At 73.8% G+C, this 112,822-nt stretch carries 104 protein-coding genes (1 of these 104 cut by a window edge); 39 read left to right on the plus strand and 65 right to left on the minus strand.

Going from position 1 to position 112,822, the window contains the following annotated elements; all coding sequences use genetic code 11:
- A partial coding sequence (locus tag AB0I21_RS10050) for a pectate lyase (protein ID WP_360559981.1) occupies positions 1 to 309 on the plus strand: 309 nt, incomplete at its 5' end.
- Here AB0I21_RS10050 and AB0I21_RS10055 read toward each other — a convergent pair.
- From AB0I21_RS10055 to AB0I21_RS10080, 6 genes are all read right to left on the minus strand, one after another.
- A complete protein-coding gene (locus tag AB0I21_RS10055; protein ID WP_360559982.1) occupies positions 296 to 2,560 on the minus strand; it encodes an FdhF/YdeP family oxidoreductase in 2,265 nt (754 codons plus the stop codon). The genes AB0I21_RS10050 and AB0I21_RS10055 overlap by 14 nt on opposite strands.
- 59 nt (positions 2,561 to 2,619) lie before the next feature.
- Positions 2,620 to 4,236: a methyl-accepting chemotaxis protein gene (locus tag AB0I21_RS10060; protein WP_360559983.1), complete on the minus strand. Its 1,617-nt coding sequence runs from the start codon at positions 4,234 to 4,236 to the stop codon at positions 2,620 to 2,622.
- 116 nt (positions 4,237 to 4,352) lie between these two features.
- Complete coding sequence (locus tag AB0I21_RS10065) at positions 4,353 to 4,943, minus strand: GrpB family protein (RefSeq protein ID WP_360559984.1); 591 nt, start codon at positions 4,941 to 4,943, stop codon at positions 4,353 to 4,355.
- Between the two features lie 41 nt (positions 4,944 to 4,984).
- Positions 4,985 to 5,758, minus strand: coding sequence for an SDR family NAD(P)-dependent oxidoreductase (locus tag AB0I21_RS10070; RefSeq protein ID WP_360559985.1), 774 nt, complete (start codon positions 5,756 to 5,758; stop codon positions 4,985 to 4,987).
- 117 nt (positions 5,759 to 5,875) lie between these two features.
- Positions 5,876 to 7,297 carry a pectinesterase family protein gene (locus AB0I21_RS10075; protein ID WP_360559986.1) on the minus strand — a complete coding sequence of 474 codons (1,422 nt, stop codon included), beginning with the start codon at positions 7,295 to 7,297 and terminating at the stop codon, positions 5,876 to 5,878.
- Positions 7,298 to 7,411: 114 nt separating this feature from the next.
- Positions 7,412 to 7,963 (minus strand): TetR/AcrR family transcriptional regulator, encoded by a 552-nt coding sequence (locus tag AB0I21_RS10080; RefSeq protein ID WP_360560123.1) that lies wholly within the window; start codon positions 7,961 to 7,963, stop codon positions 7,412 to 7,414.
- A gap of 8 nt (positions 7,964 to 7,971) precedes the next feature.
- On the opposite strand from AB0I21_RS10080, the gene AB0I21_RS10085 reads away from it, so the two are divergent.
- Positions 7,972 to 8,469 carry an aldo/keto reductase gene (locus tag AB0I21_RS10085; RefSeq protein ID WP_360560124.1) on the plus strand — a complete coding sequence of 166 codons (498 nt, stop codon included), beginning with the start codon at positions 7,972 to 7,974 and terminating at the stop codon, positions 8,467 to 8,469.
- Positions 8,470 to 8,482: 13 nt separating this feature from the next.
- Here the strand turns inward: AB0I21_RS10085 and AB0I21_RS10090 are convergent, their stop codons facing one another.
- Positions 8,483 to 9,160 (minus strand): M23 family metallopeptidase, encoded by a 678-nt coding sequence (locus tag AB0I21_RS10090; RefSeq protein WP_360559987.1) that lies wholly within the window; start codon positions 9,158 to 9,160, stop codon positions 8,483 to 8,485.
- Positions 9,161 to 9,381: 221 nt separating this feature from the next.
- Here AB0I21_RS10090 and AB0I21_RS10095 point away from each other — a divergent pair, with 221 nt between their 5' ends.
- Complete coding sequence (locus AB0I21_RS10095; RefSeq protein ID WP_360559988.1) at positions 9,382 to 10,767, plus strand: cellulase family glycosylhydrolase; 1,386 nt, start codon at positions 9,382 to 9,384, stop codon at positions 10,765 to 10,767.
- 48 nt (positions 10,768 to 10,815) lie between these two features.
- On the opposite strand, the gene AB0I21_RS10100 is transcribed toward AB0I21_RS10095, so the two are convergent.
- Positions 10,816 to 11,118 (minus strand): TrfB-related DNA-binding protein, encoded by a 303-nt coding sequence (locus tag AB0I21_RS10100; RefSeq protein WP_360559989.1) that lies wholly within the window; start codon positions 11,116 to 11,118, stop codon positions 10,816 to 10,818.
- Between the two features lie 49 nt (positions 11,119 to 11,167).
- Between AB0I21_RS10100 and AB0I21_RS10105 the strand changes: the two genes are divergently transcribed.
- Positions 11,168 to 11,350 (plus strand): hypothetical protein, encoded by a 183-nt coding sequence (locus tag AB0I21_RS10105; protein WP_360559990.1) that lies wholly within the window; start codon positions 11,168 to 11,170, stop codon positions 11,348 to 11,350.
- Positions 11,351 to 11,446: 96 nt separating this feature from the next.
- Positions 11,447 to 12,901, plus strand: a complete 1,455-nt coding sequence (locus AB0I21_RS10110) for a protein adenylyltransferase SelO family protein (protein WP_360559991.1) — start codon at positions 11,447 to 11,449, stop codon at positions 12,899 to 12,901.
- Between the two features lie 3 nt (positions 12,902 to 12,904).
- On the opposite strand, the gene AB0I21_RS10115 is transcribed toward AB0I21_RS10110, so the two are convergent.
- The 9 genes from AB0I21_RS10115 to AB0I21_RS10155 all read right to left on the minus strand — a co-directional run bounded on the left by AB0I21_RS10115 (position 12,905) and on the right by AB0I21_RS10155 (position 22,105).
- Positions 12,905 to 13,801 (minus strand): DUF3500 domain-containing protein, encoded by an 897-nt coding sequence (locus tag AB0I21_RS10115; RefSeq protein ID WP_360560126.1) that lies wholly within the window; start codon positions 13,799 to 13,801, stop codon positions 12,905 to 12,907.
- Between the two features lie 14 nt (positions 13,802 to 13,815).
- Positions 13,816 to 14,499: a ribonuclease HII gene (locus AB0I21_RS10120; RefSeq protein WP_360559992.1), complete on the minus strand. Its 684-nt coding sequence runs from the start codon at positions 14,497 to 14,499 to the stop codon at positions 13,816 to 13,818.
- A gap of 93 nt (positions 14,500 to 14,592) precedes the next feature.
- Positions 14,593 to 15,513, minus strand: coding sequence for a hypothetical protein (locus AB0I21_RS10125; RefSeq protein WP_360559993.1), 921 nt, complete (start codon positions 15,511 to 15,513; stop codon positions 14,593 to 14,595).
- A gap of 58 nt (positions 15,514 to 15,571) precedes the next feature.
- Entirely contained in the window at positions 15,572 to 16,774 is a 1,203-nt protein-coding gene (locus tag AB0I21_RS10130; RefSeq protein ID WP_360560128.1) for a Dyp-type peroxidase, read from the minus strand.
- A gap of 50 nt (positions 16,775 to 16,824) precedes the next feature.
- Positions 16,825 to 17,259, minus strand: coding sequence for a hypothetical protein (locus tag AB0I21_RS10135; RefSeq protein WP_360559994.1), 435 nt, complete (start codon positions 17,257 to 17,259; stop codon positions 16,825 to 16,827).
- Between the two features lie 188 nt (positions 17,260 to 17,447).
- A complete protein-coding gene (locus AB0I21_RS10140; protein ID WP_360559995.1) occupies positions 17,448 to 17,801 on the minus strand; it encodes a DUF6223 family protein in 354 nt (117 codons plus the stop codon).
- 142 nt (positions 17,802 to 17,943) lie between these two features.
- Positions 17,944 to 20,610: an EAL domain-containing protein gene (locus tag AB0I21_RS10145; protein ID WP_360559996.1), complete on the minus strand. Its 2,667-nt coding sequence runs from the start codon at positions 20,608 to 20,610 to the stop codon at positions 17,944 to 17,946.
- Positions 20,611 to 20,832: 222 nt separating this feature from the next.
- Positions 20,833 to 21,606 carry a DUF4232 domain-containing protein gene (locus AB0I21_RS10150; protein ID WP_360559997.1) on the minus strand — a complete coding sequence of 258 codons (774 nt, stop codon included), beginning with the start codon at positions 21,604 to 21,606 and terminating at the stop codon, positions 20,833 to 20,835.
- A complete protein-coding gene (locus AB0I21_RS10155; protein ID WP_360559998.1) occupies positions 21,599 to 22,105 on the minus strand; it encodes an RNA polymerase sigma factor in 507 nt (168 codons plus the stop codon). Before AB0I21_RS10155 ends, AB0I21_RS10150 begins: the two co-directional genes overlap by 8 nt.
- A 155-nt stretch (positions 22,106 to 22,260) precedes the next feature.
- Here AB0I21_RS10155 and AB0I21_RS10160 point away from each other — a divergent pair, with 155 nt between their 5' ends.
- Positions 22,261 to 24,336 carry a hypothetical protein gene (locus AB0I21_RS10160; RefSeq protein ID WP_360559999.1) on the plus strand — a complete coding sequence of 692 codons (2,076 nt, stop codon included), beginning with the start codon at positions 22,261 to 22,263 and terminating at the stop codon, positions 24,334 to 24,336.
- A gap of 94 nt (positions 24,337 to 24,430) precedes the next feature.
- Positions 24,431 to 25,432: a metallophosphoesterase family protein gene (locus AB0I21_RS10165; protein ID WP_360560000.1), complete on the plus strand. Its 1,002-nt coding sequence runs from the start codon at positions 24,431 to 24,433 to the stop codon at positions 25,430 to 25,432.
- Here AB0I21_RS10165 and AB0I21_RS10170 read toward each other — a convergent pair.
- On the minus strand, positions 25,414 to 25,761 hold the full coding sequence (locus AB0I21_RS10170) for a hypothetical protein (protein ID WP_360560001.1): 348 nt from the start codon (positions 25,759 to 25,761) through the stop codon (positions 25,414 to 25,416). The two genes, AB0I21_RS10165 and AB0I21_RS10170, sit on opposite strands and share 19 nt — an antisense overlap.
- A 59-nt stretch (positions 25,762 to 25,820) precedes the next feature.
- On the opposite strand from AB0I21_RS10170, the gene AB0I21_RS10175 reads away from it, so the two are divergent.
- Positions 25,821 to 27,437, plus strand: coding sequence for a GGDEF domain-containing protein (locus AB0I21_RS10175; RefSeq protein WP_360560002.1), 1,617 nt, complete (start codon positions 25,821 to 25,823; stop codon positions 27,435 to 27,437).
- 7 nt (positions 27,438 to 27,444) lie between these two features.
- Here AB0I21_RS10175 and AB0I21_RS10180 read toward each other — a convergent pair whose 3' ends face one another.
- Positions 27,445 to 27,636: a hypothetical protein gene (locus AB0I21_RS10180; RefSeq protein ID WP_360560003.1), complete on the minus strand. Its 192-nt coding sequence runs from the start codon at positions 27,634 to 27,636 to the stop codon at positions 27,445 to 27,447.
- Between the two features lie 108 nt (positions 27,637 to 27,744).
- On the opposite strand from AB0I21_RS10180, the gene AB0I21_RS10185 reads away from it, so the two are divergent.
- From AB0I21_RS10185 to AB0I21_RS10215, 7 genes are all read left to right on the plus strand, one after another.
- Positions 27,745 to 28,785: a hypothetical protein gene (locus tag AB0I21_RS10185; RefSeq protein WP_360560004.1), complete on the plus strand. Its 1,041-nt coding sequence runs from the start codon at positions 27,745 to 27,747 to the stop codon at positions 28,783 to 28,785.
- A 106-nt stretch (positions 28,786 to 28,891) separates the two neighbouring features.
- A complete protein-coding gene (locus AB0I21_RS10190) occupies positions 28,892 to 30,226 on the plus strand; it encodes a sensor domain-containing diguanylate cyclase (protein ID WP_360560005.1) in 1,335 nt (444 codons plus the stop codon).
- Positions 30,227 to 30,286: 60 nt separating this feature from the next.
- Complete coding sequence (locus tag AB0I21_RS10195; protein WP_360560006.1) at positions 30,287 to 30,925, plus strand: hypothetical protein; 639 nt, start codon at positions 30,287 to 30,289, stop codon at positions 30,923 to 30,925.
- A gap of 326 nt (positions 30,926 to 31,251) precedes the next feature.
- Positions 31,252 to 31,590 (plus strand): metalloregulator ArsR/SmtB family transcription factor, encoded by a 339-nt coding sequence (locus AB0I21_RS10200; protein ID WP_344512672.1) that lies wholly within the window; start codon positions 31,252 to 31,254, stop codon positions 31,588 to 31,590.
- A gap of 209 nt (positions 31,591 to 31,799) precedes the next feature.
- Entirely contained in the window at positions 31,800 to 32,144 is a 345-nt protein-coding gene (locus AB0I21_RS10205; RefSeq protein WP_360560007.1) for a hypothetical protein, read from the plus strand.
- A 102-nt stretch (positions 32,145 to 32,246) separates the two neighbouring features.
- Complete coding sequence (locus tag AB0I21_RS10210) at positions 32,247 to 33,281, plus strand: ATP-binding cassette domain-containing protein (RefSeq protein ID WP_360560008.1); 1,035 nt, start codon at positions 32,247 to 32,249, stop codon at positions 33,279 to 33,281.
- Positions 33,278 to 34,057 (plus strand): ABC transporter permease, encoded by a 780-nt coding sequence (locus AB0I21_RS10215; RefSeq protein ID WP_360560009.1) that lies wholly within the window; start codon positions 33,278 to 33,280, stop codon positions 34,055 to 34,057. The genes AB0I21_RS10210 and AB0I21_RS10215 overlap by 4 nt, the downstream gene beginning before the upstream one ends.
- On the opposite strand, the gene AB0I21_RS10220 is transcribed toward AB0I21_RS10215, so the two are convergent.
- Positions 34,035 to 37,202: a BTAD domain-containing putative transcriptional regulator gene (locus AB0I21_RS10220; protein ID WP_360560010.1), complete on the minus strand. Its 3,168-nt coding sequence runs from the start codon at positions 37,200 to 37,202 to the stop codon at positions 34,035 to 34,037. The two genes, AB0I21_RS10215 and AB0I21_RS10220, sit on opposite strands and share 23 nt — an antisense overlap.
- A 95-nt stretch (positions 37,203 to 37,297) precedes the next feature.
- Here AB0I21_RS10220 and AB0I21_RS10225 point away from each other — a divergent pair, with 95 nt between their 5' ends.
- Entirely contained in the window at positions 37,298 to 37,771 is a 474-nt protein-coding gene (locus AB0I21_RS10225; RefSeq protein WP_360560011.1) for a hypothetical protein, read from the plus strand.
- On the opposite strand, the gene AB0I21_RS10230 is transcribed toward AB0I21_RS10225, so the two are convergent.
- Complete coding sequence (locus AB0I21_RS10230) at positions 37,735 to 39,183, minus strand: NCS2 family permease (RefSeq protein ID WP_360560012.1); 1,449 nt, start codon at positions 39,181 to 39,183, stop codon at positions 37,735 to 37,737. The genes AB0I21_RS10225 and AB0I21_RS10230 overlap by 37 nt on opposite strands.
- An 88-nt stretch (positions 39,184 to 39,271) precedes the next feature.
- On the opposite strand from AB0I21_RS10230, the gene AB0I21_RS10235 reads away from it, so the two are divergent.
- Together AB0I21_RS10235 and AB0I21_RS10240 are read left to right on the plus strand one after the other, a co-directional pair.
- Positions 39,272 to 40,369, plus strand: a complete 1,098-nt coding sequence (locus AB0I21_RS10235; protein ID WP_360560013.1) for an ionic transporter y4hA — start codon at positions 39,272 to 39,274, stop codon at positions 40,367 to 40,369.
- An 87-nt stretch (positions 40,370 to 40,456) separates the two neighbouring features.
- The gene (locus tag AB0I21_RS10240; RefSeq protein WP_360560014.1) at positions 40,457 to 41,239 is read left to right on the plus strand and encodes a polyprenol monophosphomannose synthase; all 783 of its coding nucleotides are present in this window, start codon (positions 40,457 to 40,459) and stop codon (positions 41,237 to 41,239) included.
- A gap of 1 nt (position 41,240) precedes the next feature.
- Here AB0I21_RS10240 and AB0I21_RS10245 read toward each other — a convergent pair whose 3' ends face one another.
- Together AB0I21_RS10245 and AB0I21_RS10250 are read right to left on the minus strand one after the other, a co-directional pair.
- Positions 41,241 to 43,178 carry an EAL domain-containing protein gene (locus AB0I21_RS10245; RefSeq protein WP_360560015.1) on the minus strand — a complete coding sequence of 646 codons (1,938 nt, stop codon included), beginning with the start codon at positions 43,176 to 43,178 and terminating at the stop codon, positions 41,241 to 41,243.
- A 127-nt stretch (positions 43,179 to 43,305) separates the two neighbouring features.
- Positions 43,306 to 44,325, minus strand: a complete 1,020-nt coding sequence (locus AB0I21_RS10250) for a hypothetical protein (RefSeq protein WP_360560016.1) — start codon at positions 44,323 to 44,325, stop codon at positions 43,306 to 43,308.
- Positions 44,326 to 44,466: 141 nt separating this feature from the next.
- Between AB0I21_RS10250 and AB0I21_RS10255 the strand changes: the two genes are divergently transcribed.
- Positions 44,467 to 45,732: an Ig-like domain-containing protein gene (locus AB0I21_RS10255; protein WP_360560017.1), complete on the plus strand. Its 1,266-nt coding sequence runs from the start codon at positions 44,467 to 44,469 to the stop codon at positions 45,730 to 45,732.
- Between the two features lie 2 nt (positions 45,733 to 45,734).
- Here AB0I21_RS10255 and AB0I21_RS10260 read toward each other — a convergent pair whose 3' ends face one another.
- Positions 45,735 to 46,364 (minus strand): MgtC/SapB family protein, encoded by a 630-nt coding sequence (locus AB0I21_RS10260; RefSeq protein WP_360560018.1) that lies wholly within the window; start codon positions 46,362 to 46,364, stop codon positions 45,735 to 45,737.
- Positions 46,365 to 46,506: 142 nt separating this feature from the next.
- Between AB0I21_RS10260 and AB0I21_RS10265 the strand changes: the two genes are divergently transcribed.
- A complete protein-coding gene (locus tag AB0I21_RS10265; RefSeq protein ID WP_360560019.1) occupies positions 46,507 to 47,478 on the plus strand; it encodes a cellulose binding domain-containing protein in 972 nt (323 codons plus the stop codon).
- Positions 47,479 to 47,490: 12 nt separating this feature from the next.
- Positions 47,491 to 49,923, plus strand: a complete 2,433-nt coding sequence (locus AB0I21_RS10270; RefSeq protein WP_360560020.1) for a tetratricopeptide repeat protein — start codon at positions 47,491 to 47,493, stop codon at positions 49,921 to 49,923.
- Here AB0I21_RS10270 and AB0I21_RS10275 read toward each other — a convergent pair.
- Complete coding sequence (locus tag AB0I21_RS10275) at positions 49,904 to 50,290, minus strand: cellulose binding domain-containing protein (RefSeq protein ID WP_360560021.1); 387 nt, start codon at positions 50,288 to 50,290, stop codon at positions 49,904 to 49,906. The two genes, AB0I21_RS10270 and AB0I21_RS10275, sit on opposite strands and share 20 nt — an antisense overlap.
- A 244-nt stretch (positions 50,291 to 50,534) precedes the next feature.
- Between AB0I21_RS10275 and AB0I21_RS10280 the strand changes: the two genes are divergently transcribed.
- Positions 50,535 to 52,220 (plus strand): methyl-accepting chemotaxis protein, encoded by a 1,686-nt coding sequence (locus tag AB0I21_RS10280; RefSeq protein ID WP_360560022.1) that lies wholly within the window; start codon positions 50,535 to 50,537, stop codon positions 52,218 to 52,220.
- Between the two features lie 21 nt (positions 52,221 to 52,241).
- Here AB0I21_RS10280 and AB0I21_RS10285 read toward each other — a convergent pair whose 3' ends face one another.
- The 8 genes from AB0I21_RS10285 to AB0I21_RS10320 are packed head-to-tail and all read right to left on the minus strand — an operon-like array spanning position 52,242 to position 59,050.
- Complete coding sequence (locus tag AB0I21_RS10285) at positions 52,242 to 54,362, minus strand: chemotaxis protein CheA (RefSeq protein ID WP_360560023.1); 2,121 nt, start codon at positions 54,360 to 54,362, stop codon at positions 52,242 to 52,244.
- A gap of 10 nt (positions 54,363 to 54,372) precedes the next feature.
- The gene (locus tag AB0I21_RS10290; protein ID WP_360560024.1) at positions 54,373 to 54,651 is read right to left on the minus strand and encodes an STAS domain-containing protein; all 279 of its coding nucleotides are present in this window, start codon (positions 54,649 to 54,651) and stop codon (positions 54,373 to 54,375) included.
- Entirely contained in the window at positions 54,648 to 55,016 is a 369-nt protein-coding gene (locus AB0I21_RS10295) for a response regulator (protein WP_344512636.1), read from the minus strand. The genes AB0I21_RS10290 and AB0I21_RS10295 overlap by 4 nt, the downstream gene beginning before the upstream one ends.
- A 12-nt stretch (positions 55,017 to 55,028) precedes the next feature.
- Complete coding sequence (locus AB0I21_RS10300) at positions 55,029 to 56,066, minus strand: methyl-accepting chemotaxis protein (protein ID WP_360560025.1); 1,038 nt, start codon at positions 56,064 to 56,066, stop codon at positions 55,029 to 55,031.
- On the minus strand, positions 56,059 to 57,111 hold the full coding sequence (locus AB0I21_RS10305; RefSeq protein WP_360560026.1) for a chemotaxis response regulator protein-glutamate methylesterase: 1,053 nt from the start codon (positions 57,109 to 57,111) through the stop codon (positions 56,059 to 56,061). The genes AB0I21_RS10300 and AB0I21_RS10305 overlap by 8 nt, the downstream gene beginning before the upstream one ends.
- Positions 57,101 to 57,598, minus strand: a complete 498-nt coding sequence (locus AB0I21_RS10310) for a chemotaxis protein CheD (protein WP_360560027.1) — start codon at positions 57,596 to 57,598, stop codon at positions 57,101 to 57,103. Before AB0I21_RS10310 ends, AB0I21_RS10305 begins: the two co-directional genes overlap by 11 nt.
- 1 nt (position 57,599) lies before the next feature.
- Positions 57,600 to 58,442: a CheR family methyltransferase gene (locus AB0I21_RS10315; protein ID WP_360560028.1), complete on the minus strand. Its 843-nt coding sequence runs from the start codon at positions 58,440 to 58,442 to the stop codon at positions 57,600 to 57,602.
- Positions 58,439 to 59,050 carry a chemotaxis protein CheW gene (locus AB0I21_RS10320; RefSeq protein WP_360560029.1) on the minus strand — a complete coding sequence of 204 codons (612 nt, stop codon included), beginning with the start codon at positions 59,048 to 59,050 and terminating at the stop codon, positions 58,439 to 58,441. Before AB0I21_RS10320 ends, AB0I21_RS10315 begins: the two co-directional genes overlap by 4 nt.
- Before the next feature lie 213 nt (positions 59,051 to 59,263).
- On the opposite strand from AB0I21_RS10320, the gene AB0I21_RS10325 reads away from it, so the two are divergent.
- Both AB0I21_RS10325 and AB0I21_RS10330 read left to right on the plus strand, forming a co-directional pair.
- On the plus strand, positions 59,264 to 59,785 hold the full coding sequence (locus tag AB0I21_RS10325; protein ID WP_360560030.1) for a sigma-70 family RNA polymerase sigma factor: 522 nt from the start codon (positions 59,264 to 59,266) through the stop codon (positions 59,783 to 59,785).
- Positions 59,778 to 60,695 (plus strand): hypothetical protein, encoded by a 918-nt coding sequence (locus tag AB0I21_RS10330; RefSeq protein WP_360560031.1) that lies wholly within the window; start codon positions 59,778 to 59,780, stop codon positions 60,693 to 60,695. The genes AB0I21_RS10325 and AB0I21_RS10330 overlap by 8 nt, the downstream gene beginning before the upstream one ends.
- Before the next feature lie 12 nt (positions 60,696 to 60,707).
- Here the strand turns inward: AB0I21_RS10330 and AB0I21_RS10335 are convergent, their stop codons facing one another.
- Positions 60,708 to 61,718, minus strand: a complete 1,011-nt coding sequence (locus tag AB0I21_RS10335) for a LacI family DNA-binding transcriptional regulator (RefSeq protein WP_360560032.1) — start codon at positions 61,716 to 61,718, stop codon at positions 60,708 to 60,710.
- Between the two features lie 97 nt (positions 61,719 to 61,815).
- Between AB0I21_RS10335 and AB0I21_RS10340 the strand changes: the two genes are divergently transcribed.
- Complete coding sequence (locus tag AB0I21_RS10340) at positions 61,816 to 63,168, plus strand: GH32 C-terminal domain-containing protein (RefSeq protein ID WP_360560033.1); 1,353 nt, start codon at positions 61,816 to 61,818, stop codon at positions 63,166 to 63,168.
- On the opposite strand, the gene AB0I21_RS10345 is transcribed toward AB0I21_RS10340, so the two are convergent.
- Positions 63,165 to 63,776, minus strand: a complete 612-nt coding sequence (locus AB0I21_RS10345) for an adenylate kinase (protein ID WP_360560034.1) — start codon at positions 63,774 to 63,776, stop codon at positions 63,165 to 63,167. The two genes, AB0I21_RS10340 and AB0I21_RS10345, sit on opposite strands and share 4 nt — an antisense overlap.
- Positions 63,777 to 63,889: 113 nt before the next feature.
- Between AB0I21_RS10345 and AB0I21_RS10350 the strand changes: the two genes are divergently transcribed.
- Entirely contained in the window at positions 63,890 to 66,703 is a 2,814-nt protein-coding gene (locus AB0I21_RS10350; protein ID WP_360560035.1) for an AAA family ATPase, read from the plus strand.
- 25 nt (positions 66,704 to 66,728) lie between these two features.
- Here the strand turns inward: AB0I21_RS10350 and AB0I21_RS10355 are convergent, their stop codons facing one another.
- Positions 66,729 to 67,226 carry an FAD-binding protein gene (locus AB0I21_RS10355; protein WP_360560036.1) on the minus strand — a complete coding sequence of 166 codons (498 nt, stop codon included), beginning with the start codon at positions 67,224 to 67,226 and terminating at the stop codon, positions 66,729 to 66,731.
- A 43-nt stretch (positions 67,227 to 67,269) separates the two neighbouring features.
- Positions 67,270 to 67,878: a class I SAM-dependent methyltransferase gene (locus AB0I21_RS10360; protein ID WP_360560037.1), complete on the minus strand. Its 609-nt coding sequence runs from the start codon at positions 67,876 to 67,878 to the stop codon at positions 67,270 to 67,272.
- A gap of 69 nt (positions 67,879 to 67,947) precedes the next feature.
- Here AB0I21_RS10360 and AB0I21_RS10365 point away from each other — a divergent pair, with 69 nt between their 5' ends.
- Genes AB0I21_RS10365 through AB0I21_RS10375 form a run of 3 tightly spaced genes read left to right on the plus strand, consistent with a single transcriptional unit; the run spans position 67,948 to position 71,119 of the window.
- Entirely contained in the window at positions 67,948 to 69,156 is a 1,209-nt protein-coding gene (locus AB0I21_RS10365) for an MFS transporter (RefSeq protein ID WP_360560038.1), read from the plus strand.
- An 18-nt stretch (positions 69,157 to 69,174) separates the two neighbouring features.
- Positions 69,175 to 69,648 (plus strand): helix-turn-helix domain-containing protein, encoded by a 474-nt coding sequence (locus tag AB0I21_RS10370; RefSeq protein ID WP_360560039.1) that lies wholly within the window; start codon positions 69,175 to 69,177, stop codon positions 69,646 to 69,648.
- Positions 69,649 to 69,676: 28 nt separating this feature from the next.
- Entirely contained in the window at positions 69,677 to 71,119 is a 1,443-nt protein-coding gene (locus tag AB0I21_RS10375) for a serine hydrolase domain-containing protein (RefSeq protein WP_360560040.1), read from the plus strand.
- 517 nt (positions 71,120 to 71,636) lie between these two features.
- Here the strand turns inward: AB0I21_RS10375 and AB0I21_RS10380 are convergent.
- The 8 genes from AB0I21_RS10380 to AB0I21_RS10415 form a co-directional block, all read right to left on the minus strand.
- On the minus strand, positions 71,637 to 73,052 hold the full coding sequence (locus AB0I21_RS10380; RefSeq protein WP_360560041.1) for an RICIN domain-containing protein: 1,416 nt from the start codon (positions 73,050 to 73,052) through the stop codon (positions 71,637 to 71,639).
- Positions 73,049 to 73,909 (minus strand): family 43 glycosylhydrolase, encoded by an 861-nt coding sequence (locus tag AB0I21_RS10385; RefSeq protein ID WP_360560042.1) that lies wholly within the window; start codon positions 73,907 to 73,909, stop codon positions 73,049 to 73,051. Before AB0I21_RS10385 ends, AB0I21_RS10380 begins: the two co-directional genes overlap by 4 nt.
- A gap of 2 nt (positions 73,910 to 73,911) precedes the next feature.
- Entirely contained in the window at positions 73,912 to 75,303 is a 1,392-nt protein-coding gene (locus AB0I21_RS10390) for a ricin-type beta-trefoil lectin domain protein (RefSeq protein ID WP_360560043.1), read from the minus strand.
- Positions 75,304 to 75,364: 61 nt separating this feature from the next.
- Complete coding sequence (locus AB0I21_RS10395) at positions 75,365 to 75,961, minus strand: hypothetical protein (RefSeq protein WP_360560044.1); 597 nt, start codon at positions 75,959 to 75,961, stop codon at positions 75,365 to 75,367.
- Positions 75,961 to 76,767, minus strand: a complete 807-nt coding sequence (locus AB0I21_RS10400) for a carbohydrate ABC transporter permease (RefSeq protein WP_360560045.1) — start codon at positions 76,765 to 76,767, stop codon at positions 75,961 to 75,963. Before AB0I21_RS10400 ends, AB0I21_RS10395 begins: the two co-directional genes overlap by 1 nt.
- The gene (locus AB0I21_RS10405; RefSeq protein WP_344514347.1) at positions 76,764 to 77,648 is read right to left on the minus strand and encodes a sugar ABC transporter permease; all 885 of its coding nucleotides are present in this window, start codon (positions 77,646 to 77,648) and stop codon (positions 76,764 to 76,766) included. The genes AB0I21_RS10400 and AB0I21_RS10405 overlap by 4 nt, the downstream gene beginning before the upstream one ends.
- A gap of 2 nt (positions 77,649 to 77,650) precedes the next feature.
- A complete protein-coding gene (locus AB0I21_RS10410; RefSeq protein WP_360560046.1) occupies positions 77,651 to 78,901 on the minus strand; it encodes an extracellular solute-binding protein in 1,251 nt (416 codons plus the stop codon).
- A gap of 27 nt (positions 78,902 to 78,928) precedes the next feature.
- A complete protein-coding gene (locus tag AB0I21_RS10415; protein ID WP_360560047.1) occupies positions 78,929 to 79,957 on the minus strand; it encodes a hydroxyacid dehydrogenase in 1,029 nt (342 codons plus the stop codon).
- Between the two features lie 123 nt (positions 79,958 to 80,080).
- Here AB0I21_RS10415 and AB0I21_RS10420 point away from each other — a divergent pair, with 123 nt between their 5' ends.
- Entirely contained in the window at positions 80,081 to 81,160 is a 1,080-nt protein-coding gene (locus AB0I21_RS10420; protein WP_360560048.1) for a substrate-binding domain-containing protein, read from the plus strand.
- Here AB0I21_RS10420 and AB0I21_RS10425 read toward each other — a convergent pair.
- The 8 genes from AB0I21_RS10425 to AB0I21_RS10460 are packed head-to-tail and all read right to left on the minus strand — an operon-like array spanning position 81,123 to position 90,958.
- Positions 81,123 to 82,952: a DUF2264 domain-containing protein gene (locus AB0I21_RS10425; protein ID WP_360560049.1), complete on the minus strand. Its 1,830-nt coding sequence runs from the start codon at positions 82,950 to 82,952 to the stop codon at positions 81,123 to 81,125. The two genes, AB0I21_RS10420 and AB0I21_RS10425, sit on opposite strands and share 38 nt — an antisense overlap.
- Positions 82,952 to 84,727 carry a heparinase II/III family protein gene (locus AB0I21_RS10430; protein ID WP_360560050.1) on the minus strand — a complete coding sequence of 592 codons (1,776 nt, stop codon included), beginning with the start codon at positions 84,725 to 84,727 and terminating at the stop codon, positions 82,952 to 82,954. The genes AB0I21_RS10425 and AB0I21_RS10430 overlap by 1 nt, the downstream gene beginning before the upstream one ends.
- Positions 84,724 to 85,470, minus strand: a complete 747-nt coding sequence (locus AB0I21_RS10435) for a TIM barrel protein (RefSeq protein ID WP_360560051.1) — start codon at positions 85,468 to 85,470, stop codon at positions 84,724 to 84,726. Before AB0I21_RS10435 ends, AB0I21_RS10430 begins: the two co-directional genes overlap by 4 nt.
- Positions 85,467 to 85,850: a DeoR family transcriptional regulator gene (locus tag AB0I21_RS10440; protein WP_360560052.1), complete on the minus strand. Its 384-nt coding sequence runs from the start codon at positions 85,848 to 85,850 to the stop codon at positions 85,467 to 85,469. The genes AB0I21_RS10435 and AB0I21_RS10440 overlap by 4 nt, the downstream gene beginning before the upstream one ends.
- On the minus strand, positions 85,847 to 87,838 hold the full coding sequence (locus AB0I21_RS10445; protein WP_360560053.1) for a beta-galactosidase: 1,992 nt from the start codon (positions 87,836 to 87,838) through the stop codon (positions 85,847 to 85,849). Before AB0I21_RS10445 ends, AB0I21_RS10440 begins: the two co-directional genes overlap by 4 nt.
- Positions 87,839 to 87,848: 10 nt before the next feature.
- Positions 87,849 to 89,186 carry a sugar ABC transporter substrate-binding protein gene (locus AB0I21_RS10450; RefSeq protein WP_360560054.1) on the minus strand — a complete coding sequence of 446 codons (1,338 nt, stop codon included), beginning with the start codon at positions 89,184 to 89,186 and terminating at the stop codon, positions 87,849 to 87,851.
- Between the two features lie 30 nt (positions 89,187 to 89,216).
- The gene (locus AB0I21_RS10455; protein WP_360560055.1) at positions 89,217 to 90,062 is read right to left on the minus strand and encodes a carbohydrate ABC transporter permease; all 846 of its coding nucleotides are present in this window, start codon (positions 90,060 to 90,062) and stop codon (positions 89,217 to 89,219) included.
- On the minus strand, positions 90,059 to 90,958 hold the full coding sequence (locus AB0I21_RS10460) for a sugar ABC transporter permease (RefSeq protein ID WP_360560056.1): 900 nt from the start codon (positions 90,956 to 90,958) through the stop codon (positions 90,059 to 90,061). The genes AB0I21_RS10455 and AB0I21_RS10460 overlap by 4 nt, the downstream gene beginning before the upstream one ends.
- 76 nt (positions 90,959 to 91,034) lie before the next feature.
- Here AB0I21_RS10460 and AB0I21_RS10465 point away from each other — a divergent pair, with 76 nt between their 5' ends.
- Both AB0I21_RS10465 and AB0I21_RS10470 read left to right on the plus strand, forming a co-directional pair.
- Positions 91,035 to 92,117 carry a LacI family DNA-binding transcriptional regulator gene (locus AB0I21_RS10465; RefSeq protein ID WP_360560057.1) on the plus strand — a complete coding sequence of 361 codons (1,083 nt, stop codon included), beginning with the start codon at positions 91,035 to 91,037 and terminating at the stop codon, positions 92,115 to 92,117.
- 57 nt (positions 92,118 to 92,174) lie between these two features.
- A complete protein-coding gene (locus AB0I21_RS10470; protein WP_360560058.1) occupies positions 92,175 to 93,041 on the plus strand; it encodes a hypothetical protein in 867 nt (288 codons plus the stop codon).
- An 8-nt stretch (positions 93,042 to 93,049) separates the two neighbouring features.
- Here AB0I21_RS10470 and AB0I21_RS10475 read toward each other — a convergent pair whose 3' ends face one another.
- Positions 93,050 to 93,403: a helix-turn-helix domain-containing protein gene (locus tag AB0I21_RS10475; protein ID WP_344514372.1), complete on the minus strand. Its 354-nt coding sequence runs from the start codon at positions 93,401 to 93,403 to the stop codon at positions 93,050 to 93,052.
- A gap of 48 nt (positions 93,404 to 93,451) precedes the next feature.
- Here AB0I21_RS10475 and AB0I21_RS10480 point away from each other — a divergent pair, with 48 nt between their 5' ends.
- Positions 93,452 to 94,117 (plus strand): NAD(P)H-binding protein, encoded by a 666-nt coding sequence (locus AB0I21_RS10480; RefSeq protein ID WP_360560059.1) that lies wholly within the window; start codon positions 93,452 to 93,454, stop codon positions 94,115 to 94,117.
- A gap of 39 nt (positions 94,118 to 94,156) precedes the next feature.
- Positions 94,157 to 94,669: a hypothetical protein gene (locus AB0I21_RS10485; protein WP_360560060.1), complete on the plus strand. Its 513-nt coding sequence runs from the start codon at positions 94,157 to 94,159 to the stop codon at positions 94,667 to 94,669.
- On the opposite strand, the gene AB0I21_RS10490 is transcribed toward AB0I21_RS10485, so the two are convergent.
- A complete protein-coding gene (locus AB0I21_RS10490) occupies positions 94,612 to 95,682 on the minus strand; it encodes a barstar family protein (RefSeq protein WP_360560061.1) in 1,071 nt (356 codons plus the stop codon). The two genes, AB0I21_RS10485 and AB0I21_RS10490, sit on opposite strands and share 58 nt — an antisense overlap.
- 50 nt (positions 95,683 to 95,732) lie before the next feature.
- Here AB0I21_RS10490 and AB0I21_RS10495 point away from each other — a divergent pair, with 50 nt between their 5' ends.
- Both AB0I21_RS10495 and AB0I21_RS10500 read left to right on the plus strand, forming a co-directional pair.
- Positions 95,733 to 96,689: a TIGR03885 family FMN-dependent LLM class oxidoreductase gene (locus AB0I21_RS10495; RefSeq protein WP_360560130.1), complete on the plus strand. Its 957-nt coding sequence runs from the start codon at positions 95,733 to 95,735 to the stop codon at positions 96,687 to 96,689.
- A gap of 40 nt (positions 96,690 to 96,729) precedes the next feature.
- Positions 96,730 to 99,459, plus strand: a complete 2,730-nt coding sequence (locus tag AB0I21_RS10500) for an ATP-binding protein (RefSeq protein WP_360560062.1) — start codon at positions 96,730 to 96,732, stop codon at positions 99,457 to 99,459.
- A 10-nt stretch (positions 99,460 to 99,469) separates the two neighbouring features.
- On the opposite strand, the gene AB0I21_RS10505 is transcribed toward AB0I21_RS10500, so the two are convergent.
- From AB0I21_RS10505 to AB0I21_RS10530, 6 genes are all read right to left on the minus strand, one after another.
- Positions 99,470 to 100,636: an ATP-binding protein gene (locus AB0I21_RS10505; RefSeq protein WP_360560063.1), complete on the minus strand. Its 1,167-nt coding sequence runs from the start codon at positions 100,634 to 100,636 to the stop codon at positions 99,470 to 99,472.
- Between the two features lie 43 nt (positions 100,637 to 100,679).
- The gene (locus tag AB0I21_RS10510) at positions 100,680 to 102,293 is read right to left on the minus strand and encodes a CHASE3 domain-containing protein (protein WP_360560064.1); all 1,614 of its coding nucleotides are present in this window, start codon (positions 102,291 to 102,293) and stop codon (positions 100,680 to 100,682) included.
- 37 nt (positions 102,294 to 102,330) lie between these two features.
- The gene (locus AB0I21_RS10515; protein WP_360560065.1) at positions 102,331 to 103,158 is read right to left on the minus strand and encodes a J domain-containing protein; all 828 of its coding nucleotides are present in this window, start codon (positions 103,156 to 103,158) and stop codon (positions 102,331 to 102,333) included.
- Positions 103,151 to 103,624, minus strand: coding sequence for a nucleotide exchange factor GrpE (locus AB0I21_RS10520; protein WP_360560066.1), 474 nt, complete (start codon positions 103,622 to 103,624; stop codon positions 103,151 to 103,153). Before AB0I21_RS10520 ends, AB0I21_RS10515 begins: the two co-directional genes overlap by 8 nt.
- 58 nt (positions 103,625 to 103,682) lie before the next feature.
- Positions 103,683 to 105,551 (minus strand): molecular chaperone DnaK, encoded by a 1,869-nt coding sequence (gene dnaK, locus AB0I21_RS10525; RefSeq protein ID WP_360560067.1) that lies wholly within the window; start codon positions 105,549 to 105,551, stop codon positions 103,683 to 103,685.
- A gap of 70 nt (positions 105,552 to 105,621) precedes the next feature.
- Entirely contained in the window at positions 105,622 to 106,557 is a 936-nt protein-coding gene (locus AB0I21_RS10530) for an acetamidase/formamidase family protein (protein ID WP_360560068.1), read from the minus strand.
- A 140-nt stretch (positions 106,558 to 106,697) separates the two neighbouring features.
- Between AB0I21_RS10530 and AB0I21_RS10535 the strand changes: the two genes are divergently transcribed.
- Positions 106,698 to 107,027 carry an STAS domain-containing protein gene (locus AB0I21_RS10535; protein ID WP_360560069.1) on the plus strand — a complete coding sequence of 110 codons (330 nt, stop codon included), beginning with the start codon at positions 106,698 to 106,700 and terminating at the stop codon, positions 107,025 to 107,027.
- Positions 107,024 to 107,395, plus strand: coding sequence for an ATP-binding protein (locus tag AB0I21_RS10540; protein WP_360560070.1), 372 nt, complete (start codon positions 107,024 to 107,026; stop codon positions 107,393 to 107,395). Before AB0I21_RS10535 ends, AB0I21_RS10540 begins: the two co-directional genes overlap by 4 nt.
- Before the next feature lie 32 nt (positions 107,396 to 107,427).
- Here the strand turns inward: AB0I21_RS10540 and AB0I21_RS10545 are convergent, their stop codons facing one another.
- Positions 107,428 to 108,978: a SpoIIE family protein phosphatase gene (locus AB0I21_RS10545; protein WP_360560071.1), complete on the minus strand. Its 1,551-nt coding sequence runs from the start codon at positions 108,976 to 108,978 to the stop codon at positions 107,428 to 107,430.
- Positions 108,979 to 109,097: 119 nt separating this feature from the next.
- Here AB0I21_RS10545 and AB0I21_RS10550 point away from each other — a divergent pair, with 119 nt between their 5' ends.
- Positions 109,098 to 110,045, plus strand: a complete 948-nt coding sequence (locus AB0I21_RS10550) for a DUF1861 family protein (protein ID WP_360560072.1) — start codon at positions 109,098 to 109,100, stop codon at positions 110,043 to 110,045.
- Positions 110,046 to 110,109: 64 nt separating this feature from the next.
- On the opposite strand, the gene AB0I21_RS10555 is transcribed toward AB0I21_RS10550, so the two are convergent.
- The 3 genes in view from AB0I21_RS10555 to AB0I21_RS10565 are tightly spaced (at most 21 nt apart) and all read right to left on the minus strand, a layout consistent with a single transcriptional unit that may run on beyond the window.
- Positions 110,110 to 110,721 (minus strand): TetR family transcriptional regulator, encoded by a 612-nt coding sequence (locus tag AB0I21_RS10555; protein WP_360560073.1) that lies wholly within the window; start codon positions 110,719 to 110,721, stop codon positions 110,110 to 110,112.
- Between the two features lie 21 nt (positions 110,722 to 110,742).
- Positions 110,743 to 111,543 (minus strand): fatty acid desaturase, encoded by an 801-nt coding sequence (locus tag AB0I21_RS10560; RefSeq protein ID WP_360560074.1) that lies wholly within the window; start codon positions 111,541 to 111,543, stop codon positions 110,743 to 110,745.
- A protein-coding gene (locus tag AB0I21_RS10565) for an NAD(P)/FAD-dependent oxidoreductase (protein ID WP_360560075.1) crosses the window boundary here: on the minus strand, positions 111,540 to 112,822 show its 3' portion. It continues 259 nt past the right edge of the window; only the last 1,283 of its 1,542 coding nucleotides appear in the window; its start codon lies off the right edge, out of view; its stop codon occupies positions 111,540 to 111,542. The genes AB0I21_RS10560 and AB0I21_RS10565 overlap by 4 nt, the downstream gene beginning before the upstream one ends.

Consider the following 112,822-nt stretch of genomic DNA (forward strand, 5'->3'; position numbering starts at 1 on the left):
ACGGTCAACATCTCCGGCTTCTACGTCGAGAACGCCGGCAAGCTGTACCGCGCCTGCGGCAACTGCACGAACTCCTACCAGCGCAACGTCGTGGTGGACAACATCATCGCGAAGTCCACGAAGGTGATCGCCGGGATCAACATCAACTGGGGCGACACGGCCCGGTTCACCCGGATCACCGTCTACGGCTCGGCGACGATCTGCGACAAGTACAAGGGCGCCCCGAAGGGCAGCGAGCCGACCCACGTCGGCTCCGGCGCGGACGGCGTCAACTGCTTCTACAGCGCGAGCGACATCACGTACCGCTAGCCACCAACCGCACGACGACCCACTTCGACGTGGGGGTGCCGCTGACCGCAGCCTGCGAGTCCAGCGGCACCAGCGGGTTGGTCTCCGGGTAGTACGCGGCGACGCAGCCCTTCGGCGTGTTGTACTCCACGAGCCGGAACCGCGCGGCGCGACGCTCGAGGCCGTCGGAGAACTCCGACACGAGGTCGACCGTGTCCCCGTCGGCGAAGCCGAGCTCGGCCAGGTCGAGCGCGTTGATGAACACGACCCGCCGCCCGGAGCGGATGCCGCGGTACCGGTCGTCCAGGCCGTAGATGGTCGTGTTGAACTGGTCGTGGCTGCGGATCGTCTGCAGCACCAGCCGTCCCGGCGGCACCTCCAGGACCACCAGCGGGCTGACCGTGAACACGGCCTTGCCCTCCGGGGTCGGGAACGTGCGGGAGTCCCGCGGCCCGTGCGGCATCGTGAAGCCGCCGTCGGCGATGCGGGCGTTGTAGTCGGCGCAGCCGGGCACCACGCGGGAGATGCGGTCGCGGATCCGGTCGTAGTCGACGGTGAACGACGCCCACGGGATGCCGTGCCGGTCCCCCAGGACGGCCGCCGCGAGACCGCACACGATGTCGACCTCCGAGCGCAGCAGCGGGCCCGCCGGCGCGGAGCGCCCCCGCGACGCGTGCACCTCCGACATCGAGTCCTCGACGGTGACCCGCTGCACCTTCCCGCCGGTCATGTCCTGCTCGGAGCGGCCGAGCGTCGGCAGGATCAGCGCCGTGCGGCCGGCGGCGACATGGCTGCGGTTGAGCTTCGTGGACACCTGCACGGTGAGCGTCGCGTCCCGCATGGCGGCGGTGGTGACGTCGGTGTCGGACATGGCGGCGACGAAGTTGCCGCCGAGCGCGACGAACACCTTGGCCCGCCGGTCCCGGAACGCCTTCACGGCGTCGACGGCGTCGTGACCGGGAAGGCGCGGCGGCGCGAAGCCGAACTCGGCGCCGAGCGCGTCGAGGAACCAGGCGGGCGGCTTCTCCCAGATGCCCATCGTGCGGTCGCCCTGCACGTTGGAGTGGCCGCGCACCGGGCACAGTCCGGCACCCGGCTTGCCGATGTTGCCCTGCAGCAGCGCGACGTTGACGAACTCCTTGATGGTGGCGACCGCGTTGTGGTGCTGGGTGATGCCCATCGCCCAGCAGTGCACGGTGCGCTTGGAGGCGGCCAGCATCGCCGCGGCGGTCTCGATCTGCGACCAGGTCAGGCCGGTCGCGGCGAGCACCGCGGCGCGGTCGACGGCGCGCGCGTGGCGCTCCCATTCGTCGAAGCCGGTGGTGTACCGGTCGACGAAGTCACGGTCGACCGCCCCGGGCGTCTGCAGGAGCAGGTGGCCGATGGCCTGCCACAGCGCCAGGTCGCCGTTGGAGCGGATCTGCAGCAGCTCGTCGGCGAGCCCGGTGCCACGGCCGGCGAGCCCGCGCGCCTTCTGCGGGTTGTCGAATCGCAGCAGCCCCGCCTCCGGCAGCGGGTTGATCGCCAGGATTCTCGCGCCGTTGCGCTTGGCGGTCTCCAGCGCGGTGAGCATCCGCGGGTGGTTGGTGCCGGGGTTCTGCCCCGACACGACGATGAGCTCCGCCTCGTGCAGGTCCTGCAGCGACACCGACCCCTTGCCGATGCCGATCGTGGCGGCCAGCCCGGCCGACGTCGACTCGTGGCACATGTTGGAGCAGTCGGGCAGGTTGTTGGTGCCATACGCGCGGGCGAAGAGCTGGTAGAGGAACGCCGCCTCGTTGCTGGCCCGGCCGGACGTGTAGAACACCGCCTCGTCGGGGCCGTCCAGGGCGTTGAGGTGGGTGGCGACGAGCGCGAACGCCTCGTCCCAGGAGATCGGCTCGTAGTGGGTGCCGCCGTCGCGGCGGACCATCGGGTGGGTGAGCCGGCCCTGCGCCTCCAGCCAGTGGTCGGTGCGCCCGGCGAGGTCCTCCAGGGAGTGCGCAGCGAAGAACGCGGGCTCGACGGTCTCCCGCACGCCCTCCCACGAGATGGCCTTCGCCCCGTTCTCGCAGAACTCGGCGGTGTGCCGCTTGCCCTGGGGGTCGGGCCACGCGCAGCTCATGCAGTCGACGCCGTCGACCTGGTTGAGCGCGAGCAGGTTGCGGGTCGCCTTGACGATCCCCATCCGCCGCACCGCGTTGGTGACGCTGAGCCGCACCGCCGGCAGCCCCGCCGCGTGGTCGGCGGGCGGCCCGACCCGCAGCCGTTCCTCGGCTTCGTCGATCGGCATCGCGGCGGCTCCAGCAGTAGTTGAGACCCACCGAGCGTAGCCCGTCCCCGGCGCCGCTGTCAGACGCGGAACTGGCCGACCAGGGCGTGCAGCTCGCGACTCATCGCCGACAGCTCCTCCGCGGCGGTGCGGGTCTCCTCGACCCCGCTGGTGGTGATGCGGGCCGCGTCGGAGATGGTGGCGATGTTCGCGGCGATGTCGGCCGAGCCGGCCGCGGCCCGGGAGATGTTGCGGCCGATCTCGGTCGTGGTGGCGTTCTGCTGCTCGACGGCCGCCGCGATGGTGTTCTGGTAGTCGCCGAGCCGCCCGGTGATCTCGACGATCTGGGTGATCGCCTCGGTCGCGGCCATCGTGTCGGCCTGGATGCTCTGTACCTTCGACGCGATGTCGCTGGTCGCCCGGCCGGTCTCCTGGGCGAGGTCCTTCACCTCGGTGGCCACGACGGCGAAGCCCTTGCCGGCCTCGCCGGCCCGGGCCGCCTCGATCGTCGCGTTGAGCGCCAGCAGGTTGGTCTGCGCCGCGATGTCGTTGATGACCGTGACGACGTTGCCGATCTGCTGGCTCGACCCGCTCAGGCGGCCGATCAGGTCGTGCGCCGACTGGGTCAGCTCGGTGGTCTGCCCGCCGATGCGGGCCGCGTCGGCGGCGGTGCCGGCGATCTCCTGGATCGAGGCGCTCATGTGCTCCGCGCCGGTCGCGACGGTGCGGACGTTGTCGGACACCTCGTCGGCCGACGCCACGATCAGCCCGGACCGGGTCGACGTCTGCTGGGCACTGGTCATGATCCGGGTCGAGGTGTCGCTGAGCCGCTCGCTGGCGACCGCGACCGTGGACGCCGACCCGCTGATCGCCCGTACCGTCGCGGCGATCTTCTCCACGAACGTGTTGAACTCGCGGCTCACGGTGGTGAACTCGTCGTTGCCGCTGACCACCAGCCGGTGGGTCAGGTCGCCCTCACCCTCGGCGATGTCCGACAGGCGCTCGTGCAGGGCCCGCAGCGGCCGCAGGATCGAGACCGACAGCGCCAGCGCCATGGCCACGGCCAGCACGAGCGCGACGCTGCCCACGATGTTGGCCAGCCTGCCGGTGCTGCTCGCCGTCGACCGGGCGGACTTCTCGGCGGCGGCCGACCGCTGCTTGGCGCCGGCGAGCAGCTGGTCGACCGGGCCGCTGATGCGCGCGTACACCTCCAGGCCCTCGCCGACGACGAGGTCGTTGGCCGCTTTGACCTGTGCCGGGGTCCCCGCCCGGTACGCCGCGATGACCCGGTCGTCGAGGGCCTTGAAGTCGTCGAACGCCTGGCGGATCGCCCGCACGGCGGCCTGGTCGGTGGCCGGCAGCGGCAGGCTCGCCATCGTGTCCAGCTCGGTGCTGAAGTCCCGCATCGCCTGCAGGAAGGCCGCCCGCGTGTCGGCCGTGTCGTCGGTGCTGCCGGGCTCGCCGCGCTCGACGTCGAACGCGTAGCCGACCTGCCAGCCGGAGATGTCGGTGATGCGGAACTTCAGCTGCTCGGCCGCGTCGAGCTGGGCCTGGGCGGCGGACAGGTGTCCGGCGGTGTCGCGGGTGCCGTGGGAGGCCGAGACCGCCGCGATCCAGATGGCCACCACGCACAGCGCGATGACGAGGAAGCCGATCACCAGCCGCGTGACCACCCGCGTCCGCCGTAGCGCGTCCATGTCTGCCACCCCTCGCCGACCGTTCTCGCGAAGCTCGCACCCCACCGATCGGCGCAACCGTCCCGCTCCTGAGAAATCCCGCGGCGCGCAAAGCCGTCAGGAGCCGCCGGGAGTCGTCAGGCGGCGAAGATCCGGGCGTAGATGGCGTCGATGACGTCGTTCTTCGCCAGGCTGTAGTCGCCGGGCCGGTCCGCGGTCTCGCCGGCCAGGCGCCGCTTCGTGCCGGCGTACAGGTCCCGGTCCGAGGGGTGCTCGCGCAGCCAGTCGCGGAAGAGCAGGTGCCGGATCGGCTCCGGGGCGCCCGGCGGCCACACGTGCAGGTGCACGTCGTCGGCCGCGCTGACCAGCATGCGGTGCCCGTGCCACCACGGCTCGCGCAGCACGAGCCGGTAGCCGAGCGGGGCCAGGACGGGCACGAACGACGACTCGTCGTCGCTGTCGGGCACGGTGAGGTCCACGTCGATGACCGGCTTCGCGGGCAGGCCGGGGACGGCCGTGGAGCCGACGTGCTCGACGGCCAGCACGAGGTCGCCGAGCGCCTCGGTCAGGGCGGCGCGGGTCGTCTCGTACCGCAGCGGCCACGACGGGTCGTAGTCATCGACGACAACGGCGGACCAGCGGCGGGGCGGGTCACCGACCAACCCCGCCGCCAGCTGCTCCGGCGTGCCGTGAAACCGCTCGGTGATGCTCGTCGGATACCTGGCCATCGTTACCTCCTGTAACAGCAAAGTCGGCCAGGATACGACACCTACGCCGGCAGCGGTGCCCCGCTGAGGTCGGCGAGGTGCGCGAGCAGCGCCTCCAGCAGCGCCGCGTCGAGGTGGGCGTCGCTCGGCCGCCAGTCACGGTCGCTGACGTACTGGCCGGTGACCAGCACCTCCGGGTCGGTGCCGGCGGCGAGCCGCACCAGCGCCCGCGCGGCGTCCGCGGGGTCCGTCGGGGCGCTGTCGCCGCCCATCTTGGTGCGCACCCAGCCCGGGTCGAGGGCGTTGCTGTGCGTCTCGGGCCAGCGCCGGGCGATCGCGACGGCCAGCATCAGGTCGAGCAGCTTCGTCGTGGAGTAGGCCGCGAACCCGTTCCAGGGGCGCCGGTCGTACTGCAGGTCGGCCAGGTCGACTGCGCCGTCCGCGGCCATCGCCGACGACACGAACACCAGCCGCTCCGGCCGCGGCAGCAGCGCCGTCAGCAGGTACGGGGCGAGCACGTTCACCTGGAACATCGACTCCAGGCCGTCGCCGGTCACCTCCCGCTCGGTGCTGTCCAGCCGGGCGATCCCGGCGTTGTGCACGACGGCGTCGAGGTGACCGTACCCCGACAGTGACGCGGCCAGGGCCCGGGTGTCGTCGAGCGAGCGCAGGTCGCCGACGACGACCGCGGCCGCGCCGGGCAGCGCGGCCTTCGCGGCGGCGGCGCGCTCCTCGTTGCGGGCGTGCAGGATGACCCGGTGCCCGCCGTCGACGAGCTGGGTCGCGGTGTGCAGGCCGATGCCGTCGGCCGATCCGGTGACAAGAATGGTGCGCAAGTTGAGTCCCTTCCATCGTGTGCCGCACCACGATGGAGCGTCCCGATTGCAGCGCAATTGCAGCCGACTTGCCCCGGTGCACGCGTCGCGCACGCACCGGGGCAAGCGGGTGGCTTCCTAGACCGGGTTCCAGCCGTCGGTGCCGGCCAGGTACTTCTGCGGGGTGTAGTTCGCCGCGGCCGAGTCGCTCAGCTGCGGGCGGTTGCTGTTCGTCCCGGCGCCGGCGCCGGTGTTGCGGTACTCCAGGAACCGCGCGTTCTTCCACGAGTTGCCGGACATGTCGGTCCACGGCTGCGCGGTCTTCATGGTCGCGCTGAGGTTCGACTCGCGGTAGAGCACCTGCGCGGCCGGGCCCCACGGGCGGCCGAGCTGCGTCACGTTGTTCGCGGCGCCGGTGATGGTGCACCGGTAGACGAGGATGCCGTAGGTCTTGGCGGCGTCGGTGTTCGCCGCGGTGATCGGACCGCCGCTGCTGCGCTTCTCGTGGATGGTGCTCGCGTTGAACACCGCAGTCGCGCCGCCGAAGATGAAGTCGACGGTGCCCTCGACGTAGGAGTTCACGTAGTACTGGCGGGAGTTGTTGACCAGCAGCGTGTCCTGGTTGCCGAGGAACCGCACGTTGTCGAACACCGACCGGTCGGCGTTGACGTTCGCCGCGACCGCCTGGCTGCCTTCGCCGTAGTCGTTGGACATGGTCAGGTTCGTCGCGACGAAGTCGTGGCCGTTGACGAAGACCGTGGCGCTGCCGCTCGTACCGTAGCCGCCGGCGCTGCTGTGGTTGTTGACGATGACCGTCGCCGACGCCGACGAACCCAGCCCCTGCAGGGTGACGAAGGGCTTGTTCGACGGGATCGTGACGATCTCGCGGTAGGTGCCGGCCTTGATGGTGATGACCCGGCGGGTGGTGTTGTTCGCCGGCACCGCGTCGACCGCCGCCTGCACGGTGGTGTACTGCCCGGTCCCGTCCTTGGCGACGGTGGCGGGGCCGGTGCCGCCGACGGCGTTGAAGGCCCACTGCTTGTTGCTGTTGGCGGTGCACGTCTCCTGGACCACCGCGGCGCCCGACGCGGTGCTGGCGTCCTTGTCGCTGACGCACAGGCCGCTGTTCACGTTGATGATCTGGAAGGTGCCGGTGCCGGACGCGACGAGTCGCCACTGCTGGTTGGCCTGGCTCGCCACGCACGTGTACTGCTGCAGCTGCACCCCCGAGGCCGTCGACCAGCCCGGCACGTCGACGCACTTGCCGCTGCTCACGTTCACCAGCTGGTAGTCCGAGCCCGCGGCGGTGAGCCTGAACTGCTGCCAGGCCGCGCCGCTCGTGCAGCCCCACTGCTGCAGCAGCGCACCGTTCGCCGTCGACGCCGACGGCACGTCGACACACATGCCGCTCTTCCTGACCGCCAGCTGATAGGTGCCGCCCGTGGGTGGCAGGGTCGCCGCGTCGGACGGCGGCGTCGACACCCCGGTCACCACGGCGGGCACGACGACGGCGAGCGCGGCGTAGAGCAGATGTCGCCTCGACCAACTCGATCTGGACATGAACCCGATCCCTTCTGGTCACGCTGAGCTACGAACCGCCGGGGCGGTCCGGCGGGCACCCAGGTAGATGCGAAGGCGGGGCCGGGCATAACAGGAATCGGGAAGGAAGGCCCGTTACTCGTACAGCGCGGACACCCACAGGTGGGTCAGCGTGTCGACCAGGACCGTCCGGTCGTCGAACGGCGGCACGCCGCACGCCGCCAGGTAGTACAGCCGCTCGCCGGTCCAGGTCAGCGAGGCGGCGAGCGCGCGCACGTCGATGCCCTCCAGCCGGGCCGCGACGGCGGGGTCGGACCGGACGTCGGCCTCGATCCGGGTGGCCGCGACGTCGGTGTACGACGCCATCTGCTCCAGCCACAGCTCGCGCAGTTGCGGGTCGGACGCCCAGCTCTCCACGATCGCGCGCAGGACGGCGGCGTTGGCGAACCACAGCCCGGCACCGGCGTCGACGCCGGCGCGCAGGGTCTCGCGCGGGCCCGCCGCCGCCTCCGACCACCGCCGCGCCGCCTCGTGGCCGGCGCCGACCGCGCGGCGCACCAGCTCGGCCAGCACGGCCTGCTTGCCGGCGAAGTAGAAGTAGAAGCTCGCCCGGGAGACCCCCGCGGCGGTAATGATCTCGGCCACGCTGAGCGTGTCGAAAGTGCGCTCCCGCAGCAGTCCGTGCAGCGAACACCCTGGCCGAGTGGCGCGGCTGGACCCCGTTCGCCGGCCCGCAGGTCCCGTACAGCCTGGTCAACCGCGACGCCGAGCGGGAGCTCCTGCCGATGGCCGACGCCTACGGCCTCACCGTGACCGCCTGGAGCCCGCTCGGCGGCGGCGTGCTGTCCGGCAAGTACACCGCCGGCGCGCCCGCCACCATGAGCCGCCTGAGCCGGGACGCGATCAGCGACCGCGACCTCGGCGTCGCCCAGGCCGTCGGTGCGGTCGCCGGCGAACTGGGCGTCACGCCGGCACAGGTGGCCCTCGCCTGGACCCGCCGGCGCGACGGCGTGCTGCCCATCGTCGGCGCCCGGACCGTCGAGCAGCTGCGCGACAACCTGGGCTGCACCGAGGTCACGCTGCCGCCCGAGCTGGTCAGGCGTCTGGAGGCGGCGACCGGGTTCACCCCCGGCTTCCCGGCCGACTTCATCGACCAGACCCGCTCGTGGGTGCTCGGCGCCGCCGCCGTCTGACCCACCGCGCGCGTCAGCAGTTGCGGCTGGTCCGGTTCTGGGGCGGGGAGACCGGGCCGGCCGTGCGGAGGGGGCCGGTGCCGGCGCTGCCGTCGCTGGTGATGCCCGAGGAGACGCCGTCGAAGACGGACTCGACCTTGTCGGCGTTGCCGCGGGTGTGGCCGGGGTCCCGGGTGTCGTCGTGCTGCTCGTAGTGCAGGTGCTCGATGCTGGTGGAGCCGGTCTTGCCGACGTGGCCGAGCAGCCGGCCCCGCGGCACCACCTGGCCCTGCTTCACCTCCGGCCACGTCTGCAGGTGACCGTACGAGGTGAACCAGCCGCCGCCGTGGTCGATGATCACGCCGAAGCCGAGGCCGCCGCGGGTGCCGACGGTGCCCGGCGCGGCCGGCGCGCCGCCCTCCAGGGTCGCCTGCCAGCCGGCCCAGGCGACGGTGCCGTCGGCCGAGGCGAGGACCGCCCGCCCGCCGCTGGGACCGCCGTTGTAGAAGAAGTCGATGTCGTAGTCGTCGTGGCCCGCATACGTGGTCAGGCTCCACGACTCCCCGCATGGGAACGGCAGCTGGAACGCGGGCCGCGGCCCCGGCTTCTGCGGGTGCCCCTCGGCGCGCCGCGCCAGCGTCACCCAGGACACGATCACGCAGGCCACGATGACGCCCAGCACCGTCAGCCGATAGATCCCCCGCGCGCTCACCGGCACCCAATCTACCCGTTCGCCGCAACGCGGTGTCCCGGGACAACGCGTGAAACGTACACGGTTTGTCCCACCCGGGCGTGACCGCGCCGGCCGCATCCGTACCAGCGCAAACACCGCCACCGCGAGGGCCGCCGCGGGGCTCGTGCGCGTTGACAGCCGTCGACGGCCGAACCTAGTGTCCGGCCCGCCCAGCTCCCATCGATGTCTCGAGGTAGGCCATGAGGAGAAGACTCAGCGTTCTCGGCGGCGCGCTGCTGCTCGCCGTCACCGCGTCGGTGGTGATGTTCATGCAGCCCGCGTCCGCCGCGGTCGGCCTGCACATCAGCGGCCGCAACATCGTGGAGGCCAACGGCCAGAACCTGATCATGCGCGGGGTCAACCACCCGCACGTGTGGTACACCGGCCAGACGTCCTCGTTCGCGGCCATCAAGGCCGCCGGCGCCAACACGATCCGGGTGGTGCTGGGCACCGGCAAGCGCTGGGGCCCCTCCAACGACGTGCCCGCCGTCATCAGCCTGTGCAAGCAGAACAAGCTGATCTGCGTCCTCGAGGTCCACGACACCACCGGCTACGGCGAGGAGGGCGCTGCCGCGTCGCTGGACGAGGCCGCCAACTACTGGATCAGCCAGAAGGCGAACCTGGTCGGCCAGGAGAACTACGTCGTCATCAACATCGGCAACGAGCCGATCGGCAACACCAACCCCGCGCAGTGGACCGCCGCCACCGCCGCCGCGATCCAGAAGCTGCGCAGCAACGGCTTCGAGCACCTCATCATGGTCGACGCCCCGAACTGGGGCCAGGACTGGCAGAACGTCATGCGTGACACGGGTCAGACCGTGCTGGACGCCGACACCAAGCACAACACGGTGCTGTCGATCCACATGTACGCCGTGTACGCCAACGCCGCCACGATCGTCGCCTACTTCGACGCGTTCAAGAACAAGGGCTGGCCGCTCGTCGTCGGCGAGTTCGGCTGGAAGTTCAACTCCGGCGAGGTCGACCACGAGACGATCCTGTCCGAGGCGCAGGCCCGCGGGCTGGGCTGGATCGCCTGGTCGTGGAGCGGCAACAGCGACCCGATCCTCGACATGACGGTCAACTTCAACCCGGCGCAGCTGACCACGTTCGGCGACCGGATCGTCAACGGCGCCAATGGCCTGAAGGCGACCTCCCGCGAGGCGTCGATCTACAGTGGACAGACCACGTCGCCGTCCGCGTCGGTCTCCCCGTCGGGGTCGCGCAGCCCGTCCGCGTCGCCGTCGGCGTCGCGCAGCCCGTCGTCCTCGCCGCCGCCCGGTGGCAAGACCTGCACCGCCGGCTACGCGATCGTCGGCCAGTGGCCCGGCGGGTTCCAGGCCGAGGTCCGTGTCACCGCCGGCGACTCGGCGATCTCCGGATGGACGGTCGGCTGGTCCTACGCCAACGGCCAGACCGTCACGAACGGCTGGAGCGCGACGATCACCAGCTCCGGCGCGGCCGTGACCGCCCGCAACGTCGGTTACAACGGCTCCGTCGGCGCCGGCGCGACCACGTCGTTCGGCTTCCTCGGCACCTGGAACGGCACGAACGCCGTCCCGTCCCCGCTCACCTGCACGGCCAGCTGACCTGTTTCGTTCACCCGCCGGCCGGACCTCCCTGGTCCGGCCGGCGTTCTATGCGCTGATCATCTTCTGTACGGCCTGGCGGGTGACGCCCATCTCGCGGGCGATGTCGGCCTGGGAGTGTCCGTTTCCGATCAGCTGCTGGAGGATCTCGCGACGCTCGGCGGACAGCTGCCGAGCCTTCCTGGCGTGGTGCAGCGCCTCGGCCGCGAGCCTGGCCGCCGGGCTCGCGACCACCCCGGCGGTCCTCGTCGCGGCGGGGCTCGCCCTGTCCGTCGCCGCGCTCAGCGTCCTGCTGCCACCACGGCCGGCCCCGGACAGCACGGCCGGCCGGGCGCGTGACCGGGTGACCACCCGCGGCGCTTGACGGGCGGGGGCGGCGTCCGTGCCCAATACTGACGGAATGGCGAATCCGGATCTTGACCCCGAGGAGTACCCGCCGATCGACCCTCGGGAGCCCGTGCCCGACGACCCGGGTGAGCTGCTGCCCGGGACGCCCGGCGGGCTGCCGGAGGCCCCGGCGGAGCCGATGCCCGGCGACGACGAGGGCGGCGCCGACCCCGGTGGCGTGCGCGAACCCGCGTAAGGGCCGGCGTGACCGGGGCGGCGCGCGCAGGTCCCCCGGCGTGACCGGGAACACGGCTGAGCGGATCACCCGCCGGTGGGACGTACTCTCGACCGGGTGAGCATCGCAACGGCCGTCACCCTCGGCAACCGCTTCGCCCGTGAGCTGCCCGAGATGGCGGTGCCGTGGCAGGCCGAGCATTTCCCCGAGCCGCGGCTGCTCGCGCTCGACGAAGCCCTGGCCGCCGACCTGGGCCTCGACCCGGCGTGGCTGCGCTCACCCGACGGCGTGCGGCTGCTGGTCGGCGCGGCCGTGCCCGACGGCGCCACGCCCGTCGCGCAGGCCTACGCCGGGCACCAGTTCGGCGGGTTCAACCCGCGGCTCGGCGACGGCCGGGCGCTGCTGCTGGGCGAGATCGACACCGGCGGGCGGCTCCGCGACCTGCACCTGAAGGGCTCCGGCAGGACCCCGTTCGCCCGCGGCGGCGACGGGCTCGCCGTGGTCGGGCCGATGCTGCGCGAGCACGTGGTCAGCGGGGCCATGCACGCGCTCGGCATCCCCACGACCCGCTCGCTCGCCGTCACCGCGACCGGCCGCCCCGTCCGCCGGGAGACGATGCTGCCCGGTGCCGTCCTCGCCCGGGTGGCGGCCAGTCACCTGCGGGTGGGCAGCTTCCAGTACGCCACCGTCACCGGCGACGCTGGCCTGCTGCGGCGCCTCGCCGACCACGCGATCGCCCGCCACCACCCGGCCGCGGCCGGCGGCGCCAACCCGCACCTGGCGCTGTTCGAGGCGGTCGTCGCGGCGCAGGCCGCCCTCGTCGCACGGTGGATGCTCGTCGGGTTCGTGCACGGCGTCATGAACACCGACAACATGACGATCTCCGGCGAGACCATCGACTACGGGCCGTGCGCGTTCATGGACGCCTACGACCCGGCGACGGTCTACAGCTCGATCGACCACGGCGGCCGGTACGCCTACGGCAACCAGCCGGTCGTCGCGGAGTGGAACCTCGCACGGCTCGCCGAGGCGATGCTGCCGCTGTTCGACGAGGTGCAGGACCGCGCCGTCGAGCTGGCCGTGGCCGCCCTCGGGGAGTTCCGTCCCCGGCACGACGCCGCCTGGTCCGCCGGCATGCGCGCCAAGCTCGGCCTGCCGGCGGGACTCGCCGACGACGTGGCCGCGCCGCTGGTCGAGGACCTGCTCACGCTGCTGCAGACCAAGGGCGTCGACTACACGTCGGCGTTCCGCGCCCTCGCCGCGGCCGCCCGTGGCGACGCCGGCCGGTTCCGCGGCCTCCTGCCCGACCCCCTCGCCGGCGCCTGGCTGGCACGGTGGCAGGCGCTCGCGCCCGACGCCGACGCGATGGACCGCGTCAACCCGGTCTACATCCCGCGCAACCACCTGGTCGAGGACGCCCTGGCCGCCGCGACCGGCGGGGACCTGGCGCCGCTCACCGAGCTCGTCGAGGTCCTCGCCGACCCGTACACCGAGCGGCCCGGCCTGGAGCGCTACGCCGCTCCCGCGCCCGAGGGCTTCGGCGCCTCGTTCCAGACCTTCTGCGGCACCTGAGCCCTACCGGGCGTGCCAGTCGGCCCGGTGCTCGGCGAGGACGTCGGCGCCGAAGTCCGAGTCGGGGCGGCGCAGCACGGTGTGAGCGTGGTTGAGGTCGTCGGCGGTGTTGTCGTACTCGATGAGCAGGTCGGGGCCCTGCACGCGGTAGTAGTGCCGGCCGGTGCGCCCGGTCGCGCCCTCCCACGCGAACGACAGCCGGTCCCGGTCCACGGCCGGCGCGACGTCCTCCGGCAGCCGGTCCAGGTACACGGCGACGAGCTCGTCCAGCAGCAGCCGCGCCGGATCGGGCAGTTCGACCGCCGGGACGCCTTCCGGCACCGGCGGGACCGCCGCCCGCGGTCCACTGTGGATGTCCGGCGGCGCCGCCGGCCGCAGCACGACGCGCGGCAGGAGGTCCCGCGGGACCGCGTCCAGCACCGCCCGGCCGAGCTCCTCCTCCGGCGCGAGCGGCCGCACCACCGGCCGGCCGCGGTACCAGGTGCCGAGCGGGTTCGCACCGAGGAACACCGGCGCCGGCGAGACCGTGTCGCCGTCGAGCGTCATCGTCACCGACAGGTGATGCCCCTCGAACCGCCACCCCCAGCGCCCCGTGACGTCCGGCGTGCCGAACACGACGATCGTGTAGTCGTTGCTGTGCCGGCCGCGCCGGTACCCTTCCTCGCGGTCGAGCACCTCCTCGAGCGCGAGGATTACGGTCGCCTGCGCGAACGCGTGCGGGCGCAGCCCCGTGGCGAGCAGCCGGTGCGCCGCCTTGCGCCCCTCCGGGTCCAGCGCGCCGAGGCTCACGCCCGGCCGTGGCCGCGGCCGGTACTCGATCCAGCGCCGGTGCGCGTCGTCGTCGAACGACAGCCCCACCTTCGGTGCGAGTGCCAGGAGCGCGGCCGCCTCGGCCCGCATCGCCGCAGCTGTCGTCATGCTCCCGTTGTACCAGCCGCCATCCGCCACGACCTGCGGTGGTGGACACTCAGCCCGTGCGCCGCGACCCCGTCGACGTGCTCGGCCGCACCCCCGTACCCGGCGTTGCGCTCCCACCCGTACTGCGGGAACTCGGCCGAGAGCGCCGCCATGTACAGGTCCCGGTGCGACTTCGCCAGGATCGACGCCGCCGCGACCACCGCGCACCGCGCGTCGCCCTTCACCTCGGTGCGCACCGGCGGGATGCTGCGCTCCGGGCAGAACAGCGTCTCCTCCATCGGGTCGCTGAGGTAGTCGTGCGCGCCGTCGAGAATGATCACGTCGGGGTGCTCCGGCAGCGCCGCGAGGGCCCGCCATCCCGCCTTCCGCAGTGCCGCCGTCACCCCGAGCTCGTCGACCTCCTCGGCGCTGGCCTCCCCCACCGCCCAGTGCCGCACCCACTCCCGCACGACGGGCACCATCCGCTCCCGCTGCGCCTCCGACAGGAACTTCGAGTCGGCCAGCCCTTCCGGCACGGGCGGACAGTCCCCGGCGACCACCGCGATCCCGACGGCGATCGGCCCGGCCCACGCCCCGCGCCCGACCTCGTCCATCCCGGCGACCGTCAGGTGCCCGCGCCCCCACAGCTCGCCCTCCACGTCGAGGGTCGGGGTCACCCTGCGGGTCACTCGTGCGGCCACGGCGCGGCTCCTCGTACGACGGCGATCGGGTGCCCCAGTCAACCAGACGCCCCCTGAGCCACCCGCTGAGCCACCCACGGGCTCCCGCGTCGCTCAGAACGAGGTGCCGAAGCTCCCCGGGCCGAAAGCGTTGCTCGACGGGCCGTAGCTGCGGCCCGGCCGCGACGCGCGCAGCGCCTCGAGCTCACCGGGCCGCCACACGATCGGCTCGACGGCCACGCCGGTCAGCGCGGCCCACGCCCTGACGTCCCCGGCGAGCCGCTCACCGCCGGCCGGGGCCCCGCCGTCCTCGAGCCACTCCTGCATGGCCGTGCCGGTCGCGTCCCGCCAGCCGATCCACAGGTACGGGTCCCGCCCACGCCGCTCCTCGATCATCTTCTGCACCTGCCGGGCCGTCAGCCCGCGGACGACCGCGCCGCGCTCGTCGCCGTCGCCGCGCTCGACGGCGGGCAGCCAGATCAGCACCCGGCGGTGGCCGCCGTGGTCCCCGATCCGGTAGGTCCAGACGGCGCCGGCGACGCCTTCCGCCACGGCCGCCACCCGCTCCGCCCGCAGCCGCGCCGCCCGCTCCCGCTCCTCCCGCGCCCAGCGCTCCCGCCACGCCGCGACGTGGTCGGTGAGGTCGCCGGCCTCGTCCCGGAAGGCGCGGTACGCCGCCCGCACCTCGACCTCCAGCGCCGCCTTCCGCACCTCGTAGTCCCGGTGCATCCGGTCGCGGCGGAGTTCCCACCACAGTCCCTGCCAGGCCTGGTCCGGCCGGTGCAGCTGCCGCCGCGCCGCGCGGTCCCGCTCCTCCACCGACCTCAGGGCGGCGAGCACCGTCTCCGTCGCCGCCCGCCACCGCGCCGCGTCCTCCGCCGGCGCCGGGACCCGCCCGTCGTCGGAGCCGGACGGCCGGTTCCCGGGGCTGACGCAGTACAGCTGCCCGGCCGCCTCGATCTCGGCGTCGTGCAGGTGCAGCACGTACGTCCCGACCGCCATCCTCAGTGTCCGATACCAGACGTCGACGTCCATCGACCCATTCTCGCGGAAGGGCATCGATCGGGGCGAGCGGGTGCCGGTCCCCGCCCGGCTACCTGAGCAGCCGCTCGCCGACCCAGCCGCCGGGGTCGCAGCCGGGCGGGACGGCGAAGACCGCGGACCCGATCGGGGTGATCCACTCGTTCATCAGGTCGGCCTCGGCGAGCCTGCGCTGGAGGGGGACGAACTGCTCGCCGACGTCGCGCTGGAACGAGGCGAAGACGAGCCCGCTGTCGGCGGTGCCGTCCGGGGCGGGCGGCTCGTCGTAGTTGTACGCGCGGCGGAAGATCCGCAGCCGGTCCGAGCCCACCTGGGCGCGGGCGACGTGCGAGAGCTCCGGGATGACCGGGCGCCCGTGCGCGTCCTTCGCGGTGAGGTCCGGCTTGTCCAGCTCGTGCCGCCCGGTGAGGGGCGCGCCGTCGGACAGCCGCCGGCCGACGGCGGACTCCTTGCCGGCGGTGTCGGTGGCGTCCCACGCCTCCAGCTCCGCGCGGATCCGGCGCACCACCACCGTCGTCCCGCCGTGCAGCCAGGCCGGTCCGGCGTCGGTCCAGACCGCGCCCGCGAAGGCCGGGGTGCCCGGAGCCGGGTTGCCGGTGCCGTCGAGCTGGCCGAGGACGTTGCGCTGGGTCACCCCGTCGCCCTGCATGCCGCGGCCGCGGCGGAACCCGCGCTGCACCCATCGTACGGTGGCAAACGACCGCGCGTCCTTCACCAGCATGCGCTGCGCGTGGGCGACGGTCAGCGGGTCGTCGGCGCAGAGCTGCAGCAGCACGTCGCCGCCGCTCCACCGCTCCTGCAGCCGGTCGATGCCGAACGCGGGCAGCTGCTCCAGCGACGCCGGCCGCCGCCCGGCGAGGCCCGCGACGTCGAACAGCCGCGGCCCGAACCCGAACGTGACGGTCAGCCGGGACGGCAGGTGCGCCAGCTCCGGCTGGCCGTCCGCGAGCGGCGCACGGCCCTGCGTCAGCCGAGCCGCGTCGTCGGTGAGCACCAGCATCATCCGGCGCAGCGCCGCCCGGTCCACGCCTTCGGCGAGATCGAGCGCGACGAACGCGGCGTGCGCCTGCGCCGGCGTCTCCACACCCGCCTGGTGCTCGCCGTAGAACGGCACCATCAGCCCGCCGAGCTCCGCGGCCGGCGCGGGCGCCGGGCCGGGCCCGTCGCCGGCGCTGCCGCGCACAGCCGCCACGCCGGCGGCGACCACCCCACCCGCGGTCAGCGCGCCGCCGGCCAGCAGGGCGCGCCTGCTGATCGGCCCTCCGGCCGGCTCCGCCGGAGGGTCGCCCGGTGTGGGCCGCTCCGTCACCGGACGGTGCAGGTGACGCCGTTGCCGGCGACGGTGCGGGAGCCGCTGGGGCCGGGCTGCGGCTGGGTGACGCCGTTGGTGACGTTGTCCTTGACGATACGGGACAGGTCGATGCTGCGGGCGACCTCGAACGTGGCCGCGTGCGCGCCGCCCGCGACACCGACGGAGACCCGCCTGCCGTCGGCGGCGGTCCACACCGCGACGCCGAGCATGCCCGCCGTGGAGTCCGCCGCGCAGGGCCGGTGCCCGGCGGGCGCCCCGCCGAGCACCTCGTCGGGCTGGAGCCGCTCGATCGGGCCGCACACGTCCTGCGGCGCGCCCGCCTCGGACCGTCCGCCCGCCGGGTCGTCGGCGCATCCGGCCGGCACGGCGAGCAGCACGGTGGTGGCGATCGCCGCGAGTCGCTTCAGGGCGGGCTCCTTCGTGGTCACAGTTGATCTGTAACCAGCCGCCCCGATCCTGGTCAATACCCGTGGCGGCGATTCCACCGGCCCGCCGACGCGCACCTGCCCGATCGTCGCGCGCCACCGGCCCGTTCGAGCCCGGACCGCCCGCGTCCGGCCCGGGCGGCCAGGTCCTGCCGGACGGACCTCCGTCGCGCCCGCACGGCGGCCCGGTGTCAGCCGGTGCGGCGGGCACGGGTGCGGCGCAGGGCCAGCCCGCCGAGGACGCCGGCGGTCAGGCCGAGGACGATGGCGACGACGCCGCCGGCGAGGCCGTTGCCGGTGCCCACGCCGCCGTCGGCGGTCGCGACGACGACGGCGCCGAGGACCACCGCGAACGCGCCCAGGACGGGCGCGGCGAAGGTCCAGCGCAGCAGGTTGCCGGGGTCATCGGCGCGCGACGTGCGGTTCAGGGTCGCGGCGCCGATGGCGATGCCGAGCAGGGCGATCACGCCGGCCAGGATCGCCGTGCCGCGGCCGGCGCTCATCATGGCCACGGTGGCCGCCGTTGGGTCGACGGAAGCGAGCATTGGAGGGCTCCTCTCGAGCGCATGTGGGAGGTACATGCGACACGGTAGGAACCGGAGGGGGCCGCGGTCGTCGTGCGCAGGGCGCGACCGGCTACGACCGGCGGCGTAGTCCGCGGAGAGCGGGCTACGGCGGGCGTTGCGCTCAGTGGGCGGCGACGGTCTGTGTGCCGGCGGCCAGCAGTGCGTCGATGGCCTCCGCGGGCTGTGGCTTCGCGAAGTGGTAGCCCTGGCCGTGGGGGTAGCCGAGTTCGCGCAGCCGCTGGGCCTGCGCCGGCGTCTCGATGCCCTCGGCGACGGCGTCGAGACGCAGCGCGCGGGCCATCTGGATGACGGCGGCGGCGACGGTGCGACCGTCCGGGGCCGTACAGGTGCCGGTGAAGGCCCGGTCGAGCTTGATCTCGTCGACGGGGCAGGTCTGCAGGGTGCTGAGGCTGGAGTGGCCGGTGCCGAAGTCGTCGAGCGAGATGCGCACCCCGAGCGCGCGCAGGGCGTGCACGGACTGGACGCAGGAGGGGTGCAGGGTGGCGGTCTCCGTGATCTCGACGGTGAGCCGGTGCGGGGCGAGGCCGGACGCCGTCAGCAGCCGCGCCACCTCGGCGGCGAAGTCGGCCTCCTGCAGCTGGCGGGCCGAGACGTTGACGCTCATCCGTGGGGCGGCGTCGCCGTACAGCTGATGCCAGCGCACCGCCTGACGGCAGGTCTGGGCGAGAATCCACCGGCCGAGGGGCACGATGAGGCCGGACGCCTCGGCCACGGGGATGAAGTCGCCCGGGGAGACCGTGCCGAGGTCCGGGTGCTCCCAGCGGACCAGCGCCTCGACCATGACCGGCACCACGGCCGGGGCCGCGCCCGGGTCAGTGCCCGAGCCCAGGTCCGACGCGGCGGCTGCCCCGGCGAGCGCCACGATCGGCTGGTACACGACGGAGAACCGCTCCTCGTCGATGCCGGTGCGCAGGTCGCGTTCGAGCGTGGCGCGGGCCTGGACCTGGACGTCCAGCGGCGCGGCGTAGTCGACGTGGCGGATGCGGGGGCCGTCGCGGTCGGCCTTCGCCGCGTACATCGCGACGTCGGCTCGGCGCAGCAGCTCCTGGGGCGTGGCGGCGACGGTGCCGAGCGCCACGCCGATGCTGGCGGCCAGCCGCAGCCGGTGGCCGCCGACGTGGACGGGCTCCTCGAAGGCGGCGGCGATGCGGGCGATGACCGCGAGGGCGGCCTCGTCGTCGGCGTGCTCCAGCAGCACCGCGAACTCGTCGCCGCCCAGCCTGGCGACGGTGTCGGCGCGCCGGACCGCGCCGCGGAGGCGGTTGGCGGCGGCGATCAGCAGCGCGTCGCCGACGGCGTGGCCCAGGGTGTCGTTGACGGTCTTGAACTCGTTGAGGTCGATGAGCAGCACGCGGAGCCGCTCGGGCGGGCCGGCGGCGAGCGCCTCGGAGACCCGTTCGCCGAAGAGGCTGCGGTTGGCGAGGTCGGTGAGCGCGTCGTGGCTGGCCTGGTGGCTCAGCCGCTGCTGGAAGTCCCGGGCGTCGGTGATGTCGCGGGAGTTGCAGACGATGCCGGCGACGCCGGGGTCGTGCAGGAGGTTCGCCATCGTGATCTCGGCCCAGCGCCAGCTGCCGTCGGCGTGCGCGAGCCGGGCCTGGAAGACGGCCGGTGTCCCCGGGTCGTCGATGACGCGTTGGTACGCCGTGAGCACGAGGTCCACGTCGTCGACGTAGAGCATGTCGGCGGCGGGCCGGCCCGGCCACTGCTCGGCCGGGAGCCCGAGCAGGCGGGTCGCGCCGGGGCTGACGTAGGTCAGGACGCCGTCGGCGTCGGTGACGGTGATGAGGTCGGAGGCGTTCTGCACCAGGGAGCGGAAGCGGCGCTCCCGGTCGCCGAGCTCGACCATGCCCGCGTCGAGCCGGGCGACAAGCCGGGCGTTGTCCCGGAACGTGAGCATCTGCCGGGCGATGACCAGCACGGCGAGGATCACCACGCCGACGGCGACGCCGAGCCGCTCGCCGGGGTCGTCGGAGGACATGACGAACAGCAGCAGCACGTTGCTGGCGGCGACGGCCACGTACGGCATGACGCTGAACGGCCGGCGGCGCCCTCCCGTGACCGCCGGGTCCGGCGCGGTCCGGCCGCGGCGCTCCAGGCGGGCGGCGAACACGGCGAACAGGCAGCTCAGCGGCACTGCGAGCTGGCTCGGGCTGGGCGCGCCGGGCGGCAGCAGCGCCTCCGGCGCCGACGCGAGCGCACCGACGACGATCGCGAGGCCGAACCACTGCAGCGCGGCCTTGTCGACGGTCGACGTGCCGGTCAGCGCCACCTTCACGATCGCGAACAGCGCCAGCATCGACACGACCAGCGTGACCAGCCCCGTGACGAACGCGGCCTGGTTGCCGCTGTCGCGCTCCAGCGACGGGCGCAGCCAGAACTGCCACAGGAACAGCCCGCCGGCGACGACGACCGTGCACGCGTCGAGCAGGAACGTGACCCGCCGCCGGCCGCGCTCCAGCCCGAGCGGCAGCCGCAGCAGCGCCCACCCTTCCAGCAGCACCGCGACCAGATAGATCGCGCCGTCCACCGGGCCGATGCTGCCCCGCGGCTCGTTGATCGCCTGGATCCCGCGGACCACGGAGCCGACACCCACGAGGAGGGTGCCGGCGCCCATGAACCGCCAGAACCGGGCCGCGGCCGGGTTCACCCGCGGGCCGGTGCCGACGGTCCAGAGCGCGGCGCCGGCCAGCGCGGCGGAGCACAGGTTCGGCACCCAGCCGAGCACCGGGGAGCCGACCGGGCCGTGGACGTTGACCGCGAACCACACCCACGCGATCAGGACAATCCCGGTCTGAAGGGCGATATCGGCGCGAGAGGCCCCGAACACGGCGTCACGGAGCCGCGCCACCGAGCCCGGCCGTCCCGATCCGGTCATGTACCGCCCGTCCCTCTACCAGCCCCGTCCCAGATGCTCATCGACCGCGACCCGCGGGACCTGAGCGCCCACCGCCTGCCGAGGCACCGTACCTGCTCCGCCGCGTGTCCGCGACTATCCGGACGTCCCCGGGAACACCGGGCCGATCAGCATGCCGTTGACGCCGTCCGTCGAGCACACCTTCATCCGCCACGGCACGAACACGGACGCCGTCTCGTCGGGGACATACACCCGGTACCCGGCCGCCTCGACAGGATGGCAGGTGTCCGGGTATGCGCTGGATTGTCCCGTGCGCACCTGGGCGTGGGCGCCCTGCCCCGGAGCGAGGTCGACCCGCACCGGGGCGGTGCCTTCCCGCTTCGCCGGCTCGTTGATCTGGGTGCCGGACGCCCCCGTCACGTATGACACGCCCGGGAACCCGTACAACGAGCACGTCCGGCCGGACGTGTTGGTGAAGACGAGCCATGAGTACACGCCGCCCGCCGCGCCGCCGCCGGGCGCGCTCATGGCGGTCACCCGCAGGTCGCCGGTCCGGCACCGCCCGGTCACCTGCTGCGTCGTCGCGCTCCCGGCGGGTGTGGCGGCCCCGGTGCTGCCTGCCGCCGTCGGCCCTTCCGTCGGCCCTGTCGTCGGCGTTTCCGTCGGCCCTGCGGTCGGTGCCGCGGTCGGCGTCGTCGCGGGCTGGTCCGGCGGCCGGTCCGGGTTCATGACCTGGTGCACGGCGCCCGCGGCGACCGCGACGGCGAGGGTCGCGGCGGCCACCCCGGCGACCGCCCGGCCGGCCCGCCGGCGCCGCGCGGACCGGGCGATGCTCGGATACGCGCCCGGAGGCGGAGCGAGGAGCTCGACCTGCTGCTCGTCCAGCCAGGTCTCGAAACGGTCAGTCATCATTGTCACCCAACTCCACTCGAATGCGCGCCCGCGCCTGAAACAGATCCGACTTGACCGTCCCTTCGGCCCGGCCAACAATCTCCGACACCTCCCGGATCGAGAACCCGGCGAGGTAGTGCAGCAGCACCGCGGTGCGCTGGTGCTCGGGCAGCGGCTCGAGCAGCCCCCGCAGGTCGCTGGCCCGGTCGGGCCGGCCGTCCGGGCCGTGGTGCTGCTCGGCCGCCACGAGGCTCAGCGCGCTGCGCTCCTTGCGGGCCCGCCGCCAGTGGTCCTTCAGCAGATTGACCGCGGTCTTGTACAGGTAGGCGTGCGGCTCCCGCGCCGCCGACCACCGTGACATCAGGCGGGTGAACGCCTCCGCCGCGACGTCGTGCGCCGTGTCGTCGTCGCCGACCTGCCTGCGCACCCATCCCGCGAGCCGCGGATACTCGGCCGCGAAGAACTCCTGCCGGGCGTCCGTCTCGGCCACCGCCGGGCCCGCCTCCCACATCGTCATTGACATCTGTCTCCCCACCATCCGGTCATGCACCCTAAGACGCCGCGATCGCCGTCCGGTTGGAGCGGACTGAGGCGGGAACCCGACAGCGGTGGTCCGGCCGGCACCGCAAACGCCTTTGACCGTGGTGCCGCGGGTGCGGGACCCTCACGGGCGTGCAACGAGTCCTGATCGCCCGCGACCTCATCGCCATGCCCGCACCGGCGCCGCGGACCGCCCCGGCGGCGGCGGTCGCGACTGTGACCGCGAACATCGCCCACTACGGCTTCGCGCTGTCCGCCCGCGCGTACACCATGCTGAGCGCGACAGGCGAGGACGAGCTGCGGCGGTGGTGGGCCGGCGTCGAGCCGGTGCTCGCCGCGCTGACCGGTGACGACAAGCGCATGGCGGACTTCGTCGTCTACAAGAACTTCCCGGCCGAGGTACTCGCCATGGACGAGGCGGAGTACTGGCTGCGGCAGATCCTCATGTACTGGGGGCTGCCCAACGAGCTGGTGACGCAGGAGGAGGCGGACCGGGCGCCGCTGCGGGACCTGCCCGCGCCGCGGGTGCTGCACCCGGCCGACGACGCCACGCTGCCACGGATCCTCGCCGGGCTGCACGCGCTGCCGGCGCGCTGGACCGACGACCAGTGGCGCGACGTCACCGACCTCACCGAGGGGCCGGTCGACCTCGCCGGGGTGTCCTTTGTGGAGAACCGGGTCCGGCTCGCCGTGCGGCTGCTGGAGACCGGCGTCGAGGCGCGCGTATCGACCGCGACCGACGTGCTGCGCCTCGCGGCCGCGCTCTCCGGCGGCGACCCCGGCCTGCGCGCCGCCCAGCGGCTGCGCCGCTTCACGCGGGCGGAGCGGCGGCACCTGCTCGGCATGCTGGAGAGCGCCCCGCACCTGCTCGACGACGTCGCCCGGCGCCGGGAGCCCTTCAAGCGCCTGCTCTTCGCGCTGCACCCCGGCGACTACCGGGCCGCGTTCCCGCGGGTCGTGGCGGCGTACGACGCGCTGTACACGGGCCGACCGGTGCGCGGGTTCGCCTCCGACGTCGAGCGGCTGCTCGCCGCCCGCGACCCGGCCGTGGCGGGCCTGCTCGCCACCCGGCCGGGCGAGTACGCGCGCCGGCTGCGGCAGCTCCTCGTCACGTTCGGCGAGGCGCCCGGCGTCGAGACCGTCGTCCGGGACCTCACAACCCTGCGGCTGCTCCAGCTGCGGCGGCACCTGGAGACCGTCGACGCGCGGCAGTGGCGCATGTTCCCGCCGCGCGGCAACTGGTCGCGGGCGCAGGTCGTCGCGGCCGGCGGGGACCGTCTGCCGGCCGGCCCGCGCGACGCCGTGCTGGCCGCCATCGACGCCGAGCTGACCCGCCGCCTCGCCGGCACCGGACCCGTGGCGCTGGACCCGGCGACGGAGAAGGTGAAGCTGCCGACGAACGACGCCGAGCTCGCACCGTACGGGCGCGGCACCGTCTTCGGCATCCCCGACGGGGTCCGGTTCGTGCGCAGCGCGTCCTACTGGGCGACGGGTCCGACGGTGGGCAACATCTGGTACGACAACAGCTGGAACTTCTTCGACGACGCCTGGCAGCCGGTCGGCGCCTGCTGCTGGGACCACACCCGGTTCGGCGACGCGGCGGTGTTCTCCGGCGACCCGACGAACTCCAAGGACCTCGACGGCCGCGCCTGCCAGCTCATCGACCTCTACCTCGACGAGCTCGCCGCCGCCGGCGTCCGCTACGCGGTGTGGAGCCTGCTGTGCTACTCCCGCCGCTCGTTCGAGTCCGCCAGCGACGTGCACGCCGCGCTGCAGTGGGGTTCGGAGCCGCAGGAGGGCAGGCTGTTCGAGCCGAGCCGCGTCCAGCTGTCGTTCCCGGTCCGCGGTGCCGGGCTGACGAAGTTCGTCGCCCACCTCGACCTGTCCCGCCGCGAGCTCGTCTACCTCGACGCGAACCTGCCCTCCCGCGTCCAGTCGGCGTCGCTCAACGGGGCGCTGCTGGCCGGGACGCTGCCGCCGTACGTCGAGTACCTGGCGAGCCTGCCGAGCGTGCACGACCTGTTCCGGCACGCCCCGGCGGCCGGGGACGGCATGCCGGTCCGCTACGACGACACGGACGCCGCCCTCACCGGCGGCCCCGCCTACGTCTTCCGACCGTCCAACCAGGACAGTCAATTCGATCCCGTGGATCTGGGGCAGGTGCTAGCATCCAAGGGCGAGGCCATGGTGGTCCTTCCTTCTCCTTAAGAATCGCCACGGCGATTTTTGCCAACCAGGGTCACCGCCTTCCTCGCCTTTAACCCTTTGCGCGCCGGCACGGTGCGTTCCTACGCTCCTGCGGATGGGACGCACCGTCGTCGTCGGCGACATCCACGGCTGTTACACCGAGCTGCTCGAGCTCTGCGACGCCGTCGCGCTGCACCCCGACGACCTGCTCGTCAGCGTCGGGGACCTGGTCGACCGCGGCCCGTCACCCGCCGAGGTCGTCGGCTTCTTCCGCTCCCGGCCCAACTCCGTCGTCGTCATGGGCAACCACGAGCGCAAGCACGTCCGCGGCGTCCTCTCCTACGCGCAGGAGATCACCCGCCTGCAGCTCGGCGCCGGCTACGCCGACGCGGTCGCGTGGATGCGGACCCTGCCGTACTTCTTCGAGAACGAGCACGTCCGGGTCGTGCACGCGGCGCTGGTCCCGGGCGTGCCGCTGGACGAGCAGCGGGAAGAGATCCTGTGCGGCTCGACCAGCGGCGAGAAGGCCCTCGCCGGGATCGTCCCGACCGGCCACTGGCACGAGCACTACACCGACCCGGAGCCGGTCGCCTTCGGCCACCACGTCACCGGCCGCGAGCCGCTGCTGCGCGACGGCCGCGTCTTCGGCCTGGACACCGGCGCCTGCCACGGCTGGAACCTGACCGCCCTGGTCCTGCCGGGCCGCACCGTCCACGCGGTCCCCGCCCACGCCGACCACTGGTCCGTCACCCGCCGCGAGTGGCAGCTCCCCGTCCTGCGCACCCGCCCCTGGCGCGACTACACCTGGCCCGACCTGACCGCCGCCCTGTCCCGCACCCAGGACCCGTGGCTGGACGAGGTCGCGGCGTGGGCCGAGCTGCTGCGCTCGTCGCTGCCCGCCCTCGTCGCCGCCGCCCAGGCGCTCGCCCGCGAGCTCCCCGACGCGGCCCTGCGGGCGCACCCGGCCGCGCCGGTGCTCTTCCAGGCCCGCACCGGCCGCCTCGACGAGGCCGCACTGGCCCGGCGTTGCGTCACGCCGCGCCGGACCCTCGATCTCGCCGCCGCGCTCGGCGTGCCCCTGCCCGACCTGCCCGGGAATCAGTCCTCGACGCCGTAGCCGGTGAAGGCGTAGACCCCGGGAGCGTGGCGGTCGACCTCTGCCGCGACGCGGGTGGTCTCCGCGGTCCAGGCGTCGTCCTGGTCCTGCTGGATCTCCTCCGGCATCTGGCCGTACGCGTAGCCGGAGTACAGCAGCACGCCGAGGGCGAGCGGCTCGTACTCGTCGTAGTCGTAGACGCGGGGGTCGGCGGGCGCGCCCTCCTCGTCCTTCAGGCGGACGGTGGCGACCGCGGCGCGGACCAGGTGCAGGATCGTCTCCTGTTCCTCCGGCGGGACCGCCGCGCCGTCCTTCCTGGACACGAACAGCGCTGGGCCATAGGCGGACATGCGGGGCAGCCTACCGTTCTGCTCATGCCCGCACGCCGACGGACGATCTCTCCGGGGTGGTGATCCTGCATCGAGCCTATGCGCTGGCCGTCGTCGTGACGGTGACGGCGCTGCTGGCGTTCGACGGGCCCGCCGAGTCGTTCGTCATGCTGATCAGCGGGCTGGCCCCGGCCGCCGCGATCGGCTGGCACCTGCGCCGCCGCCGGCCGGGCGGCCCGCTGCCCTGGCACCTGGCGCTCGTCGGGCTGGGGCTGCTGACGGGCACCAACCTGCTCGGGCTCGGCGCCGACCTCGGCATCGAGGTGCCGGGCGGCGGGCTCGTCGCGCCGGTCCTGATGGCCGCCGGGTTCCTCGGGCTGCTGTCGGCCAGCGCGGTCGTCGTGACCCGGCACACGCCCGGCGACGGCGGCGGGGTCATCGACGCGGCGCTGATCGGCGTCGGCGCCGCGGGCCCGCTGTGGGAGTTCGTGCTGCGGCCGCGGCTGGCCGCCGCGCACGCGCCCGCGGCGGTGCAGCTGCTGGCGCTGGCCAACCTCCTGGCGCTGCTGGCCACGCTCGGCTCGATGCGGCGCATCGCCCGGACGATGGGCACGGGGTCGCTGCGCTACCTCTACGTGTCGATCGCGCTGGGACTCGCCGGGGTCGTCGCGTCGGTACTGACCGCGGACCTGCCCCACCCGGTGGCCACGCAGGTCGTGCCGGCGTTGTGGGCGGTGGCGTACCTGAGCTTCGGCGCCGCGGCGCTGCACCCGGCGGCGGTCACGCTCACCGAGCCGGTCAGGCGGCAGCCGGAGCGCCCCACGCTGCGCCTGGCGCACCTCGGCGCGGTCCTCTCGATCAACCCGGTCGTCGGCGGGCTGCCCGTCCTGTGGGGCGGTAAGGCCGACGCGCCGCTGCTCAGCGTCGGGACGCTCGTCGTCATCGGGCTCGTCCTCGCCCGGATCGGCCAGCTGCTGCGCCAGCGCGCCGAGGCCGAGTCGGCGCTGGCGCACCGGGCCAGCCACGACGAGCTCACCGGCCTGCTCAACCGGCACGGCGTCCTGGCCAGGCTGGAGGAGTCCTTCGGCGCCGGCGTCGGGGTGCTGTACTGCGACCTCGACCGCTTCAAGCCGATCAACGACACGCTCGGCCACCTCGCCGGCGACGAGGTCCTGCGGCAGGTCGCGGCCCGGCTGCGCGCCGCGGTGCGCCCCGGCGGCCTGGTCGGCCGGATCGGCGGCGACGAGTTCCTGATCGTCTGCCACGGCGTCGACGCCACGCGGGCCGACGCGCTGCGGCGCCGGCTGACCGCCGCCGTGGGCGCGCCGATGACGGTCGCCGGCCACCGGGTCGACGTCGGCGTGACGATCGGCACCGCCCTCACCGGGTCGGGCCCCGCCCTCGACAGGTCCGGCCCGACCCCCGACAGGCGGGGCACCGCGTCCGGCAGGGCGGGCGCCGCCCTCGTCCAGGCAGGCACCGCGCTCGACGAGGCAGGCGTCGGTGCCGCCACGGCAGGCAGTGCTCCCGCCACGGCAGGCGCAGCCCTCGCCACGGCGGGCACTGCCCTCGCCACGGCGGGCACCGCGCTCGCCACGGCGGGCACCGCGCTCGCCGGGCCGGGCACGGCGGAGCAGCTCGTCGCCGAGGCGGACCGGAAGATGTACGACCGCAAGCGCCGCCCGGTCACCGTCTGAGCGGGCGTCAGGCCGCTTCCGGCTCGACGAAGTCGCCGAGCTCGACGCCTTCCTCACGCAGCACGTCGGCGAGCTTGTCCACGCTCGGCACCGCCCGCGACACGCCCGGGCCGATCACCCTGTACCACGCGACAGAGCCCACCCCGCCGACCTCGACGCGCCACCGCCCATCGGGTGTCTGCATCACGGCCGCGCTCACCACCCGACGCTACGACAGCCCCGTCACCAGCGGGAAGCAATGATCGATAAGTACACCCATGTAGTTCGGCGCCCCCTGCGGCGGCGGGTGCTGTGGCAAGATCCGGCGGTGCGCCTGTCCTTGCTCGTGTCCATGTTCGCGGTGACCGGGGTCCTGGTGGTGTCGGCGGCGGCGCTGTCGGCGACGCAGGTGTCGCTGCGGTGCACGGCGGCGGCGCTGGTCGTGCTGGCGGTGCTCGCCGTCCGGTGGAGCCGGTCGCGGTGGGCGCTGGCGGCGGGATGCCTGCTGTTCGCGGTCGCCGCGTTGGTACGCGACGCCGCGCTCGACGACGCGGGACAGGACGCCGGCTGGTTCGCGTACGGGCCGTCGCAGACGGTCGCGCTGCAGGCCATGCTGGACGCCGCGGGCCGGGCGTACCGGTCGGAGTCCATCGCGACGCTGGTCCAGCTGGGCGCGGTGGTCCTGCTGGTGGCCGCCGTGCTCGGGCTGCCCCGCGCCCACCGGCGGGTGCGGGTCGTGGCCACCACGGTCGCGGCCGTCGTGGTGGGCGTGGGCGTCCTGGCCGGCCTCTGGCTCGACGTCGACCTGGACGAGATAGCCGGGGTGGCCCGCTGCGCGTGGCCCGGGCCGCTCGCCGTCGCGGCCGCGCTCGGGCTGCTGCTCCTGGCCGGCCGGCGCGAGGACCGCCGCTGGCTGGTGGCGGCGGGTGCGGCGCTCGTCGCGGTGCAGGCGGCCGTGACACAGTCCGACCTGACCGGCGCGTGGCTCACCGTGGCCGCGCTCACCGACGCCCTGTGCGGGGACGCCTCCACGGCGATCGCCTGGAGCACCGCGGTGAGCGAGGGCGTGGAGTACGGGCCGGCGCTGACCGCCGCGCTCACGATCGCCGGCCCGGCGCTGATCGTGCTCGGCACCCCACGCCCCGGCCCCCGCACCGCGGGCGCCGACGACACACCACCACCACCGGCCACCGGCGGCGACGACGCTGCACCACCACCGGCCACGGGCGGTGACGACCCCGCACCGCCGCCGGCCACCGGCGGTGACGACCCCGCACCGCCGCCGGCCACCGGCGGCGACGAACCCGCACCGCCGCCGGCCACGGACGGCGACGAGGGGCAGCCGCCCGCGCCGGACGGGAAGGACTGAGCGGCGGCACACGCCTGCCGGCCCGCGAGGGTGCTTCAGTTCGCGTTCCGGCGGCCGATAGAACGATGTGTCCCGACTGCGTGCGGTGGCAGACGTCTGCGTCCGCATGTTGGACGCACCGCCCGACGACGGCCACCTTCTGGAGCGTCTGGTCTCCGCCGTCGGCGCGGAGCTGCCGGACTGCTGCGTCGTGGGAGCGCTCACCACGGGCGCCGCGCCGGTGGTCCGGACCGCCGGTGAGGCCGGGCCCGCCCTGGCCGGAGCGCTGCTCGACGCGGTCGCCGGCCCACCTCGTACAGACGCGGAAAACGCCATCAGTGTGGCGCACATTCTCGCCCGGGGCGCGGTCATCGGCGCGCTCGGCGTGCTGGGGAGCGACGGCGACCCCGTCCAGCCCGCGGACATGGCCTTCGTCGAGGCGGCCGCGACCGTCGCCGGCGGGGTGATCGAGCACAGCCACGCGTTCGCCGCGACGCTGGAGCTGCTCGAGGACGCCCGCCGCCAGGGCGACCTGCTGGACGCGATCTCCGACGCCATCGTCTCCTGCGACGCCGAGGGCGTGATCGTCAGCTGGAACTCCGGGGCCGAGCGCCTGTACGGGTACTCCTCCGGCGACGCGGTCGGCTGCGACCTGCTCGCGCTGCTCGCCACCGCGTGCGTCACCGACGACACCGAGGTCCCCGCGGCGCAGATGCTGCAGGACGTGGCCGCGTCCGGGCGGTGGGAGGGCGAGCTGCGCGAGCGGCGCTCCGACGCGGCGCCGCTCACCGTGCTGTCGTCCGTGTCGGCGCTGCACGCGTCGGACGACGGCACGCCCGCCGGGTACGTCTTCGTCAACCGGGACGTCACCGAGCAGCGGCGGCAGGAGCACGAGGCGGCGCACGACGTCCTCACCGGCCTGCCCAACCGGCGCCGGCTCGTCGGGCGGATCCGCGACGCCACCGAACGGGTCCGCCGCGGCGGCGGGCCGATCGCCGTGCTGTTCCTCGACCTCAACGGCTTCAAACCCGTCAACGACAAGTACGGCCACGCCGTCGGCGACGAGCTGCTCATCCGCATCGCGGGCCGGCTCGCCGGCACCGTCCGCAGCACCGACTTCGTGGCCCGCCTCGGCGGCGACGAGTTCGTGGTGGTGCTGGAGCAGTTCGGCCCGGTCGACCGGGTCACGCCCGTGCTCCAGCGCATCCTGGCCGCGGTCGAGGAGCCGCTGGTGCTGTCCCTGGCGACGGTCACGGTCTCCACCAGCATCGGCGTGGCGGTCGCCGGTGATCCGGAGGCCGCCGTCGACCCCGAGGAGCTGGTGCGCGCCGCGGACGAGGCGATGTACCGGGCGAAGCGCCGGCCGCGCCGGGTCGCGTTCGCCGACCCGGGGCTGGACCACTGCTGGCTGGCGCTCCCCTCGGATCCGGACCAGGGCGCCGGTCCGGCGGTCGCCGATTGACGCAACCCTTGAGTTGCGATACGTTCCGGCAACCGGACGGTTGCGACAAGGGGGCGGGCAATGCATCCGTGGCAGTACGTGGCGCTGGCCGGGCTCGGCGCCTTCCATGGGCTGAACCCGGGCATGGGGTGGCTCTTCGCCCTCGCCGGCGGGGTGCGGGAGCGGCGGCGCGCGGCGATCGCGGCGACGCTCGGGCCGATCGCGCTCGGCCACGCCGCGTCGGTGTTCGTGATCGCGACGCTGGTCGCGGCGCTCATGTCGGTGACCGGCGCGCGGCTCGTCGCGACCGCGGGCGGGGTCGCGCTGACCGCGTTGGGCGTCTGGCGGCTGCTGTCCCCGGGCCACCACCGGACCGGCCCGCGCCCGGCCGACCTGCTCACGTGGTCGTTCCTGATGTCCTCCGCGCACGGCGCCGGGCTCGTCCTGCTGCCGTTGCTCGCCGCGGTGCCGGTGGCCGCCCACCACGGCCACGCCGTCGGCGCCGCCGGCCGTACCTCGGCGATGACCGGCATCCTCGCCACGACGGTCCACACGGCGGCGATGGTCGCGGCGGCGGGCCTGGTCGCGTTGGTGGCCTACGAGGTGCTGCGGCTGCGCCCGGTGCGGGTCAGGGCGAGGTTCGACGCCGACCGGGTGTGGGCGTTCGCCCTGGCGGGCTCCGGCGTGGCGACGCTCGCGCTCACGCTCTGGGGCGGCTGACCGGCCGCTTCACGAAGGCGTGACGGCCGCGCGACAGCTCCGGGCTGGCGGTTCGGGCCGCTTCCCGAGGGTGCCTGACCGGCCGCCGCGACAGCTCCAGACGGACGGCGCGGGACGCTTCCCAGGCATGCATGACCGGCCGGCACGACAGCTCCGGGCCGCCGGCGCGGGCCGCTTCCCAGGGGTGCATGACCGGCCGCCGCGGCAGCCCCGGGCGGGCGGCGCACGGCCGGGGAGCCGGATGCGTCGAGCGGGTGCGGCCGTCCAGGTACGGTAGATCGCCACGCCGCGACCGCAGGAGCCGACCATGCCGACGACCTCGAGCCATGCCGTCTGAACCCGAGGAAACGGCGGTCGCCGTCTTCACCGCCCTCGCCGACCCCAACCGCCGGGCGATCCTCGCCTCGCTCGCCGAGCACGGCCCGAGCACCGCCACCGACCTGTCCGGCCGGCTGTCGATCACCCGCCAGGGCGTCGCCAAGCACCTCGCCCTCCTCGCCGACGCGGGCCTGGTCACCAGCGACGCCGGCACCGGCCGCCGGGTCCTGTTCCGCCACCGCTCCGAGCCGATCAAGCTCGCCCAGGGCTACCTGGCCGCCCTCGCCGCCGACTGGGACGACCGCCTCGGCCGCCTCTCGTCGTTCCTGGCCGACCCGCCCGGCTGACAGGCCCGGCCCGCCCGGCTGACAGGCCCGACCCGCCCGGCTGACAGGCCCGACCCGCCCGGCTGACAGGTGGCGGCTCGAAACCGGGCGGGACCGCGACGGCACCCGGGCCGCAACCCTGGTCGGGGACGCTACCGGTTCCAGCACACCACCAGGAGGCAGGAACCTTGACACGACGTCATCACCGCACCGCGGGTCTGATCGCTGCCGTGGTCGCCGGAAGCCAGTTCATGACGCCGGCGGAAGCCCGGGCGGCGGCGGTGACGCCGGCACCGGGTGCGGTGTCCGTGGTCGGGACCGTCGCGTCGGTCCGCACCGCCGACGCGTCGCTGGTGGTGACCCGCGCCTACAAGTTCCGCGACAGCCGGCCCAGGACGGTCAGGTTCACGCTGACGCCCGGCACCGCCGTCGTGGTCAACGGCGTCCCGGCCGGGCCCGGTGGGCTCGGGAAGCTCAGTGGGGTGAAAACCGGCATGCAGGTCACCGTCAACGGCACCGTGAGCGGCGGCAACAACCTGGCCACGAGGGTGGTGGCGGGCACCGCCCGGAGGTGAAAGGCGCTGAAAGTCCCGTGAAACCGCGGTGAAGGTCGCGGCCCGCACGATCGTCGCAGTCGTGGCGCACCAGCGTCACAGCGGCGGTTGGGAGGGAGGGACGTGGCTACCACCCCGTCCCCGTCGGCGATCGTGGCTACCGGGTTGCGCAAGTCGTTCGGTGACCACGTCGTGCTCGACGGAATCGACCTGGAGGTCCCGCGCGGGACGGTCTTCTCGTTGCTGGGGCCGAACGGGTCCGGCAAGACGACGACGGTGCGCATCCTGTCGACGCTCATCGGCGCCGACGGCGGGCAGGCGTCCGTCGCCGGGCACGACGTGGTCCGCGAGGCCGGCGCGGTGCGCGCCGCGATCGGGGTCACCGGGCAGTTCTCGGCGGTCGACGGGCTGCTCACCGGCGAGGAGAACCTCGCGCTCATGGCGGCCCTGCACCACCTCGGCCGGGCCGGCGGCCGGCGGCGGGTCGCCGATCTGCTGGAGCGGTTCGACCTGGTCGACGCGGCGAAGAAGGCCGCCGCGACGTACTCCGGCGGCATGCGGCGCCGGCTCGACCTGGCGATGACGCTGGTCGGCGACCCGAGCGTCATCTTCCTCGACGAGCCCACCACCGGGCTCGACCCGCGCAGCCGCCGGACCATGTGGCAGATCATCCGCAGGCTCGTCGCCGACGGGGTCACGGTGTTCCTGACCACGCAGTACCTCGACGAGGCCGACCAACTCGCCGACCGTATCGCGGTGCTCGACGGCGGGCGGATCGTGGCCACCGGCACCGCCGAGCAGCTCAAGCGGCAGATCCCCGGCGGGCACATCCGGGTGCGGTTCGACACCGCCGAGGACCTGGACACCGCCGCGCGGCTGTTCGCGGGCTCGGCGCGGGACGACGAGGAGCTGGCGCTGCGCGTGCCGGGCGACGGCGGCGTCTCGTCGCTGCGGGCGCTGCTGGACCGGCTCGACGCCGCCTCCGTGCCCGTCGCCGACCTGTCCGTGCACACGCCGGACCTCGACGACGTGTTCTTCGCCCTGACCGGCCACCCGAGCAGCCGAACCGGGGACCAGCCCAGCGAGACCGGCCACCAGAGCGGCCGGACCGGGGACCAGACCAGCGCAACCACCGCCGCGAAGGAAGGCGCCCGATGAGCACCATGACCACCGCCGTCACCGACTCCGCCACGATGCTGCGCCGCAGCCTGCTGCACACGGTGCGGTACCCCGCCTCGATGGTCACGTCCCTGCTCGTGCCGGTGCTGCTCCTGCTGCTGTTCGTCGGGGTCTTCGGCGGCGCGATCAACGCGGGCATCGCCGGCGGCAGCACCTACATCAACTACATCGTGCCGGGCATCCTGCTGGTGACCGCCGGCTACGGCGCCTCGACCACGGCGCTGGCGGTCAACAAGGACATGACCGAGGGCATCATCGACCGGTTCCGCACCATGCCGATCTCCCGGCAGTCGGTGCTGACCGGGCACGTCCTGGCCGCCACGATCCGCACGTTCCTGAGCCTGGCGCTCGTCGTCGGGGTGGCGCTGCTGATGGGGTTCCGGCCCACCACCGACCCGCTGCGGTGGCTCGGCGCGGCCGGTCTCGTGCTGCTGCTGGTCCTCGCGCTGACCTGGCTGGCGGTCGCGATCGGGCTGGTCTCCCCCACCCCCGAGGGCACCACGGGCTTCCTGCTGCTCGTGCAGGTGCTGCCGTTCGTCAGCAGCGCGTTCGTCACGACGGAGTCGATGTCGGGGGCGGTGCGCTGGTTCGCCGCCAACGAGCCCTTCACGCCGATCATCGACACGCTGCGGGCGCTGCTGATGGACACGCCCGTCGGCAACAGCGGCGGCATCGCGGTCGCCTGGTGCGTGGGGCTCTCCGCGGCCGGCTACCTGTGGGCGCGGTCCGTGTTCAACCGCGCTCCGCGGCGATGAGCGCGCGGCGCGCCAGCAGGACCGCGGACGCGGCCTCCCGCAGCGCGTCCCGCTCCAGCGCCGCGTAGTCCGACGCCGCCGAGACGTACTCGGCGGCGTCGGCCTGCTCCGCGAGGTCGCGGGCGTAGCCGGCGTGCATCGTCGGCTGGAAGCCCATCGTGAACCGGAAAGCCTCCGCCAGGGCGATCATCCGCGCCGCGCACGCGGCGACCCTGGTGTCGCCGGTGCGCCGCCCGCGGTCCAGGTCGGCGACGGCCAGGGCGAGCAGCAGCGCGCCGTGCACGGGGGCGCCGACCGCGTTGACGGTGCCGGACCTCGCGAGCAGGCTCGCCAGGAGGTCCGGCAGTCCATCGGCCATGGCCGGGACGAGGTCGAGCCGGCCGTGCTGGGCGTGCGCGATCACGACCGTGGCCCGCACCTCCATCGCCCAGCCCGCCGAGCCCGGCAGCTCCTGACCCTCGGCGGCGTCGAGCCGGGCCACGACCTCGCGCCACAGCGCGAGGCCGGCGTCGACGTCGCCGCGGGCGATCAGGATCTCCGCGCGGACCCCGGAGCCGAACATCATCGGGTCGTCGCCCGGGTCGTGGGCGCTCTGCACCGCCTGCTCGATCAGGTCCTCCGCCTCGTCCAGCGCGCCGCGCTGCAGGCTCGCGAGGGCCATCGCACCGCGGACGCGCGACGCGCTGGACGGCACGCCGGGCCGGCGCAGCTGGTCCAGCACCGCCAGCGTCTCCGCGAGGTGCGCCGCCGCCTCCTCGCCGCGGCCGACCTCCACGAGCAGCTCACCGATGCGGGAGTGCGCGACGGCCCGCATCAGCGGGGTCGTGCGGGTGCCGAGCACCGCAAGCATCCTCCTGGCCGCCCGCAGCGCGCCGTCGGTGTCCTGCCGCTGCTCGCACAGGTAGCTGGCGGCGCCGTACGCGAGCCCGGCCAGCAGCGGCTCGTCGCTGTCGCAGAGCGCCCACAGCGCGGCCTCGTCGCGCGTCATGGCGCGCCGGACCGCGTCGGCCGCGCCGACCAGCGTGTCCGGCGTCGTGGGCGGCAGCCGGCGCAGGGCGACGAGGAACCGGCCCGGCATCGGCCCGCGCATGAGGAAGTCGTTCATCGCGCACAGCAGCGCCGCGGTGCGGGCTACCTCGACCAGCGCGGGTGCGGGCCGCACGTGCGACATGACCCACTCGACGTCGCGGGCCAGGGCCGTCATCCGCACGAAGCTGCCCTCGACGGTCCACAGCGCCGCCAGTACACCTGCCGCGGCGGCGACGGCGGGACCATCGGCGCGGTCGACGGCGTGGCGCAGGGCGAGGACGAGATTGTCCTGCTCGGCGCGGACCCGCTCGACCTCCCTGACGAGGTCCGTGCCGAAGACCGCTCCGGCGTGCGCGACGCCGAACTCCCCCGCCCACGCGAGCAGTCCGTCGACGGCGCGGCCGGTCCCGCCGGCCCGCTCCCGGTGCGCGGTGCTGAACTCCCGCACCGTCTCCAGCATCCGGAACCTGGTGCCGAACGGCGTGTCGGTGACCTTCAGCAGCGACTGGTCGGCGAGCTGCGTGAGCGCCAGCAGGACGTCGTCGCCGTCGCCTTGACCTTCGCCCAGGACGTGCCGGGCCGCGGCGGCGGTGAACCCGCCGGGGAAGACGGACAGGGCGCGCATCGCGGCCCGGTCGGGCTCGTCGAGGAGGTTCCAGCTCCAGTCGATGACGGCGTGCAGCGTGTGGTGCCGCGGCGGCGCGTCCCTCGCCCCGCCGCGCAGCAGGGCCAGCCGGTCGTCGAGGCGGCGGGCCATCTCGGACACCGACATGACCCGCACGCGGGCGGCGGCGAGCTCGACCGCGAGCGGCAGCCCGTCCAGGCGCGCGCACAGCTGCCGCACCACGTCGCCGGGCACGTCCGCGCCGGGCCGGGCGGCCCTCACCCGCTGCCGGAACAGCTCGACGGTGGTGGCCAGGTCGAGCTCCGGCAGCGGGTACACCACCTCCGAGGACAACCCGAGCGGCGCCCGGCTGGTGGTCAGCACCCGCAGGTCGCCCGTCGCGGCCACGAGGTCCCGGACGAGGTCGGCGGCGCCGCGGACCACGTGCTCGCAGTTGTCCAGCACCAGCAGCGCCGGCCCGGTGCCGAGGGCGGCGGCGATCGCGGCGGCCGCCCCGGGACCGCCGGCGGGTGCGGCGACGCCGAGCGCCGACGCGACCGCCGGGGCCACGTCCGCGTCGGCGGCGACGCCCGCGAGCGCGACGAGCTGCACGACCGGCTGGCGGGCCTGGCGGCTGACCGCGTACGCGAGCCGGGTCTTGCCGAGGCCGCCGGTCCCGACGACCGACGCGACCCGGGACGTGGCGAGCAGCTCCGTGACCGCGGCGATGTCGTCGTCGCGGCCGAGCAGCGGGTTGGGGTCGTGCGGGACGCCGCGCCGCACCGCGGGTGCCTCGTCGCGCAGCAGCCGCCGGTGCGCGTCCTGCAGGGCTGGGCCCGGGTCGGCGCCGAGCTCGTCGCGCAGCGTGGCCCGGTAGGTCTCGTACCGCTCCAGCGCCGCCGCGGTGCCGGCCGTCGCCGCCTCGGCGCGCAGCAGTTCGAGCAGCACCGCCTCGTCCTTCGGACGCAGCGCGGCCGCCTCGGTCAGCGGGCCGACCGCCTCGGCGTGCCGGCCGAGCCGCGACAGCGCGACCGCCCGCGCGGCGAGCAGCGCGTGGCGCGTCCGGTCCCGCTCCGCACGCAGGACGGACAGCGGGTCGGCCAGGCCCGGGTCGGCCGGCTCGGCCCCGTCCCACAGCGCGAGCCCCTCCTCCGCGCGGGCGAGCGCCCCGGCGTGGTCCCCGCCCCGGGCCAGGTCCGCCGCGGCGGCCGCGTGCAGCAGCACCGCCTCGGTGTCCAGCAGCGGCGCCGGCACCGCGAGCCGGTACCCGCCCGCGGTCCTGGCCACGATGTCGGCGCCGGCCTGCGCCCGCACCCGCGACACGACGACCTGCAGCGCCTTCGCCGGGTGCTCCGGCTGCTCGTCGGGCCATAGCCCGTCGACGAGCCTGGCGGTGCCGCACCCGGTCCGCGGCTCCGCCGCCAGCAGCGCGAGCAGCCCGCACTGCCGCGGCCCGACGATGTCCCGGCCACGGTAGGCGACCCGCGACAGCAGGCGCAGCTCGACGCTCACGGCCCCAGGCTAGTGCCCGCCCACCCGGCGTTTCCGCCGTGCCCGGGGCCGCGACGCGGGACAGGCGCGGGTCACTGGACGTAGCAGTCTTCTGGGTGCCGGGGACCGGGTCGCCGAAGACCGCGTTGGTGCACGGGGTGCCGCCGGTGACGGTGCGGTACGCGTACCGCCCGGCCGCGCCGTACGCGACCTGGCGGGTCCCGGTGAACGCGCACGTCGTCGACTCGGCCGCGCACGGGCTCCACGTGGTGGCCGACGGCGGTGGGGCGATCAGGAAGCACGCCTTCTGCACGCCGGGCGCCGGGTCGCCGAAGACCGCGTTCGTGCAGGCCGTCCCGCCGGTGACGGTCAGGTGGCGGAACTGCCCCTGCGCCCCGAACGCCACCGTCGACGTCCCCGCGAACGAGCACGTCCCGGTCTCCGCCGCGCACTGCTGCCAGCCGTTCCCGGCGGCGGGCGGGCCCAGCGTGAAGCAGGCCGGCGGTTCCGACCTGAGCCGTGAGGGGTGCGGGGCCGCACCCCTCACCGGCGTTCAGACGAGCAGCTCCAGCGGGCCGCGGAGGAAGTAGATGATGAACATGACCGCGACGCCGTAGAGCAGCGGGTGGACGTCGCGGGCCTTGCCGGCGGCGAGTTTGATGACGACGAAGGAGACGACGCCGGCGCCGATGCCGTTGGAGATGGAGTACGTGAACGGCATGAGGATGATGGTGAGGAATGCCGGCAGCGCGATCTCGTAGTCCGACCAGTCGATGGAGCGGACCGTGGTCATCATGAGGAAGCCGACGACGACGAGGGCGACCGACGCCGCCTCGAAGGGCACCACCGTCACCAGCGGCGCGAAGAACATCGCGACGAGGAACAGCGCGCCGGTGACCAGGCTCGCCACGCCGGTGCGGGCGCCCTCGGCGACACCGGCGGCGCTCTCGATGTAGGTGGTGTTGCTGGACGTGCTCGCGGCACCACCCGCGGCGGCGGCGACCGAGTCGACGAGCAGGATCTCGCGGGTGCGCGGCGGCATGCCCTGCTCGTCGAGCATGTCACCCTCCTGGGCGACCGCGACCATCGTGCCCATCGTGTCGAAGAAGTCGGTGATCAGCAGGGTGAACACGAACATGATCACGATCAGGACGCCGGCGGTCTGCCAGGAGTGCAGGACGTTGAAGTGGCCCAGCAGGGACAGGTCGGGCTTGTCGATGATCTTGTCCGGCACGACCGGGACGTTGAGGCTCCAGCCCTTCGGGTTGGGCTTGTCGTCCACGAACGACGGGCCGGCCTTCGCGATCGCCTCGATGACGATGGCGAGGACCGTGGAGGCGAGGATGCCGATGAGGATCGCGCCGCGCACCTTGCGCACCACCAGCACGACGGTGAGCAGCAGGCCGACGCCGAACGCGAGCGCGGGCCAGCTGATCAGCTTGCCGCCGATGCCGAGGCCGACCGGGACGGTGGTGTTGGCCACGTCCGGCACGCGCCGCACGAAGCCCGCGTCGACGAAGCCGATGAGCGCCAGGAACAGCCCGATGCCGACGCCGATGGCGGTCTTCAGCTGCGTCGGTACGGCCCGGAACACCGCCTCCCGCAGCCCGGTCAGCACCAGGATGCCGATGAGCACGCCCTCGATCACGACCAGGCCCATCGCGTCGGCCCAGGTCATGTGGGGTGCGATCTCGAAGGCCACGAGCGCGTTGACGCCTAGGCCGGCGGCGAGCGCGAGGGGGAAGCGGGCGACGACGCCCATCAGGATCGTCACGACCCCGGCGACCAGCGCCGTCGCCGAGGCGACCGCGGCGATGGCGAGCTTGCCGCCGGTGCTGTCGACACCGCTGCCGAGGATGAGGGGGTTGAGCACGACGATGTAGGCCATCGTGAAGAACGTCGCGAGACCGCCGCGGATCTCGCGGCTCAGCGTCGAGCCTCGCGCACTGATGTCGAAGAACCGGTCGAAGCCGTTGCGCGGCTCCGCGCGGGTCGTGTCCATGTGTTGCCTCCCTGGAACTGGTCCTGACCCCCCGACGCGCGATGATCCCATCTGTACGGCCGGAATCAAGGTCAGGCATGTTTCGTGCATGCGACGGCGGTCAGATGCGCGCGTGCGCACTTCTCTGAACCGCTCCGCCCTGGTCCTGCCGCCGTTCGCCCTCGCGGTCCTCGTCGCGGTGTGGGGGCGCGACATACCGATCCCCGTCGAGGTCGTCGTGGTGGCGCTCCTGGCAGGGTCCGTACTGGCCGCGGTGCATCACGCGGAGGTCGTCGCCCACCGGGTCGGGGAGCCGTTCGGCGCGCTCATCCTCGCCGTCGCGGTCACCGTCATCGAGGTCGGCCTGATCATCACCCTGATGGTGACCGGCGGTTCCGGCACGGAGACCCTGGCCCGCGACACCGTCTTCGCCGCCGTGATGATCACCTGCAACGGCATCGTGGGGCTGTCGCTGCTGGTCGCGGCGCTGCGCACGCGCATCGCGGTGTTCAACGCCGAGGGGACGGGCGCCGCGCTCGCCGCGGTCATCACCCTCGCGACCCTCAGCCTGGTCCTGCCGACGTTCACGACCAGCGCGCCGGCGCCGCAGTTCACCGGTCCGCAGCTGGCGTTCGCGGCGGTCGCGTCGCTCGCCCTGTACGCGCTGTTCGTGCTCGTCCAGAACGTGCGGCACCGCGAGAGCTTCCTGCCGGTCAACGACGCCGAGGAGGAGCACGCGGCGGCTCCGGCGCCACGTCAGGCGCTCATCAGCCTCGTACTGCTGATCGTCGCGCTGGTGTCGGTGGTCGGCCTGGCGAAGGTGGAGTCGGGCACGATCGAGGCCGGCGTCGCGCGGGCCGGGCTCCCCCAGTCGTTCGTCGGGGTCGTCATCGCCGTGCTGATCCTGCTGCCGGAGACCCTCGCCGCGGTCCGCAACGCCCGCCGCGACCTGGTGCAGATCAGCCTCAACCTGGCCCTCGGGTCGGCGATCGCCAGCATCGGGCTGACGATCCCGTCGATCGCGCTCGCCTCGATCTGGCTCAGCGGGCCACTGGTCCTCGGCCTCGGCGCCACCCAGATCGTGCTGCTCGCCCTCACCGCGGGTGTCGGCGTCCTCACCGTCATGCCGGGCCGCGCGACCCTGCTGCAGGCGGCGGTGCACCTGTCGATCTGTGCCGCATTCCTCTTCCTCGCCGCCAGCCCATGACGACCGGCGAGGGGCCGGTGCACGGGCGGTGGGGCGGACGCGGATACCCTCTTGTCTGACATTGTCAGTAATCGAGGAAGGTCGGGAATGATCGAACCAGTGCGGCTGCCGTCTCCGTGGTGTGACGAGCCCCTGACCGTCGTCGTCCCGACCTACAACGAGGCGGGCAACCTGCCACGGCTGGTCGAGCGGCTGCTCGCCCTGCCGCTGCCGGGGCTGAGCATCCTCGTCGCCGACGACAACTCCCCGGACGGCACCGGCGAGGTCGCGGAGAAGCTCGCCGCCGAGCACCCCGGGCGGATCCGGGTGCTGCACCGGCCCGGCAAGGAGGGCCTCGGCAGGGCGTACGTCGACGGCATCGGCCACGCGATCGCGGACGGCGCCAAGTTCGTGGCGCAGATGGACGCCGACCTGTCGCACCCGCCGGAGGCGCTGCCCGGCATGCTCGGGGCGCTGCTGTCCACCAACGCCGGCGTGGTCATCGGCTCACGCTACGTGCCCGGCGGCCAGCTCGACGAGAAGTGGCCGCTGTACCGGCGGGCGCTCAGCGGCTGGGCCAACCTGTACGTCCACACCCTGCTGCAGGTGCGGATCCGGGACCTGACCGCCGGGTTCAAGATCTGGCGGGTGGACGCGCTGGAGGCGATCGGCCTGGACCGGGTCCAGTCCAACGGCTACAGCTTCCAGGTCGAGATGCACTTCCTGGCGACCAAGCTCGGGCAGACCATCATCGAGGTGCCGATCCACTTCGAGGAGCGCACCGACGGCGTGTCGAAGATGACCACGGCCACGAAGATCGAGAGCGCGACGATGCCGTTCAAGCTGCGCCTGCGGCACCGCAAGATCCAGCGCCGCAGGCCGGCCGGCTGACCTAAGCGGACACCGGGAGCGAGCTGGTCTTCAGCCAGGCGGTCAGCTCGCCCGGTGGCATCGGGCGGGCGTAGTGGTAGCCCTGCGCGACGTCGCAGCCGAGCTCCTGCAGCGCGGCGACGTGCGCGGCGCCCTCGACGCCCTCCGCGACCACCGACATGCCCAGGTTGTGGCCGAGCTCGATCGCGCCGCGGACCAGCACCGCGTCCTCCGGGTCGTCGTCCATGTGCATGACGAACGTGCGGTCGACCTTCAGCTCGTCGACGGGCAGGCTCTTGAGGTACGCCATCGAGGAGTACCCGGTGCCGTAGTCGTCGATCGACAGCCGCACGCCGAGGCGGTGCAGGGCGACGAGCGTCTCGGTGGCGAGGACCGGGTTCGCCATGACGGCGGTCTCGGTCACCTCGAGGCGCAGCAGTTCGGCCGGCAGGTCGTGCTCGTCCAGCAGCCGCCTCACGTGGCCGACCAGGTCGGGGTCCAGCAGGCAGCGCGGCGACAGGTTGACCGCGATCGGCACGACGAGACCGTCGTCGAGCCAGGCGCGGGCCTGCACGACGGCGAGGCGCAGCACGTACAGGGTGAGCCGGGTGATGAGACCGGTGCTCTCCGCGACCGGGATGAACTCCGCGGGCGGGATCTGCCCACGCGTCGGGTGCGTCCACCGCACGAGCGCCTCCGCACCCGACGGGCGGCCGTCGTCCAGCCGGATCTTCGGCTGGTAGTGCAGGGTGAGCTGGTCGGTGACGTCGAGGGCGCGGCGCAGGTCGCCGAGCAGCAGCAGCCGGTTGCCGTCCTCGGTATGCATGTTCGGCCGGTACAGGGTGGCACCGGTCTTGCTGTCCTTCGCCGCGTACATGGCGATGTCGGCGCAGCGCAGCAGCGCGTCGGTGTCGCTCGCGTGCTCGGGCGCCACGGCGATGCCGATGCTGACCTCCACGTCGACGGCGACGTCGTCGAGCGTGAAGGTGCGGTGCAGCTCGCCCTGCAGCCGGGTGGCCAGCGCCGCGGCGTCGGCGGCGGACGCGCCGGGCAGCAGGACCGCGAACTCGTCGCCGGACAGCCGGGCGACGACGTCCCCGGCGCGCAGGGCCCCGGTGGTGCGGACCGCGACCTGCCGCAGCAGCTCGTCGCCGTACTGGTGACCGAGGGTGTCGTTGACTTCTTTGAACCGGTCGAGGTCCAGCAGCAGGACGGCGAGCGCCGAGCCGGGCGAGCGCAGCGCGTCGCCGGTGCGTTCGGTGAAGAGCGTCCGGTTGGGAAGGCCGGTCAGCGCGTCGTGCGACGCGTGGTACTTGTGCTCGGCGGCGTGCCGCACGAGGCGGCGCTGGTAGCCGCCGGCGACGACGCCGAACACGACCAGCAGCGCCAGCCCGACGCCGAACGTGCCGGTCGTGGCGGTGAAGACGACGCCCTCGACGCGGTGCAGGTCGCGCATCGCCTGGGCCGCCTCGGCCGCGCTGGCGGTGGTGGCGGTGTGGACGAGGGCACCGATCTGGTCCGCGACCGGATCGACGTCCTCCTCGTCGATGCGGGCCGCACCCGCGGTGTCGCCACGGTCGGCGGCCTCGAACACCCGCGCGACCGCAGCCAGGTAGGTCGCGTGCAGCTCCCGGACCCGGGCGGCGAGCGCCCGGTCCTCGGCCCCGCCGCGCTGCTCGACGTCGTGCAGCGCCACGTCGAGCGCGCCGGCCGCGCCGCGGTGCAGCTCCCGGGCCGCCACACCGGGTTCGAGGCGGTACTGCTGGTCGGCGATCTTCTCCAGGGCGACGGCGTCGTCGGCCAGGTCATACGCCGCGGCGAGCGCCGTCGCGTGGACGGCGGCGTTCGCGGAGGCGCGGGTGCGGTTCGTGCCGACGACACTGACGCCGGTCAGGCCGAGCAGGACGGCGGCGAGGCCGACCACGGCACCGCGCCGGAGCAGTCCGGTTGGTCGTCGCACGCCACGCTCCCCCTGTCCAACGGTCCGGCTGCTCCATCACCCGAAGCGCCGATCCTGCCATCGGCACCCGGTGCCAGCACCTGATCCATAGGGCCAGGAGCAAACCGGTTGCGTGGCGGGGGTTGCCCTACTGCATCGAGAGGTGCACGTGGTTGTAGTGGTCGCCGGCGGGGGTGCCGTCGCCGCCATAGGACTTCCAGCCGCTGCTCGGCTGCCAGATCCGCTTGTACCAGATGACGTACTTGACGCCGAGGTTCTTCGCGTTGGCGACGCACCAGGCGGCCAGGGCGTCGCCGTACTGCTGGTCGGCGCCGGTGGCGCGGGCGTTGACGAAGGTCTTGGCGTTGGCGGAGAAGTCGCAGGCTTTGCCGGCCGGGTGGTCACCGCCCCCGCCGCTGCGGAAGCAGGACGTGTAGTGGGTGTAGCCGGCCTTGCGCGCCTCGTTGTAGGCGTTGAGCATCCGCGGGCTGATGCACCCGGTCGTGGTCGGGTCGTCCTGGGTGCAGCCCTGGCTGGCGTAGGAGCCGTCGCCGTTGCGGCCGACCGGGTTGGTGGTGACCTTGCCGCCGCCCGGCGCGCCGGTGGTGGCACCGCCGCCGCCCGCCTTCTTCAGGGCGTCCTCGGCGGCCTTCTTGTTCGTCTCCATGATCTTCAGCTGGGCCTGCTGGTTGGCGATCGCCGCGGCGAGGTCCGCCTTCTGCTGCTCCAGCCGCTTGCGCGTCTCGGCCAGCTCGCGCAGTGACTTGTCGTCGCGATACAGCATGTACTGCACCGTGGTCATGCCGTGGATGGTGGCCTCCGGCGAGTCGCCGGCGAGGACCACGTTGGTCAGGCTGATCCGGCGCCCGCGGTAGGCGGCGTTGGCCACCGACCCGGCCGCCGCCTCCAGCTCGCCGACCTGGGTCTGCGTCGCGGCCAGCTGCCCGTTGACCGCGGCCTCGTCGGCGACGGACTTGTCGAGGCGGCCCTTGGCGTCGTTGTACTCGGCGTTGGCCTTGTCGAGCGCCTGGCGGACGGTGAGATTCTGCCCGCCGTCCTCGCCCGGCTCCGCGGAAGCGGGGTCGGCGACCCAGACCACCCCCACGATCACGGTGGCCAGCAGCAGCATCAGAAACCTGGGCAGGCGCCCGGTCGGAAGCGTCAGCATCGTGGCCAGCATAGCCATCCGCCCGGACGGCGCCACTCGGCGCAAAAACACCGAAATGTCGGTCATGCAGCGGTTTTACGGTCGCCCCGGCCCCCGCCCGGGGGTCGTACGGGTGGACGCGCCAGGGTAACCTGCCCCTCGATGACGCACACCACACTCCCGCGCCTGCGGTCGGCCGCGGCGCTGGTCGCCGCGGCGGCGCTGCTGTTGACCGCCTGCACCGACAAGGCGTCCCCGAGCGGGACGCAGCAGCAGACCTCGGCGAGCCCGAAGGCACCGGCGCTGCCGGTGGAGCTCGCGATCAGCGGCCCGGCCGACGGCGCCGCCAACGTGCCCACCGCCGTCGACCTGGCGTACACCGCCACCAACGCGGCGGACGTCACCGTGAAGCTCACCGACGCGGGCGGGTCGGAGGTCGCCGGCGCGCTCCGCGCCGACGGCAAGGCGTGGCAGCCGGCCGCGCAGCTCAAGTACGGCACCAAGTACACGGCGACGGTCACCGCCACCTCGACGGACGGCAAGCCGACGACGGCGACGACGGCGTTTACGACCATGGCGAAGCCGTCGAAGCTGGGCAAGGTCACCAGCATCATCAACGACAAGCAGGTCGTCGGCGTCGGGATGCCGGTCATCATCACGTTCGGTGTCGACGTCGCGCCGGCCCAGCGCGCCGCCGTGCAGCAGCGCATCCAGGTGATCAGCGACCCGCCGCAGGAGGGCGCCTTCAACTGGTTCACCGGCAAGGAGCTGCACTTCCGCCCGAAGGAGTACTGGCAGACCGGCACGAAGCTCCAGGTCAACGCGCGCACCGGCGGCACGAACCTGGACGGCAAGTGGTGGGGCGAGCGCGACGTGTCGTTCACCGCGACGGTCGGGCCGAAGTTCGTCATGGAGGTCGACAACGCCACCAAGCAGATGACCGTCACGCAGGACGGCCAGCTGCTGCGGACCATCCCGGTGAGCCTCGGCCGCCCGAAGAACCCGTCGGCCAGCGGCAACTTCATCGTCATGATCAAGAACGAGTGGGAGTGGTTCGACTCCTCCACCTACGGCGTCCCGGCCGACTCCGCCGCGGGCTACCGCACCAAGGTGTACTGGCCGCAGCGGCTCACCTGGGACGGCGAGTACATCCACTCGGCCCCGTGGTCCGAGGGCGACCAGGGCAAGCGCAACGTGTCCCACGGCTGCACCAACATCTCCGCCGCGCACGCGGAGTGGCTGTGGAAGCAGACCCGCATCGGCGACCCGGTGATCATCAAGGGCACCGAGGAGCAGGTGAAGTGGGGCAACGGCTGGACGGACTGGTCGACGAGCTGGGACCAGTACGTCAAGGGCAGCGCCGTGCCGTACGTCGCCCCGTCGGCCTCCGCTTCCGCCTCGGCGTCACCGTCGCCCTCGGCCGGCTGAGGTCAGCGGGCGATCTCGACGCCCTGGACGCCGTCCAGCAGGCGCAGGGACTCGGCGATCGCCGGTAGTGACGTGTTGTTGTCGCCCTGCGCGGTGAGCACGATCGACTGGTCGTGGCCGGCGTAGTCGACGCGCAGCACGTGGGCGCCCGGCAGCGCCCGCAGGGCTTCCCGCTCCACCACGTCGAGCGGGAAGTCCGGGGCGAGCGTCAGCGTCACCTGGACGCGGTGCCGGTCCGGCAGCCAGTTGGCCTCCGCGACCTTGAACAGCCACAGGGCGGCGAGCGCCGCGGCGGTGACCGTGCCCGCCGCCCAGAACAGCTCCAGGCCGGTCGCGAGCCCGATCGCGGCGGTCACCCACAGCGACGCCGCGGTCGTCAGCCCGCTGATGTTGACGCCCTCCTTGAAGATGGCGCCGGCGCCGAGGAAGCCGATGCCGGTAACGACCTGCGCGGCGATGCGGGTCGGGTCGCTGCCGGCCTCCTTGCCGGCGATGGTGAACAGGGCCGCGCCGGCGGCGACGAGCATGTGGGTGCGCAGTCCGGCGGGCTGGGCACCCAGCTCCCGCTCGAGGCCGACGAGGGCGCCCAGCGCGATGGCGACCAGCAACGTGGGAATAACGGTCCAGTCCATCCGACACTCTTACCGCCCGCCGGTCGTTCCCGCCACCGCTGTCCAACGCTGTCCGACGGTGTCCAGGATCGGGGGTGGGCGGTGGGTCCGGGCGCCGAGCATGGATGCGGCGTGATCGACGCCCATCACCGAGAGGCTCACGATGCGACTGTCCCGGTTCCTCGCCCTGCTCACCGCCGGGCTCCTGGCGCTCGCCCCGGCGCCCGCCTTCGCCGCAACGGTCCTCACCGCGCCGGTCGACGTGCAGGCGCTGCACGTCGCCGACACGAGCGCCGACCTGCAGTGGTCGCACGACCTGCTCGCCGAGCAGGACGTGGTCGAGCGCAAGGTCGGCGGCACCTGGACCGAGTACGCCCGCGGCCTGTTCAACGGCATCACCCTGACCGGCCTGCAGCGGGGCACCACGTACACGTTCCGGGTGTACTCGCTGCCGACGGAGTCGTCCGGGTACGTCGCGAGCCCGCCGTCGGCGCCGGTCACGTTCACGACGCTGGCCGCGCCGGACAGCACCCCGCCGACGGCGCCGAGCGCCCCGGTCTTCAGCAGCGTCACCACCACCGGGGTGTCGATGGTCTGGGGCGAGTCGACCGACAACGTCCAGGTCGGCGGGTACCACCTCCAGCAGCTGATCGGTGGCGTCTGGACGACGATCCGCACCGCCGACTGGTCCAGCCGCTTCTACCGGGTCACGGGCCTGACGGGGGGCACCGCGTACACGTTCGCGGTCGTCGCGTTCGACACGAACGGCAACCTGTCCGCCCGCTCGCCCGCGGCCACCGTCACCACCCTCGCCTACACGGCCGCGCCGACCTGCAAGGTCCAGGTCGTGCTGTTCAGTCCCGGGTTCCTCGTCAACGTCACGATCACCAACACGACCGCCGCGCCGGTCACCGGCTGGACGATCGGCTTCACGCTCGCCTCGACGGCGGTCACGTACAACACGTTCGGCGCGATCCTCACCCGCTCCGGGAACACCGGCACGCTCACCCCGAACGCCTGGAGCACCACGATCAGCCCCGGCGGCCAGGCGATGCCCGGGTTCACCGGCGGGGCCACCCCCTTCACCCCGCCGGCAAGTTTCACGCTCAACGGCGCCCCGTGCACCATGGCGTGACGCCGTGACCTGGTGCGCGGGGTTCCGCCGCCCGGCGATCCCGCGCACCGCGGCCGCGACCGGGCCTACGCTGCCGGCATCGACACCCGCGCCGCCCTTCTCGCGCCGGACGCGGTCGCGGCCGTCCGCGCGACCGCCGACCTGGCGCGGCTGCTGCGGGAGCTGCGCCGCCGCGACGCCCGCCGCCGCGGCGGCACCGAGCTGACCTACCGTGACCTGGCGGCGGCGACCGGCTGGTCGCACGGGATCATCGGCGGCTACCTGTCGGGGCGGGTGCTGCCGCCGACCGACCGCTTCGACGTGCTGGTCCGCCTGCTGGGCGCGTCACCGGCCGAGCAGGGCGCGCTCGCCACCGCCCGCGACCGGGTCGAGGAGGGCCGCCGTCCCGTGCCTTCCCCCGCCCCTGCCGCCGGCTCTGCCGGCCCGGGGCACCCGGTGCCCCGGCAGCTGCCGGCGGACGTGCCCGCGTTCACCGGCCGGGCGGCGCGCCTCGCCGACCTCGACGCCGTCCTCGCGGGCGCCGGGCCCCGGGTCGTGCTGATCGCCGGCACCGCCGGCGTGGGCAAGACCGCCCTCGCCGTGCACTGGGCGCACCGCGTCGCCGACCGGTTCCCCGACGGCCAGCTCTACGTCGACCTGCGCGGGTACGACCCCGGCCAGCCCGTCGACCCCGGCGACGCCCTCGCCGGGTTCCTCCGCGGGCTCGGCGTGCCCGCGTCGGGCATTCCCGCCGCGACCGACGAACGCGCCGCCCGCTACCGGACCGAGGTCGCCGGCCGGCGGCTGCTCGTGGTGCTGGACAACGCCGCCGGCGCCGGCCAGGTCCGCCCGCTGCTGCCCGGCACCGCCACCGGCGCGGTCGTCGTCACCAGCCGCGACACGCTCAGCGGCCTGGTCGCCCGCGACGGCGCCCACCCGGTCCGCCTCGGACGGCTCGACCGGGCCGACTCCCGCGTCCTGCTGCGGCGGCTCCTCGGCCCCGGGGCCGGCCCGGGCACCGTGGACCTCCTCGCCGACCGGTGCGCCGGCCTGCCGCTCGCGCTGCGCATCGCCGCGGCCGGCCCGTCGCCGCACTGCTCCGGGGTCCCCGCCGACCTGGCCGCGTTCGACGCCGACGGCGACCCGCACACCGCGCTGCGGTCGGTGTTCTCCTGGTCCCTGCGCCGGCTCGACCCGCCCGCCGCGCGCGCCTTCCAGCTGCTCGGCCTGCACCCCGGCCGGGTCTTCGACGACGCCGCCGCCACCGCCCTCGCCGGCGGGCCCGCCGGGACGCCGCTCGACGAGCTGGCCCGCGCGCACCTCGTCGAGCCGGCCGACGGCGGCTACACCATGCACGACCTGTTGCGGGCCTACAGCGCGGAGCTCGCCGCGCACCTGCCGCCCGGCGAGGCGGGGGCCGCGCTGGACCGGCTCACCGCGCACCTGCTGGACACCGCGACCGCCGCGACCGCGACCCTGTTCCCCCACGACAGCGCAGGACCCGTCACAGGGGCCGCCACGGGGTCCATGATGGACGGTCCCGAGGCGGCGGCGCGATGGCTGGACCGGCACCGCGCCGCGCTCGTCACCCTCGCCGGGTCGCGGGCCGCCGTCGCCCTGTCGCGGGTGCTGTGGCGATACCTGGAGGTCGGCGGCCACTACCGGGAGGCGCTCGCGCTGCACGCCGCCGCCGCGGCGCACGGCGACGCCGGCGCGCACACCGATCTCGGCGCCGTCCACTGGCTGCTCGGCGACCACGACCTGGCGAAGGTCCACTTCGGGCGGTCGCTGGACGGTCACCGCGCCGCCGGTGACGCGGCCGGCGAGGCGCGCGCCACCGCCCGGCTGGCCCTCGTGCACGAGCGGCTCGGCGACCACGACGAGGCGCTCGCCCGGCTGCGGGACGCCCTGGCCGCCTACCGGGCGCTCGGCGACCGCCACGGCGAGGGCGCCCAGCTGCTCAACCTCGGCTTCACGCTGCACCGCATCGGCCGGCACCCGGAGGCCCTCGACCATCTGCACCGGGCGGCGGCGCTGTTCGCCGACCTCGGCGACCGGCGCCTCGAGGGTTACGCGCTGGGCAACCTCGGCGCCGTCTTCAGCGCCACGGGCCGTCACGACGCGGCGCTCGCGCACCTGCACCTGGCCCTGGAGCGGTGCGTCGAGGCCGGTGACCGCGGCGGCGAGGGCACCGCGCGGGGCACGCTCGGGGTGGCGTACCACCGCCGCGGCGACAACACGAAGGCCCTCGGCCACCTGCGGCGCGCGCTCACCGTCGCCCGCGCCACGGGCGAGTGCGGCCTGGAGGTCGAGACCCTCAACGCCCTCGGCGACGTGCTGCTGGCCACGGACCGCCCGGACGCGGCGGTGCACCGGTTCGCGGCGGCCCGCGCCCTCGCCGAACGCACCGGCGACCGGCACGGGCTGGCTCGCGCCGTCGACGGGCTCAGCAGGGCAGGCCGTTGACGGTCAGGTCGTGCGGCGCCTCCGTCGCGGCGGCCGACGCGGTCCAGCCGAACCGCACCGACCGGCCCGTGTCGATGACGGCGTTGTACGGCATGTTCGTCGCCGTGACCGCGAACGGGTTCGGCTGCTCCATCCTGGCCTGCCAGACGCCGAGGTTGCCGGTCGCGGTGCTGAAGGTCCACCTGGCCGTCCAGCCGTCGATGGCCGGGCCGTGGTTGGTGATCGTGAGGTCCGCGACGAACCCCCCGTCCCACGCGAAGAAGCGGTAGTCACAGCTGAAGTCCCCAGCTGGGGCGGCGGCCGACGCGGGCGCGGCCAACGGGAGCGGCAGGAGCGCGGCGACGGCAATGATGGCGGAGCGGAACACGGTGCCTCCGGGGCGGGGTGTGACGGGCACGGACGCGCACCGGACCCGCGGCACACGCGCCGCGTCCGGCCGCTCGGCTCCCACCGCGGCTCGCGGCCGGAATCTACCGAGCCTGAGCCGGCCGGGTCAACAGACCCGGATTCCCCCGATCGGACGACGCGACGCCGGTGGCGGAAATGCTCAGACGATCGCCGGTCGGGGCCGATGAGCAGAGGGCAGACCCAACTCCAGAGGAGGGCCGGGAATGGCCGAGGCTACCGGCGAACGACGCCGATCCGGATTCCGTGACCTGTCCGTCGCCTGGAAGCTGGGCACCCTGGCGGGCGTGGTGTCCGTGCTGCTGCTGGCGATCGGGGTGTTCGGCCTGATCCAGCTCGGCGACGCCCAGCAGCGCCTGGACCTGATGTACAACAACAACCTGCGCACGGTGCAGAACGTCGACGAGGTGAGCTCGGACTACCGCGATGTCCGGTTCATGCTCCGTGACGTCGCCCTCGCGCAGACCCCGGCCGAGAGGGACGCCGCCGAGCAGACGCTGCGGACCGCCGTGGAGGGGCTCGACACGAGCTGGCAGACGTTCGCCGCCGGCGGCGGGCAGGGCGGCACGGCCGACCGGGAAGCGTTCGAGTCCTCCTGGAAGGCGTACCAGGAGCTGCTGACGTCGCAGCTGATCCCGCTGGCGAAGGCCGGCGACTATTCCGGCTTCAACAAGGCGACCAAGGGACAGGGCGCGCCGATCGCGGCCGCGATCGACACCGCGCTCAACAACCTGGTCGAGCTGGAGAACAAGGCCGCCCAGTCGACGCTCGCCGAGTCGAAGTCCGCGTACGACTCCTCGCGGGTGCTGTCGATCGCGCTGATCGTGGTGGCGCTGGTGCTGGCGTTCACGATCGTGCTGATGATCAGCCGGGCGATCTCCAGGCCGTTGCAGGAGACGGTCGCGGTCCTGTCCGCCATGGCCGACGGGCGCCTCGACCGGCGGGTCACGGTGGTGAGCCGCGACGAGGTCGGCCGGATGGGCACCGCCCTCAACAGCGCGCTGGACCGGCTCGCCGACACGGTGAGCACGGTCGTCGACTCCGCCACCCAGCTGACCAACGCGTCGAGCCAGATCAGCGGCGCCTCGCAGAGCCTGTCGCAGGCCGCGACCGAGCAGGCCGCCAGCGTGCAGGAGACGACCGCCAGCATCGAGCAGATGACCGCCGGCATCGCCCAGAACAGCGACAACGCCCGCACCACCGAGAGCATCGCGGCCAGCGCCGCGACCGAGGCCCAGGACGGCGGCGGCGCGGTGCAGAAGACGCTCGACGCGATGAAGCAGATCACGAGCAAGATCGGGATCATCGACGACATCGCCTTCCAGACCAACATGCTGGCCCTGAACGCGACCATCGAGGCGGCCCGGGCCGGGGAGCACGGCAAGGGCTTCGCCGTGGTGGCGACGGAGGTCGGCAAGCTCGCCGAGCGCAGCCAGATCGCGGCCCAGGAGATCAGCGAGCTGGCCGCGGGCAGCATGACGACCGCGGAGCACGCCGGCTCCCTCCTCGACAAGATCATCCCGAGCATCACCAGGACCTCGGACCTGGTCCAGGAGATCGCCGCCGCCAGCGGCGAGCAGTCCACCGGCGTGCACCAGATCAACATCGCGATGACCCAGATCGGCAAGGTCACCCAGCAGACCGCGTCGTCGAGCGAGGAGCTCGCGGCCACCGCCGAGGAGATGGCGGCGCAGACGCACCAGCTGCAGAACATGATGGCGTTCTTCACGACCGGCACGGGCGGCGGGCGCCGCGCCACGAACAGCGGCCGTTCGCCGCGGGAGACCGCGAAGCCGCAGGCGAAGAGCCTGAACTACGGCACCTCACAGTACTCGCCGCGGGCCGACCTCCCGGTCGCCGACATCGACGAGAGCAAGTTCGACCGCTTCTGACCGGGTCCGGCGGCCCGGCCTTCAGACGAGCAGCTGCTCGCGGCTCACGTTCTCCGCGACGAGGGGTCCGACGTCCAGGATCAGCGCCACCTCGCCGTTGCCGAGGATCGTCGAGCCGCTGATGCAGCGGGCCTCGCTGAACAGCACGCCCAGCGGTTTGATGACGGTCTGGAACTGCCCGAGCAGGGTGTCCACGACCAGCCCCGCCCGCTGCCCGGACTGCTCGATGACGACCACGTTCTGCCGCCGCGGCGGCTGCCCCGCGATGTCGAAGATCGTCCGGAGCCGGACGAAGGGCAGCACCTCACCCCGCAGGTACATGCAGTCGCGGCCGGAGGCGTTCGGCGGCAGCTCCACGCACTCGGTGACCCGGTCCAGCGGCACGATGAACGCGCTGGTCCCGACGCCGACCAGGAACCCGTCGATGATGGCGAGCGTCAGCGGCAGCCGGATCCGGAAGGTGGTGCCCGCCCCGGCGGCCGTGTCGACCTCGATGGTGCCGCGCAGCTCGGCGATGTTGCGGCGCACGACGTCCATCCCGACGCCGCGGCCCGACAGGTTCGACACCGTCTCCACGGTCGAGAAGCCGGGCTCGAAGATGAGGTCGAACACCTCGTGGTCGCTCATGACGGTGCCCGCCTGGACCATGCCCCGGTCGACGGCCTTGGCGAGGATGCGCTCGCGGTTGAGCCCACGGCCGTCGTCGGCGACCTCGATGACGATGGACCCGGCGTCGTGGAAGGCGTTGAGCCGCAGCTTCCCGCGCACCGGCTTGCCCTCGCGCTCCCGCTCGGCCCGGGGCTCGACGCCGTGGTCGAGGGCGTTGCGGACCAGGTGCAGCAGCGGGTCGCCGATCCGCTCGACGAGCGCCTTGTCCATCTCCGCCTCGCCGCCGGTGATGATCAGGTCGACGTCCTTGTCCAGGTCGACGCAGACGTCGCGGACGACCCGCTCGAAGCGGCGCAGCGTCGTGCCGATCGGCACCATCCGCAGCGACAGCGCGCTGTGCCGGACCTCCTCGACGAGCCGCATGACCTCGCCCTGTGCCTCCTCGAAGCCGTCGCCGTCGCGGCGGTGGATCCCCACGCTCGACTGGGCGATGACGAGCTCGCCGACGAGGTCGATGAGCTTGTCGAGGCGGTTGGCGTACACCCGGATGGTCTGGGTCTCCTGCGACCGGCTGTCGGCCGTCTTGCGCTGCTTGCCCAGCGCCGCCTCGACCACGGGCTTCGGCACGGCCTGCGTCTCGATCAGGATCTCGCCGAGCGGCGGCAGCGTGTCGCCGGACCGGTTGCGCTCCTGCTGGATCCGCAGCGCCCTGGCGATCTCCAGATCGGTGGCGGCGCCGCTGCGGACCAGCAGCTCACCGAGCCGGTCCTGGTCGGGCAGCTCCTCGATCACCGTGACGTAGTCGTCGGCGGGCACGATCGCGATCTGGCTGTCCTCGCGGACGAAGTCGAAGACCCCCTCGATCTCCGTCTTCGGCGCGCCGCTGACGAACTCGGCCTCGAAGCCGAGGTAGCAGGTCTCCGGGTCCATCAGGTCGGGCTCGGGCAGTGCGTCGGTCAGGGTCGTGACCCGGGTGACGGTGCCCATGCTGCCGAGGTAGCGCAGGAACGACAGGGGGTCCATGCCGTTGCGCAGGCTGTCGGGTCCGAACCACAGCGTGAGCCGCCACGTCCTGAGGCCGTCATTGCTCTGTTCGTCGGCGGCGGCGGGTGTACGAGCCGGCGCCTCCCCCTCGGTGAGGAACGGCTGGAGCGCGGCGAGCAGCCGGTCGCCGTCGACGGTCTCGGCCGGCGTCGCCTCGGTCCGGCCGGAGGCCACGCCCTCGACCATCGAGGAGACGTGGTCGCCGCACGGCAGCAGCGCGCTGACCAGCTCCGGGGTCACCGCCAGCTCGCCCTCGCGGAGCGAGTCCAGCACGGTCTCCACCACGTGCGTGAACGCCACCAGATGGGCCAGGCCGAACAGCCCCGCCGACCCTTTCAGGGTGTGCATCGTGCGGAAGAGGGCGTTGACGGTCTCCTCGGCGCTCGGGTCGTCCTCGAGGCCGAGCAGGCCCTCCTCGAAGTCCTGCAGCAGCTCCCGTGCCTCGGTGATGAAGGTGTCGAGGGCGTCGTTGAGGTCGTCGCTCACCATCGTGCTCCCGTCAGTCCAGCTCCGCGCTGAGGTGGGCGGTCTCGAACACCGACCGGACGGGGCCGCTCGGGTCGTGGAAGGTCAGGGTGGTGCCCCGCTGCTCCGCCTCCCGCCGGGCGGCGAGCAGGACCTGCAGGCCGGCGGTGTCCAGCTCGGTCACGCCCGAGAGGTCGAGCTCGGCCGGCGCGGGGCTCTCCGCGAGGAACGCCCGCACCCGGGTCTGCTGCTCGGCCGCCGCGACGATGGTCAGCTCACCGTCGAGCTCCAGGCGCCGGGCCGGCACGGTCACGGCATGACCAGCTTCGACACCGCCGCCAGCATCTGGTCCGGCTGGAACGGCTTGGTGACCCACGCCTTCGCCCCGGCCGCCTGCGCCTGCCGCTTCTTGTCCTCCTGCGACTCCGTCGTCAGCATGATGATCGGGGTGAACCGGTAGGACGGCAGCTTCTTGACCTCGCCGACGAGCGTGATGCCGTCCATGTTCGGCATGTTCACGTCCGAGATGATCAGGTGGATCCGCCGGCCGTCGAGCTGCTTCAGCGCGTCCTTGCCGTCGGTCGCGGCCACCACCTCGTAGCCCGCGCCGCGCAGCGCGATGGTGACGACCTGCCGTACCGACGCCGAGTCATCGACGATCAGAATGGTCTTCGACATCAGGTGTCCCCTCTAGAAGAACGTGATCTCTGATTCGGGCACCGCGGCGGTCTTGGCGCCGGTGAGGTGCGCCTCCCGCTCCTGGTGCATCGTGTACGTGGCGGCGAGCTCGTCGAGCAGCCGCTGGGCGTTCAGGGACCGGTCCTCGGCGACGACGACCGGCATCCGGTCGATGTTCTCCCGCAGGTGCTCCAGGACCTGGCCGATCCGGTCCTGGAACTGCAGGTTGACGATGGCGCCGGCGACCCCCGACCGGATCCCGACGGCGGCGCGCTCGAGCTGGTCGGAGGAGTCGCGCAGGCCGGCGAGCACGGCGCCGAGGTCGTCGAGGACCTCGCTCACCTCGCTGTTGGCCCGGGTGACCGCCACGCCCTCGCGCTCGGCGTCGCCCTCGGCCTTGCTCAGCGCGGAGGCGATCGCGCCGGCGATGCCCTCGACGCGGCGCGCCATCCGCTCGCTGGTCTGGAACGACCGCTCCGCCAGCTGGCGGACCTCCAGGGCGACGATGCCGAACCCGGCGCCGGCCTCGCCGGCCCGCGCGGCCTCGATCGACGCGTTGAGCGCCAGGAGGTTGGTCTGCGCCGCGATCTGCGCGACCTCGGCGGTCATCTGCTTCAGGTCGTCGTTGAGGCCGAGCAGCGCCTCGAGGTCCCGCAGCGCCTCACGTTTCGAGGTCAGGGCGGCGTCGAGGGTGTGCACGACGCTGCCGAGGCGCTGCCGGCCGCGCTCCAGCGCGCCGCCGCCGTGGCCGTCCTCCAGCGCGGCGCTCGACGAGGCGAGCACCGCGTCGAGGTTGTCGACGATCTGGCTGAACTCGGTGGTCACCGCGCCGATCGCGGTCTCCATCTGCGTCCGCGACGACTCGATCTGGCTCGACCACACGGGGGCGACCGCGCCGGCGAACTCGGAGACGCTGCGCGCGTAGTCGGCGGTCGCGGCGCGCGCCGCCGCCGCCTCCCGCCCGGCGCGGCCGGCGCGCAGCGTCCCGGCCTTGTAGCCGGCGGCCAGGCCGGCGGCGAGGGCGACGACGACGATCAGGAACTCAACCATGGGTACGGATCACCTCGGCGATGGCGGTCAGCGGCACTTCCCGGTCGACGGCGCCCAGCCGGACCGCTTCCTTCGGCATACCGTGCACGACACAGGTCGCCTCGTCCTGCGCGACGGTGAGCGCGCCGGCGGTCCGCATCTCCAGCAGCCCGCGGGCGCCGTCGTCGCCCATCCCGGTCATGATCACGCCGAGCGCGTGCCGGCCCGCGACCTTCGCGACGGACCGGAAGAGCACGTCGACGGAGGGCCGGTGCCGGTTGACCGGCGGGCCGTCGCTCACCTTGACCCGGAAGCGGGCGCCGTCGGAGAGGACCTGCATGTGCCGGCCGCCCGGCGCGACGAGGGCCAGCCCGTCGGCGACGAGGTCGCCGTCGGCGGCCTCGCGGACCTCGATCGCGGACAGCACGTCCATGCGCTCGGCGAACGCGGCGGTGAACTTCTCCGGCATGTGCTGCACGATCACGATGCCCGGGCTGTCGCGGGGCAGCGCCGTCAGCACGGTCTCGAGGGCCTGCGTGCCGCCGGTGGAGGTGCCGATGGCGATGATCCGGCCGGCCGACACCACGGGCGGAGCCGCCGCGGCCGGTCGCGGCACGGCAGCGGCGGGGGCCGTCCCGGCCCGGTTGAGGCGGGCGACCTTGCCGGCCGCCGCCGCCCGGACCGCCGCCACGATGTCGCCGCTGTCGTCGGCCATGAACTGCTTCAGGCCGGTGCTCGGCTTGGGCACGACGCCGGCCGCCCCGGCCGCCAGGGCGTCCATCGTGGCGCGGGCGCCGCGCTGGCTCAGCGTCGAGCAGATGATCACCGGCGTCGGCCGGGTCGCCATGATCTTCTTGAGGAACGTGATGCCGTCCATCCTGGGCATCTCGATGTCGAGCACGACGACGTCCGGCCAGGCGCGGTTCATCAGGTTCATGGCGAAGATCGGATCTGAGGCGCATCCGAGCACCTCGATGCCGGGGCTGTCCGCCAGCCGCTTGGACAGCACCTGGCGCACCACCGCGGAGTCGTCGACGATGACGACGCTGATCCCCTTACCGGTCATGACCCGCTCCCGCCGGCCGGCGCTCCTGATGCTGCACCCACACGTCGCCCGTGCCGAGGTCGAACACCAGCTGCCGGGACCCGGTGCCGCCCAGATGCTTCGCGGCCAGGTGGAAGCCGTGCTCGCGCAGCAGCAGCAGGCCGGTCTCGATGTTGTCCCGCGGGACGCGCGGCGCCGGGCCGGACGATCCGCCGGGGAACTGGTCGCCGCCGCCGAAGATCTTCGCCTGGTAGTCCGTGGGACGGGTGCCGTTGCGCCCGAGCTCGCGCAGGAACAGCTGGACCGCCTCGTCGGCGTAGCGACCGCTCAGCGTGGGGTGCTCCCCCGGCGGGGCGGCCCGGTGGGACAGCAGGTAGTGACACATCCCGCCGACCAGCAGCCGCGGATGCCACAGCGTGATGGCGACGCAGGAGCCGAGGACGGTGCGGATGCGGGTGCCGGCCCCGGCGAAGTGGAAGTCGCCCGGGTTGAGGAAGACCTCGGTCACGCTACCCACGGTCGTCTCCGAGGCGGTAGATCGACGGCTGGACCGCCCGCAGCCGCGACGGGATGCCGTTGAGCGTCTCGGACAGGCTGACGATGAGGTAGCCGCCCGGGTGCAGCATCTCCTGCAGCCGCCCGATCACCCGCGCCTTCGTCTCGGGCTCGAAGTAGATCATCACGTTGCGCAGCATGATCACGTCGAACCGGCCGAGGCGGGTCAGATCCTCCAGGAGGTTCGCGCCGAGGAACGTCGTGCGGGCCCGCAGCTCCCGGTCGACGGCCATCAGGCCCTCGTACTCGGCCCGCCCCTTGCGGCAGTACCGCCGCAGCATCACCTTCGGGATGCGCTCCGCGGCCGAGATCGGGTAGATGCCGGCCGCCGCGCCGGCCACGACCCGCGACGAGATGTCGGTGCCGACGATCTCCCACGGCCGGTCCGGCAGTGCCTCGGCGAGCACCATCGCCGCGCTGTACGCCTCCTCGCCGCTGGAGCTGGCTGCGCTCCACAGCCGGAACGGCCGGTGCACGCGCTGGGCGCGGTACGCCGGCGCGATGACCTCGCCGAGGAACTCGAAGTGCCGCGGCTCGCGGAAGAAGAACGTCTCGTTCGTGGTCAGCAGGTCGATCGCCTGCCGGGTCTCCGTGGCGTGCTGCGGGGACCGGATCAGCCGGAGGTACTCCGTGTAGCTGGACAGGCCGAGCTTGCGCAGGCGCTTGTCCAGCCGCCCCATCACCAGCGTCTCCTTGCCCGGCGCGAGCCGGATCCCGGTGCACTGGTGGAGGAACTCGCTGACGGCCTGGAACTCCGCGGCGCTGATCTCCGTGGGGCCGGCGAGTGACCGCGTCATGACGACCGGATCGCCCGGTCGGCGCCGCCGTTCCCTTCCGCTCCGGCCGGCAGCGCCGTCACGAGGTCCGCCATGTCGCTCAGCGACAGCACGTGGTCGATGTCGAGCACGATGATGAAGTCGTTGTCGCGCTTCGCCATGCCGCTGATGAAGTCGGCCCGGATGCCGGCGCCGAACGCCGGTGCCGGCTCGATGTCCTCCGCCGTGAAGGACTCGACCTTGCTGACCGCGTCGACGAGGACGCCGATGTCCTGGCCGTCGCGGCCGTCACCGGTGACGGTGCCCGCGCCGGTGTCGCCGGACCCGGGCATCCCGCGGATGTGCACGATGATGATGCTGGTGCGCCGGGCGATGCTCGTGGCGCCCTTGGCGAAGCGGATAGCGAGGTCGATGACCGGGACCGCCCGGCCGCGCAGGTTGATGACGCCGCGGACGAAGTCGGGCGTCATCGGCACGACCGTGAGATTCCGGTATTCCAGGATCTCGGTGATGTGGAAGATGTCCAGCGCGTAGGACTCGCCGTTCAACGTGAAGGTCAGGTATCGCTTCGCGTCGCCGGCGGTGCTGTCGCCGGGACCGCCGCCACGCGGCGCCGCCTCAACGCTCACTGGTCTCCCCTCCCGGGCGGACGGGCGCTCGGGACACGCCCACCAGGAGACCTATCGGCCCCGCCACCGGCGCCTGAAGAGGAACAGGGCACAAGATCAGACAAATCCTCCCCAGCGCGCGGCGGCCGGACAGCGCCGTCAAGGAACCGTGAAATGCTCGGCCCCGTGCGGACATGTACAGGCGACACGAACGCCGCATGACGGGAGCCACCCTTGGCACGAGCCCCTAGCGCCGCCCGCTTCGAAGCCCTGTACCGGTCCTGCTACCAGGACCTGCTCGGCTACGCGCTGCGGCGCGTCGACCGGCCGGAGTCGGCCGCCGACGTGGTCGCCGACACGTTCCTGACCGCCTGGCGCCGCATCGACGAGATCCCCGACGAGCAGGCCAGACCCTGGCTGTTCGGGGTCGCCCGCAACGTCATGGCCAACCACCAGCGCGCCGACCGGCGCCGCGCCGACCTCGGGGCGCGGCTGCGGCAGGAGCTCGCCGGTGCCACCACGATCGAGCCTTCGGTGCCGCCGGAGATCGCGCACGCGTTCCGCGCGCTGCCCGAGGGCGACCGGGAGGTGCTGCGGCTGGTGGCCTGGGAAGGGCTGAGCGCCGACGAGCTCGCCGTCGCGTTCGGCTGCACGGTCAACGCCGCCCGGATCCGCCTGCACCGGGCGCGCCGCCGCTTCGCGGAGGCGCTGCGCACACCCACCTTCACCAGCCGTGAGAGGAGCCACCGTGACTGACGTCGACGAGGAGCAGGATCACCTGATCCGGCTGCTCTCCCCCACCGTGCACGTCCCGGAGCCCGCCCGGGCGGCCGGCGAGGACCTGCTGCACGCCATCCTGGACACCGGCGCGCCGGCGACGAACTGGCGGCGCCGCCTGCTCGTCGGGGTGCCGGTCGCGGCCGGGCTCACCGTCGCGGCGCTCGTCGCCGGGTCGCTGCTCACCGCGCCGAAGCCGGCCAACGCGGCGCTCACCTTCACCGAGGGCGACGGGTTCCTGACCGTCACGATCAAGGATCCCGCCGCCGACCCCCAGCGGTACCGTGACGAGCTCGCGCGGCGCGGGCTCAACATCAAGATCGAGCTGGTGCCGGCGAACCCCGAGAACGTCGGCAAGGTGGTGTTCGAGGAGTCGGGCGCCCCGGGGCTGGAGCCGATCGAGGATCCGGGCCGGTGCACCGCCAACGGGTCGTGCCAGGTCGGGTTCAAGGTGCCGCTGAACTTCTCGTCCTACGCGGTCGTGGCGTTCGGCCGGACCCCGCTGCCCGGCGAGTTCATCGAGGGCGGCTCCACGGAGGAGAACGCCGTCGGCGGGTCCCTGATCGGCAAGCGGGTCTCCGAGGCGCGCCAGATCCTCGCCGCGAACGGCATGACGGCCGAGTACCGCGTCGGCCCGAAGTCCATGGCCGCCCCGGCCGATCAGGTGCCCGGCGACTGGATCGTGTTCGACACCGCGCCGATCCCCGGGAACATCATCGTGCTGTGGTCGTCGGCGGACGGCAAGCCGCCGGCCCCGACCGGCGACGACACCCCGCGCCCGCCCGCGTCGACCAGGCCCGGCGCACCCGCGTCGACCAGGCCCGGCGCATCGGCCAGCGTGGGCCCGGGCGCCTCCTCGATGCCCGTGACCAGCTCCAAGGCCGGCTGACCGACAGGCGGGTCATCGCCCGGGCGGCGGGATCTCCCCCGACCCCCGGGCGATGTACCGCGTCGGCAGCGTCACCGCCGCCGCGGGTCCGGTGCCGCCGTCGAGCCGGGACAGCAGGAGCAACGCCGCCCGCCGCCCCAGCTCCGCCGGGTCCTGCGCGATCACCGACACCGGCGGGTCGAGCATGTCGGCGAGGGGGAAGTCGTCGAAGCCGACGTGCGCGACGGTGCGGTGCAGCCCCAGCTCCACCAGGGCCCGCCGGGCGCCGACGGTCAGCCAGTTCTGCGCGGTCACCAGCGCGGTGGGCGCGGGCGCGGCGGCGAACATCTCCGTCACCGCCTGCCGGGCCGCCTCCGCGGTGTGCACGTCCCGGCGCACCCACGCGGGCCGGGTCGCCCCCGCCGCCTGGACGAACCCCGCGTGCCGCTCGCGGGCCGTCCACAGCGACGAGTGGTCGGCGACGAACCCGATGTCGCGGTGCCCCAGGTCGTGCAGCGCCCGCACGGCCCCCGCGACGCCGCCGCGGTTGTCGGCGGTGACGGTGTCCAGGCCGGGCACCGGTGAGGCGCGGTCGACGCAGACGATCGGTGTGCCGTCGCGGTGCGCGGCCGCCAGCTCCCCGTCGGACGCGCCGGTCGGCACCACGATGAGCCCGTCGACGCGCCTGGTGCGCAGCACCCCGAGCAGCTCCCGCTCCCGGTCGGGCTCCTCGTCGCTGCTGCCGGCGAGGACCAGCAGCCCGCGCTGCACGCCGACGTCCTCGACGGCCCGGTGCAGCGCGGAGGAGAACGGGTTGGCCACGTCCTGCAGCACGAGCCCGATCGTGTTGGTGCGCCGGTCGGCGCGGCGCAGGCTGGTGGCGGCGGTGTCCTTGCGGTAGCCGAGCTGCCGCGCGGCGTCCAGGACCCGGCCGGTGAGGTGCGGGTCGACCGGCACGCCGTTGATGACCCGGGAGACCGTCGCCAGCCCGACGCCCGCGAGCGCCGCGACGTCCTTCATCGTGGCCCGCCCACGGTCACTCATGCATGGACATCATTCTATAAGAAGCGCACACTGTCGAACACTCGTCAGGAAACGTTTCCTCAACCCTACCGGTCACCCCGCCGAAGGGACCACCGCCATGCGTACCGTTCGGTTCCTGCTCGTCGCCGCCCTCGTCGCCGGCGCCCTGTCCGCCGCCGCTCCGGCCGCCGCGGGCTGGCTCTTCGAGTGCCCCGACTTCTTCGCGCTGCCCGTCGACGGGAACGCGGCGAACGTCCGCTGGGTGATGACCGACGCCTCCGGCGAGTACGTCACCGGCACGTTCGACGGCGCCGTGTTCACCCCCGACTGGACCGCGCCGCAGCGCATGGACCAGGGCCGCAACAGCTTCGACGGCACGTTCTACGCGGGCCTCATGTTCAGCAACATGCCCGACGGCCGGACCGTGCAGATGGCCTGGCAGCCCGGCAACCGCGGCGGCACCTGGACCGGCAGCGCGTCGTTCCCCGCCCAGCTGGGGCTGATCAGCACGCCCGCCGGGCCGCGCGTCACCCGGTTCCCCGTCGCCGAGATCGCCTCCCTGTGCCAGGGCACCACGACCTGGTCGAACCGCACGATCACCACCGACCCGGCCACGGACCCGTTCGCCGGCATCACCGCCGACACCTACGAGATCCTCGCCGAGTTCGACGCCGGCACCGCCACCGCCACCCAGTTCGGGTTTCAGCTGCACCGCCGCGCGGACGGCGGCCACGACCGGGCCGTGGTCTACGACCGGGCCGCGCAGACGCTGTACGGGGCGCCGCTGGCACCCCTGAACGGGCGGGTCAAGGTGCGGCTGCTCGTGGACCGCGGCCAGCTGGAGGTGTTCGGCAACGACGGCCGGCTCTCCTTCACCGACAACGTGAACTTCAACTCCGCGGCGGGCAGCCAGGGCATCCGGCTGTTCGCCACCGGCGGCTCCGTGCGGCTGGTCTCCGCCGAGCTCCACCGGCTGGGCTCCGCGTGGGGGCAGGGCCAGTCCACATTGGAGTCGAACCTCGCCGGTCCGTGGCGCGCCGCGGGCGGATCCTGGGGCGACGCCGCGACCGGCAAGCGCGGCACCGCGAGCGGTGACGCGTTCTACCTGAGCAACACGACCGCCGCCGACTTCACCTACGAGGGCGACGTCACGATCGTCAACGGCACCGCCGCCGCCCTCACCTTCCGGGCCAACGCCGACGCCACCCAGCACTACACCGCGAACATCGACGCGTCCGGGGTGGTGAAGCTGTGGCGACCCGGCCGCGACATCGCCACCTACCCGACGGCGATCGTCCCGGGCCGCACCTACCACCTGAAGGTCGTCGCCGCCGGCGCGAGCATCAAGGTGTACCTGGGCGGCGGCACCATGCCGGTCATCGACGCCACCGACACCGCCTACAGCAGCGGCTACCTGGGCGCCAACGTCTACGACGGCACGGGGGTGGTGCAGCGCCTCACCCGCGGTTAGGCCGCGGCCACCAGCGCGGGAACCGGACCGGGACACGGCCTTCTGTACCGCAGCGCCGACACCACCGTCGACGTGACCCGGTCCGGTTCCGGCATGCCGTCGACCGACAGCAGGATGCCGCGGTAGCGGTACCAGTGCAGGATCGGCTCCGTCACCCGGTGGTACAGGGCGAGGCGGCGGCGGATGACGGGCTCGGTGTCGTCGGTGCGGTGCTCGATCGCGGAGCGGGCCAGCAGGCGGCGGACCACCTCGTCGTCGTCGATGCGCAGGTGCAGCGCGACGTGCGCGGTCGCGTCGAGCGACACGGCGATCCGGTATGCGGCCCACGCCTGCGCGGGCGTGCGCGGGTAGCCGTCGAGCACGTAACCGCCGCCGTCGGCCGTCGCGTCGGCGAGGGACCTGCGGACCAGGTCCTGCATGACGCCGTCCGGCACCAGATCACCGCGGTCCAGGTGTTCCTGCACGGCGCGGCCCATGCTCGTGCCGCGCGCGACGTGGCGGCGCAGCAGGTCGCCGGTCGCGAGGTGCGGCACGCCGAAGTGGGCTGCGATCCGGGCTCCCTGCGTGCCCTTGCCGGCTCCTGGTGGCGCGATCATCAGTACCCGCATGGTCTCTCCCATCGCTGGTGCGTGGCTACCCGATGAATCCTGCGGCGGCCCCGGCACCGCGGCATGGGTCAGATGACTGCTTCCCTGGCTACCGTTGGGGGCGGGGGATGACCGTGACGCTTCCAGCGGAGCAGGGTGAACTGCGCGGCCGGGCACCCGAGCTGCGGGCGATCGACGCCGTGCTCGCCGGCGCCGACCCGCCCGGCCCGAGCCTGCTGCTGCGCGGCGACCCGGGCACCGGCAAGACCGCGCTGCTCGACGCCGCCGCCGCGCGGGCCGACGCGGCCGGGATGCGGGTGCTGCGGGCGGCGGGCGCGCCGTTCGAGTCCGGGATTCGTTTCTCGACGCTGCACCAGCTGCTGTACGCCACCCGGGACTCCGCCGGGCAGCTCCCCGGCGACCAGCGCGACGCCCTCGCCCACGTGCTCGGCCGCGCCGGCGCCCGCGAGGCCGAGCCGCTGGTGCTGTCCACGGCGGTGCTCGCGCTCGTCGCCGAGGTCGCGGCGGGGCGCCCGCTGCTGCTGGTCGTCGACGACGTCCAGTGGATCGACGCGGCGAGCGCGACCGTCCTCGGGTTCCTCGCGCGGCGCGTCGCCGGCACCCACGCGCGGTTCCTCGCCGCCGTCCGGTCGGGCGCGGGTGGCGTCTTCGACGAGACGCGGCTGCCGGAGCGGACCGTCGGCCCGCTGTCGGCGCGGGCCGCGGCGGCGCTGCTGGACGCCCACCACCCCGGCCTGCCCGGCGTCGTGCGGCGGCGGCTGCTCGACGACGCCGCCGGCAACCCGCTCGCGCTGCTGGAGCTGCCGGCGGCGCTCACCCCCCGGGAGCGGTCGGGTCAGGCCGCGCTGCCCGCGTTCCTGCCGCTCAGCGACCGCCTCGAGGCGGCGTTCGCCGCCGGGCTCGCCGGGCTGCCGGAGCCGACCCGGGCCGTGCTCCTGCTGGCCGCGCTCGACCCCGACGCCGACGTCGCCATGGTGCGGGCCGCCGCCCGCCCGCACGCCGACCTCCGCGACCTGTCCCCGGCGAAGCGGGCCGGGCTGATCCGCGTGGTCGAGGGCGGCCGCCTGGAGTTCCGCCACCCGCTGATCCGCGCCGCGGTCGCCCAGCTCGCCACCGCCGACGAGCGGCGGCACGCGCACCTCGCCCTCGCCCGGACCCTCGGGCCCGCCGTCGCGGCGACGCCGGCAGGGTGCCGCGGGACCGCACCGGAGCGCCGCGCCCGCCACCTCGCCGACGCCGCGACCGGACCCGACGAGGTCGTCGCCCGCGCGCTGGACGAGGTCGCGCAGGCCGCCTGGACCGGTGGCCGCGGCGGCCGGCCCCGCGGCGGCGCCGCCGGCGCGGTCAGCGCGCTCGTGCGCGCCAGCGAGCTCAGCGACCGGCCGGGGCAGCGGTCCCGGCGGCTCGTCGAGGCGGCGTTCCTCGCCAACGTCACCGGCCAGCTCGACCGGGTACCGCAGCTGCTCAACGACGCCGGGCAGACCCCCCACACCGCCACCGGTCTCGTGTTCGCCGCCACCGCGCACCTGCTGACCAACGGCAGCGGCGACGTCGACGCGGCCCACCGCCTCCTCGCCCGGGCGCTCGACGACCTCGACGGCACGCCGGGCGACGGCTGGGACGCCTACGGCGTGCTCTACGCGCTGCTGTTCGTGTGTGTCTACAGTGGACGTCCCGGGCCGTGGGAGCTGCTGCGGGCGGCGCTGACCAGGTTCGACCCGGGGGCCGTCACCGCGCTGCAGCTGTGCTACGACGCGTACGCCGACCCGGTCGGCACCGCCGACCCGCTGCGGCACCGGCTCTCCACCGCGTTCGAGGACCTGTCCAGCGACCCGGCGCCGTGGCAGTTCATCCCGCTCGCGTACGCCGCCGTCGAGCTCGACGCGCTCTCCGCCTACCGGCACCTGTGCCACCGCGTCATCGACCGGGAACGCGACGGCGGCATCGTCACCGTGGTCATCGCCGGGCTGCTGATGCTCAGCGTCGACTCGATCGCGCACGGGCAGTGGGACGAGGCCGAGCGGCTGGCGGAGGAGGCCCTCGAGATCGCCCGCGCCGACGGCTACCACCTGCTCGAAGGGCAGCTGCGGTGCCGGCTGGCGCTGATCGGGGCGTACCGCGGCGACACCGCCCGCACGCGGATGCTGACCGACGAGGTGGCCCGCTGGGCGGCGCCGCGCGGCGTCGGGCTGACGCAGGCCCTCGCGTGGCAGGCCCGCGCCGTCGCCGCGCTCGGCCGGCGCGACTACGAGGACGCCTACGTGCAGGCGGCCCGGATCGACGGGGCCGGCCACCCGAGCCTCGGCGTGCCCGGCCGGTGGATGGTCCTCGACACCGTCGAGGCGGCCGTCCACATCGGACACCTCGACGAGGCGCGGGCGCACGTCGACGCCGCGCGGCAGGCCGGGCTCGCCGCTGTGTCGTCCCGCACCGCGCTGCTCACCGCCGGCGCCGCCGCGATCGCCGCCCCCGACGACGACGCCGAGCGGCTCTACGCGGCCGCGCTCGCGCTCCCGTGCGCCGACCGGTGGCCGTTCGAGCAGGCGCGGATCCGGCTCGCGTACGGCGAATGGCTGCGGCGCACCCGCGACACCACCAGCGCCCGGCTGCAGCTGCGGGACGCCCTGGAGAGCCTGGACCGGCTCGGTGCCCAGCCGTGGGCGGACCGGGCCCGCAACGAGCTGCGCGCCGCGGGCGTGGCCACCGTCGGGTCCGGACCGGCGGCGCTGACCCCGCAGGAGCGGCAGATCGCCACGCTCGCCGCGACAGGGCTGACCAACAAGCAGATCGGCGAGCGGCTGTTCCTGTCGCACCGCACGGTCGGCGCCCACCTGCACCGGGCCTTCCCGAAGCTCGGCATCACCTCGCGCGCCGCCCTCGCCGGCGCCCTCGATTCGCGGGCCGGAACCTCCGCTCCGGCGCGCTGAATCGCGCCGCTCCGGGCCGCCGCGCTCACGCGACCGGGTAGGACCCGCGGCGCCCGGTCCGCCGGCCAGAGCATCCGGCCGCCGTACAACCGGGGCGGGGGTGCAGGCGGAACTCTACGGCCGCGACGTCGCCGCCACCGCCGCGCAGCGCCCAGAAGAGCTCGGCGTCGCTGTCCGCGGTGGCCTTCGCCGGTACACCGGCGGCATCGACGACGTCGAAGGCGGTGACGCTGTCGGCGGCCCATCCGAACGCACGGCCGAACCGGCTCCTCCCGCCGCCGAGCGTGTACCCGGTGACGCCGACGACCGGTGAGCTGCCGGCCAGGCCGGTGAGCCCGCGCGGGCCGGCGGCCGCCTGGACCGCGCCCCAGGTCGCGCCCGCGCCGACCCGTGCGGTGTCGTCGCAGCACCCGCTCGCCCGCCGCGACGCCCTGTCCGTGGAGGACCTCGCCGGCGTGCCGATCCTCCAGCTGCCGGCGACCCTGCCGGCGTCGACCCTGCGCGACCGTAACCCCGGCAGCACCCCGGCGGGCCGCCCGATCCCGCCGGGCCCGCCGGCCGGCGGGCTACTGCGCCGCGCGCAGGACGGCGACCAGGAAGTCGGAGGCCGGGGTGAAGGGGCGGAGGTCCCACGTGGCCAGCAGCAGATCCGGGGCCAGGCCGGCGGCGTCGGCGTCGGCGAGGAACTCGTCGAACTCGTAGCCGCGGCCGGCGCCGAAGCCGATGACGACCCGGCCGGCGCCCCGCAGGTGGGCCCGCATCCGGCTCAGGATCTCGCGGCGGGTGTCCCGCGCGACGAACGTCATCACGTTGCCGGCGCAGACGATGGCGTCGAAGCCGTCGGGGACCTCGTTGGCCGGCAGGTCGAGCTCCGACAGGTCGCCGACGAGCCAGGTCGCGGACGGGTAGGAGTCCCGGGCGGCCGCGACCAGCACCGGGTCGAGGTCGACGCCGATCACGTCGTGGCCCATCCGGGCGAGGTGGCCACCCACCCGGCCCTGACCGCAGCCCGCGTCGAGGATCCGGGCGCAGCGGGGCAGCATCGCGTCGACGAGGCGGGCCTCGCCGACGAGGTCGGCGCCCGCCTCGGCCATCGACCGGAACCGCTCGATGTAGCGTTGCGAGTGCTCCGGGTCGGCCTCGATGAGCTCCCGCCAGGCGTTGCGGTCCGACATCCGCTGTTCCCTTCACTTTCGAAAAACCGAACCGGCGACGCGGCGCCGACGGTTCGGCATGATGAGCCGGTGTCAGCGTCTCATCCGCGCGCCCTGGCGCCGATCGTGTTCGCCTACGCCACCTTCGTCCTCGCCGGCCTGAGCGCCGGGGTCGGCGGTGTGCTGCTGCCCGCGCAGCTGCTGGACTACCACCTCGACAAGGCGACGATAGGCGTCACGTTCTTCGCGTTCTCGGCCGGGTTCCTGCTCGCCGGGGCGACCGCGGGGGCGCTCATCCACCGGCTCGGGACCAGGGCGGCGCTGACCGCGGGCGGCGCCGCGTTCATCGCCGCGGGGCTCTGCACGGCGACCCGCCCGGCGTTCGCGGTGCTCGTCGGGGTGCAGGTCGTCGCCGGGTACGGCACCGGCGTCCTCGAGTCGGTGCTCAACGCGTACCTCGCCGCCCTGCCCGGCTCCACCACGCTGCTCAACTGGCTGCACGCGTTCTTCGGCGTCGGGGCGCTGATCGGCCCGCCCCTCGCGACCTGGATGCTGGGCTTCACCGCGTGGACCTCGGTGTGGCTGGTCCTGGCCCTGGCGTGCGTGCCGCTCGTCGCAGGCTTCCAGCTCACGCTGCGCACCACCGCCCCAGCCGACATTCCAGACCCGCCGCCCGCCCGGGGTCTGGTCCGCGCGGCCGGCCGGCGGCCGGCGGTGCTGCTCGGCGCGCTGTTCCTCGCGGTGTACGTGGGGCTGGAGATCAGCGTCGGCAACTGGGGCTTCAGCTACCTCGTCGCCGAACGCGGCCAGGGCGACCTCCTCGCCGGCTACACGGTCAGCGGCTACTGGCTCGGCCTGACCCTCGGCCGCTTCGTGCTCAGCCCGGCCGCGGCCCGCCTCGGCTGGACCGCGAACCGGCTGATGACCGCGTGCCTGATCGGCGTCACCCTGGCGGCGGCGCTGCTGTGGCTCGTGCCCGCGACGGCCGTGGCGGCCTTGGCGCTCCTCGGCTTCTGGCTGGGGCCCGTCTTCCCCACCACGATGGCGATCGCGCCCGCCCTCGCCCCGGGCGACCTCGCCCCCACCGCGATCGGCCTGCTCAACGGCGTGTCGGTGCTCGGCGGCGCGCTCTTCCCCTTCCTGGCCGGCGCCATCGCGGACCGGTCCGGGCTGTGGACCCTCGCCCCGTTCGCGCTCGCGCTGGCCGTCGCGGAGCTGCTCATCTGGTGGCCCACCGTCCGGCACATGACCACCGCGGCTCCTGTACAACCGGCGCAGGATTTGAACGCTGCTACGTAATTACGTAGAATCGTACTCGTGGCGTCGTTGGAGGAGCGGGTGGCCGCGCTCGAGGCCCGGGTGTTCGGCGAGCCGTCCCAGGTGGGCGGGTCGGCGTTCTGGGCGCTGGAGCGGCTGCGGGAGCTGGCGCCGGACGAGGGTGCGGTGCTCTTCACCGGCACCGTCGACCTGCCGACCGGCGAGCACTACGACTGGCAGCTCGGCACGCCGGTCGGGCAGCTGCTGGACGAGGACTGGCAGGAGTTCGCGGCGGCGCTGGCGGCGCTCGCGCACCCGATGCGGCTGCGGCTGCTGCGGGAGATCCTCGGCGGCGTGCGGGCGAGCACCGACCTCGCCGCCACGGAGGGCCTCGGCACCAGCGGCCAGCTCTACCACCACCTGCGCCAGCTGACCGCCGCCGGCTGGCTGCGGCCCGCCGGCCGCGGGCACTACAGCGTGCCGCCCGAGCGGGTCGTGCCGCTGCTGACCATCCTGGCGGCCGCGCGCCGCTGAAGAAGTCTGTGCCGGAAGGAGCCGGACCATGCCGCACCGTGTCGTCGTGACCGTCGCCACCGCCCTGCTCACCGGGGTGCTCGCCGCGCTCCTGGCCGCGCCCCGGCCACCGCACCCGGGCCGGACCACCACCGGGGACGCCGCCCTCGCCGCCGACCTCAGAGCGGCCGCCGGTGACCCCGACGGCTACCGCGGGCTCGCCGTCGCGCTGATCGGGCCGGGCGGGGTCCGGACGGCGGGCATCGGCGACCGCGGCGACGGGACGCCGGTCACCGCGGACACACCGTTCGAGATCGGCTCCCTCGTCAAGACGTTCACCGGCATGCTGCTCGCGGACTCCGGTGTCGAGCCGGACGAGCGGCTGCGGGCGCTCGTGCCGTCGATCGACGGCCCCACCGGCGACGTGACCGTCGCGGAGCTCGCCAGCCACCGGGCCGGGCTGCGCAGCGTGCCGATCGGGTCGGCGGGACAGGCCGCCCGCCTGTGGTCCGCCAGGGTGAGCGGCACCGACCCGTACCGGCGACAACACCGCGAATGGCTGCTGCACACCGCCGCGGAGCAGCGCCCCGGCGACACGGGCACCGTGCACTACTCCAACTTCGGGGTCGCCGTCCTCGGCCAGGCGCTCGCCGAGCGGGCCGGCGTGCCCTATCAGGACCTGCTGCGCCGCCGGCTGCTCGACCCGCTCGGGATGGCGGCGACGACGGTCAACCCCGACGGCACCGCGCTGCCGGCCGGGCGCGCGACCGGCGCGACGGCGGCCGGGCGGGGGGTGGATCCGTGGCGGGGCGAGGGCTGGGCGCCGGCCGGCATCGGCGTCTGGTCGACCGCCGCCGACCTCGCCCGGCTGGTGACCGCCGTGCAGGCCGGCACCGCGCCCGGCATCGACGCGCTGACCCCGCGGTTCGACACGGGCGATGGCGGCGAGCGGATCGGCTACGGATGGTTCACCACCCGCTACGGCAACACCGCACTGACGTGGCACAACGGGGGCACCGGCGGGTTCCGCTCGTTCCTGGCCGTGGACCGCGCCACCGGCCGCGGCGTCGTCGTGCTCGGCAACACCGACCGCGACGTCGACCCCATCGGGCGGCGCCTGCTCGGCGTCACCCCGTCCGGCGCCACCGGCCCGGAGCGGACGCCGCTCGCGGTGCTGCTCGCCGTGGGCCTGAGCTTCCTCGGCGCGGCCGGCCTGCTCATCACGGCCAGAAGCCGCACCGACCGAGTCAGGCTCGCCACGTCGATGGCGTGGGCGGTGGTGATGCCGCTGCTCGCGCACCGGGCCGGCGACTGGCTGGCGGTCCCCGGCCTCGTCTGGGCGCTCGGCGTGGCCGCGTCCGCCGCCGTGCTCTGTGTGGCCGTCCCCCGCTGGCGCGACCTGCCGCTCGTCGCGGGCCGCCCGTGGTGGCGCTGGACCGCCGCCGCCTTCTCCGGGGCCGCGGCGGTCGCCGCGGTGCTGCTGGTGATGTGACGCGACCGCACCACCACGTCCGGGACCGCGCCGGCGTGCGCCAGCCCAGACGACTCGCGCCGCAACTGACGACCCCGTTCCCGCCCGCCTCCAGCGCCGCATCCGCTGGCCGCCGCCCCTGCCCGCCTCCAGCGGCGCCCTGCCCCGTCGCCCCCGTGATCCAGGGCCGGTTCCGGCCGCGCGGACAGCCACACCCCATCCTTCGATCACGACAACCAGCACCACACCGCCACGGCACCCCGACCCCCAACCCCGTCGTCCCGTGATCCAAGGCCGGATCCGGCCGCGCGGACAGCCACACCCAACCTTCGATCACGACAACCAGCGCCACACCGCCGCGGCGCCCCGACCTCCAGCCCCACCCACCCCATGATCCAACGCCGGATCCGGCCGCGCGGACAGCCAGACCCGTCCTTCGACGACGAGCACCGCACCGTCGTGGCGGGTGCAGGTGACGTGACCTGACCGTGCCGCCACGTTGCCAGGCGCGGCGGCACGGCTTCGGCCGGTGGAGCCCTTACGCCGCCACGCGTCGGGTCCACTGCTGGTTGGTGCCCGATCCGCAGGTCCACTGGATGCCGCCGGCACCGTCGGACGTCGAGGCGCCGTTGATGTCCAGGCACTTGCCGCTGTGCCGCGCGACGAACCGGACGTAGCCGCCGCCCGCGTCCTGGACCTGCCACTGCTGGTTGGTGCCGCCGCCGCAGGTGTACTGCACGACGGTCGCACCGTCGGACGTCGAGGCGCTGGTGACGTCCAGGCACTTGCCGCTGTGCCGCGCGACGAGCCGCACGTAGCCGGTGCCCAGGTCCTGCACGGTGAAGCGCTGGTTCAGGCCGTTTCCGCAGGTGTACTGGAGGGTCCGGGCGCTGTCCGCGGCGGAGCCGGAGGCCACGTCGAGGCACTTGCCGCTGTGCCGGGCGACCAGCTGCTCGGCGGGCCCGGCGGCGCCCTGCACCACCCCGGTCGCGGTGTCGATGCTGACCGCCGGGGACCAGCTCAGCGACAGGCTGGTGCTCGTCGGGAACTGCAGCGGCAGCCACACGTACTGCGAGTCGTTGACCCGCCCGCTCCACGCCCCGGCCCAGCGGTCGCCGAGGTACAGGTAGGACGTGGTCGTGCTGCCCTGCACCGGCAGGACGTACGCGGTCTGCGAGCCGAACGCCGTGTTGTCGCCGGCGTTCTGCAACGCGGTCCACGTCCCCGCGACCGAGGTGGCGGTCGCGTACTTCTGCTGGTTCGGCGCCCAGCCGGTCGCGCCGGAGGTGAGCAGGAAGTAGACGCCGTTGCGCTTGAACATCGCGGGCGCCTCGCGCCACGAGCCCTGCCACAGCCGGTGCAGCAGGGTGCCGACCCCGAGGTAGTCGGCGGTCAGCCGGTACACGTGCAGGTCGGCATTCTCGTTCGCCGCCGAGATCATGTACGCGGTGCCGTCGTCGTCGCGGAACAGGGTGATGTCCCGCGACATGTGCCCGAGCGGGCGGAAGCTGCCCCGGTACGTGTACGCGCCGTCCACGGTGGACGACGTGGCGACGGCGGCACGGGCCTCCGAGTAGTCGGTGGCGCTCTCCTTGTGCATCCACATCACGAACTGCCCGGTCGAGCTGTTGTAGATCACCTTGGGGCGTTCGATGTTGGCCGACGCCAGCTCCGCGTGCGACGACTGGGTCAGCACGTTGTTGCGGAACTCCCAGGTCCGCAGGTCGGTGGACCGGTAGACGGAGACGCTGCGGAAGGTGTTGTCGGTGTTGCGGTTCTCGCCGAACCAGTAGTAGTACTGGCCGACCTTGAGCACACCGCCGCCGTGCGCGTGCACGACGTTGCCGGCGGTGTCGCGGAACTGGCCGCCGCTGGCGACGGTCACGGTGGCGGCCCGCGCGGGCGTCGCCACGCACAGGAGCGCGAGCACGGCAAGCACGAGAAGTCGTCTCATCGGGAGATCGCCGTCCCGTGCCGGCAGCCGGAGCAGCCGACGGCGCTGAGGCCGGTCCACGTGTTGAGGTCGGTGCTGGTCGCCGTCCAGATGCCGCCGTTGGTGTACTTGTCGACGTAGATCCGCCAGGAGCCGTTGTCCAGGCGCACCAGCGACGGGCCCTCGTAGCCAGAGCTCCACAGGTTGCCCTTGTTGACCCACCCCTCGGTGAGGTTCTTCGTCGTAATCCAGTGCTCGATGTATTTCGTGGTCTCGTTCTTCGTGAACGCGTGCCATGTGCTGCCGGACTTCACGACGAACGTGTCGATGTGGTTGGTGCCGAGGCCCCACATCTGCGCCGGCCCGCTCCAGGACGTGAGCGCCGTGTTCTGCGCGGTGTACACGTACGGGCGGAAACACGCCGAGCAGGTGGTGGCGGCGACGCTGGCGATGATCCGCACCGTGCTGCCCTCGGCGTAGAACTCGGGCGCCCAGGTGAACTTCGTGTCGGCGATGCCGGAGTTGACGGTGGCGACGTTCGTCCACGTCGTGAGGTTGGTGCTGCTGGCGATGGCGAAGTACGTGGAGTTCGTGGTCCACGACTGGACGGTGTAGGCGATGTAGTACTTCCCGTTGTACTTCAGGATGCCCGGGTCGCGCAGGACGCCGGTCGGGCCGCGGAAGTTGGTGTCCGACAGCACGCTGTAGCTGGTGCCGCCGTTGGTGGACTGGTAGAGCCACAGCTCCTCGTCGGCGGCGGCGTCGCCCTTGAACGTCGCGTAGACGAGCGTGGTGGCCGCGGCCGCGGGAGCCGGCGCCACCAGCACCCCGGCGAGCAGCGCGATGCCGGCGGTAAACCAGCGGATGATGGATTGCATCGTCAGCCTCCCAGGGTCCAGCGCTGGTTGGCGCCGTTGTTGCAGCTGTAGATGGTCACCTGGGTGCCGTCCGCGCTGTTGGACGCCGGGACGTCGAGGCAGGTGCCGGACTTGCCGTTGCGCAGCTGGTCGCCGACGAGGATCCACTGCTGGTTCGCCGCGCCGCTGCACGCATACGTGATGATCCGGGTGCCGTCGGCGGTCGCCCCGCCCGTCGCGTCGGCGCAGCGACCGCCGGACTTCAGCGCCCCGCCGTCAAGGGTCCAGCTCTGGCTGGCACTGCCCGTACAGGTGGCGATGACGACCTTCGGGCTGGCCGTGCCGTTCGCGGCGGTGTCCAGGCACTTCCCGGCGAGCCCGCGGAGGGTGCCGGTCCGTGCCGCGCTCACGCCCCAGCTGGCCAGCAGCAGGTGCCGGCCGGAGGAGTTGGTGTTGAGCAGCGTCGTGTTCGGGTAGGTGCCGACCAGCGTCTCCATCGAGTAGTGGTCGCCGTTGCGCAGGCCGGGCCAGTAGACGGTGCCCATCGCGTTCTCCCGCGCGAAGTCCGACGACGCCTGCAGGTAGGTGACGAACGGGTTGGTGCTGCCGACCGCGTGATAATTGGTGCCGTCGGTCATCGGCGCGCCCCACTCGTCGAGGATGGTGCGGCTCGCGTAGGCGCCGACCTCGTTGGCGAGCTGCGCCTTGAACTGGGCGTAGGTGGTGTTGCTGGAGAAGAACTTGTAGAGGTGGACCGACAGCAGCGTGCCGGTGAAGCGGCCGTCGGCGCCGAGCTGCTTGACGTCCTGGTTGTAGCCGGTGCCCGACAGGATCACCCGCCCCCTGGGCACGGAGGCGTAGTTGGCCAGCCACGTGGCGCAGATGGCGCTCCAGTCGGTGAAGCTGTAGCCGTGCGGCTCGTTCATCGGCTCGAAGTAGACGCGGGTGTTGCCGGCGTACTTGCCGACCGCGGTCTGCCACATCGACCAGAACGCGGTCGTGTTGTCGACCTTGCCGTCGCGGGACGAGTCGCCTTCCCAGTAGCTGAGGATGACGTTCATCCCGCGCTCGGTGGCGGCGTCGATCGCGCCGGTGTACGAGTTCCACCAGGCGGTCCCGACGCTGGCGGCGTTGACGGGCAGCCGGACGGTGTTGGCGCCCAGGTCGGTGCGGAAGCCGTCGAGGATCCGGCCGGCCTTGGCCTTCGTGGTGGCGTAGCTGTCGGCGGTGGACAGTCCACTGGGGACGACGGCGTCGTCGGTGAAGTTGTCCCGCGGGTCGGCCCAGTTGACGCCGTGGAAGCCCGAGGTCGCCGCGTGGCCGGTGGCGGCCGGCAGCACGGCGGCGACGGTGCTGGCGGCGAGGACGGCGGCGGTCAGGACCAGCCGGCGCCATCGCGGATGGGGTGCGGACATCGGCACTCCTTGTGGGGTGTGGGAGGGGTTGGCGGCCCCGCCCCTGACGGAAATGGGTGCGTCAGGTCGTGAGGGCGACCCGACTGTTGTGCCAGGCGACGAGCAGTGCGCAGCCGGGCACGGTCGCGAGACCGGCCACGGGCGCCTGGTTGACGGCGGCCGCGGCGGCGGCCAGGACGGTGAGGCTGAGCAGGCTGAGCGGCCACCGGCGCACCGCGACCCACAGCGCCCCGCGGGCGCCGCCGGGATGGTGCAGCGGCAGCATCGCCAGCCACAGGACCCCGGCGGCGAGCAGCAGCACGGCGAGGACGGCGAGCATCGGCACGAGCAGCGCGCCCGGGTCGGCGTCGTGCAGCGCGACGACGTCGGCGGCGAGGATGCCGAGCCCGGCGACGACCACCGACCAGCGCAGCGCGGCCCCGGCGAAGTGACGGCGGTAGGACCGCACGAACGGGTCGCCGTGCAGGTGCGCGAACGCGGCCGCCAGGGACGGGCCGAGGCCGAGCGACAGCACGGCGAAGAACACCGGGGAGCGCCAGGGCCGGTCCACCACGGACAGCGCGAGCAGCAGCGGCAGGTTGGTGACGGCGATGCCCAGGTTCACGACGAGGACCCGGCCGGTCCACGACCAGATCAGGTCCCAGGTGCGGGCGGACATCACTTCATCCCGGTGGTGGCGACGCCCTGCACGAAGTACCGCTGGCCGAGCAGGAACACGGCGAGGATCGGCAGGACGGAGATGACGGAGCCGGTCATGATCATGGCGTACTCCGAGTCGTAGACCCCGACGAACGAGCGCAGACCGATCTGCACGGTCCACAGGTCGTTGCTCGTCAGGTAGATGAACGGGCCCATGTAGTCGTTCCAGGTGTTGACGAACGTGAGCAGCGCGAGGCTGGCGAGGGCCGGCTTGGACAGCGGCAGCGCGACCCGCGCCCAGATGCCGAACTCGGTGAGCCCGTCGAGCCGCGCCGCCTCGATCAGCTCGTCGGGGATGCTGAGGTAGAACTGCCGCATCAGGAAGACGCCGAACGCGCCGAACGCCTGCAGCAGGATCAGCGCCGTGCGGGTGTTCACCAGCCCGGCCTTCTCCATGAGGATGTACTGCGGCACCATGTACGCCTGCCACGGCACCGCGATGGTGCCGACGTAGGCGAGGAAGAGCGCGTCCCGGCCGGGGAAGCGCACCTTCGCGAAGCCGTAGGCGGCGAAGCTGCCGGTGAGCACCTGCAGGAAGGTGATGCTGACCGCGAGGATCAGCGAGTTGCCCAGGTACGTGCCGAGCGGGATCTCCTGCCAGATCCGGCCGTAGTTGCCCCACTGGAGCTCCTCGGGGATCCATTGGATCGGCACGGTGAACACCTCGTCGTCGCGCTTCAGCGACGAGACGAGCATCCACAGGAACGGGATCAGCACGGCGGCGCCGAGGCCGGCCAGCAGGGCGTGGAGCGCGACCCGTCTCACCGCTCGCTCCTGCGCTGGAGCCGGAACTGCACGACGGTGACGGTCAGCACGACGACGAACAGCACCATCGCGATCGCCGAGGAGTAGCCGAAGCGGCCCTCGGTGATGCCTTCGCGGAAGATGAGCTGCGACAGCACCAGCGTGGAGCGGCCGGGACCGCCCTCGGTCATGACCTGCACCAGGTCGAAGACCTTGAAGCTGGCGATGGTGAGCATGATGACCACGAAGAACGTGGTCGGGCGCAGCGCCGGCACCGTGATGTGGCGGAACCGCTGCCACGGGCCGGCGCCGTCCATCTCGGCCGCCTCGTACAGGTACGCCGGGATCCCCTGCAGCCCGGCCAGGTAGATGATCATGTAGTAGCCCATGTCCCGCCAGACGCTGGTCAGGATCACCGCCGGCATCGCCCAGGTGGTCGACGTCGTCCAGCCCGGCGGACCGTCGACGCCGACCGCCCGCAGCAGCTGGTTCACCGGCCCGAACTCGGGGCTGAACAGCATGTTCCAGACGACCGCCACGGCGACCAGCGACGTGATGTAGGGGAAGAAGAGCGCGGTGCGGAAGAACCGCACCCCGCGCAGCTTCCGGTTGAGCAGGACCGCGAACCCGAGCGACGCGGCCAGGGTGAGCGGGATGTGGCCGGCCGCGTAGTACGTGGTGTTGGTCAGCGCGGTCCAGAACGTGTCGCTGCCGGCCATGCGGCGGAAGTTGTCCAGCCCGGCCCACTCGGGGTCGGAGTAGGAGTCCCACCGCATGAACGACAGCGCGAGGGCGATCACCACCGGCACCAGCGTGAGCGCGGCGAACCCGAGGAAGTTGGGCAGGATGAACGCCCAGCCGACGAGCGTCCGGCTGCGGCGCCTCGCGGCGTGGGTCGTCATGCTCAGCGGACCTCGGACTTGACCCGCTTGCCCATCTCGGCGATGCCGGCACTCACCGTCTTGCTGCCGGTCATGATGAGCTGGTGCTCCTCGGTGAGGATGGCGTCGACGTCGGAGGACTTGTCGCTGACCGGCATCTCCAGCACCACCTTGTCGGGCTGGAACGCCTTCTTGGCGAGGGCGTCGCCCGGCATGCCGGCGACCGCGAAGTACGCGTCGGTGATGGCGGCGCTGCGGTAGGCCGGGGTGACGCCGATCTTCGCGATGGTGGCCGCGCCCTTCTCCCCCGACGCCCACAGCACGAACCGCTTCGCCGCGTCCGCGTGCTTGGCCTTCTTGTTGACGGCGAACGCGGTCGGCGAGCCGAAGGTGGTCACCGTGCCGCCGCTCACCTGCGGCAGCGGCGCGATGCCCCAGTCCACATCGGACTTCTTGTCGGCCTTGGCCTGCAGCAGCGCCGCCGCGTACCAGGTGCCCATCGGCAGCATCGCGGCCTTGCCGGTGGAGAACATCGTGTTGTAGGAGACCTTCTGCGTGGAGGCGGTGCCCCACGGCAGGGTCGCCCCGGCCTTTTCGAGGTCCAGCGCCATCGTGTACTGCGCGCTCATGAAGCCGTAGTCGCCGCCGAGCAGGTCGCCGCCGGTCTGCGCGGCCGCGACGGCCTGCACCACGGAGCGCCACACGTGCTGGTAGGTGCCGTAGACCTTGTCGGCGCCGCTGCCGGTCGTGGACGCCTTCGCCAGCTGCGCGTAGTCCTGCCAGGTCAGCTTCGACAGGTCCGCGTCCTTCACCAGCTTCCTGTTGTAGTACAGGACCCAGAAGTCCGACCGGTAGGGCAGCGCGAAGTACTTCCCGTCGAGGTTGAACGGCTCCAGGCCCAGGTAGGCGTTCTTGTCGAGCTTGTTCGCCTCGTCGGTCAGCGGGGCGAGCTGGCCGCGGGTGCCGTAGCGGGCGTAGTCGGTGACGTTCTTCATCGTGATGACGTCGGTGGTGTCGCCGCCGGCCAGCATGGTCGTGACCTTCTTGGCGTAGTCGTCGGCGAGGATGTCGACCGGCTGCACGTCGATGTCCGGGTGCTCGGCTTCGAAGCCTTCGACGAGCGCCTTGAACTCCGGGGTGCTGGCGTAGTTCCACAGCGACACGGTCAGCACGGTCTTGCCGCCGGCCGCGCCGGGGTCGTCGCCGTTGCCGCATCCGGTGAGCGTCAACGCGAGGGCGACTGCGGCGGCTATACCGAACCGGGAGCGGTGCATGGCGGTCTCCTTCGATGGGGGGTGTGGTCAGGCGTTGAGGGCGAACGCCTGCGGGGTGATCTCGGCGCGCAGCGGCTCGCCCGCGATCCAGCGGGCGAGCTCGTCGAGGGTGTGGTCGGTCAGGCGGAGGATCTCGGTGCCGAGCGAACCGGCCAGGTGCGGGGTGATCAGGACGTTCGGCGTCGAACGGAGCGGGTTGCCGGGCGGCAGCGGCTCGGGCTCGGTGACGTCGAGGATCGCGAAGAGCCGCCCGGACCGGCACTCGGCGGCCAGGGCCGCGGAGTCGATGAGGCTGCCCCGCGCGGTGTTGACGACCGTGGCGTGGTCGGGCAGGAGCGCCAGCTCGGCCGCGCCGATCATGTGGTGGGTGCTGGGCAGCGCCGGCGCGTGCAGCGTCAGGGTCTCGCTGCGGGCCAGCAGCTCCGGCAGGTCGACCAGGACGCCGCCGGCTGCGGCGACCTCGGCCGGGTCGGCGTGCGGGTCGGCGACGAGGCACACCGTGGCGTCGAGCCGGTCGAGCAGGCCGACGACCCGCCGCCCGATCCGGGAGAAGCCGACGACGCCGACGGTGCGCCGGTAGTTGGACAGGTTGCCGTAGCCGCCGAGGTGGCTCCAGCCCCGGTAGGCCGCCTCGGGGTCGGCGGCGATGAACGGCACCTTCTTGCCGGCGAAGATGATCGCGGCGAGGGTGTATTCGGCGACCGGGATCGCGTTGGCGTCCGCGGCGCTCGTCATGCGGATGCCGCGCCGCCACACCTCGCTCGTGACGAGGGGCCGGACGCTGCCTGCGGCGTGGAACACCGCCCGCAGCGCCGGCGCGTCCCGCAGCCGCTCCGCGGTGAGCGCCGGGGCGCCCCACGACGTCAGGAGCACGTCGGCGTCCCTGAGGCGGCGGCGGGCGGCCGGCGAGTCGAGTTCGTGCAGGCACACCGGGCCGCCGTCGGCGCCGCCGTCACCGAGGTCGGCGAGCGCGGCCAGCCGGGCGGTGCGTGCGTCGTCGAAGTGGGCCCGGAACGACTCCGGGTTCATCACCACCAACGCCTTCGGCTTCGGCAACGCGGCTCCTGTTGTTTCCGTTGAAATTCGTGTAGGAACAGGGATAGCCGCGTTCGAACATGTCCGGAAGAGCGCGATCTCGTTCGATCCGAAACGAACAGAGTCGAACAACCGGGAGCGCGGATGTTCAACGTGCAGCGCCAGGAGCGGCTCATGGACGAGCTGCGCCGGCTCGGCGCCGTGCGGGTCAAGGACCTCGCGCCGGTGCTCGGCGTCAGCGAGCTGACCGTGCGCCGCGACATCGCCGCGCTCGCCGAGCGCAACCTGCTGACGAAGGTCCACGGCGGCGCCACCCTGCCGACCCAGCTGCTGCCGTCGCCGCGCCGCCCGCGGCCGCCGAAGACCCGGTTCACGGTCGGCATGGTGGTGCCGTCGCTGGACTACTACTGGCCGCCGATCGTCACCGGCGCCCGCGCCGCCGCGGCCGCCCTGGGCGTGCACATCCAGCTGCGCGGCTCCAGCTACGACCCGGAGGAGGACCGCCGCCAGATCGGCCGGCTCGTCGACGCCCAGCAGGTGCAGGGCCTGCTGCTCGCCCCGAGCCTCGACGGCGACGGGGTGGCGGAGATGGTCGACTGGATCAGCGGGCTGCCGGTGCCGACGATCCTCGTCGAGCGGCAGGCGCCGCGCTGGACGCCGACGCGCCGGCAGCTGGAGTGGGTCCGCAGCGACCACTCGCTCGGCCTGGAGATGGCGGTGCGGCACCTGCATCAGCACGGCCACCGCCGGATCGGCCTCGTGCTATCGCGGGGGTCACCGACGTCGGCGCACCTCGCCGTCGGCTGGGGCCTCGCCTGCGCGGACCTCGGCATCCCCGACGACCTGGTGGTGCGGGAGTCGGTGGGCCTGGACGTGCCGGGCCACCGCGACATCATCGCCGGGATCATGCGCCGCTGCCGGGAGTCGGGCACGACGGCGCTGATCGTGCACGGCGACCCCGACGCGATCTCGATCGCGCAGTTCTGCATCGAGCTGGGGCTGTCCATTCCCGACGACCTCGCGCTGGTGTCCTACGACGATGAGGTGGCCCACCTGGCCGAGCCGGCGATGACGGCGGTGCGTCCGCCGAAGGGGCACGTCGGCCGGGTCGCGGTCGAGCTGATGGTGGCCCGGCTGACGGAGCCGCGCCGGCCGGTGCAGCGCGTCCTCGTCACCCCGGAGCTGGTCATCCGGGACTCCTCCGTGCCACGGCAGGGAGGGTGACCGTCGCCGTGGAGCCGTCCGGCCAGTGGACCGTGACCGTCCCCGCGGCGGCGGTCACGGTCGGCAGCCCGCCGGACGGGGCCCGGCTGAGCCGCACGGCGACCGCGTAGACCCGCCCCGCGCGCGGGGGCTCGGCGGCCCGCAGCACCGGCACCCGCACCGCGTCGCCGAGCGGCGACGCGACGGTGCGCTCCGACAGCGCCGCCCCCTCGAACCCGTGCAGCGGCACGAGCAGCGACGTGAGCCCGCGGGTGATGGGCCAGCCGCTGAACTCGAGCACCGTGCCGGGGGCCGGATCCTCGTCGTCGATCCGGGCGACCCGCACCTCGACGGCGCCGCGGATCAGCGACGCCATCGTCATGTGCGGACCCCACGTGACGGTGCCGGTGCGGCCGGAGCCGTGGTCGGGTGCCGCCGTGTCGGGCGTGCCGACCCAGTGCAGCCGGGCGACGCTGACCGCGCCGTCCGTGGTGCACCCGATGGTCCGGAACCCGCTGCGGTGGCTGGGCTCGCCGTCGCGGACCAGCGCGATCGCGTTGTCGTCGCCGGCCGGGAACGTCGCGGTGGAGTAGCCGAGCCGCGCGTACAGCGGCGCGTCGGTGCCGCCGTCGCCCTCCAGGGCGTGGTCGGTGCCGTGGTTGGCGACGCGGACCACGCCGTCGGCGCGGGTGCCCGCGGCGAGCCAGCCCGGCGGGCCGATCGCCCGCGTGAAGTCGGACCGCTCGACCGGCAGCGGCTCCTCGACGTCCGTCCACACGGGATGCTCCGCCGGCAGCAGCAGGCCGAGCATGCCTTTCACCGCCCAGTACGGCGACCCGGGCCCCGAGTAGGACTGCGCCATCGCCGGCCACTCCCGGTGCCAGCCGAGCGTCAGCAGCCCGCGCCGGCCGGGCACGCCGTGCTGGTGGAAGTGCCGGAGGATGCCGCTGCACGCCCGCCGGGTGGCGCCCGGGGTCAGCGGCGTCGCGCCGGTGACGGCGCCCATCCAGAACGGCGCCGCGGCGCCGAACCGGTAGATGAGGCTGCGGCCCTGCAGCAGCGGGGAGCCGTCGGCGCCGACGAGGTGCACGGCGTCGCCGAGGAACCGCCGCAACCGCTCGCGCCACGCCTGCCGCAGGTGCTCCGGGCACAGGTCGCCGGCGAGGTCCGCCCACAGCAGCGGGAACGTGTGCAGCGCCCACCCGTTGTAGTGGTCGTAGGAGCGTTCGGGGCCGTCGGCGTACCAGCCGTCGCCGCGGTACAGCGACTCGTGCACCGCCAGTCCACTGTGGATGTCCGCCTCGGACCAGTCGCCGCCGGCCCCGCGCAGGAACGCCTCGACGGTGAGCTGGAACCAGACCCAGTTGATCGGCGGGTACGCCTGGCCGACGACGGTGCCGAGCCAGCCGGCGATCCGCTCCCGGCCGGCGTCGTCGAGGCGGTCCCAGATCCAGGGCCGGCTCAGGTGCAGCCCGAGCGCGATCGAGGCGGCCTCGACCTTCGCCTGGTCGAGGCGGTCCGGCCGCGGCCACACGTCCGGGCCGGCGCGCAGGCCCTCGGCGTACCAGCCGGCGAGCCCGTGCGGGTCGGCGCCGCCCTCGCCGCGCAGCCGGATCGCGGCGAGCAGGAAGGTGCGGGCGAACCCTTCGAGCGCGTCGCTGTCCCGCCCGTACCTGCTGGTGCGGCCCGGCAGGTCGATCCGCGCGTGGTCGGGCGACGCGTACGGGCGCACCGCGGCGAGCAGGCGGTCGGCGGCGGCCGTCCAGTGCTCGCGGGTGTAGCCGGTGTACGGGGAGCGCTCGGCAGCGTCCATCAGGGGTCTCCACTGGTGACGGTCAGTTCGAAGGTGGCGGTGGCGGCGATGACGAGGCGGTGGACGGCGTCGCCCCACACGCCGCGCAGGAGCGGGTCGTCGACCGGGTGCCGCTCCAGGTGACCGGCGCCGAGGGCGGGGTCCCACGACAGGCGGACGGGCGAGCGGAACCGCATGACGAGCTCGCCCGCGCGGTGCGTCACGGGCTCGCCGGACAGGACGTGGTGCAGCACGGCCGGCACAGTGGGGTCCCACTCGTCAGACACGACGACGGCGCCACGCGCCCGGTCAAGGCGCGCCGTGCGCCGCCACGACCGGCAGCCGGCCTCCGGCGGGTAGGCGCGGCTCAGGTCCAGGTGCAGCGCGTCGCCGTCGGCGCGGACGTCCGTGGCCCGGAACGCGCGGCCGGGCTCCTGGCCGGCGCCGCCGATCACCGGGAGGTTGTGCCACTCGCTGCGGGTCACCCACTGCTCGTAGCGGCGGCCGGTGAAGGAGATCGCGGTGTACGTCGGCTGCCCGAGGTCGATGACGGCCGGGACACCGCCGACGGCGACGACATAGGAGCCGGCGTCGTTGTGGTTGTGGTTCTCGTCGTTGTGGCCGCCCTTGACGGCGAGCGCGATCCCGGGCGCGCGGCAGACGAGCAGCTGCACGTCCTGCAGCCAGGACCGCTCGGGCAGCGGCGCGGGCGCGGGGACGGCCGCCCGCCAGGCGGGGTCGTGCAGCTCGACCAGCGCCCGGCCGAGCCCCGCGCCGCCCGGCCGGCCCTTGCGTGAGACCGCGTAGGCGACCACGTCGGCGGCGCCGCAGGCGGCACCCCAGCGGTGCAGCACGTGCCACGGCTGCGCCGGATCGGGGCGGGCGGGGCCGTCGCCGACGTTGACCGCCCATCCGCCGCCGAGATCGGTGCGCTGCGGGTACCGCGACATCTCCGCCAGCGGAGGGATCGTCCACGGGGCGAGGAGGCCGCCGGTGGACCAGTCGAGCAGCTGCAGCGCCTCGGCGAGCCGGGCCGGCCCGTTCCACCAGTACCCGTACCCCTCGTCGCAGCCGCCGTCCGCGGGCTGGGCCGCCAGGTACCGGTCGAGGCCGTCCACGACCAGGTCCACCACCGCCGGGTCTGGGTCCAGGAACAGCGTGGCGGCGAGGACGTGACCGTGGATCCACGGGTTCCAGTTGTGCTGGTGCCCGTCGAGGCCCAGCCAGTGCCAGTCCCGCACCTCGCGGAACGGCCGCAGGACCCGCCGCCGCACCTCCCACCTGACGCGTTCCCGTAGTCCGGGTGCCCGCCGGTCGAGTGCGGGCGCGAGGACGAGGTCGGCCCACGCGAGCAGGCCGGCGGTCTCGGCGGCGCCCAGGTCGAGGTACGGGCGGTCGGGGTCCGGCACCACGTGCCCGCGCTCCGCGGCGAAGGTCTCGTGCGCGGCCCAGCACCAGGTGCTCTGCTCGCACAGCAGCTGCAGCCCGTCCGCGGCGGCGTCCAGGTCGCGGAGGTCACCGGTGACCGCGGCGGCGAGGACGGCCGTCGCGGCACGGTCGCGCAGCGCGGCGGCCGGGCCCTCGTAGCCGGTGCGGTTGCCGTCCCGCCAGTGCCGCCCGTACTGCGACAGCAGCGGCTGCGGCCACGGCACGTCGTGCTCGACCGGCGGTGCGGGCAGCCCCGCCCATGCCTCCCGCACGTCGGCGGAAGGTACGGGCATCCGGTCGCGGGCGTCGCTCACGGCGCGCGCCCGTACCCCTGCCGGCAGCCCTTCCCACCGCTCGCGGAGACTCATGCGCCGGCCAGGTCGCGCAGGGTCGCGGCCTCGGTGACGACCGCGGCCGGGTCGTCGCCGGGGACGAACTCGAGCAGCGCGTCGAGGTCGCGACCGCGCAGCAGCGTGAAAGTCTCACGCCACAGCCGCTCGCGGGCGGTCAGCGGGAGCCGTTCGGTGCGCGGCCACCACGAGAAGACGTGCACGGCCGCGAGATGGTCCAGCACCGCCGCGAGCCCGGCGAGCGCCTCCGCGTCCGGGGCGCCGACCGGCGGCTGCCAGTACGTGGCGGCGCCGGGGACCTCGCCGAGCAGGTCGAGCGTCGAGGCGACCGTGTCGGTGAGCGTGTCCCCGTGGAACTCGAACGCCACCAGGATCCCCGCGTCGGCGGCTCGCTCGACGGCGGCCCGGGCACCCGCCACGACCGCCCGGCGCTCGCCGGCGGAGGCCTCTGCCGACCCCGCCGCGCCGGCCCAGATCCGCACCCGCGGCGCGCCGAGAGCGACCGCCGCCGCCAGTACAGTGGCGAAATCCGCGACGTCGTCGACGCCGGCCCGGAAATAGGAGCCGTATGCGGCGACCGCCACGCCCAGGTCGAGCCCGCGCTGCCGCAGCGCCGCGGCGGCCCGCGGGTCGCCGGGCGGGACGTGCCGGTCGGCGCCCCACTCGACGCACGCCAGCCCGGCGGCCGCCGTCAGGTCGAGCACCGCGCCCGCCGGCAGGCGCCGCAATGTGACCGAACACATTCCGGTCCGCGACGTCATGAGGCCTCCTTCCGTGGCGGTCGAATGTTATCGCTCACATGACGATCCCGCAGCTGCCGGCAGGTGGTGAGCGCCTGATGCAGCGCGCCCTCGACCGCGGCCAGGTCGTGGCGCTCGGCCGCCCGCCGGGCCTGCACCAGGCAGGCCACCAGGACGCGTTCCTGACCCGACGGCCCGGCCGGGGGCGGGGCCGCCCTGGTCGCGCCGCCCCGGATGCGGGTCAGCGCACCCGCGGCGGCGAGCACCGACAGGTCCCGGTTCGCGGTGGCGAGCGACGCGCCGGTCGCCGCCCGGACCTCGGTGACGGTGACGAACTCCCGCGCCGCGAGCAGCGCCAGGATCCGCCGGTGCCGCACCGCGGCGAGCACCTCCGTGCTCATGCGCTCCCCCTGTGCACGACGTGGACCCCGTGCGGCTCCAGGACGGCCGGCGCCCCGGTGACGGCGCTGATGTCGACGGGCGCGCCGGTCCGGTTGATGAGGAACCAGTGCCCGCCCCGGACCGCGAGCTCCACGCGCCCGCGCAGCGGCTCCGGCAGCTCGCTGGTGACGCCGGCCCGCCCGGCCAGGTCGGCGAGGATCGGGGCCAGGCCCGCCGGGCCGAGGCGGGTGGACACGTAGGCGGCGGAGCCCGCGCCGGCCTGCCGCCGGGTGACCGCCGCCCGGCCCGCCTGGTCGCCCGTCTTGTACCAGGCGAGCACCTCCGTCGCCGGGTCGGTCACGTCGATCCGGTCGGTCCACAGCGTGCCGGTCGTGCCGTTGTCGAGCTCGACGTGCTGCTCGTCGAGCAGCGGCGCGAACTCCTCGATGCGGATGCCGAGCAGGTCCCGTAGCGCGCCCGGGTAGCCGCCGAGCCACACCCGGTCGTGCTCGTCGACGATGCCGGAGAAGTACGTGGTGACGAGGTGCCCGCCGCCGGCGACGTACCCGCGCAGCCGCGCGGCGAGCCCGGCGGGCACGACGTGCAGGATCGGCGCGACCAGCAGGTCGTAGCGTTCCAGCGGCGCGCCGGTCGGCACGACGTCGGCGCGGATGCCGAGGTCCAGCAGCGCCGTGTACCAGTCGAGCGCCTCCTGCCGGTAGCGGAGCCGGTCGGTGGGGTGCGAGTCGAGCTCCGCCGCCCACCACGACTCCCAGTCGAAGACGACGGCGGCGCGGGCCGGGATGCGGCGGCGACCGGCGACCCCGTCGAGCGCGCGCAGCCGGGCGCCGAGGTCGACGACGGCGCGGAAGACGGCGCTGTCCTCGCCGGCGTGCGGCACCATCGCCGAGTGGTACTTCTCGGCGCCGGCCGCCGACTGCCGCCATTGGAAGAAGCAGACGGCGTCGGCGCCGTGCGCGACGTGCGTGAGGGAGTCGCGGGCCAGCTCGCCGGGGGCCTTCGCGACGTTGACCGGCTGCCAGTTCACCGCGCTGGTCGAGTGCTCCATGAGGTACCACGCCCGCCCGCCGGCCAGGTTGCCGGTGAGGTTCGCGGAGAACGACAGCTCGTCGCGGGACTGCGGGCCGGGCAGCGTGTAGTGGTCGTTGGCGACGAAGTCGACCTCGGCCGCCCAGTCGGCGTAGTTCATGCCCTTGGTCTCGCCCATGAGCAGGAAGTTGGTGGTGACCGGCACCTCGGGGGTCAGCTCGCGCAGCACCGCCCGCTCGGCCCGCAGGTGCTCCTTGAGCGCGTCGGAGGAGAAGCGCTTGAAGTCCAGCTGCTGCGCGGGGTTCGGGTGCGACGTCACGAGCCGCGGCGGGATGATCTGCCCCCAGTCGCTGTAGCCCTGCGACCAGAACGTGGTCGCCCAGGCCTCGTTCAGCGCTTCCAGGGTGGTGTACCGGTCGCGCAGCCACTGCCGGAACGCCGCCGCCGCGTCGTCGGAGTAGTCGTAGACGTTGTGGCAGCCGAGCTCGTTGTTGACGTGCCACGCCGCGAGCGCCGGGTGCCCGCCGTAACGGGTGGCGAGGGCGCGGGTCAGTCGCAGCGCGTGCTCCCGGAAGACCGGTGACGTCGGCCGCCAGTGCTGCCGCGCCCCGGGCCAGACGGTGCGCCCCTCGCGGTCCACCGGCAGGATCCGCGGGTGCAGGGTGGTCAGCCACGGCGGCGGGGAGGCCGTCGCCGTGGCCAGATCGACCGCGATGCCGTTGCTGTGCAACAGGTCCATGGCCTCGTCGAGCCAGGCGAAGTCCCACGTGTCCTCGGCCGGCTGGATCCTGGCCCAGGAGAAGATGGCGAGGGACACGATGTTCACCCCGGCGGCGCGCATCGCGCGCATGTCCTCGTCCCACACCTGCCGGGGCCACTGCTCGGGGTTGTAGTCGGCCCCGAACCCGAGGCGGGCCCGGGCGGGATCCGTCGGCCAGCGCAGCCAGTCGTTGTGCACGGCAACTCCCTTACTGGATGGTGAAGCCCTGTTCCTTGCCGTACTTCACCGACGAGTCCTGCCAGGCCTTGAGGCCGTTCTGCAGGGTGACGCCGCCGCCGAGGTACGCCTTGCCGGCGGTGTCGTTGAAGACGCTGTTGGCGTAGACCTGGAACGGCAGGTAGGTCCAGCCGGGCACGACCTGGCCGGCGGCCTGGGCGAGGACCTCGTTGACCTTCTGCCCGCCGAAGTACGCGAACTCCTTGTTCTTGAACGCCGCCGCGTCCAGCTGCGCGGTGGTGGCGGGGAAGGCGCCGTTGTCGGCCCGGGACTGCGCGCCGTCGCCGACCGTGGCATACCTGCTGAACGCGTAGGCGAGGGTCTTGTTGCCGCCGGCGGCGGGCAGCGCGAGGGAGCTGCCGCCGTTCTCCGCCGTGGCCTTCCCGCCGGCCTCCCACTGCGGCATCGGCGCGACCCGCCACTTGCCGGCGGCGGCCTTCACCCCCGACTCCAGGTTCGCGGGCATCCACGCGCCGATGACGAGCGAGGCGATGGTGCCGTCGCCGAGGCCCTTGTACCAGGCGTCGCTCCAGCCGTTCACCGGCGACAGCAGCTTGCCGTCGATGAGCTTCTGCCACATGGCGGTGAACTTCTGCGTGCCCGGGTCGGCGAAGTTCACGCCGACCCTCGTGCCGTCCACTGTGTACGGTCTGCCGCCGGCCTGCCAGATCATGCTGGTGGTGAACCCGGCGTCGCCGGTGTCGCTGGTGATGTACACGCCCGGGTCGGCGGCGTGCAGCTTCTGGGCGGCGGCGACGTACTCGTCCCAGGTGGCGGGGACCGCGACGCCGTGCTTGTCGAAGACGTCCTTGTTGTAGAACAGCGCCATCGGGCCGGAGTCCATCGGCAGCCCGTACGCGGCGGACCCGGCGTGCACGGAGCTCCACGGGCCGGGCGTGAACGTGCTCTGCAGCGCGCCGAAACCGTAGGGGTTGAGGTCGGTCAGCGACTTCGCGAGGGCGAACTGCGGCAGCGCGTAGTACTCGACCTGCGCGACGTCGGGGACGCCGGAGCCGGCCTTGATGGCGTTCTGCAGCGCCGTGTACTGGTCGTTGCCGGTGCCCGCGTTGACCAGGTTGACCTTCACCTTCGGGTACTTCGTCTGGAAGTCGGCGACGACCTTCTTCAGCGTCGGCTCCCAGGCCCAGACGGTGAGCTCGCCGCCCTTGTCGAGGGCGGCCGTGAGGTCGGCGTCGGACACGTTGCCTTGGGCTTGTTCAGCGGTGTCGTCGCCGGTACAGCCGGAGATGAGCAGCGACGCGGTCAGCGACGCCGCGCCGAGCAGGAGTGTGCGGCGGGATGCCGGCATGGCGGATTCCCTTCTCATTGGGGTGGGGTGTCATTCCTTGACGCCCCCGGCGTTGAGGCCCGACTGCCAGAACCGTTGCAGCAGCAGGAACGCGGCGATGAGCGGCACGATCGTGAGCAGCGAGCCGGTGATGACGAGGTTGAAGACGGCCTCGCCGCCGGCGGTCGTCGCCTGCTGGTTCCAGGACTTGAGCCCGAGGGTGAGCGGATACCAGTCAGGGTCTTTCAGCATGATCAGCGGCAGGAAGTAGTTGTTCCAGGTCGCGACGACGTTGAACAGCAGGACGGTGACGGCGCCGGGCGCCATGAGCGGGCACCCGATGGAGAAGAACGTGCGCAGCTCCCCCGCGCCGTCGACGCGCGCCGACTCGAGCAGCTCGTCGGGCACCGAGTCGCCGGCGAAGTTCCACATCAGGTACAGGCCGAACGGGGAGACCAGCGAGGGCACGATGATCGCCCAGGGGGTGTTGGTGAGGCCGAGCCCGGAGAACATCAGGAACGTCGGCACGGCGAGGGCGGTGCCCGGCACCGCGACGGCCCCGAGGACGACCGCGAACACGGCCCTGCGCCCGGGGAAGTCGAACTTCGCCAGCCCGTAGCCGGCCAGGGCCGCGAGCAGGGTCGCCCCACCCGCGCCGGCGACCACGTAGAACAGCGTGTTGAGCAGCCAGCGGGTGAAGATGCCGCCGTCGTAGGTGAACGTGTCGGCGACGTTGCCGAGGAACGCGAAGTCGTCGGCGAACCACAGGCCGAACGAGCTGAGCAGCCCGTCCTGCGTCTTCGTCGCGTTGATGAGCAGCCACACCAGCGGGAGCAGGCTGTAGACGAGCATCAGGGAGCAGGCGGCGGTCAGCGTGACGCTGCGGCGGCGCCTCACGACGCCCTCCGCAGGCCGCGCAGCTGCACCAGGTAGGCGACGACCATCGTGATGACGCCCATGACGACGGCGATCGTGGCGGAGTAGTTGTACTGCTGCCCGGAGAACGACAGCGAGTAGGCGTACAGGTTGGGCGTGTAGAACGTGCTGATCGAGTTGGGCGCCAGGGTCTTGAGGATGCTCGGCTCGTTGAACAGCTGGAAGCTGCCGATGATCGAGAAGATGGTCGCGATGAGCAGCGGCCCGCGCAGCGCGGGCAGTTTGATCACCCGCACGATCCGGATCTGCCCGGCGCCGTCGATCTCCGCGGCCTCGTACAGCGACGGGTTCACCACCCGCAGCGCCGAGTACAGGATCAGCATGTTGTAGCCGACGAACTCCCAGGTCACGATGTTGCCGATGGACGCGAGGACGACGTCGGGCGACAGCAGGTCGGGCAGGGTGACGTGCAGGGCCCGTTCGAGGTTGCCGACCAGGCCGAAGCGGTCGCCGTACATGAAGCCCCACATGAGCGCGGCGACGACCGCCGGCACCGCGTAGGGCAGGAACACCGAGATCCGGAAGAACGCGGCGCCGTGCAGCCGGCCGCTGTCGATGGCGAGCGCGAGCAGCAGCGCCAGGAACAGCATGACCGGCACCTGGACGGCGAGGAACAGCGCCACCCGGCCGAACGAGGACCAGAACTGCGGGTCGCTGAGCGCCTTGGCGTAGTTGGCGGCGCCGGCGAACGTGGTGCCGCCGATCAACTTGGTGTCGAACAGGCTCAGGTAGACGCCGTAGCCGATCGGGGCGAGGAACACGAGCGCGAAGACCGCCAGGAACGGGGCCGTGAACAGCCAGCCGACCCGCGCCACGATGACCTCCTCTACGTCGGTGTTTACGTAAACATCGCGCACCGCGGTGGACGATGTTTACGTAAACGTGGGTGCCGGTATAGTGGCACCCCTCACCAGGACCGTCAAGGAGCAAGCGATGGACGTCGACGCGATCCGCCCGGCCGCCGGGGTGCAGCGCGGCGGCTCGGACGTGCCCGGCGGCCGCCGCAAGCAGCGCGTCTCGATGGCCGACGTGGCCGCGCTCGCCGGCGTGTCGTCGCAGACCGTCTCGCGCGTCTCCAACGGCCACCCCGGCGTCATCGAGGCGACCCGCGAGCAGGTCCTCGCCGCGATGCGGGAGCTCGGCTACCGGCCCAACAGCGCGGCCCGCTCGCTGCGCTACGGGCAGTTCAACACCATCGGCGTCATCCTGTTCGGGCTCTCCTCGACCGGCAACAGCCGCACCGTCGAGGCGATCGCCACCCACGCCGCCGCCGAGGGCTACGCCATCACGCTGATCCCCGTCGACATGCCGACCCAGGACAACGTGCTGGGCGCGTTCACGCGCATGGGCGAGCTCGCCGTCGACGGCGTCATCGTCATCCTCGAGATCCACCTGCTCGACGCCAGCACCGTCGCCCTCCCGCCCGGCGTGCACGTGGTCGTCGTCGACTCCGACGCCGGCGACCGCTACCCGGTCGTGGACACCGACCAGGCCGACGGCGCCCGCCAGGCCGTCCGGCACCTGCTCGATCTGGGCCACCGCACCGTCTGGCACGTCGCCGGCCCGGCCGAGTCCTTCGCCAGCGACCGCCGCGCGAAGGCCTGGCGCGCCGAGCTGGAGGCGGCCGGCCGCCCCGTGCCGCCGGTCGAGCGCGGCGACTGGTCCGCCGAGTCCGGCTACCGGGCCGGCCTGCGGCTCGCCGCCCACCCCGACTGCACCGCCGTGTTCGCCGCCAACGACCAGATGGCCCTCGGCGTCCTGCGCGCCCTGCACGAGCGCGGCCGCCCGGTCCCCGGGCACGTCAGCGTCGTCGGCTTCGACGACATCGCCGACGCGTCGTCCTACCTGCCGCCGCTGACCACCGTGCACCAGGACTTCGCCGAGGTCGGCCGCCGCTGCGTCCAGGCCCTGCTCCGCCAGCTCCGCAACGAGCCCGCCGACCCCGGCACCGACCTCGTCCCCACCCGCCTGATCCCCCGCGCCAGCACCGCCCCGCCGCCGGACGCCGGCCGTTGACGGGCTGACCGAACGGCTGTAGGCCGCGGGGGCGTCCCGCCCGTAGGGTCGCGTGCTGTGACTGTCGATGTCCAGCGGCCGGCGCGGCCCGCACAGGTGACCGTGGCGTTCTGGTTGCAGCTGGCCGCCGCGGCGGTGTTGCTGACCGTGGTGGGACTGGTCGTCGCGTACGCGGTTCACTACGACGCGGAGATCTCGCGGGCGGCCGGGATGGTGCCGGGCGTGGACCCGCGGGAGGTCGACACCGAGCGCACCGGAAACCTGTTCTCCGCGTTGTTCGTGGGGGTGCCCACCCTGGTCCTGGCGCTGTGGCTCGGGATCACGGCGCTGCCGGTGCTGCGCGGCAGCAACGTCGCCCGGATCTTCGTCTTCGTCGCCGCGGCCGGCCAGTTGCTGCTGATCACGCTGCAGATGTGCGGCGGACTCCTGATGCTGCCACTGCTCGCCACCGCCGACTGGGACTCCGACGTGGTCGTCGACGACGGGGCGTCGTGGGACTCGCCGGAGTCGTCGCAGTTCCAGTCGACCCTCTGGGACCGCGTCGAGGACTTCTCCGACCTCGCGTTCCTGGGCGGCGCCCTCGGCCTGTTCCTCGTCGTGACGCTCAGCGTGGCGGTCGTCCTGCTGCTCGCGCTGCCGCCGGCGCACCGGTACTTCGTGCCGCGGGCCGCCGCGCCGGTACCGCCCGCGTGGCCGGCCTACCCGGGCCCGTACTTCATCTGCCCGGACCCGTCGGCGCACGTCGCACCCGCCGCGCAGCTCGCGTACGCCGCACCGGTCGCACACGCCGCACCGGCTGGGTCGCCGGCGCCTGTCGTGCAGCCGCCGCAAACGCCTCAGGAGCAGCCGGGGGAACAGGAACAGCCCGCACCGGTCGAGCCGCCGGCGCCGACCGTACCGACGCCGCAACCGCCACAGGAGTAGCCGGGGCGTCAGGAGTTGGCGGCGCGGGCGGCCAGCAGCGCGGGAAGGTGCTCGGCACTCCAGGCCCGCACCGCCTCGATGAGCGTCAGCAGCGTGCGACCGAGATCGGTCAGCGCATATTCAACGCGCGGTGGATTTTCCGCGTACGCGGTGCGCACCACGAGCCCGTCGCGCTCCATCGCCCGCAGCGTCTCCGTGAGCACCTTCGGCGTCACGGCGCGCAGCGGGACCCGCAGCTCGGTGAAGCGGCGCGGGCCGTGCTCCAGGCACAGCACCACCATCGCCGTCCACTTGTCGCCGATCTGGAACGGCAGCGCGCCGGAGGGGCACACCGGGTCGAACATCCGCGGGTCCAGGTCCATCCCGGTATGGTTGCAGTAACCGGTGCCGGCGCGGCTACCGTCCGGCCCATGAGTGGCATCGTCATCTTCGGAGCGGGCGGCAGGGCGGGGCGGGCGGTCACCGCCGAGGCGCTCGCCCGCGGCCATCAGGTCACCGCGGTGGTCCGCGACCCGTCCAGGCACCCGGACATCGCGGCAGAAGGCGTGCACGTGGTGCGGGGCGACGTGCGCGACGGGCCGGCGACGGCGTCGATCGCGCGCGGGCACTCGGCCGCGGTCAGCGCGGTCACCCCGGCGTCGGGCCCCGAGGCGCTCGCCGCGCTCGGCCCGCTCGATGCCCGGTTCTTCGCCGACGCCGCCGACGCCCTCCTCGACGGGCTGCCGCGGGCCGGGGTGCGGCGGCTCGTGGTCATCGGCCTGTTCGCGAATCTGCTGGGCGACGGCGGCCGGCCGGTCCACGACGACCCGGCGGCGTTCCCCGCGCACCTGCGGCCGTTCGCGCTGTCGCACGCCGCGGGCCTGGATCGCCTGCGCGCGGCCGGCGCCGGCGTCGACTGGCTGATGCTCACCCCACCGGCCGGGTTGGACGCGGCGGGACCGCGGCTCGGCCGGTACCGGATCGGCGGCGAGCGCCTGCCCGCGTCGGGGCTGTCCTACGCGGACCTGGCCGTCGCCGTGCTCGACGAGGTCGAGACGCCGACCCTGCACCGCCGCCGGGTGTCGGTCTTCCACTGAACTGAACGCACGGCCCGGCCGTAGACACGCACCGCTTCCGTGGACCACCTGGGGGTGCCGCAGCGGCGGATCACGCTGTCCGGCCGGGCCGTGCTGTTCCCCGTCAACGCCGGCGTGCCGGCGGGCACCCTGCGGGTCTACGCCCTCGACCGGCTCGGCGACCGCACCCGGCTCGTCGCCACCGCCGGGCTGTCGGGCGACGGCGCGTTCGGGCCGATCGAGGCGGACGGCGGCACCCGGTACGAGTTCGCGGTGCTGCGGGAGGGCGCCGCGACGCACCACTTCTACTTCACGCCGTTCCAGCGCACCGACCGGCTCGTCCGCCTGCTCACCAGCACGCCCGGCGAAGGGCTCGGCGCGCTGGTCGAGGCCGGCGACCGGCACGCGGCGATCGTCGTCAACCGCAACAAGGAGTGGTGGGCGGGCAGCGACCGCCTGCGCATCAACGGCCTGGCCGTCCACCGGCCACCGCAGCACGGTCAACCTGTGAGCCGCTACTGCGGGACCACGACGACCCGCCTGCGGCGCAACAGATCGACGATGTCGTCCTGATACGTCCGGCCGGAGGCGGGGTCGCGGTCGAACACCCGTCCCGACGCCGCGAACCCGTGCCAGATGAGCGTGAAGGGAGGCGCCACGCCGAAGCCGCCGCCGAGGCAGTCGCGCAACGCGTTCCACTCCCGCCCGTAGTACCCGCCGGGGCCGGCGATCGCCTCGCTCAGCGCGCAGTGCAGCCCGGTGTGGTCCGTGACGTCGCCGCCGGTGAGGTGGTGCACGCCGCCGGAGCGGTCGGGCCGGCCCGCCTCCAGGGTGCCGTAGGTGAGGTCCAGCCAGGCCTCCCTCGCCGGCTCGGCCAGGTCGCGCCACAGCCCGGGCTCGCGCGGCCGCCCCCGGCGCCAGATCTCCCAGGCGGGCCGCGCGTCCTGGCCCGGCAGGTCGAAGGCGGGGACGCGCACGTCCAGCAGCCCGCCGCCGAGCACCGACGCGACGGTCGCCTCGACCGGCGCGGACACGTCGATCTCCGCCATGGCCCGGCCCGTGTCGTCCAGCGGCAGCACCCGCACCTCACTGTCGGGCCACGCCCCCGGCGCGGTGAGCGGCTCGAGCCCGATCAGCCGCAGCGACCTCCGTGGTGGCGGCGGCCGGTGTACGTCCAGCCCGTCCGCCGCGTCCGCGGAGGCGACGACCACCCGGCCGGGGCCGCTGAGGTCGAACCGGGTCGCCGGTCCGGCGCCGCGCAGCTCGTCCACGCTCCTGACACCGGCGCCCAGGACCACGTCCACCAGCCCGGCGTCCGCGGCGCCGACGGTCAGGATCTCGGCGTCGTCCAGCTCCCACCAGCGGACGGCCTCGCCGGCGATCAGGCCCTCGATCCACGCCCGGCCCAGGTGGCCCGGCACCGGTCCGGGGCGGCAGCCGCGCAGGGTCACGATCTCCCGCGGCACGGCCACGTCCACGAACAGCCCGTCGACGGCCGCGCACCGCCCCAGCAGCTGCCCGCCGTCCGCGACGACCAGCGCCCGCACCGGAAACGGCCACGCCCACGACGCCCGCGCATCGACCATGCCCGCAAGGATCGCATTGAGACGGGGCGCCGATGGGTAAGAGGGCCGGCATGACGGTCTTCGGGTTGCACAACTCGCACGAACAGATCCACCCGTCCGAGCTGCTGGCCGCGGTGGAGCGGGCGGAGGCCGCCGGGTTCGGCGCGGCCATGTGCTCCGACCACTTCTCGCCGTGGAGCGCCCGGCAGGGGCAGTCGGCGTTCGCGTGGTCGTGGCTCGGCGCGGCGCTGCAGGCGACGTCGCTGCCGTTCGGGATCGTCAACGCGCCCGGTCAGCGGTACCACCCGGCGATCATCGCGCAGGCGATCGGGACGCTCGCGGCGATGTACCCGGGAAGGTTCTGGGCGGCGCTCGGCACCGGCGAGGCCAGCAACGAGCACATCACCGGCGACGGCTGGCCGCGCAAGGACGTCCGCGCCGCACGGCTGCGGGAGTGCGTCGACGTGATCCGGGCGCTGCTCGCCGGCGAGGAGGTCAGCCACGACGGGCTCGTCACCGTGGACCGGGCGCGGCTGTGGACCCGCCCCGACGAGCCGGTCAGGCTGGTCGGCGCGGCCGTCAGCGTGGAGACCGCCGGCTGGGCCGGAGCGTGGGCCGACGGCCTGATCACCGTGAACCAGCCGGTCGAGCACCTGCGCCGCATGATCGACGCGTACCGGGCGGCCGGCGGGCGCGGTGACCTCTGCCTCCAGGTGCATCTGAGCTGGGCGCCGACGGACGAGGAGGCCCTGGCCGTCGCGCACGAGCAGTGGCGCAGCAACGTCTTCGCGCCGCCCGTCTGCTGGGACCTGGAGACCGCCGGGCACTTCGACGTGGTGTCCGAGCACGTGACCCCGGAGCAGGTCGCCGGCACCGTGCACGTCGGCGCCGACCTGGGCCGGCACGCCGAGATCCTGCACGGGTACGCCGAACTCGGCTTCGACCAGATCTACCTGCACCACGTCGGGCAGCGGCAGGACGAGTTCATCGACGCGTTCGGCGCGAAGGTCCTGCCACAACTGCGGTAGAAAGTCCGAAGGTCGGGGCGGCGCGCTCCGATAACCGGGTGTGTGGTCCGTCCTGCGGCGGGCCGGGCGGGCGATGTCGCGCGCCGGGGCCCTCGCCAGCCTCGTCGCGGTCCTCACCGCGGCGATGGCGGTCAGCGCCGGGGTGGTGCTGGACCGCGCGCAGCACCGGGCGATGACGCAGGCCCTGGACCGCAAGGTCGGCTCGGTCGCGGCGGCCGTCGTCCACGAGACCGGCCGCTACGTCGACACGCTGCGCACCGTGGCGGCCGCGACCGGCGCGTTCGAGCCGCTGACCGCGGAGAAGTTCGCCCGGGCCGTCGACCCGCTGCGGCACATGGGGCTCGCGGGCGCCACGTCGATCGCGTTCATGGTGCCCGCCGACGACGGCGAGATCGGCCGGGTGCAGGCGCTGTGGCGCGAGCGCGGGGTGCCGGGCCTGACGCTCACGCCGGTCGGGTCGGGGACCGGCCACATCTTCTCGATCTTCAGCGAGCCGTTCGACGGCTCCACCGCCGGCGGGCTGGGCGTCGACGTCAGCCAGGCGGCGGCGCCGACGCGGGCCCTCGCCGAGGCCCGGCGGTCCGGCCGGGTCACGGTGTCCGACACGTACCTGCTGATCCGCGACCGGAACCTGCCGGAGCGGCAGCGGCAGCAGTCGTTCGTGCTGACGGCCCCGGTCTACGGCACGCCCGGCCCGCCGCCGGTGTCGGGCGCCGCCGGGGAGCGGCCGTTCCTCGGCTGGGTGCTGATGGGGCTGCGGGGGCAGGACTTCATGACGGCCGCGGTGCGGCGCAGCGCCCAGAACAGCGCGGACGTGACGCTGTCGGCGCGCGACGCCGACGGCACCGAGGGCACCGTGGCCGCGGTCCGCGCCGAGTCCGACCGGCACCGGACCGACCACCGGACCGTCGACGTCGCGGTGGCGCAGGCGCGGTGGCGGCTGCGGATCAGCGTCGTCGCCGCGGACCTGCCCGGCGCGGGCCCGTTCCCGGCGGCGATGACGGCCGCGGGTCTCGGCCTCGGCGGCCTGCTGGCCCTGTTGACGTTCGTGCTCGGCACCGGGCGGGCCAGGGCGGACGCCCGGGTCGCGGCCGCGACGGCGCGGCTGCGCCGCACCGAGGCCGACGCCCGCGACCACGCGGCCCTGCTCACCGCCGTGGTCGACAGCGTCAGCGACGGGGTCGGGGTGGTCGACGAGCACGGCCGGTTCCTGCTGCACAACCCGGCCGCCAAGGCGCTGCTCGGGGTGGAGGAGGACAGCCAGGACGGCGCGGACACGTGGCAGGCGCACTACGGGATCTTCCGGCCCGACGGCGTCACCCCGTTCCCCACCGGGGAGCTGCCGCTCGCCCGGGCGCTTGCCGGGGAGGCCAGCGACCAGGTGCCGATGGTGATCCGCAACGACGGCAACCCGGACGGGGTCGTCATCACCGTGTCGGCGCGGCCGCTGCACGGCAGCGCCGGCCGGCCGGGCGCGGTCGCGGTGTTCCACGACGTCACGGCGCGCGCCGCCGCCGACCGGGCGATCGCCGAGGCGAACACCGCGATGCGCGAGGAGCTGTCGCTGCGGGAGGCGGCGGAGGCCGGGCTGCGCGCCGCCCGGGACGAGCTCGCCACCGAGCGGGCGTACCTGCGGCAGGTCCTCGACGCGCTGGACGTCACCGTCATCACCTGCGACGCCGACGGCATGCTGGTGCACACCAACCGCGCGGCGCGGGTCGCGATCCCGGGCCTCAACGCCGGCGCCGACGCCGGCGGCGGCGGGCCGCTGCCGGCGGTCGAGAGCAGCCGCCGGGTCCGGATGGCGCACCCGGACGGCACCCCGTTCGCCGAGCACGACCTGCCGCTGCTCGTGGCGCTGCGCGGCCGGCGGGTCGACGGGGTCGAGGCGCACGTGACCCAGGCCGACGGGCACCAGCAGGTGGTGATGATGCATGCCCGGCCGCTGCGGGACCGGGAGGGGCGGATCATGGGGGCGGTCGCGTCGTCGTACACGATCACGGCGCTGCGGCAGCGGGAGGCCGAGCTGACCGCGTTCGCCGGCATCGTCGCCCACGACCTGCGCAGCCCGCTGACGGCGATCGGCGGGTTCACCGAGTTCGTCCGCGACTCGCTCGGCGACGGGCTGTGCGGGCAGGAGCACCGCGAGGAGCGGGCGGTGCTGGACCGGACCCTGGCGACGACGGCCCGGATGCGACGGCTCATCGACGACCTCCTCGGCTACGCCGCGGCCCGCGACGCCGTGCTGGACGCGCGGGACCTCGACCTGCGCGCCGTCGTCGACGACGTGGTCACCGAGCGGCTCGCGGCGCAGGCCGCCGACCCGACCAGCCCGCCGCCGCAGATCTTCGTCGGCGCCATGCCGTCGGTGCACGCGGATCCGGCGCTGCTGCGGCAGCTGCTCGACAACCTGATCGGCAACGCGCTGAAGTACACGCCGCCGGGGCAGCCCGCGCGGGTCGACGTCTGCGCGACGCCGCACGGCACCGGGTGGGTCCGGGTCGACGTCGCCGACCGCGGCATCGGCATCCCGGAGGGCGAGCACGACGCGATCTTCACCGGTTTCCACCGCGCGCACCGCACCGCGGACTACGCCGGCACCGGCCTCGGGCTCGCCATCTGCCAGCGGGTCGTGGAGCGGCACGGCGGCACGATCACCGCGAACGACAACCCGGGCGGCGGGGCCAGGCTGTCCTTCACGCTGCCCGTCGCGCAGTCCGCCCGCTTCACGGCGCGGTCCCGCGTCCCCTCGGACCAGACGTTCGGCTGAGCCGTGCCGCTCACGCCCGCTCACGGGCGGGCAGGGTGATGACGAAGCACGCGCCGGGGTGGGCGGGCTCGTAGGTGAGGTCGCCGCCATGCGCCCGGGCCAGCTCGCGCACGATCCACAGACCGAGGCCGACGGAATGGGGCGCGGCTCCCCCGCCGTACCGGCTGAACAACGCGCTCACGGCGTCCCGCGGCACCCCGGGACCGTGGTCGCGGACGGCGATCGTCGTGGTCCCGCCGGACGCCGACGCGCTCACGCAGATCGGGGCGGCGCCGTGCCGCATGGCGTTGCCGATCAGGTTGACCAGCATCTGCTCGAGGCGGTCGGGGTCGGCGACCACCGTCAGGCCGGGCTCGACGTCGACGACGGCGTCCGCCTGCGGGGTGAGCAGGACCGCGTCCGCGACCGCCGCGCGCACCAGGACGGGGCGCAGGTCCAGCTTGAGCCTGCCGTCCTCGACCCGGCCGACGTCGAGCAGCCCGCTGGCCAGCCGCGCGATCCGGGCGACCTGGCGCAGCGCGGCGGCGGTCAGCCGGGCCCGGCGCTCCGGCGGCAGGTCCGCGTCCTCGTCGAGCAGCTCCAGGGCACCCTGCACCGCGGTCAGCGGCGACCGTACGTCGTGCGCCAGGGTCAGCATGAGCGACGCCCGCCACCGCTCGGCCGCGGCGACCTCGTCCTGGGCTCGCCGCCACTGCCGGACCCGCCCCGCGATGAGCACCGCGACGGCGGTCACGACCGGCACGAACACCACGGCGCTGCCGACGACCTCGGGCGGCTGGTGCGTGGCGATCAGCGGCGCGATGTAGGCGGCGGCGGTCAGCGGCGACAGGGCGTACGCGATCCAGGGCGGGTGGTGCAGCCCGACCCACGCGAAGAGCAGGACGAAGAACGGCCCGGTGCCGGCGGCGGTCCCGCCGAACGCCCACGTCGAGAACGCCAGCACCACCAGCCCCGCGAGCGCGAACGCCACGGTCGCTCTCGGATGCAGCCGCCGCCACGGCGCCCACCACGCGGCCGCCGCGATGCAGAAGTCGGCGACGGCGACGACGAGCAGGTCGCCACCGCGGCTGTGCGGCTGGGCGACGCCGAGGACGGCGAGGACGCCGGCGAGCAGGAACAGGCCGGCGGCGGCACGGGCCGCTCCGGCGCTCCCGTCGAAACCGATGCTCCGCCACATTACGCAACGATTGTATGGCGCTACACACCGTGCACGTCCCGCATCAGCGCACGGCCAGCGCCTCCGGTTCGCCCGCGGCGTCCAGCTCGTCGGCGGCCACCGCCTCGCGGGGCAGGGTGAACACGAAGCGGGCACCGTCGCGGTACGTGTCGTCGAGGCGGATCTCGCCGCCGTGGAACTCGACCACCTTCTTGCACACCGCCAGCCCGATCCCCGTCCCCGTGTAGGTCTCCCGCGAGTGCAGCCGTTGGAAGATGACGAAGATCTTGTCCGCGTACTTCGGGTCGATGCCGATGCCGTTGTCCTCGACGCTGAACTGCCACATGTCGCCGGCCTCGCCGACCGCCACCCGCACCACCGGGTCCCGGTCCGGGTGGCGGAACTTGATGGCGTTGCTGATGAGGTTCTGCCACAGCATCGTCAGCAGGGTCACGTCGCCCGGCGCGGTCGGCAGCGGCGGCCGCTCGATCCGGGCGCCGCGGTCCGCGATCGCGCCCGCGAGGTTCGCCTCCGCCTGCGCGATCACGTCGTCGAGGTCGACGGAGCGGCTGTCGTCGTACACCCGGCCGATGCGCGAGAAGGTCAGCAGGTCCGTGATCAGCCGCTGCATCCGGGTCGCGCCGTCGACGGCGAAGGCGATGTACTGCCGGGCCTTGTCGTCGAGCTGGTCGCTGTAGCGGCGCTGCAGCATCTGGCAGAACGAGGCGACCTTGCGCAGCGGCTCCTGCAGGTCGTGCGAGGCGACGTAGGCGAACTGCTCCAGGTCGGCGTTGGAGCGGTGCAGCTCGAGCTGCTGCTGCTCCAGCTTCGCCCGGGCCCGCTGGCTGTCCACGAGCGCGGCGACGACCCGCTGGCGCATCGTCTCGACGTCGCCGGTCAGCCGGGCCAGGTCCGCCGGGCCGGCCGCGGCGAGCCGGTGGTCGAAGTCGCCGCCGGCGACCCGCCGCACCCCGGCGCTGAGCCTGTCGAGGGGCCGCAGCACCACCACGCGCAGCAGCACCGCGATCGCGACGATGAACAGCAGCAGGAACCCGATCATCCCGATGAACACGCCGTCGCGCAGCCGGCGGGCCGTGTCGAGGTCCGCGCGGGCCTGGTCCCGGATGGCGGCGAGGTCCCTGTCGAGGGTCGCGACCCGGTCCCGGACCGCGTCGAAGGCGGCCTTGCCGGCGAGCACCGTGTCGACCGTGCTCGTCGGCAAGGCCGCCGGGTCGCTGCCGCGGCGGCGGGTCTCGATCGCCGGGTCCGCGACGGTGGTCCGCCACTCGCGGGCCTGCGTCTCGGCGCGGTCGAGGTCGGCGAGGGCGACGGGCTCACCGGCGAGCAGCTGCCGGATGCGGGACAGCAGGGTCCGCTCGCCGGCGACGCCCCGCGCGTACGGCTCCAGGAACCGCTCGTCGCCGCTGAGCAGGAAGCCGCGGACGCCGGTCTCCTGGTCGACGAGGGCGGCGGTCAGCTCGACGACCGCGGTGCGGGCCGGGGAGATCCGGTCGCTGAGCCGGTTGGACACCGCCGCGGTGTGGCTCAGCACCCCCGCGCCGACGGCCGCGCCGCACACGACGAGCACCACCATCGCGATCAGCACCGACGCGAACCACCGGGTGCTGCTCCACCGGTCCCACACCCTGGTGGCCGGGTATCCATCCGAGCCGATCACAGCAGCACGGTACGCGATCCGGTGCGGCGGCGCCTGTTCAGCGGCCCCGCGGGTCGTACGCCGACACCTTCCCGAGCTCCTCGAACAGGTGACGCTCCCGCGTGCTCAGCGTCGCCGGCACCATGATCCGCACCTCGGCGTACAGGTCACCGGGGCGGCCGCGCGGGTTGGGCAGCCCCTGCCCGCGCAGCCGCAGCCGCCGCCCGGACGACGTGCCGGCCGGCACGTCCACCCGCACCGGACCCCCGGGGGCGTCGAGCGGCACCCGCGCGCCGAGGGCCGCCTCCCACGGCGCGACCGGCAGGTCGAGCACCACGTCCCGGCCCTGGACCCGGAACCGGGGGTGCGGCGCGAGCGCGACGACGAGGTACAGGTCCCCGGGCGGGCCACCGGCGACGCCGGGGCCACCCTGACCGGCGAGCCGGATCCGCTGGCCGTCGACGACGCCGGCGGGGATGTTCACGTCGTAGCGGCGGGGGCGGCCGTCGGCGTCCGGCAGGGTCACCGTGCGGCGCCCGCCGCGGAACGCCTCCTCGACGCCGACCGTGATGTGTGCCTCGGTGTCGGTGCCCGTACCGTACCGCCCCCCGAACATGCTGCTGAAGAGGTCGTCGATGTCGACGGTCTGCACACCCCGCGGGCGCGCCCGCTCCCGCCCGGCCTTGTCGTGGCGGGCACGGCGCTCCGGATCGGACAGCACGTGGTACGCCTCGTTGATCTCCTTGAAGCGGTCCTCGGCGCCGGGCTCCTTGTTGATGTCGGGGTGCTGCCGGCGGGCCAGGGTCCGGTACGCGCGCTGGATCTCCTCCGGTGTCGCGGTCCTGGCCACGCCGAGCACCTGGTACGGGTCGCGCCGCTCACTCACCGTCGGGCCCGTTCTCCCTGTCGCCCAGCAGCAGCGGCGCGCTGACCGCGACGACCGCCGGCCGCAGGAGCCGCTCGCCGTCCCCGTACCCCGGCCGCAGCACCCGCACCACGGTCCCGGGCGGCGCGTCGCTGTCACGCACGACCTCGGCCGCCTCGTGCCGCACCGGGTCGAACGGCTCGCCGACCTCGCCGAACGGTGTGAACCCGAAGCCGGCGAGCACGGCGAGGGCCTGCTCGCGGACGCCTTCCACGCCTTCGACGATCGTGCGGGGATCGGCGTCACCGTGCCGCAGCGCCAGGTCGAGGTTGTCCAGGACGGGCAGCCACGCGGTGGAGATCGCGATCCGCTCCTCCTGCCGCTGCCGCGCCGACTGGCGCTCGGCCCACTTGCGGGTGTTCTCCACGTCCGCCGCGGCCCGCTGCCACCGTTCGGTGAGCTCCGCGACCTCGTGCTCCTGGGTCATGACCCGACCTCCGCCGTGCTCCGGCGCCGCCCTGACCTGGAGCTCCGCGCCGGCCCGCTCATGACCCGGTGTTGAAGTCGGCGTCGATGACGTCGTCGGCGTCCTGCGGTGCCGCGGCGCCGGCCTGGGACGGCCTGGCGGCCCGGCTGCCCAGCGCCAGGGTCATCTGCCGCAGGTCCTCGGTGAGCTGCCGCATGCGGGCCGCCGGCGCCTGCTCCTCCACCGCCCGGCGGGCGTCCGCGACGAGCATCGAGGCGCGGGCCCGCTCGTGCTCCGGCACGTCGCCGTGCTCCTGCAGGGCGCGTTCCAGCTGGTACGCGACGCTGTCGAGCTCGTTGGAGGCGTCGACCCGCTCCCGGATCTGCCGGTCCTCGGCCCGGTGCTCCTCGGCCTCGCGCACCATCCGCTCGACCTCGGCGGCGTCGAGGGTCCCGCTCTCGGTGATGGTGATCTGCTGCTCGGCGCCGGTGTCCTTGTCCTTCGCCGACACGTTGAGGATGCCGTTGGCGTCGACGTCGAACGTGACCTCGATCTGCGGGGTGCCGCGCGGCGCGGGCCGGATGTTCTCCAGCCGCATCCGGCCGAGGACCCGGTTGTCGGCGGCGCGCTCCCGCTCGCCCTGCAGCGCGACCACGTCGACGGCCGGCTGGTTGTCGTCGGCGGTGGAGAACGTCTCGGCGCGCCGGGCCGGGATCGTCGTGTTGCGCTCGATGACCCTCGTCATGAGCCCGCCGAGGGTCTCCACGCCCAGCGACAGCGGCGTCACGTCGAGCAGGACCACGTCCTGCACCTCGCCCTTGAGCACGCCCGCCTGGATGGCGGCGCCGAGGGCGACGACCTCGTCCGGGTTCACGGACATGTTGGGGTCCTTGCCGCCGGTGAGCCGGCGGACGAGGGCCTGCACGGCCGGCATGCGGGTCGCCCCGCCGACGAGGATCACCTCGTCGAGGTCGCCGGCGCCCGCCTTCGCGTCCTGCATCGCCTGCCGGACCGGCTCCATGGTCCGTTCGAGCAGGTCGTGGGTCAGCTCCTCGAACGTGGCCCGGGTGAGCGTCATCGTCAGGTGCTTCGGGCCGGTCGCGTCGGCGGTGATGAACGGCAGGTTCACCTGGGTCTGCGTCACCGACGACAGCTCGATCTTCGCGCGCTCGGCGGCCTCGGTGAGCCGCTGCAGCGCCTGCGGGTCGGTGCGCACGTCGATGCCCTGTTCCCGCTGGAACTGGTCGGCGATGTGCTCGACGAGCCGGTGGTCGAAGTTGTCGCCGCCGAGGTGCGTGTCGCCGGACGTCGCCCTGACCTCCACGACGCCGTCGCCGACGTCGAGGATGCTGACGTCGAACGTGCCGCCGCCGAGGTCGAACACGAGGACCGTCTCGTGGCCCTGCTTGTCCAGCCCGTACGCGAGCGCGGCCGCCGTCGGCTCGTTGATGATCCGCAGCACGTTCAGCCCGGCGATCTTCCCCGCGTCCTTGGTCGCCTGCCGCTGCGCGTCGTTGAAGTACGCCGGGACCGTGACGACCGCCTCGGTCACCTTCTCGCCGAGGTGCTTGGCGGCGTCGTCGGCGAGCTTGCGCAGGATCTGGGCGGACACCTCCTCCGGCGACAGCTGTTTGTCGCGCACGTCGAAACGCACCATGCCGTCGGGGCCCTGCACCACGTCGTAGGTGACGCTGCGCGCCTCCTCGCTGACCTCGTCGAAGCGGCGGCCGATGAAGCGTTTCGCGGAGTAGATCGTGCCCTTGGGGTTCAGCACCGCCTGCCGGCGGGCGAGCTGCCCGACGAGTCGCTCGCCGGTGCCGGTGTACGCGACGACGGACGGCGTCGTCCTGCTGCCTTCCTCGCTGGGCAGGACGGTGGGGCGGCCACCCTCGAACGCGGCGATCACGGAGTTGGTCGTGCCGAGGTCGATTCCCACAGCGCGTGCCATGTGTGCATCCCTCCTGAGCCTCCGGCTGCTGCAGCCGATTCAAGGCTCGCCGGGGTGCACAGGCCGCGTCTCACCCACCGGTGGTGAGCGCCCCGTCGCGCAGGACGGCGTGCGCGCCGACGACCTGGTTGACGATCTGCGTCACCCGCAGGTCGACCGCGACGCTGGCGAGCGCGACGGCGTCGGCGCGCCGCACCCCGTGCAGCCGCTCCAGCAGCGCGAACATCGCGTCCAGCGCGGCGTAGGCGGCGTCGTCCAGGGTGTCGCCGAGGCCCATCGTCAGCCATGCGTCGCCGGTGCGGGCGACGGGGCCCGACACGGGGAAGTCGTCGCGCAGCCCGAACGTGAGCGTCACCCGGTCCATCGGGCACTCGATCGCGGTGCCGCTGACCTCGCCGTCGCCCTGCGCGGCGTGCCCGTCGCCGACGGAGAACAGTGCGCCGTCGACCGGGACCGGCAGCAGCAGCGTGGTGCCGGCGACGAGCTCCTTGCAGTCGATGTTGCCGCCGTGCGCCCGCGGCGGGATCGTCGAGTGCTCCCCCGGCTCGGCCGGCGGCATGCCCATCACGCCCATGAACGGGCGCAGCGGCACGGTGTGGCCGTGCTGGTTGCGGCCGGTCATCGCGACCGGGTCGAGGTCCCAGGCGTGCACGACGCCGTCGTGTTCCAGGTGGTACCGGCGGTTCGGGCCGCTCGGCCAGCCGCCGGCGACGGTGGTGCCCCACGCCGCCGGCACCACCTCGTCGATGCGGACCTCGAGGGTCTGCCCGGGCGTGGCGCCTTCGATCTCGACCGGCCCGGTGAGCGCGTGCCCGTACCCGTCGCGGTACTGCGGCACCCGTGGACGGTCCGGCACCCGTTCGCCGGCGTACCGGCCGGCGGACCACCAGCAGTCCAGGGTCCGGAAGGTCACGGTGTCGCCGGGCCGCACGGTCAGCGCCGGTGGGCGGTCCCGCGAGAAGTAGCCGTGCAGCGTCCGGTCGTCGGGGTCCAGCACGTGTTCCACGGGTACGAGTGAAGCAGGCCCGGTCACGTCGCCGCGCCCCCGCGGCCACTCGGCGAATCGGGCGGTCGGCTGATGCCCTGCCGACCTGTCTCGGGTGCCATGATGGTTGCCGGGTCGGTGGCGAGGGGGTGCTGAGGTCGATGGCACAGTTCGATGTGAAGACGTCCGAGGTGGACGGCCGGGCCGTCGTGGCGCTGGCCGGTGAGTGCGACCTGACCTGCCGCGAGGAGCTCACGGCGGCGCTGCTGGCGGCCGTCGACCTCGCGCCGGTGGTCGTCGTCGACCTGGCCGCCCTGCGGTTCATCGACTCCAGCGGCATACACGCGCTGGTCGCCGGCCATCACGCCGCCCAGCGGCAGAGCCGCAGGCTGGAGGTGGTCAACGCCGCCGGCGTGGTCGCCCACGTCCTGGACATGACCGGCGTCGGCGACCTGCTGGCCCCGCCCACGGAGACGGACATGGCGGCATGAGCGCCCCGTCGGTCGACTACAGCGTGCCCGGCGACCTCGGGGCGGTGCGGGCGTTCGTGCGGACCCAGGCCCTCGCGTCGGGCATGTCGCCGACCCGCACGGAGCTGCTGATGCTTGCCGTCAACGAGCTGGCGACCAACACGCTGCAGCACACGACCGGCGGCGGCCGGGTCAGCCTCTGGGCCGACGACGGGCAGATCGTCTGCGACGTCGTGGATCAGGGTCCGCCGCGCGCGTTCCCGCGGCCGATGCCGACGGTGGACGCGGTCCGCGGCCGGGGGCTGGCGATCGTCGAACGGATCTGCGACCAGGTCGACACGGTCACCGGGCCCGACGGCACCACGGTCCGCCTCCGCCTGCACCTGTAGCGGCCCTGTAAGGGGGCCTGTAGCGGACGCCGTCAGGGTTCTACGCACACCGCCAGGGTGCAGGTGTCGTCGTCGGGGCTGGCGTAGTGCAGCAGGCCGCGGAGCCGGGTCAGCGGCTCGGGCCCCGCCTCGGCGGAGACGGCGGACAGGGTCTGCTTGACGCGGCCGAGCATCACGTCGCTGTCGGTGGACCGGCGCTCGATCAGGCCGTCGGTGTAGAAGAGCACGAGGTCGTCGTCGCGCAGTGCCGCCGTGACGACCGGATAGGCGGAGTCGCGGGCGGCGCCGAGCAGCAGGCCCGCGGGCCGGTCCAGCTCCGTGGTCACCCCGGCCCGGGCCAGCAGCGGCGGCATGTGCCCGGCCCGCGCCCACGCCAGGGTGCGGGTGGCGGGGTCGTACAGCCCGATCGCCGCCGTGCCGGTGATGCCGAGCTGCAGGGACAGCTGGTTCATGTGGGCGAGCAGCGTGCCGGGGTCACGGATGCCGATGGACAGCCACGCCACCAGCGAGAACCGCAGGTGCGCCATGCCGTTGGCGGCGTCCAGCCCGTGCCCGGCGACGTCGCCGACCGCGAGCACCACGCGCCCGTCCGGCAGGGTCTGCGCGTGGTACCAGTCGCCGCCGACCTGCGCGGCGCTCTCCGCGGGCAGGTAGCTGACCACGGCCCGCAGCCCGGCCAGGGGGAACGGCTCCGGCGGCACCGGCTGGATCAGGTTCTGCAGCTGCGCGGCGAGCCGGTGCTCGGCGAGCGCCGTCATCTCCCGGGTGCGCAGCTGGTCGCGGAGCCGATCCATCGCGGTGCGGGCGTCCTCGCGGGCGGTGACGTCCTGCACGACGGCGTAGATCTTCAGCGGGCTGCCGTCGGCGTCGCGGGCGACGTCGGACAGGATCCGCAGGTACTTCACCGTGTCCGCGGTCCGGAACCGGACGGTCACGTCGGCCGCGGCGCCGCTGTCCAGGGTCTGCCAGGCGGTCTCGCTCACCCCGCGGTCGTCGGGCAGCAGCGCCGCGGCCTGCTCCGACCGCGTCATCGGCCCCAGCGCCGGATCCCGCCCGAAGATCCGGAACATCCCCGGCGACCAGTCGCTGCACCCGGTGATCAGGTCGTGCTCGGCCCAGCCGAGGCTGCCGAGCTGCTCGGTGCGCTCCAGCCGGCGGCGGGCCTCGTCGGTGCGCTGCCACCACACCAGCAGCCCGCCGAGGACCGGATGGACGCTCACCTCGAACAGCGAGTCGGCCACGATCCCGGCCCGCCGCTCGGCATACCGGAAGGCGGGCAGCTCCGCGGGCACCCCGTCGGCGAGCACCCGAAGGTACAGGTCCCACAACGGTCCGCCGACCATGCTCGGGTACAGGTCGCTGACCCGCTCCCCCACCCGCTCGAGACCGCGGCCGTAGATGTCCCCGGCCTGGCCGCTCACCGCGGCGACGAGGAAGTCGGCGACCTCGCCGTCCTCGCCGGTCAGCGGCAGCAGCCACGAGCACCCGACCGGCACCGCCGCCAGCAGCGCCCGCACGACGGAGGGCACGGTGCCGCCCGCCGTGGCCGGCGAGGTCCCACGCCGCGCACCGTCGTGTGCCATCACCGAAGCTTAGTGCCGGGCAAGTACCGTGGCCGCCCCGGCGCGGCGGGTGTCGCCGCTTCCGACGTTCACCCCGGTTTCCCGCCATCCGTACCCGGTGACGGCGTTACGGTGCTTGTGTGACGCCGCCTCCCGCCGGGTACCGCGACCTCGTCGCCGCCCACCTGCGCCGCCCCGGCCGCCCGACCGGGGTCGCCGAGCCGATCCCGGGCGTCGGCGACCGCCTCGCCTACAACCCCTGCCTGATCCGGCAGGCCGGCCGGGCGCTGCTCGCGGTGCGGGTCGAGTCGCCCGGCAGCTACTGGCGCGACCGGTCGTCGTGGGATCCCGAGGTCCGCTTCTACGAGCGCACCGGTGACGGCTGGCGGGAGGCGCCCGGCATGCCGGTGTTCACGGCGGCGGAGGACCCGTTCGCCGCCTGGGTCCTGGGCCCCGACGGCTCGCCGGTCCTGGTCCTCGGCGTGGTCTCGCTGGACTTCGGCACCGACCCGCCGGGCGTCGTCACCCGCTTCTACGCCGCACCGGACGTCGAGCGGCTCGACCCGGCCCGGCCGTTCGTCGAGGTGCCGGGCATGAAGGACATCCGGCTGCTGCAGCGCCGCGACGGCCTCGCCGTGTGCGGCCGGCCGCAGGGTGGCACGGCCGGGCGCGGCCGGGTGAGCCTCATCTTCACCGACGACTACACGCAACTGTCCGCAGAGCTCATCGCCAAGGCGCACATCTTCCACGACCAGGTCGCCGAGGACACCAAGCTCGGCGTCAACGAGCTGTACGACCTCGGCGACCGCATCGGCGTCCTCGGTCACGTCGCCGTCGGCGAGGAGGGCGGCCCGCAGGAGTACGCCGGCGCCTGGTGGACCATCGACCCCGCCGCCTGCACTGCGACCGCGCCGGCGGTCATCGCGATGCGCGCCGACTTCCCGCCCGCGCCGCCGAAGCGCGCCGACCTCACCGACGTCGTCTTCCCCGGCTCGATGGAGGTCCTCGACGGCGGCACCGTCCGCCTGTACTGCGGCCTCGGCGACGCCTCCATCGGCTCGATCGTCGTGCCGTCGCCGCTGCCGTAGCCCGCACGCGTGGGGTGGCGGCCGACGGTCCCCGGGCCTGCGGCACAGCGCGGCTGTGGGAGGGTCAGCCCTGCTCGTCGCCCCCGGTGAGGCCGGTCAGGGCGTCGAGCATGTCGGCGAGGCCGGCGGCCGCGGCGAACAGGGTGTCGCTGCGGCTGCGGTCGCCGTCGAGGTGGGTCAGCATCTCCAGCCCCAGGTAGAAGGCCATCGCCGCCATGGCGGCCTCGCGGCCGGGGATGAGGGCGGCGAGGGGGCTGTCGCCGAGCAGGCGGCCGATCAGCGCCTCGGTGAAGTCCTCCCAGCGCCGGATCTCGGCGCGGACCCCTTCGGCGAGGCGGGTGGCGCCGACCGCCCCGGCGACCAGCTCCTGCACGGCGGCGATGTGACCGGTGGCGACGTCCTCCTCGTACAGCTCCCGCAGCGCCGGCAGGAGCTCCCGGGCACCGCGGACGCCGCTCGTGCGGGCGGTGTAGCGCTCCATCCGGCTGTCGCTGCTGTGCCGCATCGCCGCGAGCAGCAGGTCCTCGAGGTCCTCGAAGTGGTAGTAGATGACGCCGGGCGCGAAGCCGCCGGTGGCCGCGATGGCCCTCGCGGTGCTGGTCGAGAAGCCCTGGGTGGCGAGGGTGTCGACGGCGGCGCGCAGGATGCGCTCGCGGGTCTCGGTTCGGCGCGGCATCACCGGCAACGGTAGGCGATGTCAGATCACCCGGTGCGGCCGGACTCCGGACGCGGCGAGGAACGGGTCGAGCCGCCGCCCCAGCTCCGCGAGCCGGTGGCTGGGCACCTGCGGGTACAGGTGGTGCTCCAGGTGGTAGGTCAGCTCCAGGAACACGGCCGGGATCACCCGCCCGCGCAGGGTCCGCGTCTGCGTCAGGGGCGTGTCCCCGAAGTCGTGATGCGGCAGGTACACCGTCAGCACCGGATAGACCCAGCTGCCGACGACCGCCATCACCGCATACCAGAGCAGCATCGGCGTGACCGGCAGCAGGGCGACCCCGCCGGCGGTGACGAGGACCGGCGCGGCGGCCTCCGCGACCAGCCACCCGCGGTCCCGGCGGCTGCGCCGGTACGCCCACCGCCACAACCGCACCAGGAACACCGGCCCGTAGCAGGCGGCGCCGAGCAGGCTGATGTGCGCCGGGTAGCCCTCCGGATCGCGGTCCGGGTCGTCCTCCGGCGCGGGGAACGCCCGGTGGTGCTGCAGGTGGGTCGCCCGATAGGCGTGCCCGCTCTCCAGCAGGACGAGGCCGCACAGGAACAGCGCCCACTCGGTCGCCCGCGGCCCGAGCCCGATCGACCGGTGCACCACGTCGTGGGTGACGGTGACGACCGCGACGAAGATCCCGAACATGACGACGGGGGTCACCCACCACCATCCGAGGGCCGCGACCACCACATAGACGGCGACGCCGAGCGCCGGTCGGGTGAGGGCCAGCCGCCGCTGCCCCGGCCGGGTGGCGAGCAGGTCCGTGCCGAGGTCGTCCAGCGCCGGTTTCATGCCCGCACCAGGCCGTCCGTGACGGGCAGGCCGCGCCGCACGCCGGGGCCGCAGAGCACGCCTTCGGCGACGATGCGGCTGCCCAGGACACAGGCGACGGTGCCGAGGCCGGGCCAGGTGGAGTCGCCGACGAGCCAGAGGCCGGGCACGGCCGAGCGGTGCGGGACGGCGTGCTGGTTGGCGTTGGAGGTGCGCTGCCGGACGCCGCCGACGGCGCCGAGGGGGCGGGACGTGAACCGCGCATAGGTCCGCGGCGTGCCCACCTCCCGCACCACGGCCCGCTCGCCGAGCCGCGGGAAGACCCGCCGGGCCTCGGCCACGAGCCGGTCGCCGAGGGCGGCGCGGCGGCGGGCGTGCCCGGCGTCGTCCAGGTCCTCCCAGCCGGCGAGGCCGGTGTGGGTGGACAGCATCACGGCGCGGTGGCCCGGCGGGGCGCTGTCGTGGTCGCCGGCCGCCGACACGGAGACGAACATGTTGTTGCCGTCGCCGAGCGGCTCGGCGTAGGAGCGCAGCAGCTGGTGGTGGGTGAACTCCTGCCCGGCCACCTCCTCCTCGGGCACGCCGAGGCACACCATGGCCGCGCCGCCGAGGTCGCCGGCGTCGCGGCGCAGGAAGCGCTCCAGGGCGGGGCGGGCGGCGGGGGCGAGCGACGCGGTCGTGGCCACCGGCACCGCACTGACGACCTGCGCCGCCCGGACGGTGCCGCGCGGCCCGTCGACGGTGAAGTGCGGGGCGGCGCCGGTCACGCCGGTGACCCGCCAACCGCAGCGCAGGTCGCCGCCGAGCGACCGGTAGTGCGCCACGGCGGCCCGCCAGAAGCCGCGCATGCCGCCGGTCGCGCGGGTCAGCCCGGCGCCGCGGATGGTGATGCCGAGCGCCGCGTTGACCAGCGGGGCGTCGTCGACGGAGCTGTGCACGGTGTCCTCGACGAGCATCGACAGCAGCCCGACCAGGGCGGCGTCGTCGCGCAGCCCGTGCCGCCGCAGCGCCCCGCCGAGCGTGCCGGTGACGTGCCGGGCCAGGTGCAGGTCGGTGAGGCGCATCGCCCGCGCGTTGTGCACCAGGTCGGCCGGGCCGCGCACGGGCATCCTCGCGCCCGCGCGGCTGGCCCGCCAGAACGCGTCGGAGAGCCGGTCGAGCAGCGCCCAGAACCGGCGGTGCCGGTCGGTGTCGCCGAGCGCCCGCAGCCGCTCCCGGTGCCAGGCGCCGGCGTCGCGGTGCAGCACGACGGTGCGGTCGGGCAGCCACGCCACATACCCGGGCAGCGCCTCACCGGGCA

This window comes from Dactylosporangium sp. NPDC050588 (genome assembly GCF_040654975.1).
GTDB classification, from domain to species: domain Bacteria; phylum Actinomycetota; class Actinomycetes; order Mycobacteriales; family Micromonosporaceae; genus Dactylosporangium; species Dactylosporangium maewongense.

What these genes read in the sequence shown, in the direction of transcription:
- AB0I21_RS10055 (WP_360559982.1), bottom strand. Translation starts at nt 2,560, where the DNA reads ATGCCGATCGACGAAGCCGAGGAACGGCTGCGGGTCGGGCCGCCCGCC.
- AB0I21_RS10060 (WP_360559983.1), bottom strand. Translation starts at nt 4,236, where the DNA reads ATGGACGCGCTACGGCGGACGCGGGTGGTCACGCGGCTGGTGATCGGC.
- AB0I21_RS10065 (WP_360559984.1), bottom strand. Translation starts at nt 4,943, where the DNA reads ATGGCCAGGTATCCGACGAGCATCACCGAGCGGTTTCACGGCACGCCG.
- AB0I21_RS10075 (WP_360559986.1), bottom strand. Translation starts at nt 7,297, where the DNA reads ATGTCCAGATCGAGTTGGTCGAGGCGACATCTGCTCTACGCCGCGCTC.
- AB0I21_RS10095 (WP_360559988.1), top strand. Translation starts at nt 9,382, where the DNA reads ATGAGGAGAAGACTCAGCGTTCTCGGCGGCGCGCTGCTGCTCGCCGTC.
- AB0I21_RS10105 (WP_360559990.1), top strand. Translation starts at nt 11,168, where the DNA reads ATGGCGAATCCGGATCTTGACCCCGAGGAGTACCCGCCGATCGACCCT.
- AB0I21_RS10115 (WP_360560126.1), bottom strand. Translation starts at nt 13,801, where the DNA reads ATGCGGGCCGAGGCGGCCGCGCTCCTGGCACTCGCACCGAAGGTGGGG.
- AB0I21_RS10125 (WP_360559993.1), bottom strand. Translation starts at nt 15,513, where the DNA reads ATGGACGTCGACGTCTGGTATCGGACACTGAGGATGGCGGTCGGGACG.
- AB0I21_RS10140 (WP_360559995.1), bottom strand. Translation starts at nt 17,801, where the DNA reads ATGCTCGCTTCCGTCGACCCAACGGCGGCCACCGTGGCCATGATGAGC.
- AB0I21_RS10150 (WP_360559997.1), bottom strand. Translation starts at nt 21,606, where the DNA reads ATGACTGACCGTTTCGAGACCTGGCTGGACGAGCAGCAGGTCGAGCTC.
- AB0I21_RS10155 (WP_360559998.1), bottom strand. Translation starts at nt 22,105, where the DNA reads ATGACGATGTGGGAGGCGGGCCCGGCGGTGGCCGAGACGGACGCCCGG.
- AB0I21_RS10165 (WP_360560000.1), top strand. Translation starts at nt 24,431, where the DNA reads ATGGGACGCACCGTCGTCGTCGGCGACATCCACGGCTGTTACACCGAG.
- AB0I21_RS10170 (WP_360560001.1), bottom strand. Translation starts at nt 25,761, where the DNA reads ATGTCCGCCTATGGCCCAGCGCTGTTCGTGTCCAGGAAGGACGGCGCG.
- AB0I21_RS10190 (WP_360560005.1), top strand. Translation starts at nt 28,892, where the DNA reads ATGTTGGACGCACCGCCCGACGACGGCCACCTTCTGGAGCGTCTGGTC.
- AB0I21_RS10195 (WP_360560006.1), top strand. Translation starts at nt 30,287, where the DNA reads ATGCATCCGTGGCAGTACGTGGCGCTGGCCGGGCTCGGCGCCTTCCAT.
- AB0I21_RS10200 (WP_344512672.1), top strand. Translation starts at nt 31,252, where the DNA reads ATGCCGTCTGAACCCGAGGAAACGGCGGTCGCCGTCTTCACCGCCCTC.
- AB0I21_RS10215 (WP_360560009.1), top strand. Translation starts at nt 33,278, where the DNA reads ATGAGCACCATGACCACCGCCGTCACCGACTCCGCCACGATGCTGCGC.
- AB0I21_RS10230 (WP_360560012.1), bottom strand. Translation starts at nt 39,183, where the DNA reads ATGGACACGACCCGCGCGGAGCCGCGCAACGGCTTCGACCGGTTCTTC.
- AB0I21_RS10235 (WP_360560013.1), top strand. Translation starts at nt 39,272, where the DNA reads ATGCGACGGCGGTCAGATGCGCGCGTGCGCACTTCTCTGAACCGCTCC.
- AB0I21_RS10240 (WP_360560014.1), top strand. Translation starts at nt 40,457, where the DNA reads ATGATCGAACCAGTGCGGCTGCCGTCTCCGTGGTGTGACGAGCCCCTG.
- AB0I21_RS10250 (WP_360560016.1), bottom strand. Translation starts at nt 44,325, where the DNA reads ATGCTGACGCTTCCGACCGGGCGCCTGCCCAGGTTTCTGATGCTGCTG.
- AB0I21_RS10255 (WP_360560017.1), top strand. Translation starts at nt 44,467, where the DNA reads ATGACGCACACCACACTCCCGCGCCTGCGGTCGGCCGCGGCGCTGGTC.
- AB0I21_RS10260 (WP_360560018.1), bottom strand. Translation starts at nt 46,364, where the DNA reads ATGGACTGGACCGTTATTCCCACGTTGCTGGTCGCCATCGCGCTGGGC.
- AB0I21_RS10265 (WP_360560019.1), top strand. Translation starts at nt 46,507, where the DNA reads ATGCGACTGTCCCGGTTCCTCGCCCTGCTCACCGCCGGGCTCCTGGCG.
- AB0I21_RS10280 (WP_360560022.1), top strand. Translation starts at nt 50,535, where the DNA reads ATGGCCGAGGCTACCGGCGAACGACGCCGATCCGGATTCCGTGACCTG.
- AB0I21_RS10285 (WP_360560023.1), bottom strand. Translation starts at nt 54,362, where the DNA reads ATGGTGAGCGACGACCTCAACGACGCCCTCGACACCTTCATCACCGAG.
- AB0I21_RS10295 (WP_344512636.1), bottom strand. Translation starts at nt 55,016, where the DNA reads ATGTCGAAGACCATTCTGATCGTCGATGACTCGGCGTCGGTACGGCAG.
- AB0I21_RS10300 (WP_360560025.1), bottom strand. Translation starts at nt 56,066, where the DNA reads ATGGTTGAGTTCCTGATCGTCGTCGTCGCCCTCGCCGCCGGCCTGGCC.
- AB0I21_RS10305 (WP_360560026.1), bottom strand. Translation starts at nt 57,111, where the DNA reads ATGACCGGTAAGGGGATCAGCGTCGTCATCGTCGACGACTCCGCGGTG.
- AB0I21_RS10315 (WP_360560028.1), bottom strand. Translation starts at nt 58,442, where the DNA reads ATGACGCGGTCACTCGCCGGCCCCACGGAGATCAGCGCCGCGGAGTTC.
- AB0I21_RS10335 (WP_360560032.1), bottom strand. Translation starts at nt 61,718, where the DNA reads ATGAGTGACCGTGGGCGGGCCACGATGAAGGACGTCGCGGCGCTCGCG.
- AB0I21_RS10340 (WP_360560033.1), top strand. Translation starts at nt 61,816, where the DNA reads ATGCGTACCGTTCGGTTCCTGCTCGTCGCCGCCCTCGTCGCCGGCGCC.
- AB0I21_RS10345 (WP_360560034.1), bottom strand. Translation starts at nt 63,776, where the DNA reads ATGCGGGTACTGATGATCGCGCCACCAGGAGCCGGCAAGGGCACGCAG.
- AB0I21_RS10360 (WP_360560037.1), bottom strand. Translation starts at nt 67,878, where the DNA reads ATGTCGGACCGCAACGCCTGGCGGGAGCTCATCGAGGCCGACCCGGAG.
- AB0I21_RS10375 (WP_360560040.1), top strand. Translation starts at nt 69,677, where the DNA reads ATGCCGCACCGTGTCGTCGTGACCGTCGCCACCGCCCTGCTCACCGGG.
- AB0I21_RS10380 (WP_360560041.1), bottom strand. Translation starts at nt 73,052, where the DNA reads ATGAGACGACTTCTCGTGCTTGCCGTGCTCGCGCTCCTGTGCGTGGCG.
- AB0I21_RS10385 (WP_360560042.1), bottom strand. Translation starts at nt 73,909, where the DNA reads ATGCAATCCATCATCCGCTGGTTTACCGCCGGCATCGCGCTGCTCGCC.
- AB0I21_RS10390 (WP_360560043.1), bottom strand. Translation starts at nt 75,303, where the DNA reads ATGTCCGCACCCCATCCGCGATGGCGCCGGCTGGTCCTGACCGCCGCC.
- AB0I21_RS10395 (WP_360560044.1), bottom strand. Translation starts at nt 75,961, where the DNA reads ATGTCCGCCCGCACCTGGGACCTGATCTGGTCGTGGACCGGCCGGGTC.
- AB0I21_RS10405 (WP_344514347.1), bottom strand. Translation starts at nt 77,648, where the DNA reads ATGACGACCCACGCCGCGAGGCGCCGCAGCCGGACGCTCGTCGGCTGG.
- AB0I21_RS10410 (WP_360560046.1), bottom strand. Translation starts at nt 78,901, where the DNA reads ATGCACCGCTCCCGGTTCGGTATAGCCGCCGCAGTCGCCCTCGCGTTG.
- AB0I21_RS10420 (WP_360560048.1), top strand. Translation starts at nt 80,081, where the DNA reads ATGTTCAACGTGCAGCGCCAGGAGCGGCTCATGGACGAGCTGCGCCGG.
- AB0I21_RS10425 (WP_360560049.1), bottom strand. Translation starts at nt 82,952, where the DNA reads ATGGACGCTGCCGAGCGCTCCCCGTACACCGGCTACACCCGCGAGCAC.
- AB0I21_RS10430 (WP_360560050.1), bottom strand. Translation starts at nt 84,727, where the DNA reads ATGAGTCTCCGCGAGCGGTGGGAAGGGCTGCCGGCAGGGGTACGGGCG.
- AB0I21_RS10435 (WP_360560051.1), bottom strand. Translation starts at nt 85,470, where the DNA reads ATGACGTCGCGGACCGGAATGTGTTCGGTCACATTGCGGCGCCTGCCG.
- AB0I21_RS10440 (WP_360560052.1), bottom strand. Translation starts at nt 85,850, where the DNA reads ATGAGCACGGAGGTGCTCGCCGCGGTGCGGCACCGGCGGATCCTGGCG.
- AB0I21_RS10450 (WP_360560054.1), bottom strand. Translation starts at nt 89,186, where the DNA reads ATGCCGGCATCCCGCCGCACACTCCTGCTCGGCGCGGCGTCGCTGACC.
- AB0I21_RS10465 (WP_360560057.1), top strand. Translation starts at nt 91,035, where the DNA reads ATGGACGTCGACGCGATCCGCCCGGCCGCCGGGGTGCAGCGCGGCGGC.
- AB0I21_RS10475 (WP_344514372.1), bottom strand. Translation starts at nt 93,403, where the DNA reads ATGGACCTGGACCCGCGGATGTTCGACCCGGTGTGCCCCTCCGGCGCG.
- AB0I21_RS10480 (WP_360560059.1), top strand. Translation starts at nt 93,452, where the DNA reads ATGAGTGGCATCGTCATCTTCGGAGCGGGCGGCAGGGCGGGGCGGGCG.
- AB0I21_RS10490 (WP_360560061.1), bottom strand. Translation starts at nt 95,682, where the DNA reads ATGGTCGATGCGCGGGCGTCGTGGGCGTGGCCGTTTCCGGTGCGGGCG.
- AB0I21_RS10495 (WP_360560130.1), top strand. Translation starts at nt 95,733, where the DNA reads ATGACGGTCTTCGGGTTGCACAACTCGCACGAACAGATCCACCCGTCC.
- AB0I21_RS10505 (WP_360560063.1), bottom strand. Translation starts at nt 100,636, where the DNA reads ATGTGGCGGAGCATCGGTTTCGACGGGAGCGCCGGAGCGGCCCGTGCC.
- AB0I21_RS10520 (WP_360560066.1), bottom strand. Translation starts at nt 103,624, where the DNA reads ATGACCCAGGAGCACGAGGTCGCGGAGCTCACCGAACGGTGGCAGCGG.
- dnaK (WP_360560067.1), bottom strand. Translation starts at nt 105,551, where the DNA reads ATGGCACGCGCTGTGGGAATCGACCTCGGCACGACCAACTCCGTGATC.
- AB0I21_RS10535 (WP_360560069.1), top strand. Translation starts at nt 106,698, where the DNA reads ATGGCACAGTTCGATGTGAAGACGTCCGAGGTGGACGGCCGGGCCGTC.
- AB0I21_RS10540 (WP_360560070.1), top strand. Translation starts at nt 107,024, where the DNA reads ATGAGCGCCCCGTCGGTCGACTACAGCGTGCCCGGCGACCTCGGGGCG.
- AB0I21_RS10545 (WP_360560071.1), bottom strand. Translation starts at nt 108,978, where the DNA reads ATGGCACACGACGGTGCGCGGCGTGGGACCTCGCCGGCCACGGCGGGC.
- AB0I21_RS10555 (WP_360560073.1), bottom strand. Translation starts at nt 110,721, where the DNA reads ATGCCGCGCCGAACCGAGACCCGCGAGCGCATCCTGCGCGCCGCCGTC.
- AB0I21_RS10560 (WP_360560074.1), bottom strand. Translation starts at nt 111,543, where the DNA reads ATGAAACCGGCGCTGGACGACCTCGGCACGGACCTGCTCGCCACCCGG.